The sequence below is a fragment of the Chitinophaga vietnamensis genome (assembly GCF_902167635.1).
In the GTDB taxonomy this organism is placed as follows: Bacteria; Bacteroidota; Bacteroidia; order Chitinophagales; family Chitinophagaceae; genus Chitinophaga; species Chitinophaga vietnamensis.
The window spans coordinates 57672-171994 of the sequence record NZ_CABHMS010000009.1 but is presented as its reverse complement, the minus strand read 5'-3'; the positions used below and the strand labels follow the sequence as shown (position 1 = coordinate 171994).

The following is a 114323-nucleotide window of genomic DNA, read 5'->3' as shown; positions in this document are numbered from 1 at the left end:
GGGCCTCATCCCCATGGTAAAGGAATACGGCAAAGTAATGGCCTTCAGTGCCAAAACACTTTTCAACGGCGATAACCTCGGCCTGCAAACCTACTCTGTAGTGCGTGTATTCGACTACGTTACCAAGGTGCTCATGGACTTCCTCAACCGCAGAGCGTTTGAAAACTTCAATGCCAATACCCGCAAAGACCTGATGAAACAGATCATCCGGTTCCTCGACGGTATCACCGGCCCGGATAAACTCATTGAAGATTTTAATATCCGCCGTTTTGAACAGGACCCGATACAGAAAGACCGTATCCACCTGGATATTCATCTGAAACCGTACTTCCCGGCCAAAAACTTCCTTATCAAAATGGAAGGCCATAAGGGCGAAGACATGAACGAATGGGATACTACATACGAACAAGACAATAACAAATAACAACGATATCAGACAACAGGGCGGCTGGGACAAGCTCCCGGCCGAACGCCTGTTACAGCTACAGCCCTTTATTTATGAAGTTTTTTAAAAGTAAAAGTCGGGATATTATGAAGAAAGCGATGTGCAGCGGCATATTAGGTTTGTTAATTACCATCACTGCCTTGACGGCAAATGCCCAGTCAGGCACAGATACCGTGCTAACAACAAGAGGAGCTGTAACCTTGATCACCTGCGGTTCTCCCATCAGCACCTTCCAGATCGGCGATGGCAAGAATACAGATTACGACTATCGCATTGTGGATGGCAACATGGCCTTCGTTCGGCCGGTAGTGGCCTCGCCAAGGCCTACTAACCTCATCGTGCGCGAAGGAGAGAACATTCACTACATGATCCTCAGCTTCCGGCCCACAGCGGATCTTGGCAAACTGAAATACGCTTTGTCCAAACCTAAAGGCAGCAAAACAGCTGCGAAAGAACCGGAAGATGTTGCCGTGAATAGCAAACAACCAGCAGAACATCCTGCTGGCGGCGACAAAATCTCCACACTGCCTGACCTGCCGGAAGATGATGCCACCCTCATCAGCATCGATACGGTAACCGTTAGCAAGATCGCTGAAGATTTTGGCAACGACCGCAAAGGTAGCCACCAGTACGAGATCAAGGCGGAAGGCGTAACCCTCAGCTATGCACAGGCCATGACGCTCAACAACCTGAACTACTTCTGCTTTAATATCAAGAACCATAGCAAGGAACCTTTCACCATCGTGAAAACAAGCCTGCTGCATAAAGACAAAGAAGATAATGCGCAGCTGCATGGTATGCCTATCCTCTACAAAAGAGGTCCTGCCACCATAGGCGGTAAATCAACTGCCAATGAAGTGATCGTAGTGCCTTCCAAACAATTCAAAAAAGACGATGAAGTGATCGTAGTGCTGAAACCAGCTAGCGGCAAGCAACTCGTGGCATTGTACCTGCCCGCCAGCGCACTGCCGAAGTATATGGTGTCGAAATAATTACGCCTGTTTTTATGAAACGCTTATTCCTGACAGGTATATTTTTTTGTTTGTTAATCCACATTGGCGCCGCACAGCAAATAGATTTCTGTGGAGAAGCGGTGCCAATGGAAAGAGACTTTGTATCTTTCCGCCTGATGGACGTGATCAAGCAGAACCTGCACTACCAGGGCTATCTGCCGGCATTACGCCTCAAGGCCGAAATGTATTTTCCTGTCATAGAACCTATTCTCCAGCAATACCAGATACCGGGTGATTTTAAATACCTGCCTATCGTGGAAAGCGGCCTGACTAACGCCACTTCCGCCGCAGGCGCCCAGGGTGTTTGGCAGATCATGCCAGGAACCGCGGCCGAACTGGGCCTCACCGTTACCAATGGATACGATGAACGCAACCATCTCATCAAAGCCACACATGCGGCCTGCCGCCTGATCAGGTTATATTACTCCCAGCTGAAATCCTGGACACTGGCGGCTGCGGCCTATAACGCAGGATCAGGTAATATTTCGAAGAACATCCGGCGGCAGGGCAGTACCGACTATTACCAACTGGTATTGAACAACGAAACCGCACAATACATTTACAAGATCATTGCCATCAAACAATTGTTTGAAAGCCCGGAACTCTACCTTCCGGGATTCGGGTACAATGTTTTCAGCAAAAGCAGTAATAACGGTTCTGTATTTGCAAAACCACAGGTGGCAAGTACCAAAGATTTTAATTCCATCCGCATCACCGTTGGGAAGCAATCCCGCGGAGCCGCCAGCACAGCGGTGTTTGCAGCCAAACTGCAAAACAATAATAACTTCCGCGATGGCGAGCTGGTGAGCATACAACTCATGGACGACCTGCAGGCTAACGGGGTGTATATACGAAAAAGTTCCAGCCTGTCCGGCAAAGGATGGCTGGTGAGCGACCGTGTATATGTAGACCTCGGCTTTGGGGCCTCCGTCGTGCTTTGCGATGCACAAGGCAAAAAGGGCGTGCCCGTCGATCAGTTGAAGACCGGCGGCAATGTGCAGCTGTTAAGCACAGCGCCTCACATCATCACATCGTTCAGGAATATGCGGTATGGAAATATGTTGGCAGACCTTTCCTGTAATTGGAGCAATAATTCCTCTTTCAGATAATGCAGATTGGCAGCGGGGTATTTCGCCACCGGCTGCGTAAGCTGTATCCTGATATCCATGGTACGGTTGTAACCCGCGCCAGTACCGCTTTGCATGGCAACGCCTTTACTTACCGCGGCAGATTGCATCTCGTTACCAAAAATGAAACGGCACAAAGCCTTGATATCTTCCGTGGTCACAATCCTGTTGTGTGATAACAAGTGTGAACGATACAGGTTGATCTTCTCATCTATATTCAAACGGTCCTTTCCTCCTTGGGTGTTAGTGAGCAAGGTGATGCTGTTGGGTTTCGCATTCACTGTACCATACTCCATCAATTTGCTGCCCATGCGGATATGATTAGCCGCCGAACCATTGGTGGAATAGAACTCGATGAAAATGTATTCCGCATTTTCGCGTGGCTTCACCATCACATAAGGGATATTGCCTTTGTTGGCGCTTGGCTGCAATTGCTCTTCCAGTGAGGCGATCAGCTGATGTAGCTCCCGCATGCGGTTGGTGACATAGTCGTTCTTTACTTCTTCAAACAGCGAACTTTCATCACGGATCACTTCCATGAGATAGGCGATGATCTCTTTGGCTTCCCGCGTATCGAAACGGCCAATACCGCTGCTACGCACTACCAGCTCGCCTTCCTGCATCTGCCCGGCAGTGGAGAAATTGCGCACATAGTAATCGGTGCCTTCGAGGTCGTACACTTTCTTGATGTCGAAGAAAATATCCGGTGTTTGTAATGGAATGATATTGAGATAGCGGTTAAGTTTCAGCGACTGCTCATTCACTTTTTTGTTGATCACCGGAAAGCAGTTAATGCTGCAATAGAGGTCTTCCAGCAAGGTGTGGTGCAGCGCTTCAGGAAACTCGATGCGCAGCCACTGTATCTCTTTCTGCAATCTGCCGACTTCCTGGCCAAATATCTGCGATAATATTTCGGGATGTCCGCTGCTTTGTTTGAGCGGTGCAGAAGAGCCGGTGATGGTGAGGAAATGTTTCCGGAAACGTTGCAATACATGTTGACTGTAGCGGGCATTGTTATCTACGGCCACTTGTACCATGTTGTCTACTTCTTCTTCCACTTCGGAACGGCTGTGGTAGTAGCCGCTTTTGTATTGCAGTTCCACATCATTGAAGTAGAGGCGTGCCAGCGGCAGGTAGTGATAAAACATTTCCTGCTGGTGGATATTGCGGAGGTCAAAGAAGAAGGAGAGACCGTCGAGCGACGTGTAATGATCTTCCATGGCCAGTCCCAGCCAAAGATGGTTAGGTGCTGCATCCGGCAGGGTTTTGCCTTGCAATATCTGTTCTTTGAACCAGTTGTCGCGCGTTTCATACAATCGGCTGCCGATCACAAGGTACTGCACCTGTCCGCGGAAGAGGCGGTGCTGCGCTACCGGTGAAAAGAACAGGTCGCGGGTGGTGTTATTATTCTTGGTATGATGATAGAACTGATGGTCTGCATTCAGCGTGGTGACAGCTTCCGTACCGGTGGCATGCAGGATGCCGTAGGCGGGCTGGCTGCTGGTGATGGGCTCGGGCATCATGATCTGCGCCAGGCGTTCCACCAGGCGGGCATGTGATACATCCACTTCGCCGGATATCTTTTCCAGTTCGCTGGCACAGGCTTCCAGCAGCAGTTGTACGATGGGGTCGAAAGAAGTTTCCACTTCCGCATCCGGGTAGCCCCACAGCCTGGCGGCTGTTTTGAGCATCCGATCCTTGATCCGTTCTTTTTTTTCTTTCATGTGAGATGAGCTTCAAAACAATCATCAGTCGTAAGACAGTGGACTGATATAGAAATAACTGCTGTATTGAAACGGGTTATTGTTTTTGGCGAGTGTGCCGGTAACGGTGACCCGTATTTTTTTCTTGATCTTTTTTGAGGGCATGAGCGACAGCTCTTCCTGGTTTACGGCGGCTACTATCCTGATCTGCGTCAGGCGCTTCTCATAGCGCAGGATGGAGGATTTCACGGCATTCTCCACCTGTTCCTTCACTTCGTTGTTGGAGGCTTTGATGTCGAAGTCGCTATCCCACCACTGGCAGCCATATTGGGGATCGTCTTTATTCTCTCCCAATACGGTGGTGATGAGCAGATGAATATGTTGTGCTACGGATTCTTCGAGCGTGATGGTCTGCATGTCTTTCTTCTGCAGTATCTGCGAAAAATCCATCGGCAGTTTATAATATTTGCCTTTCATGATACCTGTTTAAAAGATACCGATAAATTTCTTTTTGTCATAGATGATCCTGATCTCTTTCACGCATCCATCCTGATCTTTCACGAGGTTTACCTTTTCGATCCTGAATTTCTTTTTACCGTAGATGCGGGAGCAGAAGTTGGCGAAGCTGTCAGTTTCCTTATCGTTCAGCAGTACCCTGGCGTTGAGGTTATTGCAGAGGAATTGTGAGAAGTCGCCTGCGCTCTTCTGTTTACCCACTACCTGCGACAGCATGAATTTGAACTCATCGTCTGAAATGGCCGGTACGCGCGGTTTTTCAGGCGGTGGTGGCGGAGCGGGCGTAGTGGGTTGTGCCGGCTGCGGGAATGGTTCAGGAATATAGTCCTGTTTTTCCTGCGGCTTGGCCGGGAATACGGTGATGGTTTTCATCACCATGCGGCTGGTATCTCCGTTCACGATCAGCGACAAGGTGCGCTGGCCGGGGGAGGAGAAGGTATAGGTAACAGATGAGCCGGTGTGTACTTCGGCATTATCTTGCATGAGCCGCCAGGTCCATTTGTTGGCGCCCGGCATTTTGTTGCTGTAGGTAACGGGTCTTCCGGCGAGCACTTCAGTAGGGCCTTCGATCACGGGGAAGAGGTCGGACTTGGTGCTGACAGGCGTTTCCGAGATAGCGGGTACGATCACTACTTCCTTGTTCCAGGTACATTTGCCGGAGGTGAGCGTGATCATATAGCTGCCTGCTTTATAGAAGGAGTGATACACTTGTGCGCCGGTATTCCTGGCGGATGAGTCGCCAAAATCCCAGGTGTAGCCGGCATGGTGTTTATCTGCGCTCTGTGCATTAAATGTAATTACTTCTCCAACTGTATATGCTTTGCTGTTAGTATGTTGTTTGTTGCTTAAGAGAATATCTGTTTGGGTACAATCTTCTTTTCCGCTCATCTGAAAGGCAAGCAGTACGATGCTGATAACAAACAATCCAAGGAAGGTAAAGAGTACCATCGGGTCAACATGACTGGCAATCTTTCCAAAGGGTCTGAATGAGTTAACCTTCCTTTCATTTTCAGGTTTACGGGGGGCCATCGGTTTTTCAGGTTTTTGCAATTTTAATATTTTTTTTAGATAAATTGCCAAAGATGAAGCGTAAAAATATTTTTTTAGTGCAAGCGGCAAAAACCTATTTTTGCTTTTGCAGTTAGCCCGAAACCATTACCTATTTCTTGGATAGACATGCTAACGAGTTATTCAAAAAATAGCTAAACCCGAAAAACCTAAAAATCAGATCACATGGTGAACAACGCACAGAAAGCTGCGGTGCTGGAGGAAGTGATAGATCACGTGCAGGCCCTGCCTTATGATGTAAGAGCGGAGGTAGTGGTGGGTGAGCTGTTAGATAATCACGTGCGCAAGGAAGAGATCGTAGTGCAGTTGGAGAACGTATTCACCCGTTCGTTTAATAAAGATATTACGGATGTGAAGCTGGATGATAGTCAGCCTTATCAGCCGTTCATCGCCTTGTCACTATCACGTGATGGCATATACGACCGTTTGCCGGAAGGCATCTTTCATGATTTCTCGCAGCAGCCGGAAAGGGCGAAAGGTGTGAGTGCCATGGTGGCACGCTACAAGCGGCAGCAGAAAGAGCAGCAGCAGGCGCGTCGTTTTTTTCAGCCGCTGGAAAATGAATTTTTCCTGCAGCGCGTTTTTCTGGAACAACGGGAGAAACACCTGTTGTTTGACGTATTCGGGAAGGATGCAGATCATCTTTTCCACGAGTTCTGGGAGCTGCCTGCCGGCCTGCCTTCCATGGCAGCCAACAGGCTCGTAAAGCTCTTACCGTACATGCACCGCATTGCAGGCAATATGCCTTTGGTGAAGTTGTGCCTTGAACTGGTATTGGAAGAAGCAGTGGATATCGCCTGGAATCACGATCCGCAACCTGTGAAAGCCGGTAGCAGCGTGCCTTTGGGAGAATGCCGGCTAGGCGTGGATACGATGGCGGGAGATATATTTTATACAGATATGCCCAGGGTGACCGTCACACTTGGCCCGCTGCAACAGCACCGGGTCTATGATTATTTACCCTGGCAAGCGTATGGCCGGTTATTGCAAACTTGCTATGACTATTTTTTTCCGGCAGATGTGGAAGTGATCACCGAGCTGCAACCCAACCCGAAAGAGCGGTCAGCGTCAGTGTCCGACCGCAAGCCGGAAGAAGGCATTATGGGATATAATTTTTTCTTGTAGTGAGATCATAGCGATGTGGAACTATTTTTGTTAAATTGACGACGCGTAAAAACACATGTTGTTAAAACCCAAACCCGAAAAACCTGATATCAGAAAAGAACTATGAGATACACGGCGAAATTCTATTTTATGCTGGCCGGCGTGCTGGCAGTGGGATCTATCATAGTGGCGTTGCTCAGCAGGTACATCAAGAACTTCAGCTTGTTTAAAAAGAAAGCGCTGTGGTATTTGTTTTGTATGACGCTGATCTTTGCTGTGATAGCCTCTATACCTTTCCTCTTTACACACCGCAACCTGATGAGCCAGTATTTCTTTTATGAGGTATGGTTCCTCGGCCTGGGCGTGGTACACTGTCATTTCATGTACACCCGCTTCTGGGCCAATGAAACTACATTGGGGTCCGAACTGGCCTTTATCATTGCCATCTGGCTCTTTGGCGGCGTAGGCTTCGTGCTCGTCAACCGCTTTCTTGATAAAGATGATTTCCTCTACTATCCCATGCTCACCAGCATGTTCGCTTTTGTATTGCCCACCTTTGTATATAAGACCTTCGAGAAGATGATGGGAATACCCGTGAAAGTGCATAAATGGTGGCAATATCCCATGTATAAGGAAGTGCCTGAGGTGAATGAAGATGAGATGAGAGACCTGATCGTAATAGGCCTCGAAATGGAGAAAGGACACCGCGACCGCAACCGTACTTATTTCCGCGCCCGCACACCCATGAAGATGGACCTGGGCGATCTCTTCTATCACTTCATCAACGACTATAACGACCGCTACCCTGATACGCCCATTGACTACATCGATCAGAACGGACAGCCTTATGGATGGGTGTTCCACCTGAAGCCCGGCTGGTTTGGCGCCGCCAAAACGCTGGACCCCGGCAAAGCAGTGTTTATGAATGGCATCAAGGAAAACAGCGTGATCATTTGCAACAGAATTGAGATATCCTAAAAGTTAGATTATGGCGGAACCGCTGAAATATTTTTCCGTGAACTGGGTTGACGGCATGAAGATCAGGAAGCAGCATTTCATTGAAACAGAAAATGCATTGCTCGACCAGATCCGTGATGGCCTCTCTACCGGACTGAATGCCCTTAACTATGGACTGTTACCTCCCAAAGCAGAACAGAAAGAATCTTTGCGCTGCTGGTTCGTAAACGATAACCAGCATCAATGGCGCATCAAACTCACGGAATGCCGCGCCATCACACCCGGCGGCGCACGTATAGAAATACCGGAACATACTGTTCATTCCCTGAAATACGCTACCACCTTCCCGGAAGCCGTATATGCCTGGGACCCACAGCATACAGAAAGCACCTACTATGTGCTGATGCAGGTGAATCCATTCAATCGCCAGCCCAGCGGCGAACCCTTGCTGGAAGAGGATCCGCCAAGATTGCCTTATGCAACGCCCGAATATAGTTTATACGTGGTGCCTGCATCGCAATTGCCGCAGGGACAATTGGGCAGCTACCAGATGGCATTGGCCAAGATAACGGTAATGGATGCACGCCCGCAGCTGGAAGATGACTACATCCCGCCATGCAACAGCGTGAGCGCCCATCCCGCATTGATTGACCTGCATCATGAACTGGACCAGTTTCTCGGACAGATGGAACTGTATGGCGTGCACATCGTACAAAAAATCTATGGCCGCAACCAGAATAATGATCTGGCTTTGGTCGTATTGTACATCACTGAAAAAATGGTGCAGTACCTGGGTACGCGCATCACGCAATTCAGGTGGTTATCGCTGTACCAAACACCGGCAGAGATGCTGGAGGTGATCGCAGGACTGGCGCGCACCATGAAAAATGCGATCGATCAACGCGCCGGCGCCGGTAAAGAAGAGCTGCTGAACTACTTCTCCGAATGGTGCGAGCTGCGACAGGGCGAACTTGAAAACCTGATGATCAGCTGCGCCAATATCCGCTACAAACATATTGACGTGCGGGAATGTCTGCAACCAATGATCCCGTTTGTAAGGGCTGTCAACAAACTGTTCGAAAGCCTTAGCAGACTGGATTACATCGGACGTAAAACAGATAGCACCATATTCGTTAAAGAAGAATCTGCGGAAGATTCCGAATATCTGCGCAAGCACAAGAAGAACAGGTGGTTCTTCACAGACTGATCATGATCTATCAACCTATCAAACGTTAAATAAATTTTTATGCAGGTTTTAAACAGGCAAGAACGCACTACGTCATTTTTCTGGTTTCTCTTATTCTTTGTGATTACCGTAGGGCTGTTTGTGCTCGCTATATTTTTTAATTATCAAGTACCGGCGAGAGAGAATGCCTCTCTGCGGAAGGAGTTGTCTACATTCCGCCAGGAGCAAGCATTCCAGGCCGAGTTTGTGCAGAAGATGGATAAAGTGAAACGCAATCTCGATTCTATCAATCTGCCCGGACAGAACGCCAACTATATGGACCAGGTGATCGCGGCATCATTGGCAGATATGCGTAACTCTATCCCGAAAGATGTAGTAACACACTTTGCATTATATGATAACATTGTGCAGAACGGCCTTTCATTGCAGCAGTCAAAGCAGCAACTGCGCGAGTTACAGAACGCACAACAGAATATTGCCACGCTGAAAGAACAGGTGGCAGACCTTACCAGCAGGCTCGATGCCAAGAGCAGAGACTATGATAATCTTAAACTGATGATGATGAATAGCCGCGCCCATTAATGGTGCGCGGTCATATAGCAGTAGATAAGTATTTTGTTAATTGCCCAAAAAAAATTGTTAGGACTCTTGATGAATAGAAATTTTCCCCTTAAATTTGAAGCATAATTCTTACTTATTCTTTATTGGTATTTTTCTTTATTGTAACCTTAAAACTTAACCCACATGTCATTCAAATCCGTATTGACAGTAAACGGCACCAGCTACAATGTTCAGCACGTGTCTTACGACCTCAGCCAGGAAACAGATCAAACAGGACGCCCTTCCGCTATCACCCGTGGTGGCCGCATCCGCCTTACCGTTGAATCTACTGGCAAAACAGAACTCTTTGAGTGGATGGTAAACAATTTCGAAAGAAAAGATGGTACCATCACCTTCTACAAAAGAGACACTGATTCCAAACTGAAAGCTTTGGAATTTAAAGAAGGCTATCTGGTAAAGTTTGAAGAGTCTTTCGACTACGAAAACAAAAATCCGATGACCATCACTTTCACCATTTCCGCCCGCGAAATCAGCATGGGCAATGCCAAGCATGTTAATGAGTGGGTGTGATAACTCCCGACATTATGCGAAAAGGGCTTTCGAAAGAAAGCCCTTTTTTTGTTTGAGCGGAATTTTTTTCACGCAAAGGCGCAAAGGAGCAAAGCAACAAAGATCTTTGCGACTTTGCGACTTTGCTGCTTTGCGTCTTTGCGTGAAAAAATTCCGTTTAATTCAATTGTATCCGCTCGCCCGGCGCTGGAATGATACAAGCCTGCGAAGCCGCTGCCACAGCGGCGCTCAGTGCTTCTCTTGTAAGGTAGCAATGGTTAATTGTTTCCATATGTACCGCTATTACTTTCGTATTCGCAGAATGAGTGATCACTGCCAATACATCTTCAGCCGTCATCGTAATGGGATCGCCGCTGATAAACTGTGCCGCGCCTGCATTTACGATGGTATACGCTGGTTGATACTGCGATAATGCCGCATCCACTTCTTCACACCAGATGGTATCGCCGGCGATGTACAACGATGCGCCATCGCCTTGCAACACAAAGCCGGATACCGGCGCCATCTTCTGGCCAATTTCACCGGTGCCATGTTGACCATCAGTGCGATGTAGCGTTAGTCCTTCCCAGGTATGGCTGGTAGCTACGGGGATCACTTGTGTGAAGCCGGCGGCTTTGATCTTCTCTTCATCCTGCCATTGACAGAAGATGGGCAATTGTTTTGGCAAAAGCTGCGTGGCTGCCGGGTCCCAGTGATCACGGTGGGTGTGGGTAACGATCACGGCGTCGAGTGATTGCAATAGTTGTTGCAGTGCCGTTTCATCGAGTGGCAGATCCAGCATCGGGTTGCGGATGGTATTGGCAGCATTGGCAACAGGGTCCATACTGCTTTTGGCTCCGAGCATAGGATCTATCAATATCTTTTTATTATTCCACTCTATCAGAAGGGTCGCATGGCGCAAGAATAGTAATTGCATGGTACTTGTTTATATCAGGTCTTTAAATGTTTTCTGATCCTGCTGAGACTTTCAGGCTCTATGCCCAGATAGGAGGCAATTTGTTTTACGGGAATATGTTGTATCACTTCAGGATATTCTGCTAATAGTTGCTGGTAGCGCTCCTGTGCGGTGTATTGCAGGAAAGACAGTTCCCGCCTGTATTTGCGGAGATATTGCTGCTCAGCGATCAAACGTCCGACCCTTTCCGACTCATGCGACTTTTCGTATAGCCCTTGCAGTTGGTTGTAGCTGGCGGCATAAGCAGTAACCGGCGTTACGGCCTGAATGGCCACTACAGCTGGTGTTTGCGTAATGAAAGAAGCATAAGAGCAGCTGAACATACCAGGGAAGGCGAAATCCATGCTGATTTCTTTCTCTTCATGCATCGTTACTACACGTACAATGCCGGTGCAGATATAAAAGAGCCGGTCGGCCACTTTGCCGGCGGCAGACAAATACGTGCCGCTGGCAAAGCTCACAGGTTCCAGCAGGGCTTCAAACAATTCCTGGCTGCTGCCGTCAAAAGCAGCGTGCGGGCTGGTTTGCAGCAATGCTTGTAATTGTTGCCGCATTGTTTGAAGGTCCGGCATTATATTTTTCGCAGTTTGATGGATTGCACAAAGTGGTTGCTGCCCTTCTCCAGGATCAGCCTTGCACGATCGCGCGTAGGCGCAATATTCTGCTCGAGATTAGGCTTGTTGATGTCGCTCCATATCTGTGTGGCCAGTTCCACGGTGGCGCTGTCCGACAGATGCGCATAGCGGTGGAAGAAAGATTCCGGGTTCTGAAAGGCTGTCTGGCGCAGCGATTCAAAGCGCGCGATGTACCACTTGCGGATATCTTTCTCCGCGGCATCTACATAAATAGAAAAGTCAAAGAAGTCTGACACAAATACAGAAGGATCTTTCTGTTGCTGTCTGGGCCTCACTTGCAGCACATTCACACCTTCCACGATCACGATATCGGGTTGCTCTATCCATTGCAGCTGGCCTGGCAACACATCATATTCGAGATGAGAATACAGTGGCGCGGCTACGCGCTCTTTGCCTGATTTCACATCTGCGAGGAAATGTACCAGCCTTTTGATATCATAACTTTCAGGGAAGCCCTTGCGGTTCATGATATTATTTTGTTCGAGGAATTTATTGGGATATAAAAAACCGTCGGTGGTCACAAGGTCCACACGCGGGTGGTTGGACCATGTCTGCAATAATTTCTGTAACACGCGCGCGGTGGTGCTTTTGCCCACGGCCACGCTCCCTGCGATGCCGATGATATAAGGCACTTTGTGTACCTGGCTGCTGAGAAAATGGCTGGTGGCCGTATGCAGCTGTTGCGAGGCAGTTACGTAGAGGTTGAGCAGATGTGCCAGCGGGAGATATACCTGTTTGATCTCTTCCATGGTAAGTGGTTCGTTCATACCGTGGAGTTGGTCCAGGTCGTAGTCGGCCAGCTGTAACATCGCGTCGTTGCTTCTTTCCGCCCATTCCTTGCGGGAGAAAGTGATATAGGGAGTGTAGCGTTCGCGTTTAAGAGAAGTTGTCATTTATTGAATATAAACTGTTTTCACGTTCAGAAATTCGTGTGTGCCTTCGAGTGATAGTTCCCTGCCGTAGCCGGATTGTTTCACGCCGCCGAAGGGCAGGCGGGCATCGGATCTCACCATGGCATTGACGAATACGTTGCCGCTTTCGATCTGTGTGGCGAGGCGCGCTGCTTTGTCGAGGTCCTGTGTCCACAGGGCTGATCCCAGGCCGAAGTCGGTCTCATTGGCGAGCGCGATAGCTTCCTGTTCGTTGGCGGCTTCGATCACTACGGCCAAAGGTCCGAAAGTTTCTTCTTTAAAAGCGGTCATATTATTAGTAACCCCGGTGAGCAGGGTGGGGGCAAAGTTACAGTCTTGATGCGTGCCGCCCAATTCGAGGCGTGCGCCCTGGCTGATGGTGTCCCGCATCTGGCGGGCCAGTTCGTCGGCGAGGTCGGGGCGTGCCATGGGACCCATGTCTGTGGCGTTATCCATGGGATTACCCTGTTTCATCTGCGAGAGGATGGCGCGTACTTTTTCTGTGAAGGCGGGCGCCACGGCTTTCTCCACGATCCAGCGTTTGGCGGCGATGCACGATTGTCCGGCGTTTTGCATGCGTCCTTTCACGGCGGTGGCAGCGGCGGCATCGAGGTCGGCGTCTTTCAACACGATGAAAGGATCGCTGCCGCCTAGTTCCAGCACTGTTTTTTTGATGTACTTGCCGGAGAGGGCGGCTACACTTTTGCCAGCCGGCGTGCTGCCGGTGAGCGTAACGCCCTGTACGCGCGGATCTGCGATGATGGGTTCAATATGTTGAGAAGATAAAAGGAGAGATTGAAAGATGCCTGCCGGGAAGTTCGATTCCACGAAAAGCTTTTCTATGGCCAATGCGCAGCCGCTTACATTGCTGGCATGTTTGAGCAGGCCGGTATTACCGGCGAGAATATTCGGGATGGCAAACCTGAAAACCTGCCAGTAGGGGAAGTTCCAGGGCATGATGGCCAGCACGATGCCTTTGGGTTCGTAAGATGCGTAGCTTTTGCGTGCATCGGAAGTGATGATGCGCGGTTGCAGTATTTCCGTGATGTGTTTTACATAATATTCTGCGGAGGTGGCGCATTTGAGTACTTCGGCCTTGGCTTCCTTAAGGGTTTTACCCATCTCCTGTGTGATCAGCGTGGCATGTTCCGTTGCATTGTTTTTCAGTGACTGCGCTACTTCCTGCAGCCATTGGCGGCGCTGATCCAGCGACGTTTGTAACAGTTGCCGGAAGGCCTTTTCACCCGTCAGCAGTTTCTGTTCTATCTCCTTGTCTGTATGGGCAGGGTATTCAGCGATGGTTTCCAGTGTGTACGGATTTATACTCTTGAACATAGCTATGACTTTTAGCGGTGAGCAATTAGCATTTACAAATTTACCGTTTCTGGATTTAATCAGTGCAAGGCGGATGAATGCGTTTATCTTTGCGGCATGAAAGACGAAACTATGGAGCTTAGCAGATGGAATATCCTGATCATGGCCCTTTGCACAGGGCTGATCGTGGCAAATATTTATTACAGCCAGCCCTTGCTGGTATTGATGAGTAAGGAGTTTGGCGTAACGGATGCGAATGCCGGGCAGGTAACATTCTTCACGCAGATAGGTTACGCATTGGGTTTGTTATTTTGTGTGCCGCTGGGTGACAAGCTGGAGAGAAAGGGACAGATTGTGGTGATGACGATCGCTTCGGTGGTGGCTTTGCTCGCCGCTGCGAAATCGGTGAATATCACGATGTTGAAAGTAACGGGCCTGATGATCGGTTTCACTTCGGTGGTACCTCAGCTGATATTGCCGCTGGCGGCGCATTTATCGAGTCCTGCCAACCGTGGAAAGGTGATCGGTACCATTATGAGCGGCCTGCTGGTGGGCATATTGTTATCCCGGACCCTGAGTGGCATTGTGGGCCATCAGTTTGGATGGCGGGCGATGTTCTACATTGCGGCAGCAATCAGCGGTTTGCTGGCGATTGTGATGACGATCTCGTTCCCTGTCAGCAAACCCGCTTTCAGCGGCACTTACGGCGATCTGATGAAATCATTGCTCACGCTTACCAGGGAGCAACCGGTACTGCGCGAGGCCTCGGCTATCAATGCCTGCGGTTTCGCGATGTTTGGTATGTTCTGGACCACGGTGGTATTCCTGTTATCGGATGCGCCCTTTCATTATTCCAGCGACAAGATTGGTCTGATGGGGCTGGCGGCGGCCGCAGGAGCGCTCGGCGCGCCATTGGTAGGGCGTATTGCCGACAAGAAAAATCCTCGTATAGCCGTTGGGTATGGTATCATCTTTCTGTTCCTCGGTTATTTCCTGTTTTATATCTTCCAGGCCAATATCATTGGTATCATTGTGGGGATTGTGGCCATAGACCTGGGTTTGCAGGCAATACATGTTTCCAATCAAACGCGTATCTATATGCTGTTGCCGGAAGCGCGCAACAGGTTGAATACAGTATTCATGACCACCAGCTTTATCGGTACCTCGCTGGGCTCGGGCATCGGGCTGTGGGTATGGTCTGTAGGCCGGTGGAATGGCGTATGTATCGCCGGTACGGCGTTGATCACTACGGCGTTGATCATCTACCTGCTCACTTATAAAAAGAGTTAAAGCAACAAGGGGATCGACTACGTCGATCCCCTTGTTGCTTTAACTGATAAGGTCACTATTCTACCCTGGTGATTTTAAGCATGTTGGTAGGCAGGTGCAGCTTCACGGGCGTGCTGCCGGTGTTTACGGCTACATCGCCTACTTTCACGAAACCTCTTTCTTTCAGGATGTTGATCTGATCGAAAACGATATCGTCAAGGCTTTCTTCTTCTTCGTAGTAGAAGGCACGTACGCCCCAGCTGAGGCTCAGCTGGTTCACCAGTGTTCTTTCTTTGGTGAAGACGTAGAGCGGAGAGCGCGGACGGTAGCTGCTCAGCATGAAGCCGGTGTAGCCGCTTTGCGTCATACCGATGAGGGCATCAGCATCGAGGTCTTCGGCGATCTTACAGGCGTTGTAGCACAGTGCATCGCTGAGGAAGGTAGGAGAGTGGCGGTGAGGGATCAGGTTACGGTTGTAGATGATCGCTTCTTTTTCCACTTCCTGGATGATCTTGTTCATGGTCTGGATCACCAGTACGGGGAACTGGCCGGTAGCGGTTTCGCCGCTGAGCATTACTGCGTCGGCGCCTTCCAGTACGGCGTTGGCCACGTCTGTGATCTCACTGCGGTTAGGACGGGTGCGGTCCATCATGCTTTCCATCATCTGCGTAGCTACGATAACGGGCTTCGCGCGGTGGATACATTTACGGATAATATCTTTCTGGATCATCGGGATCTGCTCTACAGGCAGTTCCACGCCGAGGTCGCCACGGGCGATCATTACGCCATCACTTTCCCAGATAATTTCTTTCAGGTTCTGGATGGCCTCGGGTTTTTCGATCTTGGAAATCACTTTCATCTTGGAATTGCGCGCTTCCAGGCGTTTGCGCAGGTCGATCAGGTCTTTTACGCTTCTCACGAAGGAAAGGGCCACCCAGTCGCATTCCTGGTCGATGATAAATTCCAGGTCGATGATATCTTTTTCGGTAAGGGCAGGCAGAGATACTTTGGTATCGGGAAGATTGAAACCTTTTTTGGAAGAGAGCACGCCTGGCAATGTTACTTCGGCTTTGATTTCGCCGGCAGGGGTGAGTTCTTTTACCACTGTTTCGATCTTACCATCGTCCAACAGGATTTTCTGACCGGGTTTGAGATCTTTGTACAGGTCAGGGTAGGAAACATAGATTTTTTCCATGGTGCCCACTACTTTCTCGTTTACGAAAGTGAGGATATCACCGGTTTTGAGAGGCAGCGCATTGTTTGCGATTTCGCCTACGCGCAGTTTCGGGCCTTGCAGATCGGCCAGGATGGCCACGTTGTAAGGTTCTGTTTTGTTGATCTGGCGGATATATTCGATGATCCGCAGTTTATCTTCGTGCGAGCCGTGGGAAAAGTTAAGGCGGAAAACGTTCACGCCTGCTTTTACCAGCGCCAGCAGTCCTTCATAGGTATCACAGGCCGGGCCAACGGTTGCTACAATTTTTGTTTTGTGGGAAGAGTGTTCTCTACCTGCAGCGTTGTCCATCTGCTTGTGAAAGTATTTCGAAAGATCCTTTGTACTCATAAGTCTTATTTTTTAACTCGCAAGAATTTTAACAATCTTAAACCATTCGGGGTCAATTTCCTGTTTCGCTTTTACAGCTTTGTCAAGAGGTGTATAATGGATCTTGTCATTAACAACGCCGATCATGACGTTGTGTATGCCTTCGAGTAAGGCGTCTACAGCGGCGTAGCCGAGGCGGCTCGCCAGGATACGGTCCTGGCAGGAGGGGGCGCCACCACGCTGGATATGTCCCAGGATGCAAACCCTGGTATCCAGTTGAGGGCAGTGATCTTTGATCCTGCGGGCTACTTCATTGGCGCCGCCGGTTTCATCTCCTTCGGCCACTACAATGAGGTTCACGAGCTTTCTTCTGCGCTCGTTTGCCTGCAGTTCTTCAATAATTTCGTTTACTTCTGTTTTACGCTCCGGCATTAAGACGTGCTCTGCACCCGTGCTGATACCGCTGTGAAGCGCGATGTAGCCTGCATCGCGGCCCATCACCTCAATCACAAATAAACGGTCGTGCGCATCCGCTGTGTCCCTGATCTTGTCGATCGCTTCTATCGCCGTATTTACCGCCGTATCAAAACCAATCGTAGAATCAGTGCCAGCAATGTCCTTGTCAATAGTACCAGGCAAGCCTATACACGGAATATCAAATTCCTGGCTGAACTTCTGCGCACCATTGAACGAGCCGTCGCCACCTATAACAACCAACCCGTCAATGTTGTGTTTCTTCAGATTCTCATAAGCTTTTTTTCGCCCTTCATATTCATAGAACTCTTTGCACCGGGCGGTCTTCAATATGGTGCCTCCGCGTTGAATAATGTTCGCCACTGATTTCGACTCCATCGGGAATATCTCATTCTTCAACATTCCTCTGTAACCGTACATAATGCCGAACACATTCAGCTGATGATAAATGCCCGTTCTTACGACGGCACGAACTGCGGCGTTCATGCCAGGAGCATCTCCCCCTGAGGTAAGGACTGCAATGTTGTTCAGTTTTTTCATATAAATTGCTAAAAAAATATCTTAAGGGCGCACAAAAATAACATTTTGCAATTGTTTTCTAACAGTTATCTGATGAAATAACCTAAATTTTTAAATTTGATTAAACAAAGTAGAAAATTTTTTTAAAAATTATAGGCATGTTGAAAAAAACTAATAGGAGGTGGTTAATAATCGGTATGAGTTTAATGACAGGACAAGCCATAGCACAGTATTCCAGCGATATTAAATATCCAATCACCAAAAAGGTGGATACCGTCAACAATTATCACGGTACACAGATCGCTGACCCCTACCGCTGGCTGGAAGATGATCACAGCGCTGAAACCAAAGCCTGGGTAGCAGAAGAAAATAAGATCACGCAAGATTATTTATCCCGTATCCCTTTCCGCAACGACATTAAAAAAAGATTGGAGACCCTCTGGAATTATCCCAAGAATGGCGCTCCGGTTAAACACGGCAAGTATTACTACTATTTTAAGAACGATGGATTGCAGAACCAATCTGTTCTCTATCGCTCCACCACACCCAATGGCACACCGGAAGTATTTATTGATCCCAATAAATTATCTGCCGAAGGCACCGCCGCATTGGGCACGCTCAGCTTCTCGAAAGATGGTAAATACGCCGCCTACCTCATCGCCAGGGCCGGCTCCGACTGGCAGGATGCATTTGTAATGGACGTGGAGACCAAAGCATTGCTGAGCGATAAACTGGAGTGGCTCAAATTCAGCGGCATCGCCTGGAAAGGCAATGGCTTCTACTACAGCCGCTATGACCAGCCCGATGAACAAAGCCGCCTGTCCAGGAAAAATGAATTCCAGAAAATATATTATCACAAGATCGGCGATAAACAGGAGCAGGATGAGCTGATCTATGAAGATAAAGAACATCCGCTGCGCAATTGCTCCGCCAGCGTTACAGAAGATGGCCGCTTCCTCCTGCTGGAACTCACCGAAGGCACTTCCGGCGTAGAGATCCGTTACCGCGACCTGCAAGATCCCGCCAGCAAAGGCTTTGCAACGCTCTTTCCGGGTTTCGCCAATGAAGCAAACGTGATCGATAATGTGGGCGATAAGCTGCTGGTCCGCACCAACGTACAGGCGCCTAACTACAAGATCGTGCTCATTGATCCGAAGCAACCGGAAGAAAAGAACTGGAAAACCATCGTACCGGAAAAGCCCGAAGCGATGCAGAGCGCCGAGAGCGCCGGTGGTAAACTGTTGCTCTCTTATCTCAAAGATGCGGCATCCCGCGTGTATCAATATGATTACGATGGCCGAAACATGCATGAGGTGAAACTGCCCGGCATAGGCTCTGCCAGCGGATTTGGCGCTAAAAAAGAAGTAACGGAACTGTACTACACCTTCTCTTCTTTTGTTACGCCGGCCACCGTTTATAAATATGATATCAAAACCGGCGTCAGCACCTTGTTTAGCAAAGCGGAGGTGAAATTCAACCCGGACGATTATGAAACCAAACAGGTGTTCTTCAACAGTAAAGACGGTACCCGTGTGCCCATCTTCCTGTCTTATAAAAAAGGTATGAAGAGAGATGGCAACAATCCAGTGCTGATGTATGGCTACGGTGGCTTCAACATCGCGGTGACGCCGAGTTTCAGCGTATCGAACCTGTACTTCATGGAACAGGGCGGTATCTATGCTGTCGTTTCTTTACGCGGTGGCAGCGAGTATGGCGAGGCATGGCATAAGGCGGGCATGATGGAGAAAAAACAAAATGTGTTTGATGACTTCACCGGTGCGGCAGAACATCTCATTAAGGAGAAATATACCAATCCGTCGAAGCTGGCTATCCGCGGAGGTTCCAACGGCGGGCTGCTGGTCGGGGCCTGTATGACGCAGCGCCCTGAGCTCTTTAAGGTGGCATTGCCGGCAGTAGGCGTGATGGATATGCTTCGTTTCCAGAAGTTCACCATCGGATGGGCCTGGGCCGTGGAATATGGCAGCAGTGATCATCCGGAGCAATTCAAATATCTCATTAAATATTCTCCACTGCATAACCTGAAGCCTGGTACTTCCTATCCGGCTACGCTGATCACTACTGCGGATCATGACGACCGTGTAGTGCCGGCGCATTCTTTCAAATTTGCGGCTACGCTACAGGCCTGCAATGCGGGGCCTAACCCCACCCTCATCCGCATTGAAACACAGGCGGGTCACGGCGCGGGCAAGCCTACTTCCAAAATGATCGATGAGGCCACAGATATCTGGGCCTTTACCATGTACAACCTGGGAATGAAATAATAATTACGAATTACGAATTAATAATTACGAATGATGTAGTTGCATAAATGTATCGCCCCTACGGGGCTAGATCATGTATTAGTCATACGTTTCATCTACTAACGTAAATGTTCCGCTTCTATACGCCCCGTAGGGGCGAAAGCCCGGTAGACCCGGGTGAAACCCGGGGAGAACAAAATACGATCTACCAACATCAAGCCCCGTAGGGGCGATACATTTATGCAACTACACTATGCGTAATTCGTAATTATTAAATCCGTATCTTTAAAGATGCCTTTTGAATATGGTTTATGAATGTACTAATAACAGGAAGTAACGGACTATTGGGTCAGCACCTGATCCCCATTTTTCTGCAAGACGGGAAATATCAAGTGATCGCTACCGGCAGAGGCCCCAACCGCTTTCCGCGGCATGACAACTATATTTATGAAGCGGTGAATCTCCGCTCTGCCGGCAGTGTGCAACAGCTGGTGGATAAATATAAACCGGAGATCATCATCCATGCAGGCGCCATGTCGCAGGTAGATGAATGCGAAAAGAACAAGGACGCCTGTTGGGATACCAATGTAGGCGCTACCCGCTACCTTGTGCAGGCCGCCGAAAAAATCAATGCTTTCTTTATTTTTCTTTCCACTGATTTCGTGTTCGACGGCCTTCAGGGCCCTTATGCGGAAGATGCAGCAGTGAATCCTATCTGCTATTACGGCACCAGCAAGGTGGCGGCAGAAAGGATCGTGCATAACAGCAAATTGCAGTGGGCTATTGTGCGTACCGTGCTGGTATACGGCGTGGTGGCCGATCCGCATCGCAGCAATATGATCACCTGGGTGAAGAACAACCTGCAGCAGGGCAAAAAGATCAAAGTGGTAAACGACCAGTGGAGAACGCCCACGTTGTGCCATGATCTGGCCACAGGCATCCGCCTGCTGGCAGATAAAAAGGCGCCAGGTTATTTCAACCTCTCAGGAAAAGATGTGCTTACTCCTTATGATATGGCCGTCAAAACGGCCGAATATTTTCAGCTGGACACGGGCCTGATAGAAAGCATCAGCGCTAAAAGCCTTGCCCAGCCTGCCCCACGGCCTGCCAAAACAGGCCTGATCATCGACAAGGCCCAAAAAGAACTGGGCTACCAGCCGCATAGCTTTGCGGAAGGCCTGGAAATTGTGGCAGCCGAGATCAAGGGCTAGTATTCCAGATATGCTTTATTGCCAAAGGCAGCTTTGATGCTGTCCAGCGCTTTGAGAGAGTCCGCACCGCTGAGGGGTACGGCTACCTTGAACAGGTCATTGCGTTTGTACATCACTACTTCGCGGCCCCATCCTTTCTGCCTTTTTTCGAACTTGAGCGCTTTGACGCTGTCAGCAAATTCGGCCACTACAGCAAAATAATTCAGTGTAGGCGTTGCCGTTAGTGCGGCATGCGTACTGTCGGCCTGTTGCAGGCTGTCGGCAGGGGTAAGGCTTTCATGCTTCACGGTATCGGTGTTGGGAGTAGGCATCGCCACCGGCGTGGATTGATTGCTCACATACCACCAGATGGCCAGTCCGCCAATGATAGCTGCTACAGGAACGGCTGCCCACCACCATTTGAAGCCGCTTTCTTCTGTGATGGTTTCCAGCGTTTCTTCTGCTTCTTCCGTCATGATTGGTTCCAGGGGCTGTTGTTCCGCATGCGCAGGTGGTATGGTGATGCTGGCTGCCGGTGCAGCAGGTGTGGGCGCGGGCGCCGGTGCAGCCTCTTCCTGCCGGATAGGTCGCAGCGACAAGGTATCCTGGCTTAGCGGCAATTCTTCTGCATAGAAATGAATATTGCCGGCAAAGTCGCCCTGTAATTGCCCGATGCCCGGCAATATCATGGGCTTGCCTGTTTTCAATTCTTCTTTCAGTTCATCCAGGTATTTTTCCAGCTTACGTTGTGCCACAGAAGGCACGAGGTTTTCCTTGAGTGCGATCCACTCGAGGCAGGAACCGTCGTCTTGCCAGGTTTGAGTGAATAATACCTGGTCGCGCGGGGCGGTCAGCGTTTGTGCGCTTACGTTATACTGTGCCGGGAAATGCTCGATACGGAAGGTGCCCAGGTGGGGGACCACACAAACTCTTTGCCTGAAGAGCACTTCCTGGATATATTGCTGAAGGACCATGTGTAAAGGGAAACGGTTTTAATTGAATGACCCCTTGAAGCGTGTGCGGCGCTTCAAGGGGTGTACTTATTTTTTAATTGCCGAAGGTTGAAGTTAGAACTTTACCATAATTCCACCAACTATATTAAACCCGTAGGTAGGATAGAGGTAATAGCGTTGATAGTGGGTATTGAACAGGTTATTGGCATTCACCCAGAGGTTGAAGTGCTTGCCGATATCGTAAGAGGCGCCTGCGTTCATATCCCATGCGCCGCTGGTTTTACCGAAATCTTTCTGGTTGGCCAGCAGGTAATAGCTGCCGCTCAAGGCAAAGAGGTCGGCGTTCAGGTGCAGTTTTTTAGCGATGGTATATTGTGCAAAGAGGTCGCCCTGGAAGGCAGGCAGGTGCCATGGCTTCTGTTGCAGTTCCTGTTTGTTATAGTTGTACCAGTCGAAACTCACACGCGCCTGGAATTTCTCTTCCTGGATATAGCCTACTTCTGCATGCAGCTGGAAAGCGCGCAACTGTGTTTCGTTCAGTGTCATGAAACGTTTGGTGTCAAGACTGTCGTTCACAAAGAGCGGCAGGTTGTACCAGGTAACAGATGCGAATTTGGTGTTATAGTTGAAATGACTGCCCAGCGTGCCTTTGATACCGGTGTATTTCTCTTCCACGCGGGTGTTGAGCATACCGTCCATCTGGCCGCGGAAGAAAGGATTGCGGCTGGTGAGGTTGCGGTAGGTGTTCTTTTCAAAATAAGAGATCCATCCGCTGCTCAGGATCAGTTTTTTCCGGATCAGGTGTGATTCGTTCACGATATCGGGGAGCAGGAAAAACTTGTCGTTGGTCCATGTGGGATTTACGCCGGCGTGCAGCACAAATCCAGGTTTGATGATCTCCACGGCAGGATGCACGGCCACGAGGTTATTGTTGATCACGCGGTTATTATCTTCCTTGAAAGCAGAGAGGTCAAATACGCCTTCCGCTTTGATATAGATATCTTCCACGATCTGCTTGCTCACGGGCACATTCAGGATGAAGGTGCTTTCATTGCGTTTATAGGAATCGTTGAAGGCGATGAACTTCACCCTGGGCTCAAACTGAAAGGCCCAGTCGTTCTGCGGGCGGTTTTTAGCGCTCACCTGTGCCGTCAGCTGGTTGAATGTTTGTGAGATATCATCTTTGTTCAGGTTGCCGCCGGTATGATCGTAGCCGTAATAATGAACGTTGTTTCGGTCGAAAGCGAGGCTGGCATTGAACTGGAATTTAGGCAGCAGGTAGGAGCCGGCGGCCAGTACGTTGAGGGCGCTGTAATCCTGGTCGGGGATATCTTTCCCTTTGGAGCCTACATAGCTGGCGTAGAGGCCGTAGTTATATTGCTCATGCCTGCCGCTGCCGAAGCCGGCTTGTACGAATGGCGTGTTGAGGTTGCCATATCCCAGTTTGATAAAATTATTTTGCAGGAGGTCCAGTGAATCTTTGCCGAGGGCCAGTGGTTTCAGCGGAGCGGCCTGGTACATGAAGTTGAGGTTGAGCGCCGGTATCTGGTACTTCAGCGAAGGGCGGGAGCTGTCCACTGCCGGCAGCGAGGCCGTGAGATTCAGTTTGGCAGCATCTCTCAACTTGGGCTGGTAAGTAGAGATGATATCGATCGTTTCCTGTTTCAGCGTTGTTTCCTGTGCGGCGGCTTGCTGGTGCAGGGCTCCGGCGATGCCGATCGCAGCTGTCAGGAAGAGGCGCTTGTTGTATGAGTGAGTGATGTTCATGCTAAATCAAATCCTAAATCAAAAAATCCGTAAATCAAAAAATCCGTAAATCCGTCAATCAAAAAATATTTACTTCTTCTTTTTACCCGCTGCTTTCTCCTCTGCTTCGGTTTGTGCGAGTTTGTCTTTCGCTTCCTGTTTCAGCTCGGCAATAGGGCAGTTGGTGGCTACGCTCTGGAAGGTGGCTTTGGCGTTGAAATAATCCTGTTGTTTGGCGTATACATCACCCAGAAGGATATACGCTTTTGCTACCCAATATTCGTAGGAAGATGTATTCTTGATCACGTCGAAACCTGCTTTCTCGGCGGCATCCAGCTCTCCCTGGCGGAAGTAGCAATCGGCAATATCATAACGTGCTTCTGCGCCGGTTTCTGATTTGGTCATGCCGGCCACTGTTTTAAATTCAGTGACAGCGGCGGCGTATTGGCCATTTTCTTTCTGTGCTTTTGCATGGTAGAAGTGCCCGATGATCTGGTCGTCGGTACTCAGATTGGAGCCCGACAGCAGCATTTCGGCGTAGTTGCTCACCTCATCCCAGTGTTTCAATTGGTAATTGCTGCGCAGCAGGCCGCGGGTGGCCGCCATGCTGTTTTCCTTGCTGGTGGCCAGGTCTTGCAGTTGCAGGTAGTAAGTGCGCGCTTTGTTATAATCCTTTGCCTGGTAGAAGTTGATGTTCGCGGCTTGTAAAGCAGCGCGTTCCGCGTAGATGCTGTTATTGCGCGACAGCACAAATTCATATGCCGGCAATGCGTTCGTATAGTCTTTATTGTTATACGCACATTCTGCTTTGTAGAAATAGGCCGGGAGGATAAATTGTCCATTCGGATATTTCTGTATGTAGCTGTTGAATGCGCTGGTGGCGCCGGCGCAGTCGTTGCTGGTGAAGCGCGATTCAGCGGCGGCATAGGTGAGGGAATCTTCTGCCGATGCAGTCACCGTTCTGCCGGAGGCTTTCAGGAAAGCGAGGTAGTCGTCGGTTTTGCCCTGGCTCACATAGATCTGTTTGATGCTTTGCATGGCCTCGTTGGCTTCCGGTGCGCCTGGGAATTTCTCTACCACCTGACGATAGTAGGAGAGGGCTTTGCTGTCATTGTCTTTATTGAACCAGCAGAGGCCCAGTTTCAGCAGGGCGCGCGGCGCGTTAGGGCCGTTGGGCTGTTTCTGTAAAACGCTTTCCAGGTAAGGGATAGCGTCGTTGTATTTTTCTGATGCGAGATAAGTGTTGGCGATCTCGATATCTGTTTCGTTGTTGAAGCCGGAGCTTGGGAATTTGTTGCCCAGTTGTTTCAGCAGGGCCAGTTTCTCGCTTTGTTTGCCTTGCAGGCCGAGGATGATACTCTTCTGATAGGTCGCATAATCGGAGCCGGGTTCGTTGTTGTTGATGATGCGATCATAGAGGGCGATCGCTTTCGGGAACTGGCGCAGCATGTAGTAGCAGTCGGCCGCACGCAGGGCGGCATCATTGGCGATACGCTGTGCATTAGGTCCGCTGGCTCTTTCCGCTGATTCGAAATGCGGCAGTGCGTCGGCGTATTTGTTCTGTTTCAGCAGACTATAACCCAGGTTATAGCTGGCCGTTTGTGCGTTGGCCTCACCGGAAACGGGTGCGGTAGTATTCAGATAGGCGTTGAGGTTAGTGATGGCATTGTCGGTCTTGTTCTGGCGCAGCGCGATCTCCGCTTTCCAGAAATAGGCCAGCTGCCTGATGTTGGCATCGTATGGATTTTTGATGGCTACATCCAGCAGGCGCTCTGCTTCGGCCAGTTGCTGGTCGTTGATCAGCTCTGTGGCGCGGCCATAGGCTACTTTCTGGTAGGCTTTCAGCACGGTAGGATTCTTGTCGGGGATCATCTCTATCGTTGCCAGGCCATCTTTGTAGTTGTTGGTATTCATGAACAGGTTCACCAGTATTTCCCTGGCTTCCTTGTTATATTCAGATTGCGGATAGGTTTTCACGAACTGTGTAAGTTCGGTGAGGGCAGCGTCCTGGTAGCCCAGTTCGTAGGATAATTTACCGTAGTTGAAACGGGAGATTTCCTGTTGCTGCGGGTTGGAGCTGTTATTGGCGCAGAAGGCGAAAGCGTTGCGGGCATTGGCTTTCTGGCCGGTGCGCAGGTAGCAGTCGCCCAGGAGGTACATCGAGTTCTGACCCAGTGAATCTTTGGCGCTGCTGAGTTGTTTGAAGCCGGTGATGGCTTTTTTCAGGTTGCCGGTTTGATAGTAAGAATAAGACAGCTGGTAGATATCTTCATTCTTCACATCGTCGGAATTATCCTGGAACTCCTGCAGGTAGGGCAATGCTTTTTTATAATCTTTCTTCTCGAAATAGGCTTTACCGATCAGTTGTTTCAGCTCTGCTTCATAGTACTGGCCGCCTTTCTGCAACAGTGGCTCGCCGTAGGCGATGAGTTGATCGGCTTTGCCCTGGAAATAATAAATTTCAGCGATGTAATAAGGCACCACATTGCTGTATTTCGGTTCGTTTACTACGCGTTGAAAACTGTTGAGCGCTTCGCCGTACTGCTTGTTGTAATAGGCGATGAAGCCATAGTAGTAGTTCGCAGGGATATAATATTTTCCCTGTATTTCCTTGATGGAGGCGAACAGCGGCTGCGCTTTCTGAAAGTCTTTCACATTGAAATAGCAGTAGGCGAGTTCGAATTTCGCAGCTGCGATTTCAGCGTTGGAGAGGTTGTCGATCCCCGCTTTTTCGTAATAAGGGATTGCTTCTTTCAGTTTATTGAGATGGAAATAATATTTCGCAAGTTGATAGCTGACGAGTTGTTCGCGGGCGTTGTTGTTGAACAGCTTGAGATAATCGAGCGCCAGTTTTTCCGCATTGTCCTGTTGCAGTTTGAGAGCGCAGATGGTATAATAGTAGTAGGCATCTGCTTTTACCAGGTCGCGGTTTGTTTCGTGAAAATAATCGATATTATCGATCGTTTGTTTGAAAAGCTGCATGGACACAGCATATTTTTCATGCTGAAAATATTGCTGTGCGTCCTTGAATGTTTTCTCAGGATCTGTGTAGATGCGTGTCTGTTGCGCCTTTGCGGCTGGCATTCCCGCAATACAGGCGCCCGTGAAGGCGATAAGGGATAAGTACAGATGGCCTGGAACAATAATTTTTCTTATTAACTGCATGCTGTTGCTTTATATCTTGAATATGCGATTAAAACGAATACCGGGCGGAAATATTTTCCGGCCGGGCGATTACTCTTGTTGTGCCTTTCAGCAAATATAAAAGTTATATCTTTTCTTTTTAGAATGCTTTTCCAACCGATGTGGATAACTCCGGAATACCGGCAAAAGCGATTAAGCTATCTTGCGAAAAATAAATTACAAGCAAAAACCTTACCTACTATGAGAAAACTGTTTTCGGCAGGCTTTACGAATGGCGCTGTGCACTTCTCGATGCTTGTGCTACGATTGGTATTTGGCGGTTTGATCCTCTTGCATGGCTGGCCTAAACTGATCAACTTTGCCGCCAAGGCACGCACCTTTCCTGATCCGCTGCATGTGGGCCATACCACTTCACTGGGGATGACGGTGTTTGCCGAGGTTTTTTGCGCAGTATTCATTATCATCGGCCTGCTGACCAGGCTGGCGGCCATTCCGCTCGTGATCTGCATGTCCGTGATCATCTTCATCATCAATGCACATCAGCCGGTAGACAAGATCGAATTGCCTGTCATGTACCTCGCTGCCTTTGTGGTGATCCTCTTCACCGGACCAGGCAGAGTATCTATCGATGGACTGATCGGCAAGTAATGGATTGATCTTTGTGACAAGAGCAATATTTTTGCAATAAAAAAGACGAGAACCATGTTCATCAGCACAACAACAATAAGAGTTCGATATGGAGAGACCGACCAGATGGGATACCTGTATTATGGCAACTATGGCCTCTATTACGAAGTAGGGAGGGCAGAAGCGATACGGGAACTGGGTTTCACCTACCGCGAACTGGAAGAACAAGGCGTGATGATGCCTGTAGCCGAACTGAATGTAAAATATTTCCGGCCGGCATTCTATGATAACCTCATAACGGTGAAGACTATACTGAAAGAGCTGCCTAAAAGCTCGCGGATACAGTTTCACAGTGAGCTATACAACGAAAAAGGAGAACTGCTGAACGTAGGCGTTACCACCCTCGTATTCGTGGATGTGAACACCCGCCAGAAAGCAGGCCTTCCTGATGCGTTGAAACACAGACTGGAACCATTTTTTCAATAATTTATGGATTGACGGATTTTTTGATTGACGGATTTTTTATCGATCTCTAAATCAAGAAATCCGTAAATCAAAAAATCCGCAAATATTTTCATGGTCACTACCAGTATCATTACTATTGGAGATGAATTGCTGATCGGGCAAACCATTGATACCAATTCCGCCTGGATGGCGCAACAGCTCAATGCGATGGGCATCTGGGTACACCGGCGTGTAGCCATTGGCGATGTGAAAGAAGACATTCTCACTACGATGGCTAAAGAAGCAGCAGTATCCGATATCATCCTCATCACCGGCGGCCTTGGCCCCACCGCCGACGATATCACCAAACCCACGCTCTGCGAATATTTCGGCACCCGTCTCGTACAAGATGAAGAAGTACTGAAGAAGGTGCTGTATATGTTCGAAAGCCGCGGCCTGCCTATCCTGCAACGCAACGTAGACCAGGCGCTGGTGCCGGCATCCTGCACGGTGCTTTCCAACGACCGTGGCTCTGCGCCCGGCATGTGGTTCGAAAAAGACGGGAAGATATATGTATCCATGCCCGGCGTGCCGCACGAAATGAAAGGCATCATGGAAAACCATGTGCTGCCAAGGCTGGAAGCGCATTTCAATACGCCGGCAGTAGTGCATCATACATTGATCACTTCCGGTATGGGCGAATCCTTTGTGGCAGAGCGCATCACAGACTTTGAAGCCAAACTGCCGCCGCATATCAAACTGGCTTACCTGCCCAGCTATAGTCTGTTGAAACTGCGACTCACCGCCCAGGGCGCCGACAAGATCACCACAGCGGCAGAACTGGGCATCTATTTCACGGAGCTGAAAGAGCGCCTTGTTGATATCACCGTTGCAGACCAGGACCTTACGATGGGTGAAGTGCTGGGTGGCCTGCTGAAAGAGCGGGGCAAAACGGTAGGTACTGCTGAAAGCTGTACCGGTGGCCTGATTGCCAGCTGGATCACCGCTGTGCCGGGCAGCTCCAACTATTTTAAAGGCAGCGTTGTCGCCTATGCCAACGAAATGAAAGTGAAGATGCTGGGCGTGCAAGCCGCCACGCTGCAGGCGCATGGCGCTGTGAGCGAAGCTACCGTGCGTGAAATGGTAACAGGCGCACTACAATTGCTGGAAACAGATTATGCTATCGCCGTTTCCGGTATCATGGGCCCCGATGGCGGCACGCCTGAAAAGCCCGTGGGCACGGTATGGATCGCCGTAGGCAGCCGCCAGCGCACCACCGCCATCAAATATCACCTGCGCTACGACCGTGAACGCAATACACAGATGACGGCCGTATACGCTATGAACGAACTACGCAAACTGATCTTACAGGAGGATTGATACAATTCCCTTAAATTTGTTGCGCACTAAAAGCAATTCAATCTTATGGCCATTATAGAATTGGTAATGCCTAAAATGGGGGAGAGCATTATGGAAGCCACCATTTTGCGCTGGCATAAAAAGCCCGGAGATCACGTAAAGGTAGATGAGACCGTGCTGGAAATCGCCACCGACAAAGTGGATAGCGAAGTGCCATCCATCGCAGAGGGCGAGATCACAGAACTGTTGTTTGCCGAAAACGACGTAGTGCCGGTAGGTACAGTGATCGCCCGTATCAACACCAATGCCGACGCAACCGCAGCTGTTGCCGATTCCACGCCTGTTGCACCTGCTGCAGCAGAACCGAAATTCACTTCCGCCCCGGCGCCTGCCGCGGCCTCCCGTACCGAAGAAGCCGCTCCTGTGGCCTCCGGAGCCGGCGCAAAATTTTATTCGCCGCTGGTACTTACCATCGCACAACAGGAAGGCGTGAGCTTCGCCGACCTCGAAAAGATCCCCGGTTCCGGCAGCGAAGGCCGCGTAACCAAAAAAGACATTTTGCAGTATGTGGCCGACCGTAAGGAAGGCAAGGTGATCCCGGATGTAACGCCGGCGCCTGTTGCTGCTGCTCCTGCCGCCGCTGCGGCCCAACGCACAGCCGCTGTTACCACCACTGTGGCCTCGCCTACCTACAATGGCAACGTGGAAATCATTGAAATGGACCGCATGCGCAAGCTCATCGCGAATCACATGGTGATGAGCAAGCAAACCAGCCCGCATGTGACCAGCTTCGCCGAAGCCGATGTTACCAATATGGTGAAATGGCGCGACCGCGTGAAAGGCGATTTCGAAAAACGTGAAGGCGAAAAACTCACTTTCACACCGCTGTTCATCGAAGCGATCGTAAGATGTATCAAGCGTTTCCCGCTGATCAATTGCTCACTGGATGGCGACAAGATCATCATCAAGAAAGATATCAACGTGGGAATGGCCACTGCATTGCCTTCCGGTAACCTCATCGTGCCAGTGATCAAAAATGCGGACCAGCTGAACCTTACCGGTCTTACCAAACAGGTGAACGCACTGGCCAATGCCGCCCGCCAGAACAAGCTGAAACCGGAAGATACCCAGAGCGGTACTTTCACACTCACCAATGTAGGTACCTTCGGTAGCCTGATGGGCACACCCATCATCAATCAGCCACAGGTGGCCATCCTGGCCGTAGGCGCTATCAAAAAACGCCCGGTGGTGATTGAAACAGAACTCGGTGATTCCATCGCTATCAGGCATATGATGTACCTGTCCATGTCATACGATCACCGTATCGTAGATGGTTCCCTGGGCGCTACTTTCCTCACGGCGGTAGCACAGGAGCTGGAAAATTTTGATCCGAAGAAAAGTTTCTAAATAATAAAGCCCTTGAAGCATTGCTTCAAGGGCTAAAAAAGAAGCGACGAGGCGTTCATATGAACGCCTCGTCGCTTTTAGTTTCGTCTTGGTTTTGCCGAATAAGGGGCGATTAGTAACGACGATCGCGACCGCCGCCGCCATATCCACCGCCGCCACGGTTGCCACCACCTTTAAAATTATTATTCGGTTGTTTAGGTCTTGCTTCGTTTACCATCAATTGCTTGCCTTCTACTTCGCTGCCGTTCAAACTATCCATAGCCTTAGCTGCTTCTTCCTGATTGGGCATTTCCACAAATCCAAAACCACGTGAGCGGCCGGTTTCGTGGTCTTTGATAACCTTAGCGGAGGTAACCTCTCCAAAATCGCTGAAGATCTGATGAAGATCTTCATCGTTCAACCTATAATGCAGGTTGGCTACGTAAATGTTCATGATAACTGAAATTAAAAAAATGAAAAATATTGTACCTGAAGTTATGAAAATTAAACTAATAAAAAAGACAGCCCTTAAAAATATTTCTTATTAACAAATCCGCCTTGATATCATAATCTCTCAAACCCTTTACCGTATTCATTCTTCCTGCTTTTGAAATAATCTTTAAAAAATGCCTGTATCATTCACAATCCCGTTTTTTCCGCGTTTTTTTTCGTAAATTCAGGATATGATCCATTAAATTAAATTGTTATGGGAGCATTGAGTGAAACCTGGTTTGCAGACGGATACATCGATTTTGAGCTGAAGAAATACACATTGCTGGCATATCTGCAAGATATTAACCGCTACTTCAACCAGCATAAATTATATCCCCAGCTCGCTGATATCATCTTCCACTATAATAACCTGCTCGCATTCCGGGAAAACAAACAGTTCCTCCAACAGCAATTCCCTAAACGACTCACCACCGTGAACATGGAAAAACTGCAGCTGCTCTATGAACAGCTGATCGCTGATGATGAACTGATGCAGGAGCTGGAAAACATCATCCAGTACTCTTTGCCACAGATGAACAACACGATCAGGGAGGGTACGGAATTATATGAATTTGTGGAAGACAAGCTGAGCATTTCCCCGGTGGGCCTGGTGCCACTCGATCCTGCGGAAGGCTTTATGCTGCTGTGCGACGGCCATTACCGCGATGTATTGGTATATGCCTATCGCCTCACGATCTTTGAGCGGCATGATGAAAAATTCAGGGGCATTCATATGCATTACCTGGAAGCGTATAAGAAAGACCTCGTGCATACCTGCGAACATATCAAAGGCCTGCTGCTGCGTTCACACGCTGAAATGCCCAACCCTGCTGTGTATTGCGTGGAAACAAAGTTAGTGATGCCAATTAATGAAACGCTGTTGCCAGTGGCCAAAAGGAGCCTCGTGAAATACCTGGCCGCCGCATAAGCGCTATGGCAGCGCAGGCGCAGCAGTGGCGGCACTGCTGTCGAACCGCACATCCAGCGTATGGTCTTTCAGGAAAGGCGCATAATATTGCGCCATCATCTGCCTGATCTTCGCTTTCGACTTTTCTATGTACACCGTATTGTGTTCCAGCTGATCGCGGGAAGTCTGGTATAATTTCTTCTGCACATCGGTATAGGTTTCATCGTCCTGGAAAAGGAACAAACCCTTGCGGTTGGCGGTTTCCATGCGATCGAGCTTTAGCTCGTAACTGAGTAGTTTTGGCGCTGGCAGGTATACGATGATCTGCTTGTTGCTCATATCTACTTTAAAATGTTTATCGTCGATATTCACGCCATATTTTGCCTGGTAGGGCACCGTTACCCAGATCGTATTTTCGAGGAAAGTCTTTTTCAGGTTATCGGTCCAGTCGCCATTGTTGCCGATATTACTACGTTTGATACTGGCGCTGCCTTCCACGTCCAGACTGGCCAGTTCTGCGATCTCTTTTACGATGGTGCTGTTGGAGATCACTTGCTGACTCACATTTTTGCTGCCGAAGAAGCGGCCCAGCCAGAAAATGAATATGGCTATGATGATCAGCGCGACGGCATACAGGATCTTTTTCATGCGTGTAAGTTAAGAAAAAAGATTTCTCGCAGAGGCGCGAAGCAGCAAAGGGGCAAAGGGCGGGCTGCGCCCGCAGATAAGAATAGGCGCGATTTATTTGTGCCGGTAAATTGTTAATGCGATGCGCGTGCAGCCTGCGCTTTCCGCCTTTGCGCCTCTGCTGCTTTGCGCCTTTGCGTGAACATTAGCGCGTGAGTTCCGCGATGAGCGCGGCATGCTGCGGATAGGCCGCCTGCAGGGGCGAGCGCTCGGCGAGTTCAAAATCGGCGAAGTCGAAGCCTGGCGCCACAGTGCAGCCGGTGAGCGCGTAACTATCCGGCGCTTCCACGCGCGATGCAAACCAGTTGCCTGCGGCGATCACCACCTGTAGCTGCTCGCCCGCCAGGATATTGCGGCCCAGCTTATGCGTGCGGAGGTTGCCGCCCGGCTCGATCTCATATATCGTGAGGGTACTGCCATCATAAAAATGCCAGATCTCATCCGCCGCAATGCGGTGAAAGGCAGATATCTCCCCGGTTTCCAGCAGGAAGTAAATACAGGTAGAAGCATTGCGGTTGCCTTTCATGCCGGCGGGGAGGGTAGCCATATCCAGCTTCCACTCGGAGCGATAGGTTTCACGGAAAGCGCCGCCTTCCACATGTGATTGTAACTGTAAGTGTTCGCGCCACCACGCGGCAGAATGTTGCATAGGTCACCATTTTGGGGGGTAAGTTAATCAAAAGAAACGTTATTCTTCTTTTTTCGTATATACGTCAGGGTTATGAATCTGCATGATCCTTTCGGGGTTGGCGAGCGGCGTGAAACCAAACTGGGCATAGAGGCCATGGGCATCGCTGGTGGCGAGCAGCCAGCGGCGCAGCCCTTGCAGGTCGGGGTGGGCGAGTATCTGTTCCACGAGCCATTTGGATAAACCCTTGCCCCGCCAAGGCTGTAATACGAACACATCGGCGAGGTAAGCGAAAGTGGTTTTGTCGGTGATCACCCGCGCAAAACCAATCTGTTCATCTTTATGAAAAAGCCCGAAACAAACGGAATTTTCTATCTGGCGCAGCACAGTGCCCAGTGGAATATCTTTTGCCCAATAGGACTCTTCCGATAAAAAACGGTGAATGACGGGAACGTTCAGCAGTTGCTTGTCGCTGCTGATCCTGTAATCTTCTTTCGTAACATCAATTTCGGCCATATCCTAGTTTTATCTTACTAAAATAAGCCAAAAAATATCAGCTGGCAACGGCTATTTGTAAGCGGTTACCCTGATGGATGTGCGCGATGGTAGTGGATATGGGCTCGAAATAGGAAGGCGTGTCGCCATTGAAAAGCAGGTAGTCCTTTACGAACATGGCCTGGTTATAATAGCTACTGCGGCCCATATTCGCCTGCCACTGGGGCAGGTTGAGCTGCTGCAATGAGCGCAGCGCGATCTTGAAGCGCACCATGCGGATATACAGCTGCGGCGGTATGCCTATAACGGCAGTGAATATACGCTCCATAGTAGGGCGGGAGAGATGGAAGATATGCGCCAGTTCGCCCAGGCTTACATTTCCTTGTTTGGCGATGAGATAATCGGCCATTTCATCTACCTGCTTCAGTGAACGGGGCTCCTGTGAAAGGGCTTGCTGATAAGCCTGGTTGAGCACCGGTATGATCTCGTCCGGCTGCCGCGCTGCCGCCAGCTTGGCGGAAAGCTGTATCCACAGCGGATTACTATGCATGGCAAGGTTGCGGTAATAATTGGTAAAGGCATGCATATCCAGCCCGGTGAGGCGGTAGCAGCCATAGGCATTGAGTTGTACGATCACGATCTTCACCGGTCCTTTCACATGCAGCTGGCAGGCACAGGTGAACTGCCCGATCACGGCATTGGCCGGCAAGGTGAAAGGCTTGTGGTGCGCGGGTTTCACGGTAGCTTCTCCCTCATGGATAAATACCATGTACTGATCGCCCAGCGCAAAAAGGCTTTGCGGTAGCTGGATCACTCCCCTGGTATTATCTTCCCAGTAATAATATTGCTTTACAAACGGACGCAAGGCATCCTCCGGGTGGTAGATGTGGAAGTTCATAGGTGCAATAGTGTTGGTTCAAAGGATAATGTAAATATATGTTAAAAAATCATATAAATGAAATATTTTATGATAATTACGAATTACGAATTAAGAATTACGGCCTTCTAATAATTACGGATTACGAATTAAGAATTACGGACTTCTAATAATTACGAATTACGAATTAAGAATTACGGCCCTCCCGGTGATCTACCAGGAGGGCCGTAATTCTTAATTCGTAATCCGTAATTATATTTTACCAGCCCCAGTTGATCCCTTTCTCGGTGGCAGGCACGCCGCTTTCCAGCCACTGCGGAGCGGGAGCGCCTTTGAGGAAGTGATCAAAGAACTGTTGCTCGCGGCGCTGGATATCCTTGCGGTTCTGGCGCTGCACGAGGTTATGGGCTTCGTTATTGTAATTGAGCATCCATACGGGCTTGCCTAAACGACGCAGACCGGTAAACATTTCAATGCCCTGGTACCAGGGAACGGCGCCATCGGCATCATTGGCCATAATAGCAATGGGCGTGGTCACTTTGGGCAGGTTGAACAGTGGAGAGTTCTGGATATACAGTTCCGGCTTCTCCCACAAGGTAGCACCGATACGGCTTTGCGAGTGCTCGTATTGGAACTGCCGGTTCATACCGCTTTCCCAGCGGATGCCGCCATAGGCGCTGGTCATATTGGCTACCGGCGCGCCCGCCCAGGCTGCGGCGAAGAGATTGGTTTGTGTAACCAGGTAAGCTACCTGATAACCGCCCCAGCTCTGGCCCTGAATGCCCATATGCTTGCCATCCACCCAGGGTTGTTTGGCCAGCGTTTCTGCGGCGCTCACAATGTAATCATACGCGCTCTTGCCCGGATAACCGTTCTCATAGCTGATGTCCGGCGCTACCACCAGGTAGCCGCGGCTCACGAAGAACGGGATGTTGAGGCGCGAAGGCGTAGGCGCAGGCGCCATATAGCTGTACAGGCCATCACTCAGTTTTTCGTAGAAGTAGAAGATGACCGGGTATTTTTTGTTGGGATCGAAATCTTCCGGCTTGTACAGGATGCCTTCCGCGGGTTTGCCGCTGAAAGTGGTCCATTTGTACAGTTCGGCGGTACCCCAGTTGTATTGCTGCTGTTGCGGGTTGATGCTGCTGATCTTCACGGCATCGGCGATTTTGCTGCCGGTATACACATCGGGCGAAAGCACGTAGCTGGCTTTGGTATAAGCCCAGGCATCGGCATTTTTAGCTTTGATCAGCTCACCAAAGGCGTAAGGCGCCAGCACGATCTGCTGCGGCGCAGCAGGCTTTCCTTTCTTCGGTAATTGAAGGGAATAGTAGCCGTTGTATTTGACGCTATCCTGGAATGCTGTAAGGATAAGCGTTTGGCCGGGATGGAAAAATCTTTCTTCCTCATCCAGCCGGATATTGCGCAGGCGGGTGCGGTGTTGGCGGCCGTAGCTGCCGGTGAGGCACAGCGGCGCTTTTTTACCCGATGGATCTATCTGCCAGATATCATAACGGTCATAGATATACGCAAATGCGTCGCCTTCCATCCATCCGGCGAGACCATAAGGCTCAGGTACATCGGGATGATCATCTTCTTCGTCATACACCTTTGTGGGAATATCCTTGCTTACATTGGTAATGGCGCCGGTAGCGTTATCGTAGGTGAACCATTGTTTGTCTGCAAGATCATACCAGATCACATATTTTCCGGCAGGGGAGATGTAATAGCTGCCATCCAGTTTATCCTTGATCTTTTTGCGGGTGCCGTCGTTCACATCCACGAGGAAGGCGGTTTTGAGCGTGCGGCCGATCCATTGCAGCGGAATGCGTTCGCCTTTGTCCGTATAGCCGAGGGCGTAGTTACTGTTACCTTCGTCTGTGGTGAGCAGGGTTTCGAGGTCTTCGCCGCCCAGTTGTACCGTGCGTTTGCTGGCAGGGTAGTACACGGCGGCGTAATTCCTTTTCAGGTCCTTATCGACATTTTTCAGCTGCATGGGCTGCAGGTAGTCGTCTTTATAGTTCCAGATATCCACTTTCGCTACCTCGAAATCCACGATGGTCGTGTCTTTCGGAGGAAGGATAGGCGCGGTGCCGAAGAAGAGGCGCTGCCCGTTTTTGCTGAAAGAGATATTGCTGTGCGGACTGATGGTCCAGTGAGCGGGGATGCCGCTGGTATTTTTATCGGCGACGGTGATGGCGCTGTCTTGTCCGGGTTTGAAGTAGAACAGTTGATAGAACTGTTGCAGGGATTTGGCGCTGTCGCGGGTACCGAAGTAAGCCGCCTGTTCGCCTTTCTCATCGAAGGCAAACTGTTTGTAATCGCCATAGCCGCGGCTGAGGGTATCTGCTTTGCGGGTGGCGGCATGCCACAGCAATACGCCTGTGCGGGAGAGGGAATCTTTCTTCTCGCTGTTGATCTCTGCGAGGAGGTTGTTACCAGGCTTGCTGATAAAGTACTCCGACACATTTTTGATAGAGTCCTGTAAGCCGCTCTGGAGCTGCCTGATCACGAGTATGCCGTTCTCGGATTTGTTGGCGGCATCCTTGTCGTCGTCCGCACGGTCATCGTCTTTGGCGGTTTTGATGGCGCGGGGAACTTTGCCTTTGGCGGTATCGGCTTCCGGTTTTTCTACCAGGTAGGCCAGCAGGTTGCTGCCTTTAGCGGGCGTTTTGAACGATTTTACGTTCGGCATTTTCAGTACGGTGTCGCTGCCGAGTGTAACGATGCCGAGTGAATCTTTCGGCATTTCATTCGGTTTTTTCTTTTTGATCTTTGCTTCGCGTACAGTTTTGAATACAGGTTTTATGCTGAAAACAACATACTTCGAATCCTGTGTGATCACAGGACTGGCGCCGCGCGGAACGGTGAGCGAGTGGCCGGTGCTGCGGTCGTAGATCACGAGGTTGGCATCACCTTCCTGCGGTACGATGGTATATACTACCCATTGTCCGTTGTTACTGATCACTTTGGTTCCAATGCTTTGCCAGCTGTCGTAAACGCTGTGATCCAGCGCTTGCTTGGCAGGTTGTTGTGCATAAGTAAACAGGGATGATCCCAGGAGGGATATCCCCAGTAAAACTTTTCTCATAAGGCTAAATAAATAATCCGGCGATTAAAATACGAAATGCAGTGTTAAGCAGTGTTAAAAAAGGGATGAGCGCGCAGGATTGCTTATAAACCTTTCCTGGCCAGCCTGTTCTGGCGCGCCACGCGCAGCATTTGCAGCAATACCGACAGCATGATGCAGGCTAAGCCGCCATAGAAGGCCGGGTTGAGGTATTTATTTTCATGGAAGAGCAGGAAAGCCAGCACGATACTGTATACCGGTTCCAGGTTGAAACAGAGGTTGACGGTGAAGGCAGATATCTTTTTCAGGGCCTCCATGCTCAGGAGGTACATGCATACGGTGCAGGCCCAGGCAAGGATCAGCAGGTAGATCCAGTCCATGGTACCGGGCATCAGGGAAGGTACCGGGAACGCATATACGTAGAATGGCAGCCCCAGTGTGAGCACTACAAAACCGGTAGACAGCTCATAGAACGTGATGGTGCGGGTATCAAAACGTTTGATGAGCCTTTTGTTGAAAACGGTGAACAGTGCGGCAAACATTGCGGAAATGATGCCCAGTATGATACCCGTGCGGAACTGCGTATCAAAATGAAAGATGAGCAGGATACCGCTGAGCGTGAGCAGGCTAAGCAGCAATTCCGCCACATCAAAGCGGCGGCGGTTGATGAGCGGGTCGAAGATAGCGGTGAAGAGGCTGGTGAGAGAAAAGCAGACCACTCCGATGGATACATTCGCGTATTTGATACTGCCGTAGAAGAACAGCCAGTGCAGGGCTACCACTACGCCGGTGGCGCCGATCGGCAGTATATCTTTCCAGGGCAATTTCCTGAAAGTGCCTTGAACACGGAACAATATGTATAAAGTAACAGCAGTGATCAGTAAGCGGTACCACACCAGCAGGCCTTCGTTCAGGGAGATGAGTTTGCCGAGGATGCCCGTAAAACCAGCCAGGAATACGGATAGGTGCAGTTGAAGAAATGCTTTTTTCATTTACGGATTTACGGATTTATTGATTTATGGATTTGTTGATCGCTTCAAATCAATCAACAAATCCGTAAATCAATAAATCCCTCAATATCTTTTAGTTTCTTACTCGTTTCTTATAATGCCGGAACAGGCTTTGCCACTGGATCTTGAGCACGCCGAGTATGCCTTCTTTCACGATGCCTTTACTCATTTTGGAGTAGCCTTCTTTCCGGTCTTTGAAGGTGATGGGTACTTCTTTGATGCGGAAGCCCAGTTTCCAGGCGGTGAATTTCATTTCGATCTGGAAAGCGTAGCCTACGAACTGGATCTGATCCAGGTTGATGGCTTGCAGCACTTCATTGCGATAGCAAACGAATCCGGCGGTGGGGTCTTTTACGGGCATCCAGGTGATGATGCTCACATAGATGGAGGCGCCGTAGGATAATACGGCACGGTCCCATGGCCAGTTTTCGGTTTTGCCGCCTTTCACGTAGCGGGAGCCCACAGCCACATCGGCGCCGTCTTTGGCGCAGGCGTCGTAAAGGCGTACCAGGTCTTTCGGATTGTGGGAGAAGTCGGCATCCATTTCAAAAATGTACTGGTAATTGTTGGCCAGCGCCCATTTGAAACCATGGATATAGGCAGTGCCAAGGCCCTGCTTGCCGGATCTTTCTTCCAGGAACAATTGGCCTGGAAACTGCTGCTGTAGCGACTTTACAATAGCGCCGGTGCCATCCGGGGAGCCATCATCGATGATGAGGACATGAAAATCCTGCTGTAAGGAAAATACAGCGTCAATGATGTTCCGGATATTATCCTTTTCATTGTACGTAGGTATAATGACAAGCTTTTCCAATTCAGCCGAATATTTTAGGACTGCGAAAATAGTTCAATTCGCCCGCAAGTTATGATGTTCTAAAAAAAGATTACATTTTTTTTAACATCATATTATAATAGATTTCTGACAGTTTTTGTTTGGTATTCAGCGGAAAATCTGCTTTCATCATCCAATCATAATACTGTGGCTCTATCTTGAGCACTTCGCGCACGGGGCGTCCTTTATATTTACCGAAGTTGAATACTTCCTGTCCGCCCTGCATCACGATGCGGCGGGCGAAGTCAATATATTCTTCTTCTTTGGTGAAATCAGCGAGGGCGTCGATATCACATTTCAGCTGTTCATAGCGGCCCAGCTGGGCTTCGAGTATCTCGTAAGTGGCCAGGGCGTCGGCTTCGGCGCTGTGGGCATTTTCGAGTTGTTTATCGCAATAGAATTTATAAGCGGCAGCCAGCGTACGTTTTTCCATCAGGTGGAAGATGCGCTGTACATCTACAAACTTCCTCTTGGATACATCGAAGTCCATTTCTGCGCGGAGAAATTCTTCTACGAGCAGGGGGATATCGAAGCGATTGGAGTTATAGCCGGCGAGGTCGCAGTTATCGAGGAACTGTTTCAGCTCATTGGCGGCCTGTTTGAAGGTGGGGGCGTCTTTCACATCTTCATCCTTGATACCATGGATCGCTGTGGATCCGGCGGGGATGGGCATGCCGGGGTTGATGCGTTTTACTTTCGACTGCGTTGTTTTATCAGGAAATACTTTGATGATCGCGATTTCGATGATGCGGTCGGAAGCCACGTTGGTTCCGGTGGTTTCCAGATCAATGACGGCCAGCGGCCTTTTGAGGAGCAAAGAAGGCATTATAGTGATTTGAGAATTTATGGATTTATTGATTTATTGATTGAGATATTTGGAAAGTGTGTTGAAATCGAGGCCGTCGTAGGTACCAGAGCTCATTAGCAGGAGGTTGGCATCTTTGTATGACTGTTGTGACAGAAATGTTTCGAGTGCTTCGCGTTCATGGAAGATATGCAAATCTTTCCGGCCAAACCTTGCGGCAATGAGGGCAGGATCGAGGTCGGGCATGCGTTTGATTTCGAGCGCATGTTTGCTGTAAAATACTGCGGCTACATCTGCGGGGTCCATAGCGCCATGGTATTGGCTGAGGAAGTCCGCATTGAGGCTGCTGTAGGTATGTAGTTCCAGTACGGCGATGAGGCGGCGTTCGGGGAACTGTTGCTTTACGGCTTCCATGGTGGCTTTCACCTTGGAGGGAGCGTGTGCGAAATCGCGGTAGATAACGGTGTGCTCATTTTTTGCTACCAGCTCCAGGCGCTTGGCGGCGCCTTTAAAAGTGGCGATGGCTTGCAGGAAGGCTTCATCAGAGATGCCCAGTTCATTACATACGAGTTTGGCGGCGTGCATGTTGAGGAGGTTATGACCGCCGAACACTTCCAGGTCGGCATAGCCTTCATCAAAGAACACACGGGTAATGCCGTTGCGTATCATATGGATCGGGGTATTGTATGGCACAAGGCGCAGGTGGCGGCCTTCGGCGGCCACCAGGCTGCCGAGTTCTTCATCGCCGCTGTTGTAGATGAGCACTTGCCCGGGTTCCATCTGGCGGATGAAGATGGCGAATTGTTCTTTGTATATCTCGTAAGTGGGGAACACGTTGATATGATCCCATGCGATGCCGGTGAGCACGGCCACCTGCGGGTGCAGGAAATGGAATTTGGGCCTTTTCTCGATCACGGATGCAGGGTATTCGTCGGCCTCGCATACGATGATGGGCGCGTCGGTAATGTTGACCGACTGTGCAAAGCCTTCCAGGCGGGCGCCTACGAGGTAGTCGAAGGCTTTGTGGCAGGCTTGCAGTACGTGCATGATCATGGCGGTGGTGGTAGTTTTACCATGACTACCGCCAACGGCTACACGCAATTTGTTTTTACTTTCCTGGTAGATGTATTCCGGGAAGGAGTATATTTTCAGGTTCAGTTCCCGTGCGCGTATCAGTTCGGGGTTATCGGCCCGGGCATGCATGCCGAGGATTACGGCGTCGAGGTCGGGGGTGATGCGTGCAGCATCCCACCCGAGGGAGGCTGGCAGTATGCCTGCCTCACGCAGGTTGCCAAGCGCCGGTTCAAATATCTCGTCGTCGCTGCCGCTAACGATATATCCTTTGTGCTTCAGTGCTATGGCCAGCTGGTGCATCACGCTTCCGCCTATCGCAATAAAATGTACTTTTGCCATGGTGAATATTTTCGGATTTCCGGATGTAAGAATGTGAGAATGTAAGAATGTAAGAATGTGAGAATTTACGGATTTAGGGATTTGAAATAAATCCGTAAATCCACAAATTCGAAAATCCGAAAATTCTTAATCTGGAAATTCCCAAATACATAGTGTTGTTTTTTCTAATGTATTTTTTATATTTGCAAAATAACGTTACAAAAGACGATTAAAAAAGTTGTCATAGCATAAATTCTGATGAATTTTCGTTTTACTAAATAAATCCTCCCTGTATGAAATCTTATGTAAGAATTTTGGGCTACGCCGGTATGGTTTGTATCTTTGCTGCTTTCTTAACATCCTGCGCCACGCATCAGAAACTGGGCTGCCCGATGAGAGGGATGGCAAAGGCGCCTGTCGCAGAGCATAGCAAACATTGTTAGTGAAATGAATTGGATAACGTTAACCAACGAAGAACAACTGCAGGAGATCAATACGGCATCCGGGCATCAGCCGGTAGTCATTTTCAAGCACAGCACGCGGTGCTCCATCAGCTCTATGGCGAAATCCCGCCTGGAGCGTGCAGTTGAGCCGGAAGGGTTAACGTTTTACTATCTCGATCTGATCAACTATCGTCACATCTCCAACAAAATATCCGAAATCTACCACATTCCGCACGAATCTCCGCAGGTGCTGGTGATCCGCAATGGTCAATGTATTTACGATGAAAGCCATAACGGCATCCGTATGGAGGACATTGCCGCCGAGGCAGGCCTGTAAGCATGGCTGCAAATGCTGCATATTACCTAGCTTTGCAGCATGAAACATCGTATAGTAGTTGCAGTTACAGGGGCCAGCGGTTCTATTTATGCGCGCCAGCTGCTGCAAAAGCTCCATGCTGCGCAGGATCAGCTGGATGAAGTAGCCGTAGTGATGACGGAAAACGCTAAAACCGTTTGGCAAACAGAACTCAGAAATGAGGAATACAATCAGCTGCCCTTCCGCGTTTATGGTCAGCAGGATTTTCATGCACCCTTTGCCTCCGGCTCCGGACGCTTCAATACCATCATCATCTGTCCCTGTTCTATGGGCACGCTGGGCCGCATCGCCACCGGTATCTCCAACGACCTGATCACCCGTGCCGCCGATGTGGTGCTGAAAGAACGGCGCAAACTCATTTGCGTGGTAAGGGAAACGCCTTATAACCTTATGCACATCCGCAATATGGAAACGGTGACCCTCGCAGGCGGCATCATCTGCCCGGCTACGCCATCATTCTACAGCGTGCCCACCACGATCGAAGAGGTGGCCGGCACCGTGGTGGACCGTATCATCGATCTCGCCGGTATCGAACAGCAAACATACCGCTGGGGCAGCGATAGCAATAATAAAGCTGAATAATTATCTTCGTACCTTATTTTCATCAACATGCAGATCGCAATTATCAATGGCCCTAACCTGAACCTGCTGGGCAAACGGGAACCGGGTATCTATGGCAGTGAGTCTTTTGAAGATTACCTGCAACAGCTGAAAGAGCAATACCCTGCCGTGACGTTCAGCTATTTTCAGAGTAACGTAGAAGGAGAGATCATCAATTACCTGCACCAGGTGGGCTTTTCCGCCGATGGCATCCTGCTGAATGCAGGCGGTTACACCCATACTTCTGTGGCTATCCGCGATGCCATTGCCGCGATCAAAACACCGGTGATAGAAGTGCATATCAGCAACGTATACGCGCGGGAAGAGTTCCGGCATACTTCTCTGATAGCGCCTAAATGCGTGGGCAGCATCTGTGGCCTGGGCATGAAAGGATATAAGCTGGCAGTAGCCTACTTTCTGTAATCATATCAATAAAAAAGCGTCCACCCTTGCAGGGGTGGACGCTTTTTTATTGCCTATCATTTAGCAGCATGCTGCTTTCTCTTCTTTGAAAGCTTCGCGGGGCTTGAGTCCCAGCAGTTCAAACATCATGCGGTCATGTTCGAGCGAAGGATTGTCGGTGGTGAGCAGTTTATCCCCGGTGAAGATAGAGTTGGCGCCTGCCATGAAACACAGCGTTTGATCGGCCATGCTCATTTCTGCGCGACCGGCGCTGAGGCGCACCATTGATTTCGGCATCAGGATGCGGGCGGTGGCGATCATGCGCACCATATCCCAGAACTCCACTTTCGGCAGATGTTCCAGCGGCGTGCCTTTTACGCGGGTGAGCGCGTTGATGGGCACGGAATCCGGATGCTCGGGCAGGTTGCTCAGGGTGTGCAACATACCGATGCGGTCTTCATGGGATTCTCCCAGCCCGATAATACCGCCGCAACACACGCTCACGCCGGCTTTACGGACGTTGTCGAGTGTTTGAAGACGGTCGTCATAAGTACGGGTGGAGATGATCTCACTATAATGTTCGCGGGATGTATCCAGGTTGTGGTTGTAAGAATAGAGGCCGGCATCGGCGAGCTTTTTCGCCTGCTCTTCGGTGAGCATGCCCAGTGTGCAGCATACTTCCATGCCCAGTTCATTCACGCCTTTTACCATATCGAGCACGCGGTCGAAGTCGCGGTTATCGCGTACTTCGCGCCAGGCGGCGCCCATGCAGAAACGGGTGGAACCCGCTTCCTTGGCCTTTTGCGCGTATTTCAGTACTTCGTCTTTTTGCATGAGGGCATGCACATTGATATCGGTATTGTATCGAGCAGCCTGCGGACAGTAGGCGCAATCTTCCGGACAGCCACCGGTTTTGATGGACAACAGTGTGCACACCTGTACTTCAGCGGTATCCTGGTATTCGCGGTGCACAGAGGCTGCGCGGTATACCAGTTCCAGCAGAGGTGTGTTGTAGATATCGTGGATCTCTTCTATCGTCCAGTCATGACGGATCTGCATATGTGATGAATTTAAAATCAGAGATATTGGAAATTTGTTTTTGGTGTAATGTTGAGTAAGGTATGGTAGATGAGTTGGATGGTATTTTCGATATCATCTTTTTTCACCATTTCCACCGTGGTGTGCATATAGCGCAGCGGGAGGCTGATCAATGCAGATGGCGTACCATCGTTGGAGTAGGCAAAAGCATCTGTATCGGTGCCGGTGCTGCGGCTTACAGCGTGCAGCTGGTAAGGGATATCGTTTTTCTTCGCTGTTTTGATGATGAGATCGCGCAGGATGTTATGTACTGCGGGGCCGTAGGTGATGCTGGGGCCACTACCGCATTTGATCTCGCCTTCGATGTTCTTGTTGATCATCGGGGTGGTGGTATCATGCGTAACGTCGGTGATAATGGCCACATTCGGTTTGATACGTTTGGCGATCATTTCGGCGCCGCGCAGGCCTACTTCTTCCTGTACTGCATTGACGATGTAGAGGCCGAAGGGCAGTTCCTGTTTTTTCTCTTTCAGGAGGCGGGCTACTTCCGCGATCATGAAGCCGCCAATGCGGTTATCGATGGCGCGGCAGATATAGTAGTCGTAGTTGAGTTCTTCGAAACCATCTTCAAAAGTGCATACACAGCCTACATGGATGCCGAGGTCTTCTACTTCCTTGCGGGAGCGGGCGCCGCAATCCAGGAAGATATTTTCCACTTTAGGTTGTGGTTCTTTGCCTTCGGTGCTGCGCATGCGGGTATGGATGGCGGGCCATCCGAATACGGCTTTCACGATGCCTTTTTCGGTATGTATGTTCACCCGCTTGCTGGGCGCGATCTGCTGATCGGAGCCACCATTGCGGATCACATAGATCAGGCCTTCCGGGGAGATATAGTTCACGAACCAGGAGATCTCGTCGGCATGCGCTTCTATCACCACTTTGAAAGGCGCTTTGGGATTGATCACGCCCACAACGGAGCCATAGGCATCCACGAAATGTTCGTCGATATAAGGGGTGATATATTTCAGCCAGAGCTTTTGCCCTTCTTTCTCGAAGCCGGTAGGAGACGGATTGTTCAGGTAGTCTTTCAGGAATGCCAGTGATTCCTTGCCCAGTATGGATTTCTGCTTTTTAGACATAGTTTTTTCCGATTGTGACCGGACAAATGTAGAATATTTACGGATTTTTTGATTTTTTGATTTTGGGATTTGAGGGAGAAGGTTTTATGAGATGAGGAGCCAGGCGAGGTGCAGCAGGGCAGAGAGCATCATGAAACCGTCGAGCACGAAGTAGAACATATAATCAGAGCGGGTCTGCTGCGCCTTGCGGGTGATGAGCGCGGTGGCGGCAGAGGCAAACAGCAGTGTGCCGATCACCGGCCAGGAGGTGTAAGGGTAGAGGAAAACCGCGCTGAGTGCGGCCGTCAGCAGGGAAAGATAATACAGCCGGTTCAGGTCTTTTTCGTTGAGATAGGTGATGAGGCTGCGGATACCTTCCTTTTTATCGGACTCCAGATCGCGGTAATCGAAGAGGATGCAGATGGCATAGATGAGTGCAAAGCGGTGCAGCGTGAAGAGGACCACCGGGGCGTTTATCCGCTGATCTGCTATCAGTGCGGGCAGCAGCGTGGTGACGTAGGTCCATACGAAGGTGAGGAACAATGTTTTTCCTATCGCAATGCGGCGCAGCCACATAAAAGTTTTATGCGGCACCTTGGGCGCAGAATAGAGGAACGTGAGGATGGCCGCGCCACTCAATGCCAGCCAGTGGCCGCGCAGCGGCCAGAAGAAATACAGGGCGCCCAGCAGCCCAATGCCGCATAGCACCAGCATCAGCAGCCGGTGACGTTCTCCCCACATCAACCTTTCAGAAGAGGAATAGCTGCCAGGCGTAAGGTACCAATGAAAATTATAACTGCATATAGTGGAGAAAAATACGAAGCAGTAAAAATCGTGGCGATCATAATAATAGAGATGCAGCACCTGGTCAGTCTGCCATATCATGAGCAGTGCGCACAGTGAGATATAAACAGAGGTAAAGAGAAAATAATTGAAAGCAGTTCTGAGCATGGAGCTGAATTTGAAGATTACACGCAAAGCAGCGTAAGCAGCAGAGCAGCAAAGAGCGCTGCGCGCAAATGCACCATAGAGATCGCGGGCGTAGCCCGCCTTTGCTGCTCTGCTGCTTACGCTGCTTTGCGTGAGACCTTCTACAAAGGTATGTTGCCGTGTTTTTTTCTCGGCATGTTTACCACTTTATTTTCCAGCATGCTGAACCCTTTGATGAGTTTGATGCGTGTTTGATCGGGGATGATCACTTCGTCGATATATCCTTTTTCGGCTGCCAGGTAAGGGTTGGCGAATCTTTCGGTGTAATCGTTCACGAGCTCGTTCATGCGCGTTTCCGGATCGGCGGCGGTATCGATCTCTTTTTTGAAGAGGATCTCTACAGCGCCTTTGGCGCCCATTACAGCGATTTCAGCTTGCGGAAATGCGAAGTTGAGATCGGCGCCGATATGTTTGGAGTTCATCACGCAATAGGCGCCGCCATAGGCTTTGCGGGTGGTGACGGTGATCTTCGGCACAGTGGCTTCGCAGAGGGCATAGAGCAGTTTGGCGCCATTGGTGATGATGCCATTCCATTCCTGGTCGGTGCCGGGCAGGAAGCCGGGAACATCCACTAGTACAAGCAGCGGCACATTGAAGGCATCGCAGAAACGGGTGAAGCGCGCGCCTTTTACAGAAGCGTGTATATCCAATACGCCCGCCAGGTGAGCCGGCTGATTGGCTACAATACCGATGCTGCGGCCGGCGATGCGGGCAAAGCCTACGATCAGGTTTTCCGCAAAATCTTTATGTACTTCAAAAAAACTATCAGCATCCGTGATCTGTTCGATCACTTCCTTCATATCATAAGGCTGGTTGGGATTGGCGGGAATCAGTTGATTGAGCGTTTCCCTCACTTCATTGGCTGCCTCGTAAGGGTATACCGGCGCGGTTTCTTCACAGTTCTGCGGGATATAGCTCAGCAGCCTTTTGATGTTCTGGATACATTCCACTTCGTTGGCGCAGGAGAAATGTGTAACGCCGCTTTTGGTAGCATGCGTTTGTGCGCCGCCCAGTTCTTCCGAGGTTACTTCTTCATGGGTAACGGTTTTCACCACGTTGGGACCTGTTACGAACATGTAGGAAGTTTGTTCCACCATCATGATGAAATCGGTGATAGCGGGAGAATATACAGCGCCGCCGGCACAAGGCCCCATGATGGCGCTGATCTGCGGGATCACGCCGGAGGCGCGGGTGTTGCGGTAGAAGATATCAGCATATCCGCCAAGACTTACCACCCCTTCCTGTATACGTGCGCCGCCACTGTCGTTCAGGCCAATGAGCGGTGCGCCATTGTTCATGGCGAGGTCCATGATCTTGCAGATCTTGCGGGCGTGGGGTTCCGACAGGCTGCCGCCGTAAACGGTGAAATCCTGGGAGAACACATATACCAGGCGTCCGTTAATGGCGCCGAAGCCGGTCACTACGCCGTCGCCGGGAAATTGTTCCTGATCGGTGGTGAGGCCGCGGTTACGGTTGGTGACTAACATATCCAGTTCTTCGAAAGATCCTTCATCCAGCAACAGCTGTAGGCGTTCGCGGGCTGTGAGCTTGCCTTTCTTGTGTTGTGATGCGATACGTACTTCACCACCGCCCAGCATCGCTTCGGCCATCTTCGACTGTAATTCCTCTATTTTATTCATGCGCGGAAAAATATGATGATCTAAAAATAAAAGGATTCCTTATGTTAAAAGGAATCCTTTATATGATGTAAATGTAAAGGTTTTTGGCTATTGTTTGATGATAGGTAGTTTAGGCGTGATAATAGTATCGCTGTGATGCCCGGCTTTATCTACAATGAAAACCCTGAACCAGATGCTGTCCGGGCGGGTGCCGGTGCCTTCCACCCATCCGCGGAAATCGGAGGTGCCCAGGTGCAGGCTCACTTCAGCATCTACGCTATGACCTTCATGCTGGCCGATATTGGGCATCTTCCATACCTGGAATACCGGTACGGTGGCAGGTGGAATATAATAATGTCTTTCCCAGGCGATGGTATCTTCAATATCGCCATCGCCATCTTTTACATTTAATATAATATCGAGATTGGTAGTAGCAGTGGTAAGCGCGGATGTAGAGTAGCCTTTGAAGGTAAGGATGGGTTTTGAGCCGTAATTATCTTTTTTACAAGCGTAAAAAAGGCCGGTTAAAAGGATCAGTATCAGGAATTTCTTCATAAAACAAACGTACATTAATTTAGGTAATATACAAATTATCGGCTATCTCCATGTATCTCCTACAAAACGTTTTTTTATAGCAATTGTTACTTGCTGTGGGGAAATTTATTCTTCTCCCTAACTTTGTGCGGTTTTAAAGATCGATCAAGATGAACAAAGTTTCTCCGGAATATATTTTCTCTCTACAGCCAGGCGGCCTGGAAGTCGCTGCACTGGAGCTTTTCCGCTTCCAGTACCGCGAAAATGCCCTTTACCGGGCCTATACCGATGCGCTGCACATACAGCCGGACCAGGTGAAAAGTATATTGGAGATTCCCTATCTGCCAATACAGTTCTTTAAAACACACCAGGTGGTTTGTGGTACGTTTGAGCCGCAGCTGATCTTTGAGAGCAGCGGCACTACGCAAACGGTCAATAGCCGTCACCTCGTGAAAGATGCCGCCATTTACACACAGAGTTTCATGACGGCCTTTGAGCAATTTTATGGCCCGGTGAGCGATTATGTGGTGGTAGGCCTGTTGCCCTCGTACCTGGAACGCCAGCATTCATCGCTGGTGTGTATGGTACAGGAGATGATTGTGCGGAGCGGACGTGAGGAGAGCGGCTTCTATTTATATGAGCATGATAAATTATTCCATCAGCTACAAGCCCTGGAGGCTCGCGGACAGCGGGTGTTGCTGATCGGCGTAACCTTTGGCCTGCTGGATTTTGCAGAAAAATATTCCTTGCAGTTATCACATACCATTGTAATGGAAACCGGCGGCATGAAAGGACGCCGGGAAGAATGGACCCGCCAGGAAGTGCATGCCTTCCTGCAGGAAAAACTGGGCGTGCCGGTGATCCATGCGGAATACGGCATGACGGAACTGCTGTCGCAGGCCTATTCCAAAGGCAATGGCCTTTTCCAGACGCCGCCCTGGATGCAGGTGCTGCTGCGCGATGAGAACGACCCTTTCGATATCCGCGCTGGCAAAGGCGCCGGGGTAATCAACGTCATCGACCTGGCCAATATCTGGTCCTGCGCTTTTATCGCCACAGAAGATATCGGGAAGATGCATGATGATGGCCGCTTTGAAGTGTTGGGCCGATTGGATAATTCAGCTTTGCGTGGGTGCAGCCTGATGGTATCATAGTGAGGGATTTACGGATTTATTGATTTACGGATTTACGGATTTTCGTATTTACGGATTTGTGGAAACGGCAATACCTTGCTTTTGAAGTATTTCAGTTTCCACAAATCCGTAAATACGAAAATCCGTAAATCAATAAATCCGTAAATCTATTTCACAATGCCTTTGGCCAGCTGCAGCAATGCCGGCAGTTTGGCGGGTTCGTGCATGATGGCGGCAATGGCGGGCATGTATGGGAAGGAATGATGATCCATGCCGAAGCGGTTCAGCAGGTATACATCCAGTTGTTCCGGTGCGGTGCGGCCCTGGATATAATCAGATATATAAAAAAGGAAACGTTGTTGTTCGTTGTCGGTGAGCAGTACGAGGGCGATCTTATCTTTCAGCGGATGATGGCGGTTTGATTGAAAAATTTCGAGTGCCTGCTCGTAGTGGGCGTTGGTGAGCACGCTGTGATGTTGTGGCAGCAGTTGTGAACAAAAGTAGTCTACTGCAATATCGTCGAAGAAACCTTCGCCGGCATCATTGCCGGGTTCGTTGTGCCAGGTAGCCCAACGGAAAAAGTCGTCCTTGCTGATACGGCCTGCCAGCAAGGCTTCCAGCTGATGAATCATGCCGGCACGGGTGGGTGCGGTATCAGCGGCATCAGCCAATGTATGAACGATCTCTTCGTAATAATTTTCATTCACATCCCGCGCGGTATCAAGGATTACCTGCGTAATGTCACCTCTGTATGTTGTGTTGGTATCGTGTAGCGGTATCAGCTCCTGCGTCACTTCTGCGCTCGTTTTAGTTCCGTTTAGATACGCCTTCACCAATGTAACAAAGTAGGTGGATGTTACAGGAGGCATGTTTTTTTTCATGGGCCGTCTGTTATGTTATTGTAGGTCACCGAAACTATCCGCAAGGTATAGTATATGGATGTACGTTATATTAAAGACCGCTTAAAAAGCCTTTAAAAATAGATTAGTTACTGCGCCTCAAAAATAGGACATTTTATTTATTAACATTTTTTTGGGTGTGTTCGGCAAACTAAAACCTTTAACTTTCCGTATGCTTTTTATGTAAACCGGAATATATGCCAGAGGAGCGACTAGTTACCGTTCAGCCCAGCGCCTGGGTACAGCGTTATGCAGATGATCTGTACCGCTTTGCCCTTTCCCGTACGGGAGATAATGCGCTTGCGCAGGACCTTGTGCAGGAAACCTTCCTGGCGGCTTTACAGGCACAGGCGCAGTTCAAGGGCGAGAGCAGCGAAAAAAGCTGGCTGACGGCCATCCTCAAGAACAAGATCATTGACCATTACCGTAAATCCAGACGTAGCGGGATAACGGTAAGTATAGATGAAGAGCATACCGGCGACAGCGACCCGCATCATTTTTTCTTCGATGAAAAGGGCCACTGGCGCAAGAATATGGCGCCGCAGCCTTGGGCGCCAATGTCTCATTCTCCCCAGGAACAGCATGAATTTTACCGTATACTACACGCTTGTATCAGGAAATTGAAAGGCTTGGGCCAGGCCGTATTTAACCTCAAACATCTCGAAGAAAAAAAATCTGAAGAAATTTGTAAGGATCTTTCCATCAGCGCGTCAAACTACTGGGTGCTCATGCACCGGGCCAAATTGCAAATGAGGGCCTGCCTGGATAAAAACTGGTTCAGTAATTGAGATGAAGAAACACAAACATTCATGGATGCCTAGCTGTAAAGACGCCACTATGCTGGTGGAAAAGCGCTTGCAGCAGCCCGTCTCCTTTATTGAAAGAATGGGACTAGCATTGCATCTGCTGATATGTAAATATTGCAGACGGTATGCAAAACAAAGCAGCATCATTGATGCCGCCGTACATGAAAGCCAGGAACAGCAGCCCTCCGCAACAAATGATGTCCTCGATGAAAACATCAAACAGGCCTGGGAAAACATGATCGCCGAAAACATGAAAAAAAATAATGGAGAAAACCTGTAAGGATTACCTGTAAGCTGCGTCTTATTTCCAACAATCATATTTCACTCAGTCTTTTAAACACTTGAAACATGGAAAACAACAAATCAATTAACAAGAAAGTATTGTTTTCAGGCTCTCTCGTAGCCGGCGCTATCCTGGGCCTGGCGAGCCTGCATGTAAATGCCAATCCTGCAAGTTACACGAACCTGGGCACCGGCGCCGCTGTAAGAGATGCGCTGACAGGCAACCACACTGCTGCTAATGCTATAGAGCTGGCATGCGGTGCGAAAAAAGATTCTGCTGCCGTAGGCGGTAAATCCAAAGAAGGTAAATGCGGCCAAGGCAAATGCGGCGAAGGCAAATGTGGCGACAAAAAAGGCAAAGGTGGCAAAGGCCACAAAGCTAAAAAAGACAGCACCAAAGCCGGCCAGTAATCTCATCATCTGAAAGGCCGGTAAATACAGCAGTACCGGCCTTTCTATCTTAAATCTCCTGTTATGGTAGGTATAGGATTCCGGCGTGAATTTGCCGGCGAAATAATTGAAGGATCCCTTATCAAGCCCGATTTCATTGAGTTTGCGCCAGAGAACTGGATGGGCATCGGCGGTTACTGGAAGAAAATATTGCACCAGGTTGTGGAAAAATATCCGGTGCTATGCCACGGATTGTCCCTTTCCATCGGCAGTCCGGAGGAGCTGGACCGCGCTTTCCTGCAGTATGTGAAGGCTTTTCTGGATGAATACAAAGTACAGCTGTATTCCGAACATCTCAGCTATTCCAAATGCGACAACGCACATATGTATGATCTGCTGCCCATTCCTTTCCGGATGGATGCCGTGAAACATATTGCAGGCCGCATCCGGCAGGTGCAGGACTATCTCCGGCGGCCGATCGCGATGGAAATTGTTTCCTACTATACGCCGGTAGCGGCAGAGATGAGCGAAGCGGATTTCATCTGTGAAATCGTGCGGCAGTCGGGCTGCCAGCTCTTACTGGATGTGAACAACATCTATGTAAATGCCTTCAATCATCAGTACAATGCGAAAGATTTTATACGGCAGCTGCCATTGGATAAAGTAGCCTATATTCATATGGCGGGCCACGAACAGGTGGCGCCGGACCTCATCATCGACACACATGGCGAAGCGATCATCGATCCGGTATATGAGCTTTTTGAATGGACATTGCAATACCTGAAACCCGTGCCGGTGCTGCTAGAAAGGGATTTCAATATCCCGGAGATGGAAGCGCTGCAAGGCGAGCTGACCAAACTGAAACAGATCTGTCACCAACAATGGACTTCAAAAAATGAACTTGTCGCCTGACACTTATCATATCCAGCAGTCGTTTTCGCACTACTGCCGCACCGGGGAAAAAGTGAAGCTCCCCGGCGCATCGCAACAGCGCCTGAAATACTACCGTGAGCTGGTTTTCAACGTGATCAAAGACACGATGGAAGGCGCATTTCCCATTGCCTTTAAAAATATTCCTGCCCGTAAATGGAGCAGTATGGTGAAAACATTTTTCGCCAACCATGCTTGTCAGTCATACCAGGTGTGGAAGCTGCCGCTTGAGTTTTACACTTATGCGGTAGAACATAACTGGGAAGAGGCCTATGGCATTCCCTACCTCAACGATTTGCTCGGTTTTGAATGGGCCGAGATGGAAGTATATAATATGGAAGATATAGCGGCGCCATCTTTCAACAAGAAGGGCGACTGGCTGCAAACCCCGCTGGTGCTGAATCCTGAGCATCGCCTGCTATCGCTCTCGTACCCGGTGCATACCGAAGCGGACGCACGCAAACTGGTGAAACGCAAGGGCGTTTATTTTGTATTGCTCTACCGCGATGCCGCCACCGGTAATGTACAATTTACTGATTTGTCGCCCTGGCTGGCCTTTGTGAGCGAGCAGCTGGTACACGGACTAACGGTAACGGATATACTCGAATTTGCCCCACGACTGGGTATAACGGGTACGGATACACTACAACATGATACCATTGCTTTCCTGCGGCATATGCAGCAGGAGGGCTTCGTCTTAGGCTTTCAATCCTGAAATCAATGAAAACATATGCTTCCTGGGCCCGGCGACTGTCGGCGCTCAAAGACCTCCCATTGCTGCTCATGCGGCTGGTATTGGCGTACGGATTCTATCATCCTGCCATGATGAAATGGAAAGATATGCACGCCATCGGCGATTGGTTTGCGCAGATGCATATTCCGCTGCCTTATGTAAATGCTTACGTGGTGGGCACTACAGAGGCACTGGGTGTGGTATTGCTCACGCTGGGGCTGTGGGTGCGTTACATCACGCTGCCGCTGATCTTCAGTATGGTGGTGGCCATTATCACCGTACACTGGGCCAACGGCTTCGAGGCCGGTGATAATGGTTTTGAGATCCCGTTGTATTATATCCTGATGTTATTCACCTTGCTGGTGTATGGCGCGGGCAGGGTTTCCATTGATCGTTCTCTGGAGAAGCGCTAATGCAGGTGTAAGGCAAAGCCTTTTTTATCTCCCTGGAAATGGTCTTTCAACACACCTGCTTCATCATAGTCTTTGCTGAAATAGCGGAACGGAATAGGCGCGGTGCTATCCAGCGATAGCAATCGGTCTTTCAGCGATGGCAGCAAAGCGTCTACCTCGGTTTCGGCGATGTGGTTGGCATTGTAAACAACGAAGGGCGGTAATGCCGACATGCCGGTATACCAGAAGATGCCGTGGTGGATGGGGAACAGCAGATCGTTGATCGATCCGTTGATGCCGGTTTCCAGGAACTGTTCGGGCGCTGCGCCGGCTGTAATGATGAGCATGGCCCGTTTGCCTTCCAGCGCACCGTGGCCGTAACGCTGGCCGGTGCCATAACCAAAGCCGTTGGTAAATACACGGTCTACCCAGCCTTTGAGGATGGCGGGCATACCGAACCACCACAGCGGGAATTGGAAGATGACCACATCTGCCCATCTCACTTTCTCCTGTTCCGTGCTGATGTCGATGGTTTGGGCGCCTTCAAGGAAAGCCTTTTTAGAGGCGTGGTTATAATAGAGCCGTGCGGCAGGGTCGAAGTGCTGGAAATCGTAGCCATCGGCCGCGGATTTCCATTGCTGGCGATAGAGGTCTGATACGGCCACTTCATGGCCCGCTTCCTGCAAATATTGTACAGCAGCGGTTTTCAGGCTGCCGTTGAGCGAGCGTAATTCCGGGTGTGCAAAAACGATCAAGACTTTCATGATTATCCTTTAATTTTGATGACGTAAAATTGTACAATTTTGTCGTCCTGATCCCTGTACAATTTTTCGTTTCTTTTGTAAGATCAAAACTATCGTCATGAGCAGGAATAATTTGTATGAACCATTTGAGGTGCATACCTGCGAAACCGATGTGTGCCCGGTCACGGCGCAGCGGCATAATTTTTTTGAGCTGATATTTATACGGAATGGAACAGGGGAACAGGTGGTGAATGACAATGTTTTTCACTACCGCCCGGGAGATCTGTTCTTGGTAACACCGGAAGACGCGCATTTTTTCCGGCCCCATCAAACCACCAGTTTTTTCTTTCTACGCTTCAATGACATCTACATAAAATCTGCTACTGTGAATGCGCAGCGCATGGAGTTCATCCTGCAACATGCCTCGCATCAACCGGGATGTATATTATTCAATGCAGACGACAAGCCCATTGTACAGGCCATTGTGACTTCGCTGGTCAGGGAGCGGAACCAGCAGCAGCTCTATCATCGCGAAGTGATACAGCAACTGGTGAATACCTTCATCACCATTGTAGCGCGCAACATTGCGATGAAGCTGCCCGCGCGTATCAACGACAACAGCGGCATGATCGTGATGGACATCATCCGTTATATACAGGAACATATCTATACGCCGGAACTGTTGAAAGCAGAGGCAGTGGCAAAGCATGCGGGGATTTCGGTGAGTTATCTCGGGCGCTATTTCAAAAAGCATACGGGTGAGAACATGCAGGATTATATCATGCAATACAAAATGAAACTTGTGGAAACGCGGCTCCGGCACAGTGATATGCGCATCAATGAAATTGCCTGGGAGCTGAGCTTTACAGATGAAAGCCATCTTAACCGCCTGTTCAAAAAATACAAGGGGATGAACCCTTCGGCCTTCCGCAAGCAGCAGGCAGCTGCTATGCACTAAGGGCAGGGAAGGAGTAATGGCCTTTGCTATACTCATGAAAATGCTGCATCACCAGCAGGCCTTCCGCATAGGTGCTTGGCTTGATCACATAGGCTTTGGCGCCTAGTTCCATACAGCGTTTGCGCTGGTATTCATTGAGAGAGGTGGAGTAGATGATCACCGGTATGCGCTGGAAGCGGGGATCGTGGTGTAGTGCTTCCAATGTTTGTGTGCCCGACATCCGTGGCATGTTAAGGTCAAGCACGATCAGCTCCGGTAATGTTATTTCGTATATGCCTTCGAGGTAGTCCAGCACATTTTTTCCATCTTCTACAAAATGGATGATATCGGCAAAGGCGAGTTCACTGCACATCATCCGCATCAGGAACAGATCTTCAGGGTCGTCGTCCGCCACCAGGATCTGGGCGATACTGTTATTCATAAAAAAATTTTTAGCAACCAATCACATCAACGCAAACAGGATGCCATAGCGGCGGAGAGCGGACGGGTGTGTAAGGATGTGGGGAAAATTCCACGATTCTACAGTTTTGCGACAGTTTTGGTACAGATTGATAACAGAATCAGGTATTAGCTTGCTGTTATAAATATTTATTTTATGAAGAAGTATATCCTGTTACTGTTGGCGGGCATGGGTTTCAGCCTGGCCGGCTATGCACAGGTCAAAGTACCTGCAACTGTGAAATCTGCCTTTGAAAAGGCCTATAGCAATGTTTCCTATGTAACCTGGAGCAAAGAAGGCAAAACCGGTTATGAAGCCACTTTTGTACAGGGCGGTAAACATTTGTCTGTAGTTTATGATGCCAAAGGCGCACTGGAACAAACCGAAGAAGTGATCAAAACTGAAGAGCTGCCGGCCGGCGTAGCGGACTATGTAAAGCAACATTACAAAGGCGCAGCCATCACAGAAGCGGCAAAGATCATCAAAGCCGGAGGAGAAGTGAATTACGAAGCAGAAGTGAAAAAGAAGGACCTGATCTTTGATGCCAATGGAAAGTTTTTGAAAGAGATGAAGGAAGATAAAGACTGATGTATTGAGGGAGACAGCAACCGGTGCAATGCGTGAAGCAGGCGCCGGTTTTTTTATTTCATCATCTAGGCGGCATAATCTGTGAAGTGCTGAAATTTACGTACCTTAAATGTGGAAATTTTAACGCTTCTCTTTTCCAAATCCAACTCAAACTTTACCACCATGACCGTACAACAAATCGCAGACCGCCTGGTTGAATTATGCGCCAAAGGCGATTTCGAAACTGCTCAAAAAGAATTGTTCGCCGAAGATGCGATCAGCATTGAGCCTTATGCAACACCTGATTTTGAGAAGGAAACGAAGGGCTTGCCCGCTATCATTGAAAAGGGTCACAAATTTGAAAACATGACCGAGCAGGTGCATGAATGCAGCGCCAGCAAACCTATTGTGGCTGATAATGTTTTCGCTACCGTGCTAACGATGGATATCACCATGAAAGGCCGTGGACGTATGAAGATGAGCGAGCTGTGTGTGTACAATGTGAAAGACGGAAAGATCGTTGCCGAGCAATTTTTTATGTAAATGGCGGATGGAAACGGAGAAGCCCTTGAAGTGCTCAAAGCGCTTCAAGGGCTTCGGCCTTAGTATGCTACTATTTGCCGCAGGTGATGCTCCAGGTGACTCACATAATCGGTAATGATGAATTCCAATGTAAACATGGTTCCTTTCACGTTACACTCACGGCCCAGCAGGGAGGCAGGGATCAGGCTTGCCAGCGCCAGCAATTGTTTGTTATAAGCCGTCCAGAAGCTGATCAGCTGCTGCGTATCTATCTGCTGGTGATAGCTGAAAGTATTCCACTGGTTCTGATCATAGGCGATAGCCGGCGCTTCTTCAAACTGCGTTCTTACAAAACGTTGATGGTTGTTGGCGGCGCTGTCTATCAGATGCCCGAGTATCTCTTTCTTGCTCCATTTCGCAGGTTGCGGTTTGAAGGTAAAGCTTGCTTCGTCGATCTGTTGCAGTAAAGGCGGAATAACTTCGCAGAGGTATTGCAGTCGGTCTAATGCGGTTGTTATCATAGCTCCTGTGATTGTTGCACAAAGATAGTCCGTCTGCACATCTTCATAAAATTTACCAGTAACGGATATACGAAAAATGCCTGTAAAATGCCGGTGAGCTCGAACAGCCAATCATTCGGCTTTTCATACAGAGGCGCGGGGAACAGCATGTGGTAGATGTGGTCATCAACGCCGGCGAAGTAAATAATATTTTTGAAGAGATGATTATACACGCCTTCGTATACGCCGATGACGATCATCGGGAAGATGCCTACGGCCAGCAGATACGTGAGCCGCAGGCTGTTGCTGTGTGTGGCGCGGTAGCGTTTATCGAGCAGCCATATGATGAACAGCAGCGGCAAGCTGATGAAGAGGATATGCAGGCGCCAGTGAGAATGGTAGATAATGGCGCCATACAGATGATGGATGGAGGTGAGCAGCAAAAGCAGCGTGGTAAACAAGGTAGTGCGTTGTAATGTTTTCATTGTTTTATTTTTAGCAAAGTTGTTACTTGCAGATAGAAAAAATCATTGGTTACCTGTAGCTCACCAGGGTAACTTTCAGGTTACTTTTTTGAAAATCAAGCGATATGAGAAAAGAAGTGCTGGAAGAAGTTTTGATATATGCGCCGGCGTTATGTCCGTTTGCGCTCACCTTGAACATCATTGGTGGTAAATGGAAGCCTTTGATCGTGCACCTGGTATCCGAAGGTGTGAACCGATTCAGTTTGCTGGAAAAACATTTACCTGGCATCAGCAAGAAAGTGCTGGCTACGCAATTGCGTGAGCTGGAGCAGGATCAATTGCTGACGCGGCAGATATTTGCAGAAACGCCGCCACGGGTGGAGTACAGCGTTACGCCTGCCGGCGTCTCACTCATGGCTGCATTGAAACCCGTGTATGAATGGGGCGTGCAGCATCTGGCGCTATGTCAGAAGAAGCCCCTGGCCATTTGAATATTTCCTTAGCTCCCGGAAAATTAAGAAAATCCTCCCGCGCTTATTATCTTGCAAAAGCTTAGATAGTGACATATGAAAAAAATCATTACCGCAGTATTACTGCTGTGCTGCCAGCAAACGTTTGCACAGACCGTGTGCCCTGTGATCCCCTTACCGGTGAAAGCAGTGAAAACAGCGGCTACCTTCGGTATTACGGATCATACTACCATCGTGGCGGCGGCAGGCATGGAGCCGCTGGCAGCTTACCTGCAAAAGGAATTACAAGCACGTTATCATATCAGTTTGCACCGCGGAGCATCCGCCACCGGCAGTATTGAGTTGCGTAAAACAGCCGCCAGCGCCCAGCCGGAAGCATACACGTTACAGGTGAGCGGTAAAAAAGTGGTCATCTCCGGCAGCGATGCGGAAGGCGTTTTCAATGGCATCACCACGCTGCTGCAGCTGCTGGCTGCCACCCCGGACCATCGTACCATTGCGGGCTGGCAGATCACCGATGCACCGCAATACGCCTGGCGCGGGTTTATGCTGGATGAATCCCGTCACTTCTTTGGCAAAGAAAAAGTGAAGGCCTTACTGAGCTGGATGGCCTTCTATAAACTGAACCGCTTTCACTGGCATCTCACTGATATGAATGGCTGGCGGCTGGAAATTAAACAATATCCCTTGCTGACCACTGTTGGCGGTATCGGTAACTTCAGCGACAGCACCGCCCCGGCGACCTATTACACACAGAAAGATATCGCCGAAATTATTACGTATGCGCGTGAACGTTATATTACCGTGATTCCCGAGATAGATATGCCCGGACATGCCAGCGCGGCCAGCAGGGCCTATCCTGAGATCAGCGGCGGCGGCACGGGTAAATATGCCGGGTTTACCTTCAACCCCGGTAAAGCCATCACTTACCAGTTCCTCACGAATGTATTGCGTGAAGTAAATGCGCTCTTCCCCGCAGGCATGATACACCTTGGCGGCGATGAGGTGAGCTTCGGTAACAAAAGCTGGGACAGCGATTCCGGCGTTGTGCGCCTGATGCGCAACCAGGGCTTCACTGATAAAAAACAGGTAGAAGATTATTTCTTACAAAGAATGGCCGACAGCGTATACCAGTTAAACAGCAAGGTGATAGCCTGGGATGAAATTGCCACAGGCTCTTTCCCGACAAACAAAACCATTGTATGCTGGTGGCGTCACGACAAGCCCGAAGCGCTGAAAATGGCGCTGGACAAAGGCTACCAGGTGATCCTGTGCCCGCGCATCCCGATGTATTTCGATTTTGTGCAGGATAGTTCGCATCATTCCGGTCGCCGCTGGAAAGTAGGAGAGTTCAATACGCTCCGTGGCGTATATGAGTTCGCACCTGCACAACAGCCACAGGTGCTGGGCATACAAGGATGCCTCTGGACGGAGACGGTCAACAACAATAACCGCTTCGATTTCATGATCTTCCCGCGCTTGTCGGCCCTGGCCGAAGCCGCATGGACGGCCCCGGCGCAGCGTAATTTCGATCAGTTTGTGCCACGTCTGAAACAGCACCTGCTGCTGTATCAGCAGGCGGACCTCTATTATTTTGATCCCTTCCATAAAGGCAGGCATGCAGAAACCGGGAAAGTAACCGATGAAAAAGGTTATATTGACTGAGATTTATTATCTTCCAGTGAAAACCTATTCTTCATTAAAACCCTCTTTCCCGTTATGGTATTCACAGCAACCCGCATCGGCCTGGCATGCCTGCTATTGATGGCATGCAGCAAAGCTGCGCTGCACGACCAGGCCAGCATCAATAAACCCGGTAGTTCCAAAACCGCTGTGGTAGCGGCTGGCGCGCCATCGGACCCTACCCGCGCGATCCTCAGGGGCTATATCGAAAACGTGACCGGCGCCGATGCCCGCCGGTACAGCCTTAAAGATAATGTCGGGCATACTATGGATTGCGCCAAGATCATCGCCAATCCTGAAGGCGGCTACATCGCTGTTTACCACACTTATGTAAATGGCGCTGCCAAAGTAAATCTGGCCTCTTCTACCGATGTGCTCAACTGGACCTGGATCCGGGAACTGGCTGGCAGCAATACTGGTAGCGCATCGCAGCCTACCATTGCGGTAGCATCCGAAGGCGGCTTCATCATGGCCTGGGAGCAGGAGCCCAGCAACCATCTCAAGTTCACTTACTTCAGCAGCTGGACCAACCTGAAGAACGGCGTGGTATCCAAAAGTTTTGATGCGCCGCGCACGCTCTCTTCCTGTGCAGAAGGCACGCCCAATCTCTATTCCGCCAGCATCGCGCGCATTGATGTAGGCCATCACTACTACTCCAATTGTGATGTGGACAGACAAGCCCGTGGTACCCTCATCAATTTCAACAGCTGGTCCACACAAAAGCAACTGAACTTCGACAATGCGCTGCTGTACTGGGGTGTGAAAGGTAACATCGGCGACAGGGATGCTGATAATTTCAAAGGCTACCAATTCGGTGTGATAGAGGGACAAGGCATAAAAGGCGACTTCGGCAGCTGGCGCACTTACCTCTACGATTATCAGACCGGCAATGCAGACACCTTGCATATCGTAACAGATAATCACAGCACTGCTTTCGCAAATCCTACCATTACCAACCTCACAATAGGCGGGCAACCGGCGATACTCATCACGCTGTTTATACCCAGTGAGGGCGCGGGGAGCGGCGAAGCAGGAGAGCTGGTATATTACAAAAAATACTGATGGTAATTTCAGAACTTATATTACTTTTGCATGGCATAGCTGCAAAAGGGTGCGGTAGCTCAGTTGGTAGAGCAAAGGACTGAAAATCCTTGTGTCGGCGGTTCGATCCCGCCCCGCACCACACCACAGAAAAGGGAAATTAGTGTTAAAGCTGATTTCCCTTTTTATTTGAGATCATTCCTTACCAGGGTATTTCTCCTGTTTCAGGATTATTCTCTTCACTAAAAAACTTTCCTGTTGGGCCATCATTGTCGATCAGCGCATATTTTACTATCCGTTTTCCGGCATCTTCCACCGTTCCGGACCCACGGTGCCCGTTGAAATCTGTTTTTGTATATCCCGGGCAAACTGCATTTATTTTGAAGTTGGTATTTTTTAATTCGTATGCCAGCACAACGGTATACATGTTCAAGGCTGATTTTGAAGAAAGGTATACAACGCCTTTGTAGTCGTAGTATTTATATGTCGGGTTGCTGTGGAGGGTAATAGAACCCTGGCTGGAGCTTACATTCACAATGCGAGGCGCTGAGGACTTTTTCAATAAATCAATAAATGCCTGTGTAACCCGCACCACGCCGTAAACATTTGCATCATAAGTTGCTTTAAACTGGTCGATCGTTGCGTCGAGCGCTGTTTGTGGATAGCCGCCATAAATACCCGCATTATTGATGAGTATGTCCAGCACCTTTGTTTTTTTACCTATTTCTTTACGGGCTTTACTTACCGATTCATCATCTGTAATGTCGAGCTGAATCACTTCTACATTGTTCAATCCCTTTGCTTTTAATTTACCAAGGGCATCAGCGCCATTTTCCAAATTACGGCTGCCGAGGTAAACATATATTCCTTTTTGAGCGAGCTGCTGTGCCACTTCGAGGCCAATGCTTTTGTTAGCTCCTGTTACTAATGCATATTTCATTCTTGTATGAATTTTATGAAGCAAAAGTAGCGGGCTAAAAAACGGGGGAAATGGACAATTCATTTTATTTCCCCGACAAATCTTGCCTGGGCAAAAAATCACTGGCACTCTTCCCGGTGCTTTTTTTGAAGAGCCTTGAAAAATAATCGGGGTCATTAAAGCCTAATTCATAGGCCAGTTCTTTGACGGAAATATTAGAATAGCGCAGTTTTCGCTGCGCTTCCGTCATCAAGCGGTTAATAAAATAATCTTTTGGCGATGTGCCGGCATATTCTTTTACAATCCGATACAAGCTGTTGGTAGATAAAGCTAATTTTTCTGCGATGGCGTTGATAGAAGGCTGTTCTGTAAGATGCGTTTCCACAACTAATTTGAACTCGATGAACTTTGAAAGGTTAGCGTTTAAGGCATTGACGGGTTCTTTCTTTTTGAAATAAGCGCTGTTTAATTCTGAGAGCAATGAGTTCAGATAAGCCAATATTATTTCGGTGTCGGTCTCGTATTTATCCAGGTAGAGCAGCTGGTTTAAGATTCCAAAAACCTTTACGACCCTTTCTTTTGCAGCGCTGTCAAGCACTATGGTTTGTGTGTTTAAAGGGTTGACCAGAAAGGGAAATTGTTGTGGCAGCAATGCCAATGTATTTTCATCAAACAGCAGCTTGAAATATTTGAGATGCGCTGTTTTAGCGGGTGGTATGAAAATTTGATTGGGCATGGCAAAAAGGAGATGCCCGTCAGTCAGCGTAAAGTCTTGCAGGTCCAGATTGTAGGTGATTGAGCCGCTTTCGATCAATACAATAAAATAAGAAGATAATCTGCGGGGTTGCAGCAGTTTTTTTTGAATATCGGGAGATAGATAGGGATTATCGTTTGAGCGGATTTTTATTCCCAGCTCATCATGCGGTAAGCCCTCATATTTCTCTTGTTCTTCCATATTATTTGAGCAGGGAAGATACTAAATAAATATTTTTGCCTGGCCTGGTTATAAAACATTTCTCATTTCTTGCAAAAGCTATTTTCGGCTTTTTTCCAGACAACTTTGCAGGAGATGTTGTCCCTGGAAAAAACGATGTTATCTAAGTGCAGTATGATTATCTTTGAAGACAACTAATAACTATACTTATGAATTTCAAAAACTTTACACTTTCCCTGGCATCGATGGCAATTGCCATGGTGGCTTGTCAGCAGGCACCGTCCAACAGTAAGGCTACTGACCCTCAACCACCTTCATTGGGTAGTAATGATACCTTGTCTGTGAAAGCGGCGCAGCAGTATGTATTGAACTACATTCCTAATCCGGTAGGCGGCACATTTGCCAGCCCGGCAGATGAGGATTTATCGGAAGATGGCAGAAAGAAGAAGAACAAGAATACCCGTTGCGTATGGTTCAAGTTGAGCCGGCTGGAAGCCCTGGTGGCCAAGATCAAGGCGGAAGGCGGCGATGGCGTACGTTTCTACCTGGCGGCGTATAACAAAAACTATGTACCTGATACGCTCGGCGTACATATTCCGGATTCCGTTTACTGGGGCCACAACACTCTGTTGATGGTGTCTACCTTCGATAGTACGATGTCGGATGGCAAGCACCTGCACTGGGATTATTACACCAATGACAAACCTGAATTGAGCAAGTTGCGCCAGGGAGGTATCATCATCTCCGCCGTAATTGAAAACCGCGGCGAGATGTGTCCACCGCCTGCTAACTGTAACGATATCGGTGCAACGCTCATTACAGCGGCACAATAATAAAAACGCATGTATCTTACCGTAAATACCGTTTCGGAATTGATCTGTTTCCTCGTGGGCTCCTTTTGTTTGTACCGTGACAAGGAGCCCGCATGGAGGCTTTTCATTCCCTATCTGCTGGTAGTATGTACCGTAGAAGCAGCAGGGATCTACATCCGCAAAGTATTACATCTATCCAATATCCCTATTTACAATCTTTTTATGCTAATAGAATGTGGTATTATTACCACATTCTTCTCTTATCTCTACAAACAATATATATCGGTTCGTTACCTGCTGCCGGGATGGATAGCGTTGTTCCTGGCATTATATATTACGGAGATATACACGCATCGACTGGCTGCCTTTGCAAACAATACCGCCACTGTGATGTCGATCGTATTCGTACTGGCAAGCCTGTATTATTATTACCTGATATTGAAAGATGAAAAATATTTTCAGCTCGGAAGTTATGCGCCTTTCTGGTGGGTGAATGGCACGCTGCTATACTATTTCGGCAGTACGGCCACCAATTTCTTTTTTGATTTCCTGATCCACGACCAGATAGCCGCCTTTCCCTATTCTATACGATATATTATTTTCAACATTCTTAATGTATTGTTATATTGCTGTTGGTCATACGCCTTTATATGCAGATATCGTCAAAGGAGGTCTACATCCTTATCAGTTTGATAACAATTATTTTTCTGACTGCACCCCTGTTCCTTATCGTGTATATCAATACTTATAATCGCCGTAAAAAGCGCCACCAGGAAGAGGTGGAGCTGTTGAAGCAAGCTTTTGAGCATGAATTGCTGAAGTCGCAGATGGAAGTGCAGGAGCAGACCCTCAAAACCATTGCTTATGATCTCCATGACAACATCGGGCAGTTGCTGGGGCTTACCATCCTCACGCTGAGCTCTATCAACATGGATGAAAAAGAAAGGGCTGCCGAGAAGATCGCTGCCGCGGAAGACCTCACCAAAAAGTCTGCCCGCGAGATCCGTGCGCTGGCCCGCCTGCTGCACGGCGAAGAGCTGGTGAGCAGAGGCCTCATCACCGCCATCGCCTTTGAACTGGAATGGCTGGAGAAAGGAGGCTTCTTCCAGGTCACCTACCACCGCAATATCGAGACCCTGCATTCACATCCCGATAAAGAAACCATCCTGTTCCGGCTTTTCCAGGAAACCCTCAACAATATTATCCGGCATGCGCAGGCTAAAGAAATACTGATTAATTTAGCGCTGGAGAATGACCTGCTATCCCTCTCGATCGCAGATAATGGCATCGGCTTCGATGTGGCCGAAACCATGAAGATGCACAAAGGACTGGGATTGCAGAACATCCAAAAAAGAGCCGGGATGATAGGTGGCCACGCGGTAATCGATTCAGTACCCGGCGCCGGTACCAAAATAACTTTTACTATTCCTTACAATCATTCCTAATGCTGCATCACCGAATACCAGTGGCTATCGTAGATGATCATACCCTGTTCAGGCAGGGACTGATCAGCCTGTTGTCTGAATTTAAAGAGATAGAGATCGTTTTTGAAGCCTGTAACGGGGCCGATATGATGAAGAAGATCAGCGGCAGCACTACGCCGGAAGTGGTATTGATGGATGTGAGCATGCCCGTGATGGACGGCTTTGCCGCCACCTCCTGGCTGCGTCAGCATTATCCACAGGTGCGCGTGCTCGCACTGAGTATGTTTGAGGAAGACAAAGAGATCATCAAAATGCTGAAGAACGGCGCTGGCGGCTATCTGCTCAAAGAATCCAAAACCGGCGATGTGGTAAATGCTATCAAAACCATTCACGAGCACGGCTACTTTCTCAATGAGCTTGTATCTGCGAAACTGCTGCGCAATATCCAGGGCAGCACAGCCGAAAACCCGCTGGCACAGCAGCTGAGCAGCAACGAGATCCGCTTCCTGCAACTCTGCTGTTCCGAGCTAACCTATAAAGAGATCGCCGATCAGATGAATTTAAGTCCGCATACAATCGATAATTACAGGCAGGAACTGTTCCAGCGGCTGAACATCAAATCCAGGACCGGCCTGGTATTGTTCGCCATCAAAAACGAACTGATCACCCTCGCCTGATCTCCGCTATATCTTTATCTGCCTGCCCTTCGCCCTCCCGGCGAAGGGCTTTTCATTTCCCGGGAAAGGTGTAAAAGAGGTACTGATAAAGCCCTTTTCAGCCTTTTACAACGCGTATCATATTGATACTTTCGCAAAAGTTTTAATCATCAATTATTTCCTATGACAGTGCTAGATGGATATCAGCAGGAGGATGCACGCATTTGCATGACACTCTCTGGTATGGCTTATGCCGGCTCAAAAAAAGATCTCAGGAAACTGTTGAAAGATAACAGCTATGCAACGCAGGGCCTCTGGGACCTTTGCTGGTACGGCGCGCAGAACGAAAACCTGTTGTTCGTGGCGCGTCAGAAGAAAACAGGGCAGCTGGCTATCGTGATCAGGGGCACTGTGTGGAAAGACCTCAAAAATGTATTTGAAGACCTCGACGTATTACATACCGTGAACTGGATGGGCGGCTATATATCGCAGGGTATCTATACGGGATTACAAAACCTCATACACCTCGAAGGAGAAGATGGAAGTACGCTGCTCAATTATATATTGCAGTACCTGGCGGACGTAAACCCGCCACAGATCTTTATTACAGGCCACAGCCTCGGTGGCGCGCTCGCATCTGTTTTTGCGCTGCACCTGAAAACGAGCATCGTATATCCGGCTAACTGGTCCGTATATACGTTTGCTTCGCCCAGCGTGGGCGACCAGGGCTTTGTGAGCTATTATAACAACGAATTTTCCGACGGTATTTCATCTGCCTACCGTATCTATAACAACTGCGACCTGGTGCCCTGCGCATTCGCGAGCCTGGAATATGCCCTGCAACAGGGCATCCCCGTGGCCTCGGAAGGTATCGCCTATGATGTGATCAAAGGCGTGATCAATGGCGCACAGCAGCAGCTCAATGAACGAGGCCTGCAATATATGCAGGTAAGTACGCCGGTTGTGCTGAACAATGTAGGAGATATCCCTGCCTATTTACCCCCGCCGCCTATATGGTGGCCCCCACATATCGGTAATTGGCTGGCCTATCAACATGGCCACCAAACCTACCTGGAGTTGCTGGGGGCCACTCCCTTACCTTCCACACTGGCCGCCTCCGGCCGCCCGCCAATGGCCACTTCCACGGAGTTGCCATTGCAGTAAATAAGTTAAATTTGAGAATCAAATACCATTGCGTATGTCGTATCACGGTTTTGATTTTCAAAAAGCGTTCAACCAGCCGCCAGTGCTGGAAAACTATAACGCATTCACTACCCATGGCGCCCTGCAGGAAGTGACGGATGCTTTCGGTACCAACTGGATCAGCGAACAGGCAACAGCTTTCGGTAAAATTACTGGCAGTCGCGACATGATCAACGCCGGTATGCTCGCCAATAAGCAGTCGCCTGTTCTTAAAACCCACGACCGCTTTGGCAACCGGCTGGATGTGGTAGAATATCATCCCGCTTACCACCAGCTGATGGACATGGCGATCCGCCACCAGGTACATTCCATTGCATGGACTTCTTCCCAACACGGTTATCTCGCCCACAGTATATTATCTTTCCTCAAACAACAAACCGATGAGGGCAGCAGCTGCCCGCTGACGATGACCTTCGCCGTAGTGCCCTCTCTGAAAATAGAACCTGCAATCGCTGAAGAATGGCTGCCACGCGTACTTTCCAGGGAGTATGATGAAAGGCATATCCCGTATTTCGAGAAGAAGGGCGTTACCTTCGGGATGGCTATGACGGAGCCGCAAGGCGGCAGCGATGTACGCGCCAATATCACCTTTGCCATTCCTGTAGGCAACGGCATTTATAAGATCACCGGCCGCAAATGGTTTTGCAGCGCGCCGATGAGCGATGCTTTCCTTGTGCTGGCACAAACGCATAAAGGTCTTACCTGTTTCCTCGTGCCCCGGTTTACGCCCGACGGCGTGCAGAATAAAATCTGGTTCCAAAGGCTGAAAGACAAGCTGGGCAATCGTTCCAACGCATCCGGCGAAGTAGAGTTCCACGAAGCCTGGGGCAGGATCATCGGAGAAGAGGGGCGTGGCATTGCCAATATTATGGAGATGGTGCGCCACACGCGGCTCGACTGCGCCGTAGGCTCTGCCGCCACCATGCAACGCGCGCTGGCGGAAGTGATCCACCATTGTCATCACCGTCATGCCTTCGGCAAAAGGTTGATTGAACAACCCCTGATGAAAAATGTGCTGGCCGATCTCTGCCTGGAATCGCAGGCCGCCACCCTCCTCAGTATGCGGCTGGCCAAAGGTTTCGATGATGCCCTGCATGATGAAGAAGCGCTGCATTTCACCCGCATTGCCACTGCCGTAGGTAAATTCTGGAACACCAAAAGAGCCGTGCTGGTATTGGGAGAAGCCATCGAATGCATGGGTGGTAATGGCTATGTGGAAGAGTCGATTTTGCCACGCCTGTACCGCGATATCCCTGTAAACGCCATCTGGGAAGGCTCTGGTAACATACAGGCTTTGGATGTACTGCGCGCCATGCATAAAGAGCCTGCCAGCATGGAAGCATTGATGAATTATTTCCGTAAGGCCAAAGGCCTCGATCCTGCGCTGGACGGGCAACTGCAGGCATTGGAGGCATTGCTCGCGCATCCTGCGGACCTGGAGCTGAAGGCGCGCATCGTTGTAGAGAAAATGGCGCTGGCCATGCAGGCCATTGAAATGATACAGGTAGCGCCGCCGGCAGTGGCCCGGCTGTTCTGTGAAGCGCGCTTGTCTGAAAAACGTAATCTCACCTGGGGCGCATTGGCACATGAGCTGGTGCTCAAAGAAGTGATCGACCGCACGCATCTGTGGTCCTGAATCATAGCAGCAGCGCGATCTTCAGCGGAAGAAAGGCGGCGCTCTTTTGTTGCTTTATCAATGCCTGAACGACTTCCCGCGGGATGCCGTTCCTATCCGTGATCTTCAATAAAGTAATACAGGTAGCCAGGGTTTCCGGCTCAACAGGAACGGGCGTGCCTTGCAGTTGCCGCCATTGTTCCGTATTGCTTTGCAAAGTTTGCAGGTGGCTGTAGATGCTTGACAGCAGCGGTGTCCAGGCCTTGGGTAATTGACCGGCCTTTTGTTCCCAGCTGAAATCGGCGGTTTGTTCGAGCGTATCGGCATACAGGGAGAAGGGGAGCTGCAGCTTTCCCACCGGTTCCTGCCGGGCGCTGGTGATCACGCTTTCACCGACGAAATACATATTGAGCAGTTGATAAAATTGCAGGTCGGGCGCGGTGTTCCGTTTCTCTTTATACTCCACATATCCCAGGTAGGAAATCTCGTCACAACAAATGCTTGCGATCACGCCATAAGGCAGGTTGGCTTGCGCATAGTACTGCGCGGCCCTTGAAAACAGTCGCTTTGACGCCGCCTGATCGAGCAGCAGCTGGTAGGATGCCGCATGCATAAAACAAGCCGCGATCTTGCCGGTATCTGCGCTGTTGCCCGATTGCAGGTAAGCGGCATAGCTGGTATAAGCCTGTACCAGGCGATGCAATACGGCCGGGTCGATCATGAATGCGGAAGAGAGATCTGACATGTTGCCGCGAATTTACGCAAGATAATTGGGAGCAGTGCGCAGGCAGGTCCAGCGCCGGTTTTGATGTACCAGTTCCCGGTAGGGAAGCAGTCCGCGCTTTTGATACCAAATGGTATTTTTTTCGATCCGGGATTCCACGCAAAGGATACGTTGCTGTTGCTGCGCCAGCCGGATCAGTTCCTGCATCAGCGTGGCGCCAATACCCTGGCCCGCATGGGCGGGATCTGTAGCGAGGTACCACAAATGAGAGATACGGCCTGCGGGATGTGCATCCCTGACAGCACGTTCCCGCGAAAGGGCTGTCATAGCCCTTTTGAAGCCGCCGATGAAAAAAAGGAAATGGAGATCCCGCAGGATACTTTTAAAAGAGACCTTCATTTTTTCGGGGAAGAGGAGCAGGGCCACTGCTTTTTTATCATCAGAGAGATAGACGGCGCCGGCATGCAGGGCAACTTCAAATGAGTAATCCATCAGCCATTGCAACTTGCCTGGCAGTATGGTTTCATTGATGGTATCATTTTTTTCGTAAGCCTTCGCCAGTATAGCGGTGGCCATGGGTTTATCAGCAAGGGATGCCTGGATCATGGGGCAAACATAAAGCATATTTTGAGGATAATATTTTTTTGTATCTTGATATTCCATCTTTAGATGTAAGTAACAACTGTGGCAACACCTGTGAATGCTCGCCTAAGTAACCCGTCATCTGTAGATTTTATTAACCACATTTCAACCCTGAATAATTAAAAGAAACCGCTATGAAATTTATTGCCGCATTCGCGCTCCTGTCGCTGTTTTCCCTGCACGGCATGGCACAGGAAAGTTTACAAACTGTTACACAACGTGGCGACAGTACCACCGTTCGCACCCGCCTGCAGAAAGGCGCCCTGATCACCAATAGTAACCTGGTGGTCGATGGCGGAACGATGAATTATAATGATCCCCTCGTTGTAAAAGGTAACCTGGATGGCGCCGCACTGGTACGAACAAACGGCGCCGACCGCTGGGATGTTACCAATGATGTTTATGAAGTGAACAATTACAACGGCACTGCTTCTTCCTTGTTATTTAACTATGGTAATTCGGGTATCCCGTATTACCGCCGGGATGGCCACGATTTTACGATCATGAAAATATGGTCTCCCAGGGCCAGTAAAAACGCGTACGAAGCAACGCTCGCATTGGTGAATGGAGATAATGAAGAAGAGATCATGGACCTGTATAACATGAGCTACCCGCAGAATCATTCTTTCGGCATCAGGTTGCAGAAAAGATATAGTGCGCAGTATAAACCATTCTTCTTTGAATACAGCGATGGCCAGGTTACTTACCCGGTGATGAAACTGGCGCCCGACTCCTCCGCTGCTTTTTATGGTAATGTTGGCATTGGTACCACAGATACCAAAGGATATAAACTGGCTGTTGCCGGCGGCATCATCGCGGAAGGCGTGCGGGTGAAATTACGGAGCAACTGGCCCGACTTTGTATTTGCCGAAAATTATCAACTCCCCTCGGTGAAAGAGATGCAGGCATTTATCAAACGACATCAACATCTGCCGGGTATTCCCGTCGCGGCAGATGTAGCGCGGGACGGGATGGATATAGCAGAAATGAATAAACAACTATTACAGAAAGTAGAAGAGCTTACCTTGCATCTGATCCGCCAACAGGAGCAGCTGGATCACCAGCAACGGCAGATCAGCACCCTGCAAAAACGATTGAATAAAAAATAGAAAACGGCCGGAATAAATTTCCGGCTTTTTTATTTTTTTCTGATAGGGGTAAGTTTTTCTCTGCACGTCGTATTCCTGCATGCATGTATTGACCGGGAATTCCCATTATCATTATTAAAAACCTGATTTATTATGAGAATCATTATTCCCATGCTGCTGGTAGTTTTATGTTGCTCCTGTCATAAAAATGATGACCCGGCTCCGGAAATACCCGGCCAGGAAACGGGGACCTTCGAAGAAGCTAATATAGATAAAGACAAGATCCTCCAGCTCGAAAGTAAGATCGACAGTGGTAAATACAATATTCACAGTCTGATCATCCTTCGCAAGAACAAGCTCATATACGAACATTATTTCACCGGAGATGATGCGGTGTTCCCGACGCCCGTTGGCAGAGTGCCTCATACCAGGGATAGCCTGCACGACTGCCGTAGCGTTACCAAGAGTATTGTATCTACCTGCGTAGCACTTGCACTGGCGCAAGGAAAGATCAAGAGTGTGAATGACAGGATATTCGATTATTTTCCTGACTACAAGCAATATGCTACCGGCGACAAAGCCAATATCACCATTCACGACCTGCTTACCCAGAGCTCAGGGCTGGCATGGAACGAACGCGTAAGCTATGCAGATCCTGCCAACAGCGAAAGACAGATGCTGGAAGCAAAAGACCCTACTGATTTCGTATTGCAATGTAAAAGCGTTGCCAAGCCAGGCACTGTTTTCAACTACAGCGGTGGTAATACCCATTTGCTCGGACAGATCGTAGAAAAAAGTACGGGTATGAATATACGGGAATTTGTTAGCCGCTATCTTTTCCAGCCATTGGGCATATCGCAATTCTTTTGGACTACCCGTGCTGACGGTATCGCCTGGATGCCTTCCGGCCTGCGTATGCGCCCGCTGGATATGGCAAAGGTGGGCCGGCTTTATATGCAGAAAGGGCAGTGGCAAGGCCAGCAAATATTGCCGGCGTCCTGGATCAGCGATGCTACCCGCTGGACTATCAATACCGACGAAGCCGGATGGGGTTACGGTTTTCAGTTCTGGTGCGCACATCGCCAGGTGGGCGGCCAGGATGTAGAGATGGCCCAGGCAGAAGGGAATGGCGGCCAGATGATCTCTATGATCCCCGCCCTCGACCTGGAAGTAGTAATGACCGCGGGTGATTACAACGATGTAACAGATATCGCCAATACCGTACTGACAAATGAAATACTGAGTGCGGTGAAGAAATAGTATCATAAAGATTGCAGGCGCATTGCCTGCAATCTTTTTATATCGTCACTCCTCCGGAAAATCTTCCATCTGTTTTAAAAATTGCTTCGATTGTCTTCCCCCATTATTCACCGCCCATGCAGCCATTGCATGCAGCACCGGTCTTAATTCCTTACCTTTTTTTGAAAGCTGATAGGTTACATGCGGCGGCACTACCGGCTTTGACTTCCGGATGATCAATTCATCCACCTCCAATTGTTTCAATTGCTGTATCAGCACTTTTTCGGTGATGTCCGGAATCGATTTTTTAAGTTCACTGTACCGTTTGATGCCGGTAAGTAAATTGAAAAGAATGATCGGTTTCCAATATCCGCCAATCCGCTCCATCACAAAGGTGACCGGGCAATTTGCAAACGCATTGTTTTTATTCTCCTGTATTACTGAATTTGCTTTTACTGTTGTCATATCTATACATACTATAGGGTAAGTACTTATACAAAAGTAAGTATGATTTTACTTTTGTACAAGAAATTTAAAACGAGACATATGAAAGTAACAGTAACAGGTTCTCTGGGAAACATCAGCCGCGTGCTCATCGACAAATTAGTAGCAAACGGCCATGAAGTAAGCGTCATCACTTCTAACTCCGACAGGGTAAAAGAGATTGAACAATTAAATGCTATTCCGCTGGTAGGTTCCATAGAGGATCTTGCGTTTGTAAAAAAGGCATTTGAAGGAAGAGAAGCGGCATACCTGATGATACCGCCCAATTTCAGGACGGCCAACTTAAAAGAATATATTAAAACGGTGGGTGAACAATACGCCCAGGCGGTGAAAGAAGCCGGCGTAAAGTATGTGGTGAACCTGAGCAGCATAGGCGCTCACCTGGAAAATGGTTTAGGCCCCACAGGTTCAAATTTCTACGTAGAGCAAAAGTTGAATGAATTGCAGGATGTGAATGTGTTGCATCTGCGCCCGGGCATGTTCCTGACGAATTTTTATGGCGCTATCCCCATGATCAAGTACCAGCACATGCTGGGGAATAATTTCAGTGGTACTGTTAATTTACCGCTTACGCATCCCAAAGATATTGCTGCAGCGGCATTCAGCGCCTTGCACAACCGCTCATTTTCCGGCAAGCAAATTCAATACATCGTTAGTGATGAAAAGAATGGTTTTGAGGTGGCGGAAACCCTGAGCAGCGCAGTAGGGAAGTCGGATGTACATTGGATCGAGTTTTCCGATGAACAACTTTTGCATGCCCTGACAGCAAGCGGATTCTCCGAACAGATGGCAAAAGTATATATGGTGGAAATCGGCGAAGCCTTGCGGGATGGCAGTTTCATGGAAGACTACAACAAGCACAGATCCCTGTCTGTTGGCGGCACCACCTTGCAGGATTTTTCCAAAGAATTTGCCTTAGCCTACCAGTGAGAATTTGCGAATTTTTTGATTGACGGATTTTTTGATTTGTGGCGGATTTCAGTTTTGTCACAAATCAAAAAATCCGTAAATCAAAAAATCCTCAAATATTTTATCTATCTTCATTATGAAACCTTGCCACGAGCACTAATAGTAAAGAGCAAATCAGATTTATTGTACGCCGTTAGCCCAATCTGTGCACGTGCTGCATGCCATATGCAAAACAAAATTTTAACTGTAGCGGTAAACACGATAAATGCATTTTATCGTAGAGAGAATGTTTTGCATGTACAAAAGTGAGTATTTATCACTTCAATAAAACATGTTTGTATGATCCAGAACATCAAAGTGCCGTCTATCCGGCAAATGCAGGCTGCGGCCATGGCCCTGTTCCTGCTCAACTCCTGTACTAAAAACGCCATCAGCGACCAATCGGTCGGGAAGAATGAACACAAGCCTCAAACAGAACTGGCGGGCACCATCAGTTTGTTGAAAGGCGCCCGCTTCTACGGGATCTATTCATCCGCAGGCAGCACCGGCCAATGGACTTCCTGCACCGACCCGAATGTAGCGCCGGTGGGCGCTGCCGTTAAACTCAACGGGTTTACCTATTTGCGAAAACTCACCGCAACAGAAAAAACACAGATCGGCTCCACGGTTACGCTCAATCTGAAATTGTATGCGCAATACGATGGATGGGACAGAACCTTTGAGGTAGCCGTTCTCAATACGCCTTTGAACACGCCAAAAGATAGTCTGTCGTCGCTGCTCAGTCAGCGCGCTAAAGTGGGCTGGATCATGACGCCGTATTTCCTCAAATCACAAACGCCTAATACGATCAATTATAACAGTTATAATCTCAGCTCACTCGCCCAGCAATTACGTCGTACCGACCAGGATGCCTGGATATACGTTAACATAGGCGCTAACGTTGACTATGGCGAACCTACCGCCGCCGGATTGAGCTTCTGCGATAATATCGGCTTCCAGCTGGATGCTTCACTCGTAACTTCTGGTAGCACTGCTAACGATTCCACGAAGTTCGCTACAAATGTGATCAATGCCGAGAATACTACTAACGGCATATTCACCGCTACGGTAACATTGCCGAAAGCTGTCGCCAACGGTATGTTGACCATCTTCACTACCGGCCATGGCAATGAAGAAGGCCGCTCACGCATCAATGTCGTTTCTGTTGACAACGTTCAGAAGACCAGCGTAAGTACCCGCATCTTCTGCACACCGGCTTCTTATTATGATGGCATCAATCCCAATGGCGCCAAAGGCCCTTACTCCACCTGGAGGTATCCTGTAAGGAACTGGTGCCAGGGCGGCGCGCTCAGCCCCCTGATGGTAAGTGTGGGAAATCTCTCTGCGGGTACGCATACGTTCAAGTTTGATCTGAGCAAACTTGAATACCAGGTATCGGGTATAAGTCCTGTATTGTCGAATACGGTGCAGCCGATCAGCGGGAATGTGAACTATGCGGCTTATCTGACAGGGACTGTTAATTAAGTAGTATAAATGAAAAAAGGCTTGCAAGTTTTAACTTGCAAGCCTTTTTATTGAACCTTTTCACAGGCAGGAATGTTATAGGTGGTTATACTCAAGTAGCTGCGTTTCAGAAAAAAAAATTAATCCAGGCTTGTTTAACTCTACTATTTGCTGTAAACTTGTAGTCAGAAGATAAATTGACTTCCAAAAGGTGTTAATATTCATATTCGACACGTAATTTGTTCTTAACATTTATCTATGGACAGGTCCTTACCTATTTAAGTCTCAAAAAACCGCCAAAATATTAATGATCTTCTCAGGAAAAAAAATTAAAATATCGGAAAATAGTATTGTTCGGGAAATGGGTGCAGGCTTTGTCATCCTGAATTTGAACACGGAGCGCTTTTATGAACTCAATGAAGTCGGGAAGCGATTTTGGGAATTATTATCTGATGACCAGGAATACGCATCTGCGCTCCATATACTGCAAGATGAATATGAAGTAAGCATAGAACGACTTCAAGAGGATATCCCCAGATTAATTGAGAGCCTTAAAAATGCAGAATTAATTGTCATTGACTGATGTATACAGATCGCGATTTAATTACCTTAAACAGATGTTTAAGGGCATACGATCGGCTGTTTGTTAGAGCGCGCATTCTTACCATCCTGACAGAAGCAAGTCTTCGTTTTACGAGCTTAAAAACAACCGAAAAGCTACTTTCTTTTTTTACGAAGAATGTTCCGCCACCGGACCATAACGAAACTATTGTGACGCTCGACAAATATGCAACGCTCTTTCATCAAATGAACCAATTACCATTTTTGAAAGGAAGGTGTTTATCTCAATCGCTGGTCATGCGTTTACTATTAAGAAGAAAAGGTATTGATGCGGAGCTGAAAATTGGCGTGAGTCAGCATATGGGCAGGTTTGATGCCCACGCATGGTTGGAAAAAGAGGGCGTTCTTTTAAATGACCATCCTTCGGTAATTGCTAATTATTTCGTTTTACCAGCAGATAAACTAAACGTTATTCTCAGATTTAAATGAGCGGATTCATTGGCATAGTATCTTCTCAGCTTCAGAAAGCCGATACTGTATTGCTGGACGTTTCAACGGCAGTCATTGCCGCTTGCTGTGATGACTACCAGGGCGCATGGAGCAGCGCCAGGGCCGATTTGCGGTTTGGCTGGCTTAGAACCTGTGAAGATACTGTAACAGAGCGGCTACCCTTCACCGTGGATGAAAATCTCCGGATCGTGGGAGACGTACGGCTGGATAAACGGGAGGAACTGGTGAGGGAACTTGGCGCATACTTCAGCGCCATCAGTAATAGCACCCCTGATTCCTACCTGGTCCTCTACGCCTATAAACACTGGGGAGAAGACTGCCTGCAACACATTGCCGGAGATTTTGCTTTTGCCATCTGGAACGAACAAACGAACCACCTTTTTTGCGCCCGCGATCATTTCGGCCTGATCCCGTTTTATTATGCCCAATATGATAACCGGCTTCTTTTTACAAATTTTTACCGTTCCCTTCAAGATATACCCCAGCTGAAGTCTGAACTGGATGACGATGTATTGCGCGACTACCTGATGAGTGGTAGAAACGGAAGCTTCGGTCAAACGATTTATAAAAAGATTAAAAAACTTCCACCGGCTCATAAATTGATTTACAAAGACGGGGAAATTCATATCAGCTGCTATTGGCAAATTCCCTCCGATATCAAACCTGTACGCTATAAAGCAACAAAGGAATATGTCAGTCATTTTCATCGTTTGTTTGAACAATCTATTAAAGACCGTACCCGTACCAATAAAGTTGCCTGCACATTGAGCGGCGGCATGGATAGTTCGTCCATAACGGCAACGGCAAAGAAGGTGCTTGATGACAGCTATGGCGACGACCACACATTGATATCTTTTAATATCAGCTACCGGCATCTTGTAAATGAAATGGAAGGATATTTCGGGAAGCTCACAGCCGGCCATCTTAAAATACCGATCAAACAATACATTGCAGAGGATTATATTAAAAATGTCGCCCAGCCCATGAGCTTCTGGATTCCAGAGCCGGCCGCCATACCGGATGCCACTGCTGAATCCCGGATGGTTGCTGATGCCGCGGCTTTTTCAAGAGTATTATTAGCGGGCTTCGGAGGAGATCCCTTGTTTGAGTATGAGCAGCGCTCGCGTCGCAGGCTTGCGGCCCAGGGATACCTGATACAGCCCTATCTGGATGATCTGGCCTTCTTTAGAACATTCGGCCATCTCTTCCGGACGATCCGGCAAAGAATAAGGAAGTGGGTGAAGAAAGCGCCCGACACAAATATGTCTTTGCCGCCATGGTACGATCCCGCTTTCTTTCCGGAAGATTATACGCCATTTAAACCCAATAAAGACGGCACTTCCACAAGGTCAAATTTTGCTATGTCCGGAAACGCTTTCTGGTCCTGGCTATTTGAAACCTCCCACCCAGGCTTTACCGGCAATAAAATAAAGATAAGACAACCATTTTTTTCACTGGAACTATTCCTTTTCATATTAGCGCTCCCCCCACATCTATTGTATCAAAAGGCTTTGCTACGTATGGCTATGATCCCTTACCTGCCCGGAGAGATCATAAGAAGGCCTAAAACGTCTCTTTTCGGAAATCCTCTTTCCCAGAACCTGAAAATACAGGAGATACAAGACATGGTAGAGAAAAGGTTATCAGAATCGGGCGACTTCCTTTCCGGCAAAATAAACATACCGCAGCTGTTGGAAGCTGTGCGGGGGGCCAGACATTCATCGTTACACTACAACCACGTTTTACCTGTTTTACATGTTCTGTCATGGAAGAATTACCATCATCAATCATTTCACTAATCTTAAAAGATTAACATCATGCAAAAAGAATTAACTGCACACGAGGAAAAAAAGGTTTATCAAACCCCTGAATTAAAAGATCTCGGAAAAATTGGCGAGATAACGAACACTACTACTTCCGGACATGGGACTGACGGGGGCACCACACCAAATTATAACTCATAATTAATTGAACAATTTTGCATTTTGCTATCCAATTCACTAAGCTGAATCATGCAGATTTTGTTGGGCTGAAGAAAGCGATCGTATTTAATCCGTTTAAAATTGCTCCTTCTTCAGCAACTTTTGGTGAGAATATTTATGCAGGGAACACTTCTGAAAACAAGAAGTGTTTCCTCTTTGAATATTATGATGACCAAACAATAAAAGTGAGCTTTCTTATCTTTTCAGCAGGTAAAAACGTTTTCTATCACGTCGTAAGCGGCACTTCACAACAATCTGTCCAGTCGCTGATCCGGGGTAACGTTACCAAGTTTTGCCTGCAGGAACAAGGCTATTTTTGCTTACATGCATCCGCCATGCGTGTTGATGAGAAAGCGATTTTATTTATGGGCAGAAAGGGAGCCGGCAAATCTACGCTGGCTACCTATTTTCACCTCAGAGGACATGAAATATGGTGCGATGACTATGCAATGCTGCACGAGGAAGAGCAAGCTTTTTTTGTATCACAAGGGGAAACATCATTGAAGATCAATCCAGACATAGCAGCTGTGCTGGATATTCCACACGGCAACCTTCAGCGGGTTTTTGAATTGCCCCCTGACTGGAAAGAAACGGCAGCATCGGATATTATCACCCGTAAATATTATTTCAATCAACAAGCACCTGCCGTAGATATTCTTCCACGACAAGTCGCCGCCGTGTTCTTTATAAAATCAAGAACGCCCGAGCCGGAAAGGCTGATCACCACCATAAAAAAAACAGATGCACTTTCAGTGTTGATGGATGAGATATTACTTCCGGGGCTTAATTCCAAGCAGTACTTGAAGACTTACTTCCAATCAGCAATGACCTTCCTGGAAATTGTACCATCCTATAGCATACATGCTCCGGATAATATCATGCGTATCCATGAAGTGTACGATGCGATACTTGAAACGATAAGATAGCCTGATATGAAACAAGCATTCGATGAATACTCGCTTTTAAAAGCGACAGGGGATTTTTGTGATTCGCTTCCACAGGCACTGGTATCACCAGCGCAGCTGCCTTTGTTAAAAACTGCGGCGGATTTTTTTCCTCCACTCATCCGCTTTGGATTGGAATGCCGTCTTGACCATCACGAACAAGTAGACCTGCAACTCTGCATACGTAGAGACGAAGATGACCTGCCGGCACTTTCAGACTGGGTGCAAAATAAGTTTGCAGGAAATCTGGAGCATGAGCATATCTCCCATTTTTTTAAAACCTGGGCGGATCAATTATCTTCTTATCATAAAAATATCACGGAAGTTTTTCTGGAATTAGATGTGCTTCCCTCCGGCGTAAAAACTCCTTTATTGTTTTTTGAATTGCAGCCAGGTTTAGATGATATCGACCGGAAGGATGTCTGTTTTACTGTTTTGAAAGAAACATTGGGAGAAGACCGGTCCTTTTATGATCTTTTCGAAACGATCTTTCACGCTTGCCCGCCTCCGGCTTATATCGCATATTTGGGGATCATGTTTTCCAGAGATGTGGACGTGCTGCGGGTAAACATCAAAAAATTACCTATGGCTGCAGTAGCCCCCTTCCTGGAAAAAATAGGCTATGCCTGGACGGGGCCGACACTCGACCGTTGGATATCATTCGTACACAGCTATGCGGACCGGGTAACTTTATGTATCGACATTGGAAAAAATGTTTTTCCGAAGATTGGCTTTGAATGCTTTTGGGACAAACAACCGCCTATCGATACTTACTGGCGTTTTTTTATAGAGAAGATCAATACGTGTCATCATTATAAAAAAGATAAGATAGAAGCCATATTAAACTGGGATAAAGAGATATTCCCCGGGCAAACGAATGACTGGCCCGAACATTTGTGGATAGCATCTTTAAGAAAGCCGGAAAACGAATTCACTTTTTTAAAGAGAAAGCTCTCTCATTTGAAATTATCTTATTGTCCTGATAAAGAGATAGCGTTAAAGGCTTATCTGGGTTATGGAAGTTTATGGATGGTGAAAAAAAACCTGGGGCTTAAAACGGAAAAGAAAGCGCACCGGGAACATGTATCCCTTTCTGCTATTCAACAAGCTATTGCTAAAGGAATTGATCATTTGCTTTCGAACCAGCAACAATCAGGATGGTGGAAGGATTTTTATGTAAAGACCGGCATCAGCGATGAGTGGGTAACGGCCTATGTAGCCTGTCATCTGGCACGTTTGAAGCACCCTGGAATCAGTGAAGCACTGGACCGCGCCTGGCGAATTTTGAAAACCAGGTATAGAGAACAAGAAGGATGGGGGTATAATGTTTTGAACAGAGCAGATGCAGACAGTACTATCTGGACCTGGCTTTTTGCAAATACTGCAACATTCGCTGATGAATTTCCGGAACCTGGTTTTGATATGATGAACAGATATGTTGCTGCAAACGGCGGTGTTATCACGTACGATCCAAATGTACCTGTTGGAAAATACAACATGAAAACCGATGGGCAACATTTTAATGGTTGGCAAATACCGCATCACTGCGTTACTGCCGCATATGCCCTGGCCGGCCAGCAGGATGCCATTGATTACTTATTGGCGAACCAGCATACCGAAGGATATTGGTACAGCTACTGGTGGAACGGCCCTGAATATGCCACCGCACTTACCGTGGAAGCCCTGTTTAATAAAGATGCAGACAAGTATAAGAAGGAAATTGATATGGCCGTAGGCTGGGCTTGCAATAAAGCCCGGAAAGAGCTGGATAAGCCCGTTCCAAACGATTTTAAAATAGCACTTCTATTGAAAATAATATCATGTTCATACGATAGTGAACAGCACCATGAATTGGTAAAAGCAATGCTGAATGATCTCCTCCATGCTCAACAGCCCGCAGGATACTGGAACCCTTCTGCAGAATTGAGAATTCCCGAGACTTACAACACCGATCACGAAAATGGAGAAAACATATTTGTGACAACAGACGAAAGAAAGAACTTCGCTACTGTTACCATATTGGATGCATTGAATAAGTATGCCCGGCTTAATGTTTCCTGGTAATATATGAATACAGGAGCCGGAACGATTTCATGGGAATAATGAGTGGGATGGTCCATGCAGGCGCATTCGTCATGGACAAATCGTTTACGTTAGGTACTAATAGGATAGATAAACGGGCTTTCACGCTGAATTTTATCTTTCCCAGAAATGATCGCTTTAAATTTGTCAGCCTGATTTTATTGAAAAATGCTTTGCGGCCAATCTGGATTTCTGTAGCCGTAAATAAATGATAGGCCACTGGCGGAAGGCCTGGTACAGGGAGTTGAAGCCCTACTATATCAATTAAAGCATTCATGCCGGACCATAAGAAAGCAGTATAGTTGTATAACTTGAAACGTGAATTTATCTCTTCCCAATCCAACTCACTGGAAGAAATTTGAATCATACAGGCTAAGTCAATTAAATACTTAAATTTCAACAGCGGCTCTCTGATCAGGTGGTTGGAAGCTACACATAAAAAATCGTAGGTAGGAGCCAAGCCCACCTGTGAAGTACCGTCCATGGCCATATAGGGTTGCAGGTGCTGAACAAAAAAATCATACTCGAAAAATTTCCCCCAGTAACGTTCCAGCAGCTTCCATTGCAGTTCTACAGAGCAGGTAATGCCCATCCTGTCTTTGGGAGCTTTAAAAGAGAGCTCTCTGTGAAAGCGCAGGAGGAACCCCATCTGATGTGCAGAGATAGAATATCTTTGCTCATAACCGTTTTCATGAAGGCACTTTCTTAATTCAGGTAGGTCATCCTTATTTATTAAAAAATCTATATCCGAGCTTTCTCTTAACAGGGGAGCTCTGTAATACCGCGCGGCCAGTGCGCTTCCTTTATGTGGAATCACGGTTATTCCCGACTTTTCAAAAGCGATCTTCAATTGACTTATCAAACGGGCCTGGTAAGCTCCTACCAAAGTGATCGCCATGGCGTCCTTCTTTAGCGTATCATGGATTTGTTTATCGATTGCTACTGGAAATGTGGTAATAATGTCATAAATGAACCCTCTGATATCATTATGCAGAATAAGTTTATAAAAGGAACTCCAGTCAATAACCTCTTTATCCAGGAAAGCATGTACAGCTTCAATATCCTGTGTTCCGAAGTATAAACGCGTCAACAGGATAAGCAATGTTTCCTCATTTGTATAGGAACATTTTAATGTCTCGATATTCAGCATACAAAAATGTGTTACCAGGAATACTTAAGCCAACGCATATCCCAATCAATCTGGAAAGCTTTCTTAAGTTCTTCTAAAGAAAAAGGGAGATTTTCTTCGACAGACATATCAACGATATCTTCAAGCGTTAAAGGGACCTGACAATCTTCGCGTTCCTGCTCTCTGTACTGCTGTATTATTTTTAAGGCGTTTTGGACAGACACTTATGTCATTTATTTTAACTTACGATAAATGATCAATAATAGATGTGCTCAATGAAGGTTTCATATGATGCTTTAAAAGAAAAAGGCTTGCAAGTTTTAACTTACAAGCCTTTTTGGTGCCCAGAACTGGATTCGAACCAGCACACCCTTGCAGGCGCTGCGACCTGAACACAGTGCGTCTACCAATTTCGCCATCTGGGCATCTTTTGATGTGTCAGGGGTGCAAAGATAAGCACACAAAGGATTTCACCAAATTTTTTTTGAAGAAAATTTGAAAATTGCCGCAATATAGCCGCATTACTCTGCAAATTCCCAGGCACTCTGATACGCATTCCGCTGCTCGGTATAACTGATGAAATCCGCATAGAACGGGAGTTGCGACAGCGTAGCGCTATCGCCGATTACGACCAGTTTCTTGCGGGCCCGCGTCATGGCTACGTTCATGCGGCGTATCTCCGAAAGGAAGCCGATTTTATTGTCGGCATTGCTTCTCGTCATGCTGATGTATACGATATCGCGTTCCTGTCCCTGGAAACTGTCGATGGTATTAACGGATATCTTGTCGCCGTAAGGATGCAGGGCTGGGGCGTGTTCCAGCTGTTCTTTCAGTACCTGTATCTGTTGTTTATAGGGAGAGATCACCGCGATGGTAGGGAAATCGGCGCTGCTGTAATGCTGGCTCAGTTCCGCTGCCATCCGGCTGAGGTGGCGGAAGAGGAAGGCCGCTTCTTCCGGGTTGGTGGTGCTGGTGCCTTCGGATTGCTCTTCAAAGCCACAGCCGGCGGTATCGATGAATGACAGCGGCGTATCGGCGGCATGCAGCAGATGGCCGGCTACAGAGGCGTGCGCTCTGAGTTTGTCGGCATAAAAGATGCGCGATGAATAGCCCATGATATCGGCATGCATGCGGTATTGTTCTTCCAGCAGCACTACTGCTTCCGGATACCGGGTGGCGCATTTTTCAAGCAGGGTAGTAGCCAGGCCCTGCTGTGCGGCCTCGGTAGATTTGATGGTGGGCGACAGCTGGCAATGATCTCCCGCCAATATCACTTTCTCTCCTTTCAGGATGGGTATCCAGCAGCCGGGTTCCAGCGCCTGGCCGGCCTCGTCGATCACAACCGTCTGGTATTTCAGGTTACGCACGGTATAGTGGTTGGCGCCTACCAATGTGGCGGTGATCACCTGTGCTTTCGAGATCACATCGTCAATAACATACTGTTCGGTATTTTCTACCGCCTTCATGATATTGCGGGCTTCATCAAAGAGGGCTTTGCGTTGTTCTCTTTCTGCCTTGCCGAAGTTGCGTTTGTATTTGTGGGCCATGTTCCTGAATTCGTTGGCCTGCTTCTTCAGTCGGCTGATCTCCTTCGTGCTGGTGTGTTCCGACATTTTGCTATCGAGGGTGAGGGCCATGAGCCTGTCGGATACGCGGGCAGGGTTGCCTACGCGCAACACGTTGAGGCCTTCTTCAGCGAGCTTTTCGCTGAGCAGGTCTACGGCGGTATTACTGGGCGCCACTACGAGCACCTGTTGCGGCGACTGCCGGATCAGGGCTTTGATGGCCTGTACCAGCGTGGTGGTTTTACCGGTGCCGGGAGGGCCATGTACGATGGCCACATCATTGGCGGATAATATTTTTTGTACGGCGGCCTGTTGCGAGGCATTGAGCCGTGGATGCGTGAATGCGGGGATATCATCCCGGAAGGCGGGAGCGGCTTCGCCGGTGAGCACCCTGATGAGGCGGCCCTCCGCGGGCTTGTCTTTCAGCGCTGTGGCCTGTTTCAGCGCGTGCTGCATTTCGTCGTAACTGTTATCGTCGAAGAGCAGGTCGATGCCCAGTTTGCCGTTACTGGCCCATTCCGGCAGCTCGTCGGTGCGCAGCGTGATCTTCAGGCGGTTGCCGCTCTGATGGGTGATCACACCCGCTACCTGGTCCTGCTGGCGGTCGTGGTTGGAGAACAATACTGCCGCCACGCCGAAACGCAGCTGGTGCGGGATATCATGATGGGTGGTGCGTTCTACTTCTACGGTGAGGTAATCGCCGCGGCTCATCTCGGAGCCACGGATGGCGATAGGGTACCAGCTAAGGCCATTGGCCCTGCGATCCGCTACAGAAGAGCGTTCTGTCAGTTCCTGGTAGGCGCGCCGGTCTTCTTCCCGTTCTGTCTTTAATAGGTCAAGCAGCTTCTTGAAATAATCCATCGCGCAAAGATAATCCAAAAAAAAGCGCGGGAGGCTTCACCCGTTTTCGTCTCCCTGTTGTCTTATCTTTTACAAGAAAGAACAACCAGCCTATATATATAAATTAAGAGTTATTTGGAAAACAGCTGGCTACCATCGATGGAAATAATTCCGGATTTATCAATACTTTGTACGGGAAACAATGAAGATACAAAGTGCACTATGCGTCAACCAGGATCTGTAGAAGCCGTTTCTTTTGAGGAGCAGTTCAGGCTTCACTATAAATTTTTGTGCACGATCGCGTATTATATGGTGGAAGATGAAGATGCCGCCATGGACATCGTGCAGGATTTTTTTCTCTATTGCTGGAGCAAGCGGGAAGTGCTGCACATCACGCATAACTTCAAGAGTTATGCCGTTCGCGCTATCCGTAATGCGTCCCTTAATTATCTCAAAAAATCCGGTAAAACAACTTTACAGGAGGTTCATTTGATAGAAGAACTGATAAAATATTTTCCAGGAGAGGAATATACCGATGAGGAGAAGCGTAATAAAGCGCTATGGGATGCCATTGCCCGCCTGCCGGAACAAAGGCGCCGCATATTCCTGCTCAGTAACCGCGACGGCCTGAAATACAAGGATATCGCCGATACGCTCGGCATTTCCATCAACACGGTAAAAACACAGATCAAACTGGCTTTGCAGTTTTTAAGGAAAGAGTGCGGCTGGATGATAAAAGCGGCTTTCCTGATTTTATTTTTCAAATTACTTACTTCCTTCACCCTTTTTTAAAATTGTTTGCCCTAATTATAAGTTATGATGCATACAAACGATAATGATGATATACGGATAGACTGGGACAAGCTGTTGGAAGTCCTGGATGGCAACGCTGCCCCGGAGTCGCTCAATGAAGAGGAGCGGGGGATGCTGGCTGCCGCCAGGGAAATGCAGGCAAGGTTACATGCAGGTAAATTCTCTGAAGACGCCGGATGGGAGAGATTTGTAGCAGCAAGAGAACAGCGCCGCATCCGCCGTATGGTGATCGTAAGGCAGCTCGTGGCCGCATTACTGGTGCTCACCATCGGCGCCGGAATATGGATGCTGGCGCCCTGGCGCAGGCATCATCGCAGCGAACTGGCCACCGCCACGCCATCCGGCAATGTAACGCTGAAGCATGGCGGCAACATATTCACCCTCGGCGCCAGCGAACAAAAGATAGCACAAACTGCCGGCGCGCAGATACAATCCGATTCTACCCTTATCACCTATACGAAAAATAACAGCCATGAGGCAGCGCCTGTGCAGGATACGCTCCATGTACCTGCGGGCCGTCAATACGGCCTGCAATTATCCGATGGTACCAATGTGTCGCTGAATGCTGCCACCACGATCGTTTACGCTGAAACATTCAGTGGCAGCACACGTGAGGTGTATGTAACGGGAGAAGCATTTTTCGACGTGGCACAGGATCCGCAACGGCCATTTATTGTGCATGCAGGGAAAGTGTCGATGAAAGTACTGGGAACAGCTTTCAATGTGAATACCTATGAAATGGATGTAGTGACCACCCTCGCCAATGGTAAGCTGCTGGTGACTGTCAACAACGATCAGGTGGTGTTGCAGGAAGGGGAACAATCTGTTTCCGGCAAGGACGCCCTGAGCAAGCATGCTGTTGATGTAAACATGTACACCGCCTGGAAAGACGGGGAACTGTTCTTCGATGATGCGCCACTCACGGATATCGCCAAAGTATTATCGCGCAACTACGATTACAACTTTATATTCGATGATCCCGCCGCGGGAAAAATGAGATTCACATTGGGCATGCACAAGCCTTCCTATTTACAGGATGTGCTGACACAGATCAACCGGAGCAGTAACGATATTCAATTTAGAGTGGAAGATAGAACCGTACATGTAACAATGAAAAATAACAGTAATAGTAAATAATAAAAGATCAGCCGTCATGTAGATCACAGGCAATTTGTCCGTTGCCTGGCCAAACCATAATATCAACCAAAATGAGAAAACTAACCGCGCGATCCTTCCTTGGGAAGGAGGTGAAAAGCTTTGTCTTGTATGGTCCCTTGCTGCTATTGCTTTTACTGTTGCACACCGCTACCGGTTTATATGCACAGGATAATGCCGATCAGGAGATCTTGTCGAAACGAATATCGTACGAAGCCAATCATGCACCATTGAGCAAGGTGTTGAAAGACATCCGTGAAAAAACGAAAGTGCGTTTCACTTACAATACGGAGGTGATCGACCGCCAGCCGGCCGTTACGGTGAAAATGGATAACGTAACGCTGGAAGCCTTGCTGAAACAGGTATTAGCCAATACGGGCCTGTCTTTCAGTGTAGCCATGCAAGGGGTAGTGATCTACGAAACCGACAGAAAAACAGGGAAGAATAAAGAAGGAAGAGTGATACAGGGCCGCGTTACTGACAACAACGGCAACCCTTTGTCGGGCGTAAGTATTCAGGGCCTTACTTCCAAAGAGATGACAGTCACTCAGGCGGATGGCACGTTTCTGCTCATCCCCTGGGTGAATGAGCAGATCAGCCTTTCACGCGTTGGTATGAAAACGATCACTTACAAGATTGGTAAGGACGTAGCATCGCCGTTGGTTTTTAAAATGGATACCGTTGCACAGGGGATAAAAGAAGTGATTGTAAATGGTTACCAGAAGATGGACCCACGCTTGTTTACCGGCGCTGTTACCAAACTCACTGCTGCGGAAATGATGCAACCAGGTATGCCTACCATCGATAAAATGTTGCAGGGCAAGGTGCCTGGCCTGATGGTACTGAATACTTCCGGTGGCGTGAATGCCAAGCCTAAACTGCGTATCAGGGGAACCTCCACTTTGCTGGGTAACGCTTCCCCGCTGTGGGTGGTAGATGGCGTGATCCGCCCCGAACCAGTAGAGCTCTCCAATGCGATCGTCAATAACCTGATCGATGGCGCGGGCGTCGCACAATCCAACTTTGACCTGATGGGTAATGCTATCAGTGGTTTGAGCCCTTATGATGTGGAAAGCATCACCTTCCTGAAAGATGCGGCCGCCACTTCTATCTATGGTACGCGCGCTGCCAACGGGGTGATCGTGGTGACCACCAAGATGGGAAAGGCCGGCCCCTTGCAGATCAGCTACAATACGAATTGCTCGTTTCAGCAACGCCCTAATTATAATCGTCTCAACCTCATGAACTCAAAGCAGCGCGTGGAGCTTTCCAGGCAGCTGCAGGAAGATGGCGCTACTTTCTCTGACCAATTTAGCGGATTCCCTGAAACCGTTTCTTATGAAGGCTTGCTGCGTGCCTTGTATGCAAGGCAGATCACAGAAGCGGAGTTTAACGCCAAGGTGGGGCAGATGGAAACACGTAATACAGACTGGTTCAAATTATTATTTCGGGATGCAGTCAGCATGCAACACAACCTGGCCATGAGCGGTGGGGTAGGTAAAACTACCTATCGTGTTTCGCTGAGCTATGCTGATAGTAAGTCCAGCGCTGTCGGCGATAACAACAAAGGTTATGGCGCATTATTCAACTTGCAGACCCAGCTGGGCAAGAAACTGAATATTTATGTATCCCTGCAGGAAAACTATAAAGAGATCAACAGCTTTTATCCCACAATATCTCCATTGGCCTATGCGATACAAACCAACCGGGGCTTTAGTCCTGATGTATTCTATCCACTGTCGCGCGGTTTAGTGGTGAATGGCGAAGTGTTAGGGCAAGGCCAGCAGCTGAGGCCTGTCATCAATCCGCCGCTTCAGTTTAATATGTTGAATGATCTGCAGCATACTTTCAACAACGCCAAAACACAGAACACGGCAATGGCTGTACAACTCGAATACAAATTGTTGAGGGGGCTGAGCCTGCGCAGTAATGCCAGTGCCGTGATCAATAGCGCAGAAGGGCAAACAGGTTTTGATCAGCAGTCTTATGCAGCTGCCAAGCAACGTCAATGGAACCTGGACTGGACGCCCACTGAAGAGTATATCAAACTATCCTATTTACCTGCCGGCGGTGTGCTGACTGCTAACAATCAACGCGGGGTTACCTTGTCTATCACCAACAGCATTGATTATAGCCTTGGCCTGTTCAAGGACCGCGACCTGTTCAGCGTTAGTTTAAATGAAGAAATAAGTTCCACCAAGGCAGATGGATCTACTTCTATCCAGGCCGGGTATTTCCCGGAAAGAGGAAAAACCTTCTTTGCTTCTGATAATGGCAGAAAATATATCAATTACAATTCACTGCTGGACACGCGTAACAATAGGGTAGGTATTTTTGCAACGGCAGCCTACAACATGGCCAATCGCTATACCTTGTATGGCTCGATCAGGGCAGATGGTACCAACCGTTTTGGCCAGTACACCAATTCCAGGTTCCTGCCCACCTGGACCCTCTCCGGGCAATGGAATGTATCCGCGGAGAAATGGTTTCCCACCAAGGGGATCAGCGCATTACAGCTGAAGTCTTCCTATGGCACACAAGGAAATGCCGTGACTTCAGTGGGGCCTAACCTGATAGCCGGTTATAACGGCAGCAATGTTGACAATGCCCGTACACAGATGCCCTACCTGCACATCAAAACACTGCCTTATCCGGATCTGCGTTGGGAAAAAACCACTCAATGGGATGCCGGTGGTGTGATCGGCTTCTTTGATAACCGTCTTTCAGTAGCGTTTGACTACTACACTAAACACTCCGTAGACCTGCTGGACAACGTCACGATCCCATATGAATACGGTATGAACTCGATGTACAGAAACAAGGGCGTAATAGATGGCAGCGGATGGGAACTGTCCGCGACAGTAGTGCCGATAAGAAGGCCCAATACGGAGCTCTCCATTACGGCATCGGCTTCAAGAACGATGAGCAAGCTGGCAAGTACCGTAAGCCAGCCTGCTTTTTTCAATTTGTTTGATGGCACAGGACACTTGCCTGGCAGGCCTGTGAGCGGTTTCTATTCCTATAAGTTTGCAGGCCTGAGCCATACGGATGGTACTCCGTTGTTCGATAAGCTCGATCAGAAAAACAAAACTTATAATCCCGATGATATCCTCGTGTATTCAGGACAAAGTGAACCCAGGGTTTACCTGAGTTTTTCGCCCACTTTCCGCTACAAATCACTGTCAGTAAATGCCGGCTTCTATCTCAGCCTTGGTAGTACCAAGCGCTTGAACAGCCCCTTTGTATTGAACAGTGATTATAACTCTGTGCCATCGCCATACGCCAATGTGCCTGTTACTTATTTCGACCGCTGGCGCAAACCAGGCGACGAAACAAAAACCAATATTCCGGGTATCGTCAGTGATATTCCTTACAGCAATTGGTTGAATGTGCCTTATTACATGCAGATCAACTCATCAAATACAGCAGGACAGTATATCCGGGTGAATCCTTACCAGGCCTACATCCTGTCGGATATCAGAACGATCACCAATAATTACCTCCGTTGCAATTCGTTCGCCGTGAACTATACTATTCCAACCAGGTATCTGGCAACAAAAACTTTGAAAAATATCACGGTGGGCTTTAATGTGAGCAATCTTTTCACGATCGCCAATCGTCAATTGCATGGACAAGATCCGGAGATCAGCGATTTTAATTCTGGCTATAATGCCTTGCCCATGGCCAGAACCTACGCGTTCTCCCTCAGTGCTGCTTTCTAATATAAACATTCAAATTGCTGACATGAAAAAGATATTGATCGTTATAGCAGGCGCCCTGTGCTTGATGTCTTGCAAAAAATTCCTGCAGGAATATTCCCAGACCGACCTGGTGCCCAAATCAGCTGCCGATTATGGAGAGATATTATATTCGGATGGCTATCCGGGCCTGAATAGTGCTATTCAAACCTGGAGACTTTTTCTGGATGATGACATTCAGTGTTATGTAAGTGCTGCAAATGCTGTCAGCCTCTCTGATCGCATCACTCCCTCATCCATATTTCAATGGCAACCTGATTTCTTTGCAAGGGCCGCCGCAGCAGGCTATGCTGGCGATCAGCTCAATACCTGGGAAAAATATTATCACCTCTTGCTGGGCGCTAACGTAACGCTGCAATACATCGATCATGCAACAGGCTCACAAACACAAAAAGACCAGTTCAAAGGAGAAGCATATGCATTGCGGGCATTCTATCATTTTATGCTCGTGAACCTCTATGCAAAGCCATACAATGATTCCAGCACCACGCCTGATAAAAGCCCGGGCATTCCCATCAGAACATCTGCCAACCTCACGGATGCGCCCATGCCAAGAAATTCGGTGAAGGAGGTGTATGACCAGATCAGCAGTGATATAGACAGTGCTACCTATCTGCTGGATAAAGTTAAATCCAACACCTCTCCTTACCGCATTTCTTTTGTGGCAGCGCATCTGCTGGCCAGCAGGATTTATCTCTATATGGAAAAATGGGACAAGGCCATTCAACATGCAGATATCGTACTCATGTATCACCCGCAGCTCATGGACCTCAACACCTGGGGCGGCGCACCGGATCCCGGCAAACCGGTTACCGGCGCCAATTGCATCGAGAGCCTGTTTACCTATGCAAGTTCCATTGAGTATAGCCCGGCAGGGATGTCGCTCACCTTTGATGTGTCACATGACCTGGTCAATTGTTTCGATAGCTCCGATCTGCGTACGCTGATCACCTTTAATCCTATTCCTGGTGTGCTGAAACAATGGATTGCCCCGGACTATCAAATGTCAAAAATGACAATCAACAGTTCGAATTCGGCTGATGGCATTTCCTGGCGCAGCGCGGAAGCCTATCTCAACAGGGCAGAGGCGTACATCCAGCAATACAAGGCCACCGGCAATACCGCCGCCGCTGGTAAGGCATTGACCAGCCTCAACACCCTGCGCGCAAACAGGATTGATAAATCAGCTTTCCAGCCCTGGACCATAGGCCCCGCCGATGCGCTGCTACAGATGTGCCGCACAGAACGCAGAAGGGAACTGTTCATGGAAGAAAACCACCGCTGGATGGACCTCCGCCGCTATGGTATGCCTTCCATCAAACATATCTATATGCCAGATGCCGTCACCACACAGGTGTTCAGGCTCAAAGCACATGATCCTGCCTATGTGCTGCCTATCCCGGATGCTGCTATTGCCCGCAATACAGCACTGGAACAAAATCCGTTATACAACGGCACAAGGAAGCCGGAATAAAATCTTCAATCGTAAAAAAAATCAGTGATGAGAATATATTTCCTGATAGCAACGCTCGCGATATTATCTGCCTGCCATAAAGAAGCAGCGATCACGCCCGATCCAGTGCGGCCCATCTATATATTGCCGCAGGGCCATCAAAGCTATGATGATTCCATCGTTGCCTTTCACAAGCAATACGGCAGCTATATCCTCTATAAATTTACACAACACGATTTCGATTATAACTATATCGACAGAAGAACAGATACCGCCTATGTGGCCGATACCGCCTACATTCCACAGGCATTGGCATTTCTGAAATCACAACTGTTCAATTGTTATCCGGAATCTTTTTTACAAAAAACATTACCGTTTAAAATACTGCTCGCCAGGCAGATCGTTGATACCATTGGAGCAACCAAAGCCTTTGCCGCCACCGGCAGCATGCTGGCTTTCGGTTATGCCAACAGCACGCTGCCACAGCAAACACCTGAACAGTTAAGGCAACTGCGCGGGCTGGCGCACCGCAACTATATGGAAAGAGCTTATCGCGTGGCAAATATCGCCATACCGGATGATTTTATGAGCACAGCGCCATCATCCTATGGCTCCGTGGGCAACGATAACAGGTATGCCCTTGGCGTAGTGGATTCCGTGGCGCAATTCTCGGAACTCAATGTGGCTACGGACCTCCTGGGATATGTGCAAATGATCACCGGTCATTCTTATGATGAACTGAGCTCGCCCGGTCATCCGCTCAGCCCGGATGTAGATGTGAATGGATTAGTGATGAAACGATATACCATCGTTGTGAATTATTTCATTAACATGTATGGTGTCGATTTGCAAGCTATTGGTAACCTCCCTTAAAATATCCGTCTCCATTAGATTTATTGGTGTTGTTATCCCCAAATGAGAAACCTCCTGTTCAGGAGGTTTCTTTTTTTTCTGCATTATTTTTTCTTACATCCGCTTCACCCTTTTTTCCGCAGTTGTTGCCTTTTATACAGAAACGCCTTAATCAATTATCAGCCTTAATTAGCAAGAGTATGAAAGTTTGCCAGGGAACGAAAATCCTGCTGCTGGCCGCTGCTGCGGCATTCACAGGACCCCGCGCGATAGCTCAGTCACGGCCGCCGATACCGATGAACATGCCAGCTCAGCCATCAACGCCTACCATACCACCCATGACAGATGTGAGTCAGCCTGGTTATCGCGGCGCCGCCATCGCCTCCGCATTCAAAAAAATAAAGAAAGACCATTTCAATTATCATGGAGTAGATGACGCCTACAGCCGCGAAGTGTGGGAGAAATTCATGCATGTACTGGATCCTAACAATGATATTTTTTTACAGGAAGATATCCAACAATTATCTACCTATAAAGACAAGATCGATGAAGCCATCAACGATGGTTCCAGCGCCTTCTTCGATGCGGCCTATGCCATCTACAGCAAGCGTATCAGGGAAGCAGAAAGCATCTGCATGCGTATCCTGCAACAGCCTTTCGATATGCAGCAGCATGAATCCGTGGAGGTAGCCTGGAATAAAAACTGGCCATTCCCTGCCAATGAACAGGCCCGCGAAAACAGCTGGCGCCGGTTCCTCAAATATTACACGCTGCGTCATTACATGGAAATGGATACCGCGGCTACAGCGGCGAAGAAAACATTCAACCCCGCCATCGAAGCCAAGGCGCGCGAAAACGTACGCAAATGGTATGCAGAATATTTCCGTCAGAGTACCTCGAAAGATGCGATGAAAGAGAAATTCACGCAGTTCATGGAAGTAATGATAGGAGAGGTAGACCCGCATTCTGCCTACATTGCGCCGGACGACCGCTCTTTCAACGAGATGCTCACCAAACGTTACTACGGTCTCGGCATCGAGCTGGGTATTAAAGAATCTGACTTCTTTGTGAAAAGGATGATGCCCGGTGGCACTGCCTATAAAAGCGGCGTAGTGAAAGAAAACGATATCATCGTTGCCATCATGGACAGCAAAGGTGAAATGGTGCCCATCAACGGCATGGACGCCACACATGTTACCGCTATGATCCGTGGTGATAAAGGCACTTCCATCACCCTGAAATTGCAGCAGCCCGGCGAACAGGCCAGAACCGTTACCCTGAAAAGAGATGAGGTGATCGATACCGAGAACAGGGCCAAGAGTGCGTTGATTGAGAAGAACGGGAAAAAATTTGGTTATATCTATCTGCCCACCTTCTACGTAGATGCAAGTGGAACGGGCCTCAAAGGCTGCGCCGGCGACGTATGGACAGAAATAGAAAAGCTGAAAGAGAATGAAGTAGATGGCATCATCATGGATCTCCGCGGTAACCCCGGCGGTGCGCTCGACGAAGTAGTGCGCATGTGCGCCGGCTTTGTGCCCGCCAGCCCCATCTCCTGGCTGCGTTCAAAAGATAGCCTGCAACGTTATACCTCTCCCGCTATGGGCCCGCTCTATGATGGTCCGCTCACCGTGATGGTAGATGAAGGCAGTGCTTCTGCTTCTGAAATATTCTCTGCCGCCATGCAGGACCTGGGCCGTGGCATCATCATCGGTACGGCTTCCACCTTCGGTAAAGGCACTGCGCAATCGGGTTTCAGCCTGGGCAAATCCGGCGATGTGGCCAAAAATATACCGGATACCGTTTACGGCACCCTGCGTCTTACGCTGCAAAAATTCTATCGCATCACAGGTGCCGCTACACAATTGAATGGCGTTACTCCTGATATCGTCCTGCAAAACCGCATGTCGCTGGAATCCATTATGGAAAAGGATTTCAGCTCAGCGTTGCCCAACGATACCCTGAAACTGCTGCCCTTCGATAAAGTGAAAAGCGGCTACGATCTCAAAAAAGTGATCCAGCTGGCCAATGCACGTATCAAAGCTACGCCCGCACTCGCAGATATCGACAACAACATGGCGCAACTGAAAACACTGCGTAATAAAACAATGCTGCTCAACCTGGAAGATTTCAGGAAAGCATACAGCGCGGCGCACAGCTGTGAAAAGCGCATCCAGCAAGACAGGGAACTGCCCGCCGGTCATACCCTGCTTGTAGCGCCTGCGCTGCTGCGCAGCGTCAATCCGGCTACGCTTAAAACAACGCCCGGTGAAGAGCTCCGCAGCAAGGCCTGGCTGGAGAAACTCAGCAAGGATATTTATTTAGATCAAACAGTATCTGTACTGGAAGATATGCTGTCGAACCGCTTATAGTTGCATATCCCGTTGTCACACTTTAAAATCACTAAAAGCATTACATCATGATTAAAAAACTTCTTGTGTTGCTCTTTTGCGCCGGCAGTCTGCAAGCACTGGCGCAGGAACAACAGATCACTTTCAAAAATGATAATAACAAGGTAGCGGAGATCTCCGCGAAGATCGACCGGTTGCCGAATGATTCCGTGGTGTACCTCTATGAGCCCTACTCCGGCGATATCGACAGCACGCGCACTAAAAACCATGGCTTCAACCTGAAGATGCCCATGCCCAAAGGCGGCAGCATGTATATCCTCATCATCGGCACTACTTATAATGCCAATCGCACTGCTGTAATGTACGTGGAAGACGGGAAGATGACTATCACGGGTAAAGGCGATGGCCTCACCGGCGCGAAGTTCAGCGGCGCTCCCTGGGTAAAGGAAAACGAAGAAGTGATGGCGATGGTAAGCAGCGAGAGAGGAATGGGCAAAGAGCTGGAAGAACTGCGCCAGGCCTATAATGCAGCGGTAAAGCTGGGAGATGAAGATAAAGCCGATTCTGTATCGAAGAGAGCTGGCGTACTGGACAGCATCATGCACAAGCAGTATGTAAAATGGATCAAAGACCATCCGAATTCAGGTCTTAGCGGCTATCTCCTGACCTGCTTCATCAGCAACGCGAAAGAACGGGAGCAGCTGTATGAAGGCCTTGGCGAACATGCGAAAGCATCCCGCATCCTGATGCGCTATAAATATCCCGGCAAAATTGATCCTTCTCCGATTTCTCTGCAAATGAGCGATGAGAAGTCTGCCGATCCATCCAACCGTCCTAAAGTAGGCGCTGACGCGCCCAACTTCACCCTTGCTGACGTAGACGGCAAACAGGTATCCCTGGCGGATTTCAAAGGAAAGTATGTGCTGATCGATTTCTGGGCCAGCTGGTGCGGCCCCTGCAAAGGCCAGGTACCTTTCCTGAAGGCCGCTAACGAAAAGTATAAAGACAAAAACTTTGTGCTCCTCGGTGTTTCCCTCGATTCCAAAAAAGAAGCCTGGGTAAAAGCGATCCAGAAAGAACAACTGACCTGGCTCCAGATATCCGAGCTGAAAGGCTGGGCCGACGCTGCGGCAGCAGCATATGGCGTTACCTACATTCCGTCTAACATACTGGTAGGCCCGGATGGTAAAGTGCTGGCGATGGATCTTTACGATGATAATCTCGACAAAAAACTGTCAGCCACAATACAATAAGAAAACCGCCATTAAAAAACCCTTACAGCAGGCCGCGCCACAGGCGTGGCCGCTGTTTAACAAGATTGCTATTATGAGAAAACAACTGTTGAAAATTGCTTTCCTGCTGCTGTTACCTATGCTGGGCATGGCAGAAGAAGGATTTGTGATCAAGGGAAGAGTGAGCGGCGTTATCAGTGGTTCCGTGGTGATCGCCCGTTTTGTGCATCTTACGCAGGATGAAAAAGAAGAAGCGATACCAACGAAAGCGCGCATCATGAATGGCGAGTTCATTTACAGCGGCAAGCTGGAACACCCGGCACTGGTGGAGTTGAAGATCAGCACCAGGTATTTGTATGTGTACCTGGAGAATACCAACTATACCATTGATTGCAGCCTGGATTCCTTGTCTGCCACCCAACTGAAAGGAGGCAAGCTGAACGACGAATGGCAGGCATACATGAGCAAGCCTGCACCTTCGCTGGAATACATTCAGCAACATCCCAATACGGAAATAGCTGCCTACCTGGCGCTCCGCGAAAATACCGCTACGCTGGAAAAGGCTACCGCCGCCCGCGCCTTGTTAGGCCCCGACGCTTTAAATAGCTGGTCTGGCCAACGCCTGGACGCTGCAATTGCCGCGCTTACGAAAGCCAGCGCCGGTAATGCTTTCCCGGATCTGAAAATGACGGATGCAAAAGGACAACCCTTCACTGTGAAAAGTCTCGCCGGTAAAATCGTAGTCTTTGATTTCTGGGCCAGCTGGTGTGCGCCATGCCGTGCCTATATCCCCACGCTGCGTGAGCACTACAAAAAATATAAAGATAAAGGCGTGGTGTTCGTAAGTGTTTCTGTAGACGATGAAAAAGCAAATTGGCAGAAAGCCATGAAAGAGCTGGGAATGGAATGGCCGCAAACGCTGGCAGATGGCGGGTTTCAGGACGGTAAAGGCGTGAAGGAAGCATTGCACATCTTCTACATCCCTCACGTGATCGTGATGGGCAAAGATGGAAAGATTGCCGCTTCACTCGATTCCTATAAAAAAGATCAATTGGAAAAAAAACTGGATGAGCTACTTTAATCACCGCAGCGCATGGGGACTATTGCTGCTTGCTTTGTTCCTGTCGTCATGCTCCTTTTTTAAAACGCCGGAGGCCCGCTTGCCCCGTAGGCTGAGCGTCAAGGTTTTTAACGTAACGCCCAATAAGCCCGCACTGCGCGTAACAGGGGTTTACTATAATCCTAACAATTATGGTTTCACCTTCACTGGCGGAGAGCTGGACATGAAGCTGGATACCTTCCATCTCGGTCATGTCAGGATCGATACGGTGATGATCGTGCCGGCGCATGCCACCTTTTCCATTCCGGTAGTGCTGGAACCTGATTTTGCCGCGCTGGGCAACAGCGGTATCAACCTCGGTGATTCCGTGGAGATATCCTTCGCCGGCACTATGTCGGGCAGGGTAGGGTGGTTTTCAAAAAAGATCAATATTCATTATCAGGGCAAACATGCCCTGGATATAACCTTCTAACAGGAACCGGCCTTCCCTCGGCCGGGTAATTCAGCTACTAATCACAGCCGGCTTTTCTTGGCCGGCATTTTTTTTTGCATTTTGTAAATTGCTGTGTGATTTTTTGAGCGGTGGTGCGAATAATGAAGAAACAGTAAGCGCAACATGAACGCAACGGATCATTTCCTGGCCATCCTGCAGGCACACAAAGGCATCATCTACAAGGTGGCCAACGCCTATTGCCACGATCCGGAAGACAGGAAAGACCTGGTTCAGGAAATCAGTGTACAGTTGTGGCGGTCGTTCAGCAGCTACAACGATGCCTATCAGTACTCCACCTGGATATATCGTATAGCCCTGAACGTTGCTATTTCTTTCTACCGTAAGGAAAGGCGGCGGAAAGAGATCGCCAGCCCGCTATCTGAGGGTATCCTGAGCCTGTCTGATAAAGAGGCGCCGCCTGAAAATGCAGAGCAGCTCCGCTTACTGCAACGTTTTATCACTGAACTGAAGGAATTGGACAAGGCGCTCCTGCTCCTGTACCTGGAAGAAAAAAGTCAAAAGGAAATAGCAGAGATCACCGGTATCTCAGTGACGAATGTCAGCACCCGTATTGCCCGTATTAAAAAACTGCTTCAACAGAAATTCTCTACCCTTCAAAAATAGTATTATGGAAGATATAGAATTGCTTGATCTATGGAGATCATACAGCCAGCGGCTCGATGCATCTCTTTCTCTCAATAAAAAAAATGCAGCCGATATCACGCATATGAAAATACAATCGCTCCTGCGTTCCATGACACCATTGAAAATATTTGCCATCATAGCAGGCCTGTTGTGGGCGGGCTTCCTGGACGTTTTGGTTATCCGCCTGTTTCATGCCGCCAGCCCATTCTTCCTGGTATCGATGATCATCATTTCCCTGTTTAACAAACTTGCGATCGGCATATACGGCTACCAGGTGATACTGATCCGGCAGGTGGATATCACCGAACCCGTATTCGCTACGCAGGAGAAGTTGGCCCGCTTACGGTCTTCCACTTTCTGGATTACCCGGATACTTTTTCTGCAAATGCCTTTCTGGACCACCTTTTACTGGAACGGCAACATGTTTGATGGGTCAAGCCCGATGCGGTGTGCGCTGTCAGTCGCCATCACACTGGCTTTTACGGCCCTGGCCATCTGGCTGTTCATCCATATCCGTTATGAGAACAGGGAGGAAAAATGGTTCCGCTTTATTTTCAGGGGAACAGAATGGACACCGGTGTTGAAGTCGATGGAGTTGTTGGAAGAGATGAAAGCTTATGAATAATATGCTTTTCCTTCATATATAAATGATCGATTTTACGCAGGAAATCAACCATTCGTTCTTTTTGTTGTTAATTTGAAGAATGAACCGTGTCGGATTTAAATATATTTCGCCAATGAACCGTAAGTTGTTATTCCTGCTGCTGTCGCTGATATGCTTTCACTACGGTAACGCACAAACGGCCCCTGGATTCAGGGAGCTGCTGGATAGCGCGATGGTAAGGGATGCAGACCTCAGGGCGCAACTTACCAAAAACAAGCTCACTGGCCTCGATCAGCATAAACTGAAAGATGTGTACCTCCCCACACTGGAAGTAAGTGGTATGGCCGGCTATCTCAATGCTACCGCACGTGTGATCTCCCCGGAGCTGAACCTCCAACCTTTTCTGAATATTCCGGAAGGTAAATACAATAATAATATCAACGTATCCGGATTTTCAGGACTGGCAAAGGCAGATGCCAGGATGCTGCTATATTCCGGCGGAAAGGTGAAATATCTCGGCAAAGCCCTCGCAGAAAAAAAGCTCTCGGAAAATATGCTGCTCGAGAAAACCAGCGATGAAGTGGTGGCCCTGATCTCCCGCGCCTATGACCAGCTGGCATTGGTATATCAATCAAAGAAAGTATTGGATGAAGGCAAACGAAGGCTCGATGCAAACCGCAAAACTGCCGACAAAGCCCTGCAATACGGCCTGATCACACCATACGATCATAAAAAAATAGAACTGGCGCAAGCCACGCTGGACGCCAAAGTAGCAGAGTATGAAGGCAAAAAGGAATTGCTGCTCACGCAACTGGAAGTATTGACGGGCATCAGCAAAGACCGTCTCCGGCAGATCAATCCGGTGCTGCTGCCGGTGGTGCCCACCACGCCGCAAAAAACAATTGAAGACCGCGCCGAGATCCGTGCACTGAACCACGGCATCAATGCATCCAGCTATAAGGTCAAGGCGGAACAAACCTGGTGGATTCCCAAAGTACAGCTGATGGCATCTACCTATTACATCGGCCTGTATGGCACGCATATCAAATCATCTGATAATATTATCCCGCCGATACCGGCCATCGGTTACCCCGGCCGAAAGCTGGACTGGCGGCCTACCAATCTCAATATCTTCCCCCTGCTCACCGCCGGCGTAGGATTTAAATGGGAGATATTTGATGGCAGAGAAGGCAAGCACGCGATAGCAACTGCACGCATCGACCAGGAACTGCTACAGAACCAGAAGTATGATGCATTACGCAAGCTCACACTCAACCAGGCCAACAACCAATCCAACTATGATATTGCCAACGCGCAAATTGCGCTGAAGAAAAAACAGAAGGAGATGGCAGGAGATGCATTGGTAACGGCAGAAAAGGAGTTCAGGTACGGACTGTCAAAATCTACACAGCTGATAGAAGCAGAGAACGACCTGGAAGCGGCGGAACTGGATTATCAAAATGCCATCTTCAATCAACGCAGGGCCGCCATTGAACTGATGCGCTCCACACAGGAACTCGATGTGAGCAAACTGTACTAATCATTGCTAAACTTAATCGCTATAAGATGAAAATAATTACCCGCATATGCTTTATCAGTTTACTGGCGCTAACAAGTTGTGGCCCGCAGAAACGGGGAGCAGATAATTTCGAAGGGAAATCAAAAAAGGATGTTATCTCCTTTGCACCAAAAGTTACGGGCAGGATACTGAAAATTTATGTAGCGGAAGGACAAACCGTACAAAAAGGCGATACGCTGGCCCTGCTGGACATCCCGGAAGTGTCGGCGAAAATTGCGCAGGCGCAAGGCGCGGTGAATGCCGCCACGGCACAGGAACAGATGGCGCGCAACGGCGCCACCGCCGACCAGATGAAACAATTACAGGCCAAATACAAAGGCCTGAAAGAACAATACGACTTCGCCAGGAAATCATTTGACCGCGCCACCAACATGTTCAACGACAGCCTCATGTCGCCGCAGGCTTACGATGAGATCTATGCCAAAATGCAGGGCGCAAAAGCGCAATACGATGCGGTGGTAGCCGAACTCGATGACGTGAAAAAAGGCACCCGCGTAGAAAGGGTGCAAATGGCTGCAGGACAAGCATCTCAGGCCAAAGGCGCTTTGCAGGAAGCTAATGTGGCCTACTCCGAGCGTTATGTGATCGCCACCAGCGATATGGAAATAGAAACCATCAGCCTCAATCCCGGAGAGCTGGCCACAGCAGGCTTTGCGCTGTTCAACGGCTATATCCCCGGCAGCACCTATTTCCGGTTTACCATACCAGAAAGCAAGATCGCAAAATATCAGAAAGGGCAGGACGTAAAACTGCAAGTGATCTATAACAAGGAAGAACTGGATGGCACTATCGCCTACATCAAACAACTGACACGCTACGCAGATATCACCACGGCCTACCCTGATTTCCAGCCACAGGACGCGGTATACGAGATCAAGGTGCAACCCAAAGATAAAAGCAAAACCAAAGATATACTGGTAAACGCGAGTGTTATTTTGAAATAAACAGGCATGAGAGAATTTTTCCGATTGTTGAAACGTGAGTTCAAACTGTTCGTTGGCAATGCTACATTGCGCACCGTATTTTTTTTGGCGCCGGTATTCTATGCCACGCTGCTGGGCTTTGTATATAAAAGCGGTAAGGTAGAAGATATTCCCGTTGTAGTGATCGATAAAGATAACACACCGCTATCCAATCAACTGGTGGAGATGCTGGCAGATAACAAGAGCATCAAAGTGCTCAAATACTTGCAGGAGCCATCGAGCGTGAACGATGAAGTGATCCGGAAAGAGGCCGCAGCTGCGGTAGTGATCCCTGCTCGTTTTGAGGCCAGCATCCTGCAAAAGAAATACCCGGAAGTAAATGTGTATGTCAACACCGGCAATGTGCTCACCGCCAACTTCGCCTCCAAAGCCTTACAATTGACCATTGGCACTTTCTCTGCCGGCGTATCTATCAAGGGCCTGCAAAAGATGGGGATGCCCGCCGCCAGGGCTGTTACACAGTATGAGCCGTTTAAAGCCAACTATATTACGCTGTTCAACACCACCAGCAATTATCTCATCTTTATGTGGCCCGCCATGCTGGCCGTGGTACTACAACAGGTGATATTGCTGGCCATGGCCGTAAGCTTTGCGGCAGAGTTCCAGCGCGGGTCATTTGTGGAAGAATACCGCAGCATGCGCCGCCGGGCCTTTCCTATCATGCTTATCAAAGTGATTCCCATCTGGGCATTCTCTATCCTTATCGTTTCCGTGTTTTACGTGATGCACATGCTGTTCAATGTGCCCATGCCGCAGAACATCCTGCATTTCGTCTGGCTCACCGCTTTCTTTGTTGGCTCGGTATCTTTCATGGGCGTGTTTGTGAGCATCCTGATTCCCGATGCCTTGAAAGCCACACAGATATTGATGGTGATCGCTTCGCCCGCATTCATCATCAGTGGCTTCACCTGGCCGCTCAGCGCCATGCCGGCCTTCGTACAGTTTATCGCCAACATCATCCCGCTCACGCCATTCTTACAGGCGTTTAAAATATTGCTGATCCAGAAAGGCGCCGTGGAACTCATCTATCCATATATCCAGCACCTCGCTGTCCTGTTGCTGGTATACGCTTTCCTCGGTTGGCTGGCATTGAAGATAAAGCTGTGGAAAATATTCAGGACGGTGTCCGTAAACGGACAATAGCTGTACCGATTGCGCACATTCATCACGGCGCCGCCCCTTGAAAATCAACGGATCAGGTTCTGGCATGTTCTTGTAAATGAAGCCTTTGAAAAATGCGCCCTATGTTCAGAAGCTATTTCAAAACAGCGTGGAGAAACCTCAACAAGAACAAGGTTTTTTCCATCATCAATATTACAGGGTTATCTATTGGCATCGCGGCCTGCCTGCTGATCCTGCAATATGTAAGTTTCCAGCTGAGCTTTGACAGGTTCAATAAAAATGCTGCAGATATTTATCGTGTCACTAACGATCGCTATCAGAACGGGAAACTGATACAACATGGTACCATTACCTACTCCGCCGTGGGAAAAGCCATGCAGGACGATTTCCCGGAAGTGATCAACCATACCCGCATGCGGCCCGCATTCGGCATCATGATGAATGATGATAAAAAGATCGGCGACCAGCAAGGTTATTTTGTTGATAATGCCTTCTTCAATATGTTCTCCTATCCGTTGATAGCTGGTGATAAATCTGCTTCACTCGCGGCGCCTTTTTCGCTGGTGCTCTCCCGGACGCTCGCCAATACGCTGTTTGACAAGCATAGCAATGATGCGGATATCATCGGGAAAGTGATCCGCTTTGAAGGCCGCCCCTGCAAGGTTACCGCCATTTGCGCCGATCCGCCGGAAAACTCCCATCTGAATTTCAAATTCCTGCTGTCGTACAATTCGCTTTACAGTGGCCCGGATTCATGGAAAGCGGCTGATTATGATTTCACTGATTCCGATTTCTGGCACTATATTCAGCTGAGGCCCGGAACAGATTATAAAACCCTGGAAGCCAAGCTGCCCGCCTTTAGCGACCGGCATTTTCAGGGGAACAAGATATCCGGCAGCGTGGAAAAATTCCATCTGCAACCCTTAACCAGCGTGCACCTGTATTCCGATTATGAATATGAGCTGGCCAATACCGGCAGCGCCACTGTTGTGTGGTCGATGCTGATCATCGCTGCGCTCATCATCTCCATCGCCTGGGTAAATTATATCAATCTCTCTACCGCCAAATCTGCCGACAGGGCCAGAGAAGTGGGCGTGCGGAAAGTAAGCGGCGCTACCAGGTCGCAACTGATCAGGCAGTTCCTGACAGAATCTTTTATGGTGAACATGATCGCATTCGGATTGGCTATCATGCTGGTGACCTTGTTGCAGCCTGCCTTTAATCGTCTCATTCAACATCATCTCTCTTTATCTTATCTCTTCCATAACGGATTGCGTGGATGGAATGTAGTGGCGCTCCTGTTGGGCGTATTAGTGGCAGGTATTTTTGTATCCGGATTTTATCCAGCGTTTGTATTGTCTTCCTTCAAACCGATAATGGTATTAAAAGGAAAATACATCGCTTCCTCAAATGGTATCCATCTGCGCAAGATCCTGGTGGTAAGTCAGTTTGCCATTACCATTGCGCTGATCATCGGCTCATTTGTGGTGTATAGCCAGATGCGTTATATCAGCAAACAAGACCTGGGCATCAACCTCTCACAGGTGCTGGTGATCAGAGGCCCGAGCCTCTCACAGTTTGATTCCACTTTCATCACCCGTTCAGACGCTTTCAAAGATGAACTAAGGAAGATACCCCACGTGAAAAACGTGGCCAATTCATGGAGCGTGGCCGCCGATGAAATGGGCCGCGATTTTGACCTGAGCCTGAGCAGCGACGAACATGCGCCGCGCTTCACTACCCGTAAAGTAGCGATCAGCCCGGAGTTCTTACAGGTATATGGTATCAAGCTGCTCGCCGGAAGGAATTTCGATGTAACAGATTATCATGCAGACAGAAGGAAAGTACATAATATCCTGTTGAATCAGAATGTGTCAAAGCTGCTGGGCTTTGCAAAGCCCGAAGATGCAGTGGGCAAGACTATTCACGTGGAAGGGCAACAGTGGGATGTGATTGGCGTGATCGCTGATTTTCATCAGAAATCCTTACGTTACCCGCTGGAACCACTGATCCTGATGCCGCTGTACAGCACCAACAGCGCCATCTCCATAAAGGTAGACACCAAGGATATCACTGCTACCATGAAAGCGATCCAGGCACAATATGATGCTTATTTTCCCGGTAATCTCTTTGATTATTTTTTCGTGGATGCGCGGTTTAACCAGCAATATGCCAATGATCAGTTGTTCGGCAAGATATTCGGCATCTTCTCTGCCCTGGCCATTTCCATTGCCTGCCTGGGATTACTGGGATTGTCCTTGTTCACTACTACCCAACGCACCAAAGAGATCGGCGTGCGGAAAGTGATGGGCGCATCTATCTCCAATATCATTGTATTGCTGTCAAAAGATTTCGTGAAACTGGTGCTCATCGCCTTCCTGATCGCTGCGCCGGTAGCCGGGCTGGTTATGAACAACTGGCTGAGTGATTTTGCTTACCGTATCAATATCAGCATATGGATATTTGTGGTGGCCGCCGTCTTGTCTATTTTCATTGCTCTGGCCACGATCAGCTTCCAGGCGGTGAAAGCCGCGTTGACCAATCCGGTGAAGAGTTTGCGGATGGAGTAATGCAGATATAACAAAAAAGGGTGAGCCATGCTCACCCTTTTTGTTATTCCACCGTCCAAACGGCCAGTTCGTAACCATCGGGATCTGTAAAATGGAAACGTCTGCCACCGGGGAAAGTGAAGATATCTTTTGCGATGGTACCGCCGGCAGCGATCACCTTTTCTTTGGTTTTATCCAGATCGTTGGAGTAGAGTACCACCAGTACAGAGCCTTTTACCGGCTTGCCTTTCATGAAACCGCCATCAACATACTCACCGCCAAATGCCGTATAGTCGGGACCGTAGTCGCTGAATTTCCAGCCAAAGCTGCTGAAATAGAATTTCCTGGCGCGCTCGATATTTTCGCTAAGGAACTCGATGTATTGTACCTGTTCGTGTTTGTACTTGTTGTTAGCCGGAGTGTTTGCCATAGATAGTTTCTTTTTTACAAAGATATTGTATGGTGCTTGTTCTACGTTTGGATAAAAACGACAAACTTATTTCCCAAGCAGCTCCTTCCGTCGCATCCTTTCCTTAGCCTCAAGGAAGATATTATGTATCTTTTTCTCCAATTCTTTTTTAGGCGGAAGTTCTGTCCAGTACTCTGCCACCATAATCCCATCCTTGTGCATTTCCAGTAGCTCAACTTGTTCTCGCCTGCTTTCTGCGCATAGAATTAAACCTATTGGAGCGTGTTCTTCTTTTTTCCTTTCGTATTTATCCAGCCATTTTAAATACAATTCCATTTGCCCTTTGTGTTGGGCTTCAAATTTTCCCAGTTTTAGCTCTACTGCCACCAGGCGTTTTAGGTTGCGATGGTAGAATAAAAGATCCAAATAAAAATCTTCTCCGTCAATGATCATCCTTTTCTGACGCTCTATAAAAGCAAATCCCTTACCCAGTTCCAATATGAATGCCTCCAGTTCCCGCAATACAGCTTCTTCAAGATCTCTTTCCAGATAAGTATTTTGTAATCCTAAAAAGTCCAGAAAATAAGGATCTTTGAAATTATCGTTGATGGCTGGATGCTTACTGGTGTTTTGAATATTTGCAATACCTGTCCGTTCAAATGTTTTGGTTGATATTTGTTTTCGCAAATCCCTGATCCCCAAAGCCTGACTAACAGCTATCCGCGCATAAAACAACTTTGCATCCTGCTGTTTCAGTGGTAACAATTCAACGAAATGCGACCAACTCAGGTGACGCGATAGCGATAGGATAATATCAGGATCAGTAAACTGCTCAGCAAATTGCATCATTCTCCTTAAATTTCTAACCTCAAAGTTTTTCCCATATTGCTGCTTTAATTGTGTCGACAGTGTCGACACAATCTGTTTTGCGTACTCCGCTCGCTTATTTTTAAGGACTTCATCGTTGATGCGCCGGCCTATTTGCCAGAAAAGTATAGTAAGAGTGCTGTTAGTCTGTGAAAATACCTGCCGCCGGCTTTGCTCGATAAGCTGCGAAAGTTCATTGAATAAGGAGTGTTCGCTTGATATTGCGGTTTTTCTTTTTGCCATTAATCTCATTCTTTGTGCTGTCTAGATACATTAAATGAACAGCTCGGAAATTAGATAATGAGAGTATGGCAAGCGTTAATTAGACGTTAACGGCAGGATATGAATGTAGATAAAATAAATTTGCACACGCAATTCATCTTTTAATATCCTTACAAGATAACGGCGAATATCGCAAGTCCTCAACTAGCAGGCGTTTACTATTATTTATTACTTTTGCGTGGCTATGCGTAATTTATTAATACTGATATTTTTGTCCCTATCCTTTACTGCCAACAGCCAGTCGTTTCTAAAAGATAACTTCATCAATACAAAGGAAGGAATGCCGCTCGTCGGCAAAAGGTTATTCATTGCAAAATGCAGGGAGAAGATCAAAAAGGGGGCGGATAGCCAGGAGGCGCTGGAGCTTTGCGCCTGCAATGCACAGAAGCTGGATGGCTATTTTACCAATAAGCAATATCGGCAAGCATTGAATGTCGCCGGCGACGACTGGTTGAACTTCCTGATTGACCAGGATTCAGTATTAAAAGCAGATCTTCAAAATTGTTTTCAGGCAGCGTGGAATAGAAATGTTTTCTTTTCTGATGCGCAGGTGAGATCTGTAAAGGAAGGTATGAAGGAAAACCTGAAGAAGAGTGTTAAGGATTCATTGGATGAAAAGAAGCTGGACGCATACTGCGATTGTGCTGTGAATGTAATGAAAGAGAGGAAGGTGCCAGCTAAAAGAATGGAAGAATTATCTGATCCAAACTCTTTTCTATACAATGAAATTGCTTATCGTTGTGGCGGTGTGCCAGTGAAGAAAGTGTCGGAAACCACAGGCTGGAAACCTTCTCTGGCAGCAGATGTACATAGTGTATCGGGTATTGATACTGTGAACATTATTACTGTTAATGCGATGACAAAGCTGAAAGTGAAAATCGGTTCTTTTGTGCATGTCTGGTTGCTGGACAGTGGCGCAACAGATCTGCTGATCTCCGACTCGCTTGCCACACAAATGATGGGACAGCATCTTTTCACTGAAAAAGATTTCCTGGGAAATGCTACTTACAATATGGCGAATGGTAAACAGGTGAATTGCAAGGTTTATAAGATCAACAATGTTCAGATTGGCAAATTTACTATTGATAATATCATGTTAGCTACCTCGCCAGATGTGCAGGAATACCTGTTGGGGAAAAGCTTTCTCAATAAATTCAGCCGGTGGACTATCGATAACAGAAGAGAACTCTTAATCCTGGAGAAATAAAAACCCAAGCCTGTCCCCCACAGACGCACGCTGCCTGGAAACTATATTAAAACGAGAAAGCCGGAGATATTATCTCCGGCTTTCTCCAAGTGCCCAGAACTGGATTCGAACCAGCACATCCTTGCGAACGCTGCGACCTGAACACAGTGCGTCTACCAATTTCGCCATCTGGGCATCTTCCCGTAAAGGGATTGCAAAGGTAAGCGCTTTTTTTAATTTACCAAATAAATATTCGCTTACCCTTGCAGCATGCGATTAAACAGCCACGTTAAATTCGCGCAGCGTATCGTTCAAACTTGTTTTCAGATCAGTGGAAGCCTTACGCTGGCCAATGATCAGCGCGCAAGACACCTGGTATTCGCCCGCAGGGAATTTCTTGGTATAAGTACCCGGGATCACCACGCTGCGCGCGGGCACGCGGCCTTTGTATTCTTTAGGCTCGCTGCCGCTTACGTCGATGATCTTGGTGGATTGTGTCAGCACCACGTTGGCGCCCAGCACCGCTTCTTTCTCTACCACAACTCCTTCTACCACGATGCAGCGGGAACCGATAAAGCAACCATCTTCGATGATCACCGGGCTGGCCTGCAAAGGCTCAAGCACGCCGCCAATACCCACGCCACCGCTCAGGTGCACATGCTTGCCGATCTGCGCGCAGGAACCAACGGTAGCCCAGGTGTCTACCATGGTGCCCTCGTCTACATAAGCGCCGATGTTTACATAAGAAGGCATCAGGATGCAACCTTTTGCAATGAAAGCGCCATAGCGCGCCACTGCATGCGGCACCACACGAACGCCCAGGTCTTTATAGTTAGACTTCAGTTTCATTTTATCATAGAACTCGAAAGGAGCCAGCTCCATCGTTTCCATCGGCTGAATAGAAAAATACAGCAGGATCGCCTGTTTCACCCACTCGTTCACCTTCCAGCCATTGTCTGTCGGCTCTGCAACTCTCAGATGGCCTTTATCTACCGCTTCTATTACCGTTTTAACTGCATCTGTGTACTGCGTTTCCTGCAACAGGCTGCGATCAGCCCAGGCAGCCAGTATTTGTTGTTGTAAATCCATTTTTTTATTTTTTTGCAAACATAATAAACCATTTACGGATTTTGGAATATATCCGTAATTGCTTTCTGTAACTTGCAGCCATGAAAATCGGATTCGACGCCAAACGTGCGTTTCAGAACAACACCGGCCTGGGGAACTACAGCCGTACGCTCATCAGCTCTCTGGCAGCGGATTTCCCGGAGAACGAATATTATCTGTTCGCCCCGAAGCTCACCACCATGTACCAATGGAACAACCGTCCCAACATGCATACCGTGGTGCCGGAAAAGGCTTACCATCGCTGGTTTAAGTCGGCCTGGCGCAGCCGCTATGTCATCCCCGACCTGCAACGGCACGGTATCCAGCTGTATCATGGCCTCAGCCACGAGATACCCTTTGGTATCCAGAACAGCGGTATCAAATCGGTGGTGACCATGCACGACCTGATTTTCGAAAGATATCCCAGTCAATATAACCCGATCGATGTAGTGACCTACCGCCGGAAAGCCCGCTACGCCTGCGAGAACGCCGACAGGGTAGTGGCCATCAGCGAACAGACCCGCCAGGATCTCATCTCTTATTATCAGACGCCCGCACACAAGATCGATGTAGTATACCAGAGCTGCGATCCCGCCTTCACCGCCGTTCACAACGATGCCAGCATCGCTGCGCTGCGCAGCAAATACCGGCTGCCCGCCCGCTATTTCCTCTATGTAGGCTCCGTGATTGAGCGCAAGAACCTCCTCGGCATCGTAACGGCCATGCATACACTAAAAGGAGCGGACCGCCTCCCGCTCGTTGTGCTGGGCAGCGGCGCCAGCTATAGAAAGAAAGTGGAAGCATTCCTGGAGCATAATGGCATGACAGACCAGGTGATCTGGCTCAACGATCACGCTCGCCTGGAAAACAGCGAATTGCCACTGCTGTACCAGGGCGCCGCCGCATTGCTGTATCCCTCCCTGTTCGAAGGCTTCGGCATTCCCATACTGGAGGCGCTGTGCAGCGGCACGCCGGTGATCACCTCGGAGGGGTCCTGCTTTGGCGAAACCGGCGGCAATGCCGCACTCTATGTGGATCCGCTGAAGCCCGCCTCGATTGCGGCAGCAATGCAGCGGGTGCTGCACGATCCCGTGCTGGTGGCCGATATGCGGCAGAAAGGATTCCTGCATGCACAGCTGTTTACGCCGGAAAAATGTGCCGCCGCCATGATGGAAGTATACAGGAAAACGACTTTGTTATAAATTTGCGGGATGGAGATTTTTGAAGATGATATCACCGCCGCCCTTCCTGTACTGCGCAATGGCGGCCTGATCGTATATCCGACAGATACTATCTGGGGCATCGGCTGCGATGCCACCAATGAAGCCGCTGTGAAGAAAGTATTCGCGCTCAAGCAGAGAGAAGAAAGCAAAAGCCTGGTAATACTGCTGGCCGATGTGCGCGACCTGCTGCACCATGTAGCCAACCCCAGGCCCGACATTGCGGAGATCATCAACGGATTTACCCGACCCACCACGGTGATCTATGAAGGCGCACTGGGACTGGCTTCCAACGTGATCAACGCTGATGGCAGCATCGCCATCCGTATCGTGCAGGACCCCTTCTGCCGGCATCTCATCAAACGCCTGCGGAAACCATTGGTGTCCACATCCGCCAATATCAGCGGAGCGCCCGCCCCTGCTACGTTTGCCGATATCTCCCCGGAGATCATCCGCGGCGCCGACTATATCGTGAAATACCGCCAGCAGGAAACCGCCACCCACACGGCTTCCCGCATCATCAGGATCGGAAAAGACGGATCAATAGCGATTATACGGGATTAAAGGCGTTTATTTCTTACATTTGCGCCCTGGTTTTAGCGAAAGAAAGGAAAAAAATAACAGCATAAGCAATTTATGATCAGCAACAAGCCGATGGATATTCCCTGCTCCCTGCAGGAAAGGAAAATGTTGGAGAAGATAGCGCTGGCCGCCCTCGAACTGGGCGTTCCCGCCTATCTGATAGGCGGCTTCGTGCGCGATAAACTGCTGGGCAGAAGAACAAAAGATATGGATGTTGTTTGCGTCGGCGACGGCATCGCACTCGCTCATAAAGTGGCCGCCACGCTAGGCGACAATGTCAACGTTAATTTCTTCAAAACATACGGCACCGCACAGATCAAATGGAACGATTTCGAAATTGAATTTGTCGGCGCCAGGAAAGAAAGCTACCGCCACGAATCCCGCAACCCGGAAGTAGTGGCCGGTACCCTCGAAGATGATCAGAACCGCCGCGATTTTACCATCAATGCACTGGCCATCAGCCTCCGCGATGAAGACTACGGCTCCCTCATCGACCCCTTTCACGGACTGGACGATCTCGAACACAAGATCATCCGCACGCCGCTCGCGCCGGCACAAACCTTCAGCGACGATCCCCTCCGCATGATGCGCGCCATCCGCTTCGCCTCGCAGCTGAATTTTAATATCGAGGAAAACGCTTTCAACGCCATCCGCGAAAATGCAGAACGTATCCGCATCATCTCGCAGGAAAGGATCACGGATGAATTTAACAAGATCATGCTCTCGCCCAAACCCTCGGTAGGACTGGACCTCCTCTATAAGGCAGGCCTCCTGAAGATCATCTTCCCCCAAATGATAGACATGGTGGGCGTGGAGATGTACGAAGGGAAAGGGCATAAAGATAATTTCTATCATACCCTGCAGGTGGTAGACAATATCTCGCAACATACCCGCGACCTCTGGCTCCGATGGTCCGCACTGCTGCATGATATCGGTAAACCCGCCACCAAAAAGTTTGAAGCAGGCCATGGCTGGACCTTCCACGGCCACGATGCCGTGGGCGGCAAAATGGTGCCCCGCATCTTCACCAAACTGAAGCTGCCCCTGGGCGATAAAATGAAACTAGTGAAAAAACTGGTAGAACTCCACCTGCGCCCCATCAGCCTCACGAAAGAAAATATAACTGACTCGGCTATACGCAGACTGCTATTCGACGCGGGCGATGATATCGACAGCCTCATGATGCTCTGCGAAGCCGACATTACCTCAAAAAATAAAGCCAAGGTTAAACGTTACCTCGAAAATTTCGAACTGGTCCGCAAACGCCTCAAAGAAGTGGAAGAGAGCGATCGTATCCGCAACTGGCAACCGCCTGTTACCGGGGAAATGATCATGGAAACATTCGCACTCTCTCCCGGCCGGATCGTGGGCGACCTCAAAAACGCTATCCGGGAAGCCATCCTCGACGGAGAAATTCCAAATACCTATGAGGCAGCCTATGCTTTTATGCTCGAAAAAGCAAAAGCATTCAATCTCACCCCAGTTAAATAAAATTGGTAATTTTACAGTGTTGAGTAGGTTAATGTGCTGTTGAAAAATTACCCTGCACTGAGGGCTAAATCTTTATATATTTATTCAACTTATAACCTAATTGTCATGCCGGTTTTGAAATTCAGAGTTTACTGGGAAGAAGACGAAAGTGTTTACAGAGACATTGCCATTAAGCCGAATCAGACGTTTTTACAGTTTCATCAAGCTATTCTGCAAGCATTCGAATTCGATTCCAAACATAAAGCCACCTTTTTCCGCAGTAATGACAACTGGCAGCGCGGCCGTGAGATCATCCTGGAAATGGACAAACAACCCCGCAAGGCAGAGCCCCTGCTCATGGCAGAAACAACCATTGCGGCGGCCGTAAAAGACCCTAACCAGAAATTCATCTATCTCTACGACTTTGCCAAAAACTGGTCTTTCCTGGTAGAGCTGATCGGCGTATCCAAAGATGAGAACAGTAAAGTAACCTACCCCGCCTGCGTACGCAAGGAAGGC

At 48.7% G+C, this 114323-nt stretch carries 111 protein-coding genes and 3 tRNA genes (2 of these 114 cut by a window edge); 69 read left to right on the top strand and 45 right to left on the bottom strand.

Annotated elements, in window-relative coordinates:
- The 3 genes from FPG75_RS22560 to FPG75_RS22550 all read left to right on the top strand — a co-directional run.
- Positions 1 to 424, top strand: the end of a protein-coding gene (locus FPG75_RS22560) for a DUF5458 family protein (RefSeq protein WP_161596890.1). The gene continues 959 nt to the left of window position 1, outside the view; 424 of the gene's 1383 nt are visible here — the last part of the coding sequence; its start codon lies beyond the left edge, outside the window; its stop codon occupies positions 422 to 424.
- Positions 425 to 531: 107 nt separating this feature from the next.
- A complete protein-coding gene (locus tag FPG75_RS22555) occupies positions 532 to 1437 on the top strand; it encodes a hypothetical protein (protein WP_143310228.1) in 906 nt (301 codons plus the stop codon).
- Between the two features lie 50 nt (positions 1438 to 1487).
- Entirely contained in the window at positions 1488 to 2567 is a 1080-nt protein-coding gene (locus tag FPG75_RS22550; protein WP_161596889.1) for a lytic transglycosylase domain-containing protein, read from the top strand.
- Here FPG75_RS22550 and FPG75_RS22545 read toward each other — a convergent pair.
- From FPG75_RS22545 to FPG75_RS22535, 3 genes are read right to left on the bottom strand one after another with little or no spacing between them, the layout of a single operon-like run.
- The gene (locus FPG75_RS22545) at positions 2477 to 4309 is read right to left on the bottom strand and encodes a type VI secretion system baseplate subunit TssF (RefSeq protein WP_143310222.1); all 1833 of its coding nucleotides are present in this window, start codon (positions 4307 to 4309) and stop codon (positions 2477 to 2479) included. The genes FPG75_RS22550 and FPG75_RS22545 overlap by 91 nt on opposite strands.
- A 24-nt stretch (positions 4310 to 4333) precedes the next feature.
- The gene (locus tag FPG75_RS22540; RefSeq protein WP_143310219.1) at positions 4334 to 4765 is read right to left on the bottom strand and encodes a GPW/gp25 family protein; all 432 of its coding nucleotides are present in this window, start codon (positions 4763 to 4765) and stop codon (positions 4334 to 4336) included.
- A 9-nt stretch (positions 4766 to 4774) separates the two neighbouring features.
- Entirely contained in the window at positions 4775 to 5833 is a 1059-nt protein-coding gene (locus tag FPG75_RS22535) for a PKD domain-containing protein (RefSeq protein WP_143310216.1), read from the bottom strand.
- A gap of 204 nt (positions 5834 to 6037) precedes the next feature.
- Between FPG75_RS22535 and FPG75_RS22530 the strand changes: the two genes are divergently transcribed.
- The 5 genes from FPG75_RS22530 to tssD all read left to right on the top strand — a co-directional run bounded on the left by FPG75_RS22530 (position 6038) and on the right by tssD (position 10250).
- On the top strand, positions 6038 to 6997 hold the full coding sequence (locus FPG75_RS22530) for a type VI secretion system baseplate subunit TssG (RefSeq protein ID WP_143310213.1): 960 nt from the start codon (positions 6038 to 6040) through the stop codon (positions 6995 to 6997).
- Positions 6998 to 7099: 102 nt separating this feature from the next.
- Positions 7100 to 7954 (top strand): TssN family type VI secretion system protein, encoded by an 855-nt coding sequence (locus tag FPG75_RS22525; RefSeq protein ID WP_143310211.1) that lies wholly within the window; start codon positions 7100 to 7102, stop codon positions 7952 to 7954.
- A 10-nt stretch (positions 7955 to 7964) separates the two neighbouring features.
- Positions 7965 to 9140 (top strand): hypothetical protein, encoded by a 1176-nt coding sequence (locus tag FPG75_RS22520; RefSeq protein WP_143310208.1) that lies wholly within the window; start codon positions 7965 to 7967, stop codon positions 9138 to 9140.
- A gap of 39 nt (positions 9141 to 9179) precedes the next feature.
- Complete coding sequence (gene tssO, locus FPG75_RS22515) at positions 9180 to 9701, top strand: type VI secretion system TssO (RefSeq protein WP_143310206.1); 522 nt, start codon at positions 9180 to 9182, stop codon at positions 9699 to 9701.
- Positions 9702 to 9863: 162 nt separating this feature from the next.
- The gene (tssD, locus tag FPG75_RS22510; protein ID WP_143310203.1) at positions 9864 to 10250 is read left to right on the top strand and encodes a type VI secretion system tube protein TssD; all 387 of its coding nucleotides are present in this window, start codon (positions 9864 to 9866) and stop codon (positions 10248 to 10250) included.
- Between the two features lie 157 nt (positions 10251 to 10407).
- Here tssD and FPG75_RS22505 read toward each other — a convergent pair whose 3' ends face one another.
- Genes FPG75_RS22505 through FPG75_RS22490 form a run of 4 tightly spaced genes read right to left on the bottom strand, consistent with a single transcriptional unit; the run spans position 10408 to position 14086 of the window.
- Positions 10408 to 11166, bottom strand: a complete 759-nt coding sequence (locus tag FPG75_RS22505) for an MBL fold metallo-hydrolase (protein ID WP_143310200.1) — start codon at positions 11164 to 11166, stop codon at positions 10408 to 10410.
- Positions 11167 to 11180: 14 nt separating this feature from the next.
- The gene (locus tag FPG75_RS22500; protein WP_143310198.1) at positions 11181 to 11777 is read right to left on the bottom strand and encodes a Crp/Fnr family transcriptional regulator; all 597 of its coding nucleotides are present in this window, start codon (positions 11775 to 11777) and stop codon (positions 11181 to 11183) included.
- Complete coding sequence (gene coaA / locus FPG75_RS22495) at positions 11777 to 12733, bottom strand: type I pantothenate kinase (RefSeq protein ID WP_143310195.1); 957 nt, start codon at positions 12731 to 12733, stop codon at positions 11777 to 11779. Before coaA ends, FPG75_RS22500 begins: the two co-directional genes overlap by 1 nt.
- Positions 12734 to 14086 carry an NAD-dependent succinate-semialdehyde dehydrogenase gene (locus tag FPG75_RS22490; protein ID WP_236652876.1) on the bottom strand — a complete coding sequence of 451 codons (1353 nt, stop codon included), beginning with the start codon at positions 14084 to 14086 and terminating at the stop codon, positions 12734 to 12736.
- A 96-nt stretch (positions 14087 to 14182) separates the two neighbouring features.
- On the opposite strand from FPG75_RS22490, the gene FPG75_RS22485 reads away from it, so the two are divergent.
- Positions 14183 to 15355 (top strand): MFS transporter, encoded by a 1173-nt coding sequence (locus tag FPG75_RS22485; RefSeq protein ID WP_201747998.1) that lies wholly within the window; start codon positions 14183 to 14185, stop codon positions 15353 to 15355.
- Positions 15356 to 15410: 55 nt separating this feature from the next.
- Here the strand turns inward: FPG75_RS22485 and pyk are convergent, their stop codons facing one another.
- On the bottom strand, positions 15411 to 16898 hold the full coding sequence (pyk, locus tag FPG75_RS22480; protein WP_143310190.1) for a pyruvate kinase: 1488 nt from the start codon (positions 16896 to 16898) through the stop codon (positions 15411 to 15413).
- Between the two features lie 12 nt (positions 16899 to 16910).
- Positions 16911 to 17891, bottom strand: coding sequence for a 6-phosphofructokinase (pfkA, locus tag FPG75_RS22475; protein WP_143310187.1), 981 nt, complete (start codon positions 17889 to 17891; stop codon positions 16911 to 16913).
- Positions 17892 to 18067: 176 nt separating this feature from the next.
- On the opposite strand from pfkA, the gene FPG75_RS22470 reads away from it, so the two are divergent.
- Both FPG75_RS22470 and FPG75_RS22465 read left to right on the top strand, forming a co-directional pair.
- A complete protein-coding gene (locus tag FPG75_RS22470; protein WP_201747997.1) occupies positions 18068 to 20152 on the top strand; it encodes a prolyl oligopeptidase family serine peptidase in 2085 nt (694 codons plus the stop codon).
- 290 nt (positions 20153 to 20442) lie between these two features.
- Positions 20443 to 21342: an SDR family oxidoreductase gene (locus FPG75_RS22465; RefSeq protein WP_143310182.1), complete on the top strand. Its 900-nt coding sequence runs from the start codon at positions 20443 to 20445 to the stop codon at positions 21340 to 21342.
- Here FPG75_RS22465 and FPG75_RS22460 read toward each other — a convergent pair.
- From FPG75_RS22460 to FPG75_RS22450, 3 genes are all read right to left on the bottom strand, one after another.
- Positions 21339 to 22295, bottom strand: coding sequence for an HU domain-containing protein (locus tag FPG75_RS22460; RefSeq protein WP_143310180.1), 957 nt, complete (start codon positions 22293 to 22295; stop codon positions 21339 to 21341). The two genes, FPG75_RS22465 and FPG75_RS22460, sit on opposite strands and share 4 nt — an antisense overlap.
- Before the next feature lie 93 nt (positions 22296 to 22388).
- Complete coding sequence (locus FPG75_RS22455) at positions 22389 to 24041, bottom strand: TonB-dependent receptor (RefSeq protein WP_143310178.1); 1653 nt, start codon at positions 24039 to 24041, stop codon at positions 22389 to 22391.
- 69 nt (positions 24042 to 24110) lie between these two features.
- Positions 24111 to 27185 carry a tetratricopeptide repeat protein gene (locus FPG75_RS22450; RefSeq protein WP_143310175.1) on the bottom strand — a complete coding sequence of 1025 codons (3075 nt, stop codon included), beginning with the start codon at positions 27183 to 27185 and terminating at the stop codon, positions 24111 to 24113.
- A gap of 219 nt (positions 27186 to 27404) precedes the next feature.
- On the opposite strand from FPG75_RS22450, the gene FPG75_RS22445 reads away from it, so the two are divergent.
- The 4 genes from FPG75_RS22445 to FPG75_RS22430 all read left to right on the top strand — a co-directional run bounded on the left by FPG75_RS22445 (position 27405) and on the right by FPG75_RS22430 (position 31001).
- Positions 27405 to 27812 carry a DoxX family protein gene (locus FPG75_RS22445; protein WP_143310172.1) on the top strand — a complete coding sequence of 136 codons (408 nt, stop codon included), beginning with the start codon at positions 27405 to 27407 and terminating at the stop codon, positions 27810 to 27812.
- A gap of 54 nt (positions 27813 to 27866) precedes the next feature.
- Positions 27867 to 28277, top strand: coding sequence for an acyl-CoA thioesterase (locus FPG75_RS22440; RefSeq protein ID WP_143310171.1), 411 nt, complete (start codon positions 27867 to 27869; stop codon positions 28275 to 28277).
- Positions 28278 to 28367: 90 nt separating this feature from the next.
- Positions 28368 to 29615: a competence/damage-inducible protein A gene (locus tag FPG75_RS22435; protein WP_143310169.1), complete on the top strand. Its 1248-nt coding sequence runs from the start codon at positions 28368 to 28370 to the stop codon at positions 29613 to 29615.
- Positions 29616 to 29660: 45 nt separating this feature from the next.
- Positions 29661 to 31001 carry a dihydrolipoamide acetyltransferase family protein gene (locus FPG75_RS22430; RefSeq protein ID WP_143310167.1) on the top strand — a complete coding sequence of 447 codons (1341 nt, stop codon included), beginning with the start codon at positions 29661 to 29663 and terminating at the stop codon, positions 30999 to 31001.
- 112 nt (positions 31002 to 31113) lie between these two features.
- On the opposite strand, the gene FPG75_RS22425 is transcribed toward FPG75_RS22430, so the two are convergent.
- Positions 31114 to 31434: an RNA recognition motif domain-containing protein gene (locus FPG75_RS22425; RefSeq protein ID WP_143310164.1), complete on the bottom strand. Its 321-nt coding sequence runs from the start codon at positions 31432 to 31434 to the stop codon at positions 31114 to 31116.
- A 252-nt stretch (positions 31435 to 31686) separates the two neighbouring features.
- Between FPG75_RS22425 and FPG75_RS22420 the strand changes: the two genes are divergently transcribed.
- Complete coding sequence (locus FPG75_RS22420; RefSeq protein ID WP_143310162.1) at positions 31687 to 32400, top strand: hypothetical protein; 714 nt, start codon at positions 31687 to 31689, stop codon at positions 32398 to 32400.
- A gap of 3 nt (positions 32401 to 32403) precedes the next feature.
- Here the strand turns inward: FPG75_RS22420 and FPG75_RS22415 are convergent, their stop codons facing one another.
- The 9 genes from FPG75_RS22415 to FPG75_RS22375 all read right to left on the bottom strand — a co-directional run bounded on the left by FPG75_RS22415 (position 32404) and on the right by FPG75_RS22375 (position 42196).
- A complete protein-coding gene (locus tag FPG75_RS22415; protein WP_143310160.1) occupies positions 32404 to 33027 on the bottom strand; it encodes a DUF4230 domain-containing protein in 624 nt (207 codons plus the stop codon).
- Between the two features lie 184 nt (positions 33028 to 33211).
- Positions 33212 to 33715 (bottom strand): cupin domain-containing protein, encoded by a 504-nt coding sequence (locus tag FPG75_RS22410; protein ID WP_143310158.1) that lies wholly within the window; start codon positions 33713 to 33715, stop codon positions 33212 to 33214.
- Between the two features lie 39 nt (positions 33716 to 33754).
- The gene (locus FPG75_RS22405; protein ID WP_143310156.1) at positions 33755 to 34210 is read right to left on the bottom strand and encodes a GNAT family N-acetyltransferase; all 456 of its coding nucleotides are present in this window, start codon (positions 34208 to 34210) and stop codon (positions 33755 to 33757) included.
- Between the two features lie 37 nt (positions 34211 to 34247).
- Positions 34248 to 35087: a helix-turn-helix domain-containing protein gene (locus FPG75_RS22400; RefSeq protein ID WP_143310154.1), complete on the bottom strand. Its 840-nt coding sequence runs from the start codon at positions 35085 to 35087 to the stop codon at positions 34248 to 34250.
- 238 nt (positions 35088 to 35325) lie between these two features.
- Positions 35326 to 38157, bottom strand: a complete 2832-nt coding sequence (locus FPG75_RS22395) for an alpha/beta hydrolase family protein (RefSeq protein ID WP_143310152.1) — start codon at positions 38155 to 38157, stop codon at positions 35326 to 35328.
- Between the two features lie 83 nt (positions 38158 to 38240).
- Positions 38241 to 39128: a DMT family transporter gene (locus FPG75_RS22390; RefSeq protein WP_143310150.1), complete on the bottom strand. Its 888-nt coding sequence runs from the start codon at positions 39126 to 39128 to the stop codon at positions 38241 to 38243.
- A 91-nt stretch (positions 39129 to 39219) separates the two neighbouring features.
- Complete coding sequence (locus tag FPG75_RS22385) at positions 39220 to 39960, bottom strand: polyprenol monophosphomannose synthase (protein ID WP_143310148.1); 741 nt, start codon at positions 39958 to 39960, stop codon at positions 39220 to 39222.
- A gap of 70 nt (positions 39961 to 40030) precedes the next feature.
- Positions 40031 to 40804, bottom strand: a complete 774-nt coding sequence (locus FPG75_RS22380; RefSeq protein WP_143310146.1) for a 3'-5' exonuclease — start codon at positions 40802 to 40804, stop codon at positions 40031 to 40033.
- Between the two features lie 33 nt (positions 40805 to 40837).
- A complete protein-coding gene (locus FPG75_RS22375) occupies positions 40838 to 42196 on the bottom strand; it encodes a UDP-N-acetylmuramate--L-alanine ligase (RefSeq protein ID WP_143310144.1) in 1359 nt (452 codons plus the stop codon).
- A gap of 426 nt (positions 42197 to 42622) precedes the next feature.
- Here FPG75_RS22375 and ytxJ point away from each other — a divergent pair, with 426 nt between their 5' ends.
- Genes ytxJ through aroQ form a run of 3 tightly spaced genes read left to right on the top strand, consistent with a single transcriptional unit; the run spans position 42623 to position 44017 of the window.
- On the top strand, positions 42623 to 42955 hold the full coding sequence (gene ytxJ / locus FPG75_RS22370) for a bacillithiol system redox-active protein YtxJ (RefSeq protein ID WP_143310142.1): 333 nt from the start codon (positions 42623 to 42625) through the stop codon (positions 42953 to 42955).
- Between the two features lie 39 nt (positions 42956 to 42994).
- Entirely contained in the window at positions 42995 to 43576 is a 582-nt protein-coding gene (locus tag FPG75_RS22365; RefSeq protein ID WP_143310140.1) for a UbiX family flavin prenyltransferase, read from the top strand.
- Between the two features lie 27 nt (positions 43577 to 43603).
- Positions 43604 to 44017, top strand: coding sequence for a type II 3-dehydroquinate dehydratase (gene aroQ, locus FPG75_RS22360; RefSeq protein WP_143310138.1), 414 nt, complete (start codon positions 43604 to 43606; stop codon positions 44015 to 44017).
- Positions 44018 to 44077: 60 nt separating this feature from the next.
- Here aroQ and bioB read toward each other — a convergent pair whose 3' ends face one another.
- The 5 genes from bioB to FPG75_RS22335 all read right to left on the bottom strand — a co-directional run bounded on the left by bioB (position 44078) and on the right by FPG75_RS22335 (position 49316).
- Positions 44078 to 45055: a biotin synthase BioB gene (gene bioB, locus FPG75_RS22355; protein ID WP_143310136.1), complete on the bottom strand. Its 978-nt coding sequence runs from the start codon at positions 45053 to 45055 to the stop codon at positions 44078 to 44080.
- A gap of 17 nt (positions 45056 to 45072) precedes the next feature.
- Positions 45073 to 46173 (bottom strand): M42 family metallopeptidase, encoded by a 1101-nt coding sequence (locus FPG75_RS22350; protein WP_143310134.1) that lies wholly within the window; start codon positions 46171 to 46173, stop codon positions 45073 to 45075.
- Between the two features lie 84 nt (positions 46174 to 46257).
- Complete coding sequence (locus tag FPG75_RS22345; RefSeq protein WP_143310133.1) at positions 46258 to 47103, bottom strand: UbiA family prenyltransferase; 846 nt, start codon at positions 47101 to 47103, stop codon at positions 46258 to 46260.
- A 140-nt stretch (positions 47104 to 47243) separates the two neighbouring features.
- Complete coding sequence (locus FPG75_RS22340; protein ID WP_143310131.1) at positions 47244 to 48782, bottom strand: acyl-CoA carboxylase subunit beta; 1539 nt, start codon at positions 48780 to 48782, stop codon at positions 47244 to 47246.
- An 87-nt stretch (positions 48783 to 48869) separates the two neighbouring features.
- Positions 48870 to 49316 carry a hypothetical protein gene (locus tag FPG75_RS22335; protein WP_143310129.1) on the bottom strand — a complete coding sequence of 149 codons (447 nt, stop codon included), beginning with the start codon at positions 49314 to 49316 and terminating at the stop codon, positions 48870 to 48872.
- Between the two features lie 149 nt (positions 49317 to 49465).
- On the opposite strand from FPG75_RS22335, the gene FPG75_RS22330 reads away from it, so the two are divergent.
- The gene (locus tag FPG75_RS22330; RefSeq protein ID WP_143310127.1) at positions 49466 to 50449 is read left to right on the top strand and encodes a LuxE/PaaK family acyltransferase; all 984 of its coding nucleotides are present in this window, start codon (positions 49466 to 49468) and stop codon (positions 50447 to 50449) included.
- Positions 50450 to 50595: 146 nt separating this feature from the next.
- Here the strand turns inward: FPG75_RS22330 and FPG75_RS22325 are convergent, their stop codons facing one another.
- Positions 50596 to 51309 carry a hypothetical protein gene (locus FPG75_RS22325; RefSeq protein WP_143310125.1) on the bottom strand — a complete coding sequence of 238 codons (714 nt, stop codon included), beginning with the start codon at positions 51307 to 51309 and terminating at the stop codon, positions 50596 to 50598.
- 215 nt (positions 51310 to 51524) lie between these two features.
- Here FPG75_RS22325 and FPG75_RS22320 point away from each other — a divergent pair, with 215 nt between their 5' ends.
- The 6 genes from FPG75_RS22320 to FPG75_RS22295 all read left to right on the top strand — a co-directional run bounded on the left by FPG75_RS22320 (position 51525) and on the right by FPG75_RS22295 (position 54881).
- Positions 51525 to 52115 carry a sigma-70 family RNA polymerase sigma factor gene (locus FPG75_RS22320; RefSeq protein ID WP_143310123.1) on the top strand — a complete coding sequence of 197 codons (591 nt, stop codon included), beginning with the start codon at positions 51525 to 51527 and terminating at the stop codon, positions 52113 to 52115.
- 25 nt (positions 52116 to 52140) lie between these two features.
- The gene (locus FPG75_RS22315) at positions 52141 to 52413 is read left to right on the top strand and encodes an anti-sigma factor family protein (RefSeq protein WP_143310121.1); all 273 of its coding nucleotides are present in this window, start codon (positions 52141 to 52143) and stop codon (positions 52411 to 52413) included.
- 68 nt (positions 52414 to 52481) lie between these two features.
- Positions 52482 to 52826, top strand: a complete 345-nt coding sequence (locus FPG75_RS22310) for a hypothetical protein (RefSeq protein WP_143310119.1) — start codon at positions 52482 to 52484, stop codon at positions 52824 to 52826.
- A gap of 63 nt (positions 52827 to 52889) precedes the next feature.
- Positions 52890 to 53717, top strand: coding sequence for an HvfB family MNIO-type RiPP peptide maturase (locus tag FPG75_RS22305; protein ID WP_143310117.1), 828 nt, complete (start codon positions 52890 to 52892; stop codon positions 53715 to 53717).
- A complete protein-coding gene (locus FPG75_RS22300; RefSeq protein WP_143310115.1) occupies positions 53701 to 54450 on the top strand; it encodes an HvfC/BufC N-terminal domain-containing protein in 750 nt (249 codons plus the stop codon). Before FPG75_RS22305 ends, FPG75_RS22300 begins: the two co-directional genes overlap by 17 nt.
- A gap of 5 nt (positions 54451 to 54455) precedes the next feature.
- Complete coding sequence (locus FPG75_RS22295) at positions 54456 to 54881, top strand: HvfX family Cu-binding RiPP maturation protein (RefSeq protein ID WP_143310113.1); 426 nt, start codon at positions 54456 to 54458, stop codon at positions 54879 to 54881.
- Here FPG75_RS22295 and FPG75_RS22290 read toward each other — a convergent pair.
- The gene (locus FPG75_RS22290) at positions 54878 to 55624 is read right to left on the bottom strand and encodes an NAD(P)H-dependent oxidoreductase (RefSeq protein ID WP_143310111.1); all 747 of its coding nucleotides are present in this window, start codon (positions 55622 to 55624) and stop codon (positions 54878 to 54880) included. The two genes, FPG75_RS22295 and FPG75_RS22290, sit on opposite strands and share 4 nt — an antisense overlap.
- Positions 55625 to 55721: 97 nt before the next feature.
- Here FPG75_RS22290 and FPG75_RS22285 point away from each other — a divergent pair, with 97 nt between their 5' ends.
- Positions 55722 to 56561, top strand: coding sequence for a helix-turn-helix domain-containing protein (locus FPG75_RS22285; RefSeq protein ID WP_143310109.1), 840 nt, complete (start codon positions 55722 to 55724; stop codon positions 56559 to 56561).
- Here FPG75_RS22285 and FPG75_RS22280 read toward each other — a convergent pair.
- Complete coding sequence (locus FPG75_RS22280) at positions 56551 to 56982, bottom strand: response regulator (protein WP_143310107.1); 432 nt, start codon at positions 56980 to 56982, stop codon at positions 56551 to 56553. The genes FPG75_RS22285 and FPG75_RS22280 overlap by 11 nt on opposite strands.
- A gap of 174 nt (positions 56983 to 57156) precedes the next feature.
- Here FPG75_RS22280 and FPG75_RS22275 point away from each other — a divergent pair, with 174 nt between their 5' ends.
- Positions 57157 to 57588: a PepSY-like domain-containing protein gene (locus FPG75_RS22275; RefSeq protein ID WP_143310105.1), complete on the top strand. Its 432-nt coding sequence runs from the start codon at positions 57157 to 57159 to the stop codon at positions 57586 to 57588.
- 162 nt (positions 57589 to 57750) lie between these two features.
- Entirely contained in the window at positions 57751 to 58110 is a 360-nt protein-coding gene (locus FPG75_RS22270; RefSeq protein ID WP_143310103.1) for a SnoaL-like domain-containing protein, read from the top strand.
- A 59-nt stretch (positions 58111 to 58169) separates the two neighbouring features.
- Here FPG75_RS22270 and FPG75_RS22265 read toward each other — a convergent pair whose 3' ends face one another.
- A complete protein-coding gene (locus FPG75_RS22265) occupies positions 58170 to 58610 on the bottom strand; it encodes a DinB family protein (protein WP_143310101.1) in 441 nt (146 codons plus the stop codon).
- Positions 58607 to 59074 (bottom strand): hypothetical protein, encoded by a 468-nt coding sequence (locus FPG75_RS22260; RefSeq protein WP_143310099.1) that lies wholly within the window; start codon positions 59072 to 59074, stop codon positions 58607 to 58609. The genes FPG75_RS22265 and FPG75_RS22260 overlap by 4 nt, the downstream gene beginning before the upstream one ends.
- Before the next feature lie 104 nt (positions 59075 to 59178).
- On the opposite strand from FPG75_RS22260, the gene FPG75_RS22255 reads away from it, so the two are divergent.
- The 4 genes from FPG75_RS22255 to FPG75_RS22240 all read left to right on the top strand — a co-directional run bounded on the left by FPG75_RS22255 (position 59179) and on the right by FPG75_RS22240 (position 62389).
- Positions 59179 to 59544: a winged helix-turn-helix transcriptional regulator gene (locus FPG75_RS22255; protein WP_143310097.1), complete on the top strand. Its 366-nt coding sequence runs from the start codon at positions 59179 to 59181 to the stop codon at positions 59542 to 59544.
- A gap of 75 nt (positions 59545 to 59619) precedes the next feature.
- Complete coding sequence (locus FPG75_RS22250; protein ID WP_143310095.1) at positions 59620 to 61188, top strand: beta-N-acetylhexosaminidase; 1569 nt, start codon at positions 59620 to 59622, stop codon at positions 61186 to 61188.
- A gap of 54 nt (positions 61189 to 61242) precedes the next feature.
- Positions 61243 to 62268, top strand: a complete 1026-nt coding sequence (locus FPG75_RS22245; RefSeq protein WP_201747996.1) for a hypothetical protein — start codon at positions 61243 to 61245, stop codon at positions 62266 to 62268.
- 48 nt (positions 62269 to 62316) lie between these two features.
- A tRNA-Phe gene (locus FPG75_RS22240) sits at positions 62317 to 62389 on the top strand.
- Between the two features lie 60 nt (positions 62390 to 62449).
- Here the strand turns inward: FPG75_RS22240 and FPG75_RS22235 are convergent.
- Both FPG75_RS22235 and FPG75_RS22230 read right to left on the bottom strand, forming a co-directional pair.
- Positions 62450 to 63187, bottom strand: coding sequence for an SDR family oxidoreductase (locus FPG75_RS22235; protein WP_143310093.1), 738 nt, complete (start codon positions 63185 to 63187; stop codon positions 62450 to 62452).
- A 64-nt stretch (positions 63188 to 63251) separates the two neighbouring features.
- A complete protein-coding gene (locus tag FPG75_RS22230) occupies positions 63252 to 64121 on the bottom strand; it encodes a helix-turn-helix domain-containing protein (RefSeq protein ID WP_143310091.1) in 870 nt (289 codons plus the stop codon).
- Between the two features lie 188 nt (positions 64122 to 64309).
- On the opposite strand from FPG75_RS22230, the gene FPG75_RS22225 reads away from it, so the two are divergent.
- The 6 genes from FPG75_RS22225 (at position 64310) to FPG75_RS22200 (ending at position 69831) form a co-directional block, all read left to right on the top strand.
- A complete protein-coding gene (locus tag FPG75_RS22225) occupies positions 64310 to 64933 on the top strand; it encodes a hypothetical protein (protein ID WP_143310089.1) in 624 nt (207 codons plus the stop codon).
- A 9-nt stretch (positions 64934 to 64942) separates the two neighbouring features.
- On the top strand, positions 64943 to 65605 hold the full coding sequence (locus FPG75_RS22220; RefSeq protein ID WP_143310087.1) for a hypothetical protein: 663 nt from the start codon (positions 64943 to 64945) through the stop codon (positions 65603 to 65605).
- Positions 65602 to 66357, top strand: a complete 756-nt coding sequence (locus FPG75_RS22215; protein ID WP_161596887.1) for a sensor histidine kinase — start codon at positions 65602 to 65604, stop codon at positions 66355 to 66357. Before FPG75_RS22220 ends, FPG75_RS22215 begins: the two co-directional genes overlap by 4 nt.
- The gene (locus FPG75_RS22210; protein ID WP_143310082.1) at positions 66357 to 67013 is read left to right on the top strand and encodes a response regulator transcription factor; all 657 of its coding nucleotides are present in this window, start codon (positions 66357 to 66359) and stop codon (positions 67011 to 67013) included. Before FPG75_RS22215 ends, FPG75_RS22210 begins: the two co-directional genes overlap by 1 nt.
- A gap of 162 nt (positions 67014 to 67175) precedes the next feature.
- Positions 67176 to 68156, top strand: a complete 981-nt coding sequence (locus FPG75_RS22205; protein ID WP_143310080.1) for a lipase family protein — start codon at positions 67176 to 67178, stop codon at positions 68154 to 68156.
- 34 nt (positions 68157 to 68190) lie between these two features.
- Positions 68191 to 69831 carry an acyl-CoA dehydrogenase family protein gene (locus FPG75_RS22200; protein ID WP_143310078.1) on the top strand — a complete coding sequence of 547 codons (1641 nt, stop codon included), beginning with the start codon at positions 68191 to 68193 and terminating at the stop codon, positions 69829 to 69831.
- Between the two features lies 1 nt (position 69832).
- Here FPG75_RS22200 and FPG75_RS22195 read toward each other — a convergent pair whose 3' ends face one another.
- On the bottom strand, positions 69833 to 70555 hold the full coding sequence (locus tag FPG75_RS22195) for a hypothetical protein (protein WP_143310076.1): 723 nt from the start codon (positions 70553 to 70555) through the stop codon (positions 69833 to 69835).
- Positions 70556 to 70567: 12 nt separating this feature from the next.
- A complete protein-coding gene (locus FPG75_RS22190) occupies positions 70568 to 71140 on the bottom strand; it encodes a GNAT family N-acetyltransferase (protein WP_161596886.1) in 573 nt (190 codons plus the stop codon).
- A 170-nt stretch (positions 71141 to 71310) separates the two neighbouring features.
- Here FPG75_RS22190 and FPG75_RS22185 point away from each other — a divergent pair, with 170 nt between their 5' ends.
- Both FPG75_RS22185 and FPG75_RS22180 read left to right on the top strand, forming a co-directional pair.
- Positions 71311 to 72285 carry a hypothetical protein gene (locus tag FPG75_RS22185; RefSeq protein ID WP_143310073.1) on the top strand — a complete coding sequence of 325 codons (975 nt, stop codon included), beginning with the start codon at positions 71311 to 71313 and terminating at the stop codon, positions 72283 to 72285.
- Between the two features lie 132 nt (positions 72286 to 72417).
- Positions 72418 to 73524 carry a serine hydrolase domain-containing protein gene (locus FPG75_RS22180; RefSeq protein ID WP_143310070.1) on the top strand — a complete coding sequence of 369 codons (1107 nt, stop codon included), beginning with the start codon at positions 72418 to 72420 and terminating at the stop codon, positions 73522 to 73524.
- 45 nt (positions 73525 to 73569) lie between these two features.
- On the opposite strand, the gene FPG75_RS22175 is transcribed toward FPG75_RS22180, so the two are convergent.
- On the bottom strand, positions 73570 to 73968 hold the full coding sequence (locus tag FPG75_RS22175) for a winged helix-turn-helix transcriptional regulator (RefSeq protein WP_143310068.1): 399 nt from the start codon (positions 73966 to 73968) through the stop codon (positions 73570 to 73572).
- Positions 73969 to 74049: 81 nt separating this feature from the next.
- Between FPG75_RS22175 and FPG75_RS22170 the strand changes: the two genes are divergently transcribed.
- From FPG75_RS22170 to FPG75_RS22140, 8 genes are all read left to right on the top strand, one after another.
- Positions 74050 to 74937, top strand: a complete 888-nt coding sequence (locus tag FPG75_RS22170; RefSeq protein WP_161596885.1) for an NmrA family NAD(P)-binding protein — start codon at positions 74050 to 74052, stop codon at positions 74935 to 74937.
- Between the two features lie 318 nt (positions 74938 to 75255).
- Complete coding sequence (locus FPG75_RS22165) at positions 75256 to 76440, top strand: peptide-N-glycosidase F-related protein (protein WP_143310065.1); 1185 nt, start codon at positions 75256 to 75258, stop codon at positions 76438 to 76440.
- A 286-nt stretch (positions 76441 to 76726) separates the two neighbouring features.
- Positions 76727 to 77002 (top strand): PqqD family protein, encoded by a 276-nt coding sequence (locus FPG75_RS22160; protein WP_143310063.1) that lies wholly within the window; start codon positions 76727 to 76729, stop codon positions 77000 to 77002.
- A complete protein-coding gene (locus FPG75_RS22155) occupies positions 77002 to 77469 on the top strand; it encodes a lasso peptide biosynthesis B2 protein (RefSeq protein ID WP_143310061.1) in 468 nt (155 codons plus the stop codon). Before FPG75_RS22160 ends, FPG75_RS22155 begins: the two co-directional genes overlap by 1 nt.
- Positions 77466 to 79289, top strand: coding sequence for an asparagine synthetase B family protein (locus FPG75_RS22150; RefSeq protein ID WP_143310059.1), 1824 nt, complete (start codon positions 77466 to 77468; stop codon positions 79287 to 79289). Before FPG75_RS22155 ends, FPG75_RS22150 begins: the two co-directional genes overlap by 4 nt.
- 18 nt (positions 79290 to 79307) lie before the next feature.
- Positions 79308 to 79454 (top strand): hypothetical protein, encoded by a 147-nt coding sequence (locus tag FPG75_RS26085; protein ID WP_161596884.1) that lies wholly within the window; start codon positions 79308 to 79310, stop codon positions 79452 to 79454.
- Positions 79455 to 79468: 14 nt separating this feature from the next.
- On the top strand, positions 79469 to 80398 hold the full coding sequence (locus FPG75_RS22145) for a phosphoenolpyruvate carboxykinase (ATP) (protein ID WP_143310058.1): 930 nt from the start codon (positions 79469 to 79471) through the stop codon (positions 80396 to 80398).
- A 6-nt stretch (positions 80399 to 80404) separates the two neighbouring features.
- Positions 80405 to 82480, top strand: a complete 2076-nt coding sequence (locus FPG75_RS22140; RefSeq protein WP_143310056.1) for a prenyltransferase/squalene oxidase repeat-containing protein — start codon at positions 80405 to 80407, stop codon at positions 82478 to 82480.
- Here FPG75_RS22140 and FPG75_RS22135 read toward each other — a convergent pair.
- The 4 genes from FPG75_RS22135 to FPG75_RS22120 form a co-directional block, all read right to left on the bottom strand.
- A complete protein-coding gene (locus FPG75_RS22135) occupies positions 82464 to 83648 on the bottom strand; it encodes a nucleotidyltransferase family protein (protein WP_143310054.1) in 1185 nt (394 codons plus the stop codon). The genes FPG75_RS22140 and FPG75_RS22135 overlap by 17 nt on opposite strands.
- 11 nt (positions 83649 to 83659) lie before the next feature.
- Complete coding sequence (locus tag FPG75_RS22130; protein WP_143310052.1) at positions 83660 to 83851, bottom strand: hypothetical protein; 192 nt, start codon at positions 83849 to 83851, stop codon at positions 83660 to 83662.
- Positions 83852 to 83965: 114 nt separating this feature from the next.
- Positions 83966 to 84052, bottom strand: a tRNA-Leu gene (locus FPG75_RS22125).
- A 96-nt stretch (positions 84053 to 84148) separates the two neighbouring features.
- Positions 84149 to 86053 (bottom strand): AAA domain-containing protein, encoded by a 1905-nt coding sequence (locus tag FPG75_RS22120; protein ID WP_143310051.1) that lies wholly within the window; start codon positions 86051 to 86053, stop codon positions 84149 to 84151.
- 201 nt (positions 86054 to 86254) lie between these two features.
- On the opposite strand from FPG75_RS22120, the gene FPG75_RS22115 reads away from it, so the two are divergent.
- The 15 genes from FPG75_RS22115 to FPG75_RS22045 all read left to right on the top strand — a co-directional run bounded on the left by FPG75_RS22115 (position 86255) and on the right by FPG75_RS22045 (position 106702).
- Positions 86255 to 86824 carry an RNA polymerase sigma-70 factor gene (locus tag FPG75_RS22115; protein ID WP_161596883.1) on the top strand — a complete coding sequence of 190 codons (570 nt, stop codon included), beginning with the start codon at positions 86255 to 86257 and terminating at the stop codon, positions 86822 to 86824.
- A gap of 24 nt (positions 86825 to 86848) precedes the next feature.
- The gene (locus tag FPG75_RS22110) at positions 86849 to 87982 is read left to right on the top strand and encodes a FecR family protein (protein ID WP_143310047.1); all 1134 of its coding nucleotides are present in this window, start codon (positions 86849 to 86851) and stop codon (positions 87980 to 87982) included.
- A 71-nt stretch (positions 87983 to 88053) separates the two neighbouring features.
- Positions 88054 to 91722, top strand: coding sequence for a SusC/RagA family TonB-linked outer membrane protein (locus FPG75_RS22105; RefSeq protein ID WP_143310045.1), 3669 nt, complete (start codon positions 88054 to 88056; stop codon positions 91720 to 91722).
- A 22-nt stretch (positions 91723 to 91744) separates the two neighbouring features.
- Positions 91745 to 93232, top strand: coding sequence for a RagB/SusD family nutrient uptake outer membrane protein (locus FPG75_RS22100; protein WP_161596882.1), 1488 nt, complete (start codon positions 91745 to 91747; stop codon positions 93230 to 93232).
- Between the two features lie 27 nt (positions 93233 to 93259).
- Positions 93260 to 94084 carry a hypothetical protein gene (locus FPG75_RS22095; protein ID WP_143310041.1) on the top strand — a complete coding sequence of 275 codons (825 nt, stop codon included), beginning with the start codon at positions 93260 to 93262 and terminating at the stop codon, positions 94082 to 94084.
- Positions 94085 to 94263: 179 nt separating this feature from the next.
- A complete protein-coding gene (locus FPG75_RS22090) occupies positions 94264 to 96435 on the top strand; it encodes a carboxy terminal-processing peptidase (protein WP_143310039.1) in 2172 nt (723 codons plus the stop codon).
- A gap of 47 nt (positions 96436 to 96482) precedes the next feature.
- Complete coding sequence (locus FPG75_RS22085) at positions 96483 to 97667, top strand: TlpA disulfide reductase family protein (RefSeq protein ID WP_143310037.1); 1185 nt, start codon at positions 96483 to 96485, stop codon at positions 97665 to 97667.
- A gap of 73 nt (positions 97668 to 97740) precedes the next feature.
- Positions 97741 to 98727: a TlpA disulfide reductase family protein gene (locus tag FPG75_RS22080; protein WP_161596881.1), complete on the top strand. Its 987-nt coding sequence runs from the start codon at positions 97741 to 97743 to the stop codon at positions 98725 to 98727.
- A complete protein-coding gene (locus FPG75_RS22075; RefSeq protein ID WP_143310033.1) occupies positions 98714 to 99178 on the top strand; it encodes a hypothetical protein in 465 nt (154 codons plus the stop codon). Before FPG75_RS22080 ends, FPG75_RS22075 begins: the two co-directional genes overlap by 14 nt.
- 144 nt (positions 99179 to 99322) lie before the next feature.
- Positions 99323 to 99823, top strand: coding sequence for an RNA polymerase sigma factor (locus tag FPG75_RS22070; protein WP_143310031.1), 501 nt, complete (start codon positions 99323 to 99325; stop codon positions 99821 to 99823).
- A 4-nt stretch (positions 99824 to 99827) separates the two neighbouring features.
- The gene (locus FPG75_RS22065; RefSeq protein WP_143310029.1) at positions 99828 to 100469 is read left to right on the top strand and encodes a hypothetical protein; all 642 of its coding nucleotides are present in this window, start codon (positions 99828 to 99830) and stop codon (positions 100467 to 100469) included.
- A gap of 112 nt (positions 100470 to 100581) precedes the next feature.
- The gene (locus FPG75_RS22060; RefSeq protein ID WP_143310027.1) at positions 100582 to 101988 is read left to right on the top strand and encodes a TolC family protein; all 1407 of its coding nucleotides are present in this window, start codon (positions 100582 to 100584) and stop codon (positions 101986 to 101988) included.
- Positions 101989 to 102014: 26 nt separating this feature from the next.
- A complete protein-coding gene (locus FPG75_RS22055) occupies positions 102015 to 102971 on the top strand; it encodes an HlyD family secretion protein (protein WP_143310025.1) in 957 nt (318 codons plus the stop codon).
- A 6-nt stretch (positions 102972 to 102977) separates the two neighbouring features.
- Positions 102978 to 104153 (top strand): ABC transporter permease, encoded by a 1176-nt coding sequence (locus tag FPG75_RS22050; protein WP_143310023.1) that lies wholly within the window; start codon positions 102978 to 102980, stop codon positions 104151 to 104153.
- Positions 104154 to 104254: 101 nt separating this feature from the next.
- Complete coding sequence (locus FPG75_RS22045; RefSeq protein ID WP_143310021.1) at positions 104255 to 106702, top strand: ABC transporter permease; 2448 nt, start codon at positions 104255 to 104257, stop codon at positions 106700 to 106702.
- 43 nt (positions 106703 to 106745) lie between these two features.
- Here the strand turns inward: FPG75_RS22045 and FPG75_RS22040 are convergent, their stop codons facing one another.
- Both FPG75_RS22040 and FPG75_RS22035 read right to left on the bottom strand, forming a co-directional pair.
- On the bottom strand, positions 106746 to 107111 hold the full coding sequence (locus FPG75_RS22040) for a VOC family protein (protein ID WP_143310019.1): 366 nt from the start codon (positions 107109 to 107111) through the stop codon (positions 106746 to 106748).
- Positions 107112 to 107177: 66 nt separating this feature from the next.
- On the bottom strand, positions 107178 to 108200 hold the full coding sequence (locus tag FPG75_RS22035; RefSeq protein ID WP_143310017.1) for a PDDEXK nuclease domain-containing protein: 1023 nt from the start codon (positions 108198 to 108200) through the stop codon (positions 107178 to 107180).
- Between the two features lie 223 nt (positions 108201 to 108423).
- Here FPG75_RS22035 and FPG75_RS22030 point away from each other — a divergent pair, with 223 nt between their 5' ends.
- The gene (locus tag FPG75_RS22030; RefSeq protein ID WP_143310015.1) at positions 108424 to 109446 is read left to right on the top strand and encodes a retropepsin-like aspartic protease; all 1023 of its coding nucleotides are present in this window, start codon (positions 108424 to 108426) and stop codon (positions 109444 to 109446) included.
- Positions 109447 to 109536: 90 nt separating this feature from the next.
- On the opposite strand, the gene FPG75_RS22025 is transcribed toward FPG75_RS22030, so the two are convergent.
- Positions 109537 to 109620, bottom strand: a tRNA-Leu gene (locus FPG75_RS22025).
- 81 nt (positions 109621 to 109701) lie between these two features.
- Positions 109702 to 110514, bottom strand: coding sequence for a 2,3,4,5-tetrahydropyridine-2,6-dicarboxylate N-succinyltransferase (locus FPG75_RS22020; protein WP_143310013.1), 813 nt, complete (start codon positions 110512 to 110514; stop codon positions 109702 to 109704).
- 80 nt (positions 110515 to 110594) lie between these two features.
- On the opposite strand from FPG75_RS22020, the gene FPG75_RS22015 reads away from it, so the two are divergent.
- The 4 genes from FPG75_RS22015 to FPG75_RS22000 form a co-directional block, all read left to right on the top strand.
- Entirely contained in the window at positions 110595 to 111734 is a 1140-nt protein-coding gene (locus FPG75_RS22015) for a glycosyltransferase family 4 protein (protein WP_143310011.1), read from the top strand.
- Positions 111735 to 111743: 9 nt separating this feature from the next.
- Positions 111744 to 112316 (top strand): L-threonylcarbamoyladenylate synthase, encoded by a 573-nt coding sequence (locus FPG75_RS22010; RefSeq protein WP_143310009.1) that lies wholly within the window; start codon positions 111744 to 111746, stop codon positions 112314 to 112316.
- Between the two features lie 72 nt (positions 112317 to 112388).
- Positions 112389 to 113825, top strand: a complete 1437-nt coding sequence (locus FPG75_RS22005; RefSeq protein WP_236652875.1) for a CCA tRNA nucleotidyltransferase — start codon at positions 112389 to 112391, stop codon at positions 113823 to 113825.
- A 105-nt stretch (positions 113826 to 113930) separates the two neighbouring features.
- On the top strand, positions 113931 to 114323 hold the 5' portion of the coding sequence (locus FPG75_RS22000) for an IS1096 element passenger TnpR family protein (protein WP_143310007.1). 183 nt of this gene lie beyond the right edge of the window; 393 of the gene's 576 nt are visible here — the first part of the coding sequence; the start codon lies at positions 113931 to 113933; its stop codon lies beyond the right edge, outside the window.

Excerpts from the sequence above, each read along its gene's own strand:
- FPG75_RS22555 (WP_143310228.1), top strand. The coding sequence starts at position 532 with ATGAAGAAAGCGATGTGCAGCGGCATATTAGGTTTGTTAATTACCATC.
- FPG75_RS22545 (WP_143310222.1), bottom strand. The coding sequence starts at position 4,309 with ATGAAAGAAAAAAAAGAACGGATCAAGGATCGGATGCTCAAAACAGCC.
- FPG75_RS22540 (WP_143310219.1), bottom strand. The coding sequence starts at position 4,765 with ATGAAAGGCAAATATTATAAACTGCCGATGGATTTTTCGCAGATACTG.
- FPG75_RS22535 (WP_143310216.1), bottom strand. The coding sequence starts at position 5,833 with ATGGCCCCCCGTAAACCTGAAAATGAAAGGAAGGTTAACTCATTCAGA.
- FPG75_RS22530 (WP_143310213.1), top strand. The coding sequence starts at position 6,038 with ATGGTGAACAACGCACAGAAAGCTGCGGTGCTGGAGGAAGTGATAGAT.
- FPG75_RS22525 (WP_143310211.1), top strand. The coding sequence starts at position 7,100 with ATGAGATACACGGCGAAATTCTATTTTATGCTGGCCGGCGTGCTGGCA.
- FPG75_RS22520 (WP_143310208.1), top strand. The coding sequence starts at position 7,965 with ATGGCGGAACCGCTGAAATATTTTTCCGTGAACTGGGTTGACGGCATG.
- tssO (WP_143310206.1), top strand. The coding sequence starts at position 9,180 with ATGCAGGTTTTAAACAGGCAAGAACGCACTACGTCATTTTTCTGGTTT.
- tssD (WP_143310203.1), top strand. The coding sequence starts at position 9,864 with ATGTCATTCAAATCCGTATTGACAGTAAACGGCACCAGCTACAATGTT.
- FPG75_RS22505 (WP_143310200.1), bottom strand. The coding sequence starts at position 11,166 with ATGCAATTACTATTCTTGCGCCATGCGACCCTTCTGATAGAGTGGAAT.
- FPG75_RS22500 (WP_143310198.1), bottom strand. The coding sequence starts at position 11,777 with ATGCCGGACCTTCAAACAATGCGGCAACAATTACAAGCATTGCTGCAA.
- coaA (WP_143310195.1), bottom strand. The coding sequence starts at position 12,733 with ATGACAACTTCTCTTAAACGCGAACGCTACACTCCCTATATCACTTTC.
- FPG75_RS22490 (WP_236652876.1), bottom strand. The coding sequence starts at position 14,086 with ATGTTCAAGAGTATAAATCCGTACACACTGGAAACCATCGCTGAATAC.
- FPG75_RS22485 (WP_201747998.1), top strand. The coding sequence starts at position 14,183 with ATGAAAGACGAAACTATGGAGCTTAGCAGATGGAATATCCTGATCATG.
- pyk (WP_143310190.1), bottom strand. The coding sequence starts at position 16,898 with ATGAGTACAAAGGATCTTTCGAAATACTTTCACAAGCAGATGGACAAC.
- pfkA (WP_143310187.1), bottom strand. The coding sequence starts at position 17,891 with ATGAAAAAACTGAACAACATTGCAGTCCTTACCTCAGGGGGAGATGCT.
- FPG75_RS22470 (WP_201747997.1), top strand. The coding sequence starts at position 18,068 with ATGAGTTTAATGACAGGACAAGCCATAGCACAGTATTCCAGCGATATT.
- FPG75_RS22465 (WP_143310182.1), top strand. The coding sequence starts at position 20,443 with ATGAATGTACTAATAACAGGAAGTAACGGACTATTGGGTCAGCACCTG.
- FPG75_RS22460 (WP_143310180.1), bottom strand. The coding sequence starts at position 22,295 with ATGGTCCTTCAGCAATATATCCAGGAAGTGCTCTTCAGGCAAAGAGTT.
- FPG75_RS22455 (WP_143310178.1), bottom strand. The coding sequence starts at position 24,041 with ATGAACATCACTCACTCATACAACAAGCGCCTCTTCCTGACAGCTGCG.
- FPG75_RS22450 (WP_143310175.1), bottom strand. The coding sequence starts at position 27,185 with ATGCAGTTAATAAGAAAAATTATTGTTCCAGGCCATCTGTACTTATCC.
- FPG75_RS22445 (WP_143310172.1), top strand. The coding sequence starts at position 27,405 with ATGAGAAAACTGTTTTCGGCAGGCTTTACGAATGGCGCTGTGCACTTC.
- FPG75_RS22440 (WP_143310171.1), top strand. The coding sequence starts at position 27,867 with ATGTTCATCAGCACAACAACAATAAGAGTTCGATATGGAGAGACCGAC.
- FPG75_RS22435 (WP_143310169.1), top strand. The coding sequence starts at position 28,368 with ATGGTCACTACCAGTATCATTACTATTGGAGATGAATTGCTGATCGGG.
- FPG75_RS22430 (WP_143310167.1), top strand. The coding sequence starts at position 29,661 with ATGGCCATTATAGAATTGGTAATGCCTAAAATGGGGGAGAGCATTATG.
- FPG75_RS22425 (WP_143310164.1), bottom strand. The coding sequence starts at position 31,434 with ATGAACATTTACGTAGCCAACCTGCATTATAGGTTGAACGATGAAGAT.
- FPG75_RS22420 (WP_143310162.1), top strand. The coding sequence starts at position 31,687 with ATGGGAGCATTGAGTGAAACCTGGTTTGCAGACGGATACATCGATTTT.
- FPG75_RS22415 (WP_143310160.1), bottom strand. The coding sequence starts at position 33,027 with ATGAAAAAGATCCTGTATGCCGTCGCGCTGATCATCATAGCCATATTC.
- FPG75_RS22410 (WP_143310158.1), bottom strand. The coding sequence starts at position 33,715 with ATGCAACATTCTGCCGCGTGGTGGCGCGAACACTTACAGTTACAATCA.
- FPG75_RS22405 (WP_143310156.1), bottom strand. The coding sequence starts at position 34,210 with ATGGCCGAAATTGATGTTACGAAAGAAGATTACAGGATCAGCAGCGAC.
- FPG75_RS22400 (WP_143310154.1), bottom strand. The coding sequence starts at position 35,087 with ATGAACTTCCACATCTACCACCCGGAGGATGCCTTGCGTCCGTTTGTA.
- FPG75_RS22395 (WP_143310152.1), bottom strand. The coding sequence starts at position 38,157 with ATGAGAAAAGTTTTACTGGGGATATCCCTCCTGGGATCATCCCTGTTT.
- FPG75_RS22390 (WP_143310150.1), bottom strand. The coding sequence starts at position 39,128 with ATGAAAAAAGCATTTCTTCAACTGCACCTATCCGTATTCCTGGCTGGT.
- FPG75_RS22380 (WP_143310146.1), bottom strand. The coding sequence starts at position 40,804 with ATGCCTTCTTTGCTCCTCAAAAGGCCGCTGGCCGTCATTGATCTGGAA.
- FPG75_RS22375 (WP_143310144.1), bottom strand. The coding sequence starts at position 42,196 with ATGGCAAAAGTACATTTTATTGCGATAGGCGGAAGCGTGATGCACCAG.
- ytxJ (WP_143310142.1), top strand. The coding sequence starts at position 42,623 with ATGAATTGGATAACGTTAACCAACGAAGAACAACTGCAGGAGATCAAT.
- FPG75_RS22365 (WP_143310140.1), top strand. The coding sequence starts at position 42,995 with ATGAAACATCGTATAGTAGTTGCAGTTACAGGGGCCAGCGGTTCTATT.
- aroQ (WP_143310138.1), top strand. The coding sequence starts at position 43,604 with ATGCAGATCGCAATTATCAATGGCCCTAACCTGAACCTGCTGGGCAAA.
- bioB (WP_143310136.1), bottom strand. The coding sequence starts at position 45,055 with ATGCAGATCCGTCATGACTGGACGATAGAAGAGATCCACGATATCTAC.
- FPG75_RS22350 (WP_143310134.1), bottom strand. The coding sequence starts at position 46,173 with ATGTCTAAAAAGCAGAAATCCATACTGGGCAAGGAATCACTGGCATTC.
- FPG75_RS22345 (WP_143310133.1), bottom strand. The coding sequence starts at position 47,103 with ATGCTCAGAACTGCTTTCAATTATTTTCTCTTTACCTCTGTTTATATC.
- FPG75_RS22340 (WP_143310131.1), bottom strand. The coding sequence starts at position 48,782 with ATGAATAAAATAGAGGAATTACAGTCGAAGATGGCCGAAGCGATGCTG.
- FPG75_RS22335 (WP_143310129.1), bottom strand. The coding sequence starts at position 49,316 with ATGAAGAAATTCCTGATACTGATCCTTTTAACCGGCCTTTTTTACGCT.
- FPG75_RS22330 (WP_143310127.1), top strand. The coding sequence starts at position 49,466 with ATGAACAAAGTTTCTCCGGAATATATTTTCTCTCTACAGCCAGGCGGC.
- FPG75_RS22325 (WP_143310125.1), bottom strand. The coding sequence starts at position 51,309 with ATGAAAAAAAACATGCCTCCTGTAACATCCACCTACTTTGTTACATTG.
- FPG75_RS22320 (WP_143310123.1), top strand. The coding sequence starts at position 51,525 with ATGCCAGAGGAGCGACTAGTTACCGTTCAGCCCAGCGCCTGGGTACAG.
- FPG75_RS22315 (WP_143310121.1), top strand. The coding sequence starts at position 52,141 with ATGCCTAGCTGTAAAGACGCCACTATGCTGGTGGAAAAGCGCTTGCAG.
- FPG75_RS22310 (WP_143310119.1), top strand. The coding sequence starts at position 52,482 with ATGGAAAACAACAAATCAATTAACAAGAAAGTATTGTTTTCAGGCTCT.
- FPG75_RS22305 (WP_143310117.1), top strand. The coding sequence starts at position 52,890 with ATGGTAGGTATAGGATTCCGGCGTGAATTTGCCGGCGAAATAATTGAA.
- FPG75_RS22300 (WP_143310115.1), top strand. The coding sequence starts at position 53,701 with ATGAACTTGTCGCCTGACACTTATCATATCCAGCAGTCGTTTTCGCAC.
- FPG75_RS22295 (WP_143310113.1), top strand. The coding sequence starts at position 54,456 with ATGAAAACATATGCTTCCTGGGCCCGGCGACTGTCGGCGCTCAAAGAC.
- FPG75_RS22290 (WP_143310111.1), bottom strand. The coding sequence starts at position 55,624 with ATGAAAGTCTTGATCGTTTTTGCACACCCGGAATTACGCTCGCTCAAC.
- FPG75_RS22285 (WP_143310109.1), top strand. The coding sequence starts at position 55,722 with ATGAGCAGGAATAATTTGTATGAACCATTTGAGGTGCATACCTGCGAA.
- FPG75_RS22280 (WP_143310107.1), bottom strand. The coding sequence starts at position 56,982 with ATGAATAACAGTATCGCCCAGATCCTGGTGGCGGACGACGACCCTGAA.
- FPG75_RS22275 (WP_143310105.1), top strand. The coding sequence starts at position 57,157 with ATGAAGAAGTATATCCTGTTACTGTTGGCGGGCATGGGTTTCAGCCTG.
- FPG75_RS22270 (WP_143310103.1), top strand. The coding sequence starts at position 57,751 with ATGACCGTACAACAAATCGCAGACCGCCTGGTTGAATTATGCGCCAAA.
- FPG75_RS22265 (WP_143310101.1), bottom strand. The coding sequence starts at position 58,610 with ATGATAACAACCGCATTAGACCGACTGCAATACCTCTGCGAAGTTATT.
- FPG75_RS22260 (WP_143310099.1), bottom strand. The coding sequence starts at position 59,074 with ATGAAAACATTACAACGCACTACCTTGTTTACCACGCTGCTTTTGCTG.
- FPG75_RS22255 (WP_143310097.1), top strand. The coding sequence starts at position 59,179 with ATGAGAAAAGAAGTGCTGGAAGAAGTTTTGATATATGCGCCGGCGTTA.
- FPG75_RS22250 (WP_143310095.1), top strand. The coding sequence starts at position 59,620 with ATGAAAAAAATCATTACCGCAGTATTACTGCTGTGCTGCCAGCAAACG.
- FPG75_RS22245 (WP_201747996.1), top strand. The coding sequence starts at position 61,243 with ATGGTATTCACAGCAACCCGCATCGGCCTGGCATGCCTGCTATTGATG.
- FPG75_RS22235 (WP_143310093.1), bottom strand. The coding sequence starts at position 63,187 with ATGAAATATGCATTAGTAACAGGAGCTAACAAAAGCATTGGCCTCGAA.
- FPG75_RS22230 (WP_143310091.1), bottom strand. The coding sequence starts at position 64,121 with ATGGAAGAACAAGAGAAATATGAGGGCTTACCGCATGATGAGCTGGGA.
- FPG75_RS22225 (WP_143310089.1), top strand. The coding sequence starts at position 64,310 with ATGAATTTCAAAAACTTTACACTTTCCCTGGCATCGATGGCAATTGCC.
- FPG75_RS22220 (WP_143310087.1), top strand. The coding sequence starts at position 64,943 with ATGTATCTTACCGTAAATACCGTTTCGGAATTGATCTGTTTCCTCGTG.
- FPG75_RS22210 (WP_143310082.1), top strand. The coding sequence starts at position 66,357 with ATGCTGCATCACCGAATACCAGTGGCTATCGTAGATGATCATACCCTG.
- FPG75_RS22205 (WP_143310080.1), top strand. The coding sequence starts at position 67,176 with ATGACAGTGCTAGATGGATATCAGCAGGAGGATGCACGCATTTGCATG.
- FPG75_RS22200 (WP_143310078.1), top strand. The coding sequence starts at position 68,191 with ATGTCGTATCACGGTTTTGATTTTCAAAAAGCGTTCAACCAGCCGCCA.
- FPG75_RS22195 (WP_143310076.1), bottom strand. The coding sequence starts at position 70,555 with ATGTCAGATCTCTCTTCCGCATTCATGATCGACCCGGCCGTATTGCAT.
- FPG75_RS22190 (WP_161596886.1), bottom strand. The coding sequence starts at position 71,140 with ATGATCCAGGCATCCCTTGCTGATAAACCCATGGCCACCGCTATACTG.
- FPG75_RS22185 (WP_143310073.1), top strand. The coding sequence starts at position 71,311 with ATGAAATTTATTGCCGCATTCGCGCTCCTGTCGCTGTTTTCCCTGCAC.
- FPG75_RS22180 (WP_143310070.1), top strand. The coding sequence starts at position 72,418 with ATGAGAATCATTATTCCCATGCTGCTGGTAGTTTTATGTTGCTCCTGT.
- FPG75_RS22175 (WP_143310068.1), bottom strand. The coding sequence starts at position 73,968 with ATGACAACAGTAAAAGCAAATTCAGTAATACAGGAGAATAAAAACAAT.
- FPG75_RS22170 (WP_161596885.1), top strand. The coding sequence starts at position 74,050 with ATGAAAGTAACAGTAACAGGTTCTCTGGGAAACATCAGCCGCGTGCTC.
- FPG75_RS22165 (WP_143310065.1), top strand. The coding sequence starts at position 75,256 with ATGATCCAGAACATCAAAGTGCCGTCTATCCGGCAAATGCAGGCTGCG.
- FPG75_RS22160 (WP_143310063.1), top strand. The coding sequence starts at position 76,727 with ATGATCTTCTCAGGAAAAAAAATTAAAATATCGGAAAATAGTATTGTT.
- FPG75_RS22155 (WP_143310061.1), top strand. The coding sequence starts at position 77,002 with ATGTATACAGATCGCGATTTAATTACCTTAAACAGATGTTTAAGGGCA.
- FPG75_RS22150 (WP_143310059.1), top strand. The coding sequence starts at position 77,466 with ATGAGCGGATTCATTGGCATAGTATCTTCTCAGCTTCAGAAAGCCGAT.
- FPG75_RS26085 (WP_161596884.1), top strand. The coding sequence starts at position 79,308 with ATGCAAAAAGAATTAACTGCACACGAGGAAAAAAAGGTTTATCAAACC.
- FPG75_RS22140 (WP_143310056.1), top strand. The coding sequence starts at position 80,405 with ATGAAACAAGCATTCGATGAATACTCGCTTTTAAAAGCGACAGGGGAT.
- FPG75_RS22135 (WP_143310054.1), bottom strand. The coding sequence starts at position 83,648 with ATGCTGAATATCGAGACATTAAAATGTTCCTATACAAATGAGGAAACA.
- FPG75_RS22120 (WP_143310051.1), bottom strand. The coding sequence starts at position 86,053 with ATGGATTATTTCAAGAAGCTGCTTGACCTATTAAAGACAGAACGGGAA.
- FPG75_RS22115 (WP_161596883.1), top strand. The coding sequence starts at position 86,255 with ATGCGTCAACCAGGATCTGTAGAAGCCGTTTCTTTTGAGGAGCAGTTC.
- FPG75_RS22110 (WP_143310047.1), top strand. The coding sequence starts at position 86,849 with ATGATGCATACAAACGATAATGATGATATACGGATAGACTGGGACAAG.
- FPG75_RS22105 (WP_143310045.1), top strand. The coding sequence starts at position 88,054 with ATGAGAAAACTAACCGCGCGATCCTTCCTTGGGAAGGAGGTGAAAAGC.
- FPG75_RS22100 (WP_161596882.1), top strand. The coding sequence starts at position 91,745 with ATGAAAAAGATATTGATCGTTATAGCAGGCGCCCTGTGCTTGATGTCT.
- FPG75_RS22095 (WP_143310041.1), top strand. The coding sequence starts at position 93,260 with ATGAGAATATATTTCCTGATAGCAACGCTCGCGATATTATCTGCCTGC.
- FPG75_RS22090 (WP_143310039.1), top strand. The coding sequence starts at position 94,264 with ATGAAAGTTTGCCAGGGAACGAAAATCCTGCTGCTGGCCGCTGCTGCG.
- FPG75_RS22085 (WP_143310037.1), top strand. The coding sequence starts at position 96,483 with ATGATTAAAAAACTTCTTGTGTTGCTCTTTTGCGCCGGCAGTCTGCAA.
- FPG75_RS22080 (WP_161596881.1), top strand. The coding sequence starts at position 97,741 with ATGAGAAAACAACTGTTGAAAATTGCTTTCCTGCTGCTGTTACCTATG.
- FPG75_RS22075 (WP_143310033.1), top strand. The coding sequence starts at position 98,714 with ATGAGCTACTTTAATCACCGCAGCGCATGGGGACTATTGCTGCTTGCT.
- FPG75_RS22070 (WP_143310031.1), top strand. The coding sequence starts at position 99,323 with ATGAACGCAACGGATCATTTCCTGGCCATCCTGCAGGCACACAAAGGC.
- FPG75_RS22065 (WP_143310029.1), top strand. The coding sequence starts at position 99,828 with ATGGAAGATATAGAATTGCTTGATCTATGGAGATCATACAGCCAGCGG.
- FPG75_RS22060 (WP_143310027.1), top strand. The coding sequence starts at position 100,582 with ATGAACCGTAAGTTGTTATTCCTGCTGCTGTCGCTGATATGCTTTCAC.
- FPG75_RS22055 (WP_143310025.1), top strand. The coding sequence starts at position 102,015 with ATGAAAATAATTACCCGCATATGCTTTATCAGTTTACTGGCGCTAACA.
- FPG75_RS22050 (WP_143310023.1), top strand. The coding sequence starts at position 102,978 with ATGAGAGAATTTTTCCGATTGTTGAAACGTGAGTTCAAACTGTTCGTT.
- FPG75_RS22045 (WP_143310021.1), top strand. The coding sequence starts at position 104,255 with ATGTTCAGAAGCTATTTCAAAACAGCGTGGAGAAACCTCAACAAGAAC.
- FPG75_RS22040 (WP_143310019.1), bottom strand. The coding sequence starts at position 107,111 with ATGGCAAACACTCCGGCTAACAACAAGTACAAACACGAACAGGTACAA.
- FPG75_RS22035 (WP_143310017.1), bottom strand. The coding sequence starts at position 108,200 with ATGGCAAAAAGAAAAACCGCAATATCAAGCGAACACTCCTTATTCAAT.
- FPG75_RS22030 (WP_143310015.1), top strand. The coding sequence starts at position 108,424 with ATGCGTAATTTATTAATACTGATATTTTTGTCCCTATCCTTTACTGCC.
- FPG75_RS22020 (WP_143310013.1), bottom strand. The coding sequence starts at position 110,514 with ATGGATTTACAACAACAAATACTGGCTGCCTGGGCTGATCGCAGCCTG.
- FPG75_RS22015 (WP_143310011.1), top strand. The coding sequence starts at position 110,595 with ATGAAAATCGGATTCGACGCCAAACGTGCGTTTCAGAACAACACCGGC.
- FPG75_RS22010 (WP_143310009.1), top strand. The coding sequence starts at position 111,744 with ATGGAGATTTTTGAAGATGATATCACCGCCGCCCTTCCTGTACTGCGC.
- FPG75_RS22005 (WP_236652875.1), top strand. The coding sequence starts at position 112,389 with ATGATCAGCAACAAGCCGATGGATATTCCCTGCTCCCTGCAGGAAAGG.